This is a genomic window from Saccharopolyspora galaxeae (assembly GCF_016526145.1).
In the GTDB taxonomy this organism is placed as follows: Bacteria; Actinomycetota; Actinomycetes; order Mycobacteriales; family Pseudonocardiaceae; genus Saccharopolyspora_C; species Saccharopolyspora_C galaxeae.
Window position 1 is genome coordinate 1 of sequence record NZ_JADDUE010000016.1, and the last position, 108,871, is coordinate 108,871.

Genomic DNA, 108,871 nt, shown 5'->3' on the forward strand with positions numbered 1-108,871 from the left:
GTGATGCTGCCGGTGCCGTGGCCGCGTTCGAGGAACTACTGACCGATCGGGTACGGGTGCTGGGGCCCGACCACACCCACACCCTGACTACTCGCCACAACCTCGCCGACCTTCGAGGCGAGGCGGGTGATGCCGCTGGCGCGGTAGCTGCGTTCGAGGAACTACTTGACGATCAGGTACGGGTATTGGGTGCCGACCACACCCACACCCTGACTACTCGCCACTGCCTCGCCGGCCTTCGGGGCGAGGCGGGTGATGCCGCTGGCGCGGTAGCTGCGTTCGAGGAACTACTTGACGATCAGGTACGGGTATTGGGTGCCGACCACCCCGACACCTTGTCTACTCGCCACTGCCTCGCCGGCCTTCGGGGCGAGGCGGGTGATGCCGCTGGCGCGGTAGCTGCGTTCGAGGAACTACTGACCGATCGGGTACGGGTGCTGGGGCCCGACCATATCCACACCCTGGTCACCCGCAGCCACCTCGCCTACCGGCGGGGTAAGGCGGGTGATGCTGCCGGTGCCGTGGCCGCGTTCGAGGAACTACTTGACGATCAGGTACGGGTGCTGGGTGCCGACCACACCCACACCCTGAACACCCGCAGCCACCTCGCCTACTGGTCGGGTAAGGCGGGGGGATGACCATTGCTAGGGCTCATACACAAGCTGCCACTGTGCGTCGGTGGTCTGTCTCCGCACGAGCAGGTCAAATAGCATGGCGGCAAGTGATCCGCAACGACGGCAAACGCGGCCACCTAATCCGTGGGTTCTGGGTTCTGGGTTCGGCGAGCTAATCCATCCCGTGCCGAGCACGCCAGCGCCGGGGCACAACCGGGGCACATGCGGCCCGCAGACGACTGAAGACGATGGCAACTGATCTATGCCTCGCGGCTGGTTGTCGCGCAGGTGGTCAGCTGCGCCGCTGGTAGACACTGCGGCTGGAACGCCCTCCGGAGGCAGGTGTCGCAGGTTCGAGTCCTGCCGAGGGCGCCCGCATTAGCCAGCCGACACGCATCCTGAACTGGGATGACGTCCCAGTGGATGGGTTTGGCGTTCTGCCGTCGGTTGCCTCTTCCGACCGCTCTCGGTCAAGTATCTACGGACAATGCGCGGACAAGGTCCGCCTAGTTTCCCCGCTGCTCGGGTGGGGCCGGGAAGCCTCGAGCCAAACTCCTCGCTCCGGCTGCGTCGGTGCCGAATGTGTCCGTCAGCCACCTCGCGGAGCCCAGCGCGAAGACCGCGCGGGCGCAATCAGGGCACGTGCGCACCGGTAGAGCTTGCGCAACAGCACATTTCGAGCGCAGAGACCGCGCAGCCGCTGCTTTCGCGTGGACGACGCTTGTGCGGCGGTGTCTCGTTCCAGCTCTGCGTGTCGTTCGAGGACGGCCCCGAGCGCCTCGATGGCGGTTTCGAGCACTTCCCGGTCCTCGACGTCGTCCGGATGGTCCTGCGCTCCCGAATGCCTCGACGTCGCGGGGAGCAACTCGTCGAGGTCGCCGACCACGTCGTAGGCGGCGGTGCTGAGCTCGCTCACCAGCTGCTTCGCTCGGTCCTGCACCCAAGGTCGGTCTTCGGCAGGCAGCGCGATGCGCCTGCGCGACGCACGCGCACCGAAAATCTCGGTCGCGAGCTGGTACTTGACGACGCTGTCGTAGCCCGGCCAGTCCAGCCGATCCGCGAGCGTCTCGTTCAGACGCGACAGCAACGCGGTTTCGGCGACGCCGAGCGACTTGTTCGGCGAACCCACCTGCGCGTCGAACGAACCGGGGTCTACCCCGATCAGACCGGCGAAACGTTCCCACAGCCGGCTCGGCCCCTCATCCGGCCGCGGAACGGTCACAACGTGCACGCGCTCCGGCGGAAGCCCGACCGCCCACTTGCGGAGGATCGCGGGGAGATCCTGGCGCTGCCAGAACAGTTCGCTGAGCCAGTGCGATCGCCCCGCCTCGCCGCGGACACCGGCGCTGAAATCGGAAAAGCTCACCACGTGCCGGTTCTTGACGTCCTCCTGCCAGACAGCGGGTAGCTGGCGCGCCAGGTCGCGGGCGGTGCACACCACGTGCACCTCGGCGAACGCGAGGTCCGACATGGCCCGCTCGACGTCCTCGGGAGCAGCGGTGCAGAACAGCTCGTGGGACAGCACCACGTCGCCGGAGAACTGCCGCGCTTGCTCGACGAGCTTGCGCCACGCCGACGGCACGTCCGCGTCCTCCCAGTCGGCCTGGAACTGCGTGCCCTGCAGATCCATCGCGGCCTGGAAGTGCGCTTCCGGACGGTCGCCCGGGTAGAGCAGACCGGCGCGGCGCAACGGTTCCCGGTTGCGCCACAGGACCTCCTGCAAATAGGTGGTGCCCGTCTTCGGCGATCCCAGGTGGAAGAACACCCGTTGACGCGTGGTGATCGACATGGTGCGAACCGTAAACATCGCGGCCACCGGCCTGCGGAGGCTCGCCGAAGCATTTCTTACGTCACACCGAGGTGTGTCGCTCAGCCTCCGCACACCGTCCCGGACGGCCGCTATCGGCGACGGATCGCGTGCGCAAACCCCGTATCGCGGTTCTACGCGCTGCGGCTCACCACGCGTCGGATGCCGTTCGCTCGGCCTCTGAGAGGTAACCCACAACGTTCGCGTACTGATGGTTGCATCGTGCCAATGATATCTTTAGCTGAGCTAATCACTTGGCGTGTGCAGGGGTTCGGCGAAGAACCCGGCGCAATCAGTCGCGAGCATTGGGAGATCGTTGCAATGGGTGGTTCTCGCCCCGAGAACGATATCGACGACAAATCGGTCAAAGCGCAAACGGAACAGCGTCTGGACGAGGTAGCCGCGAAAGATCCGCGCATCTTGGACGCCAAGCCGCTCGAATCGGTGCACACCACGCTGCAACAACCAGGAATCGGCTTGGCGCGAACCGTCGCCACGATCATGGAAGGTTATGCGGATCGGCCGGCCCTCGGCGAACGCGCGAAGGAACTGACCAAGGATCCGGACACCGGGCGTTCCGCGTACCGGCTGCTCCCGGAGTTCGAGACCATCACATACCGCGAACTGTGGTCGCGGGTGCAAGCGATTTCCGCCGAATGGCAGCACGGTTCGCTGCGTGCCGGCGACTTCGTCTGCCTGCTCGGTTTCACCAGCACCGACTACGCGACGCTGGACCTCGCCTGCGTGCATTCGGGCGCCGTTTCCGTCCCGCTGCAGTCCAGCGCACCGGTGAGCCAGCTGCAGCCGATCGTGCAGGAAACCGGGCCGCGGGTCATCGCCACGAGCGTCGAACTGCTCGACAAGGCCGTCGAATTGGCGATCTCCAGCGAGTTGCAGCCGCGGGTGATCGTGTTCGACCACCACCCCGAAGTCGACGAAGAACGCGAGAAGTTCGAGGCGGGCGCACGCCGGCTGGCCGAATCCGGCATCGCCGCCGAAGCGCTCGGCACGGTGCTCGAGCGGGGCGCGGAAATCCCGACTCCGGCACCGTTCGTCGCCGAATCGGAAGACTCGCTGTCGCTGCTCATCTACACCTCGGGAAGCACCGGCACGCCCAAGGGCGCCATGTACCCGGAATGGCTGGTCCGCCGGGTGTGGGCCGGATTCCTGCCCAAGGTGAGCAACGTTCCGTCGATCACCATCAGCTACCTGCCGATGAGCCACCTGGCGGGTCGCGCTTCCCTGGTCAGCTCGCTCGCGCACGGCGGCACCACGTACTTCACCGCGAAAAGCGATCTGTCCACCTTCTTCGAAGACATCGCGCTGAGCGGGCCCACGGAACTGATGCTGGTCCCGCGGATCTGCGACATGCTGTTCCAGCAGTACCAGAGCGAACTCGACCGGCGCGCCGCCGACTTCGGCGACCAGGAAGAACTGGACGCGGCGGTGAAGCAGGATCTGCGGGAGAACTTCCTCGGTGGCCGGGTCGTGCACGCCATGTGCGGCAGCGCGCCCATTTCCACCGGAATGCACGACTTCGTGGAATCCTGCCTGGGCCTGCCGCTGAACGACGGTTACGGCTCTACCGAGGCCGGCGGCGTGCTGATCAACACGCACGTGCAGCGGCCGCCGGTGACCGAGTACAAGCTGGTGGACGTCCCCGAACTCGGCTATTTCCGCACGGACTCCCCGCATCCGCGCGGCGAGCTGCTGCTCAAGGCCGATTCGCTGTTCCCGGGCTACTTCAACAGGCCGGAGGTCACCGCCGAGGTATTCGACGCGGACGGCTTCTACAAGACCGGCGACATCATGGCCGAAATCGGCCCGGATCGGCTGGCCTACGTCGACCGCCGGAAGAACGTGCTGAAACTTTCGCAAGGCGAATTCGTCGCGGTCTCCCACCTGGAGTCGGTGTTCGCCACCAGCCCGCTGGTCAAGCAGATCTTCGTCTACGGCAGCAGCGTCCGCGCGTACCTGCTCGCGGTGATCGTGCCCACCGATGACGCACTCGAGCGCAACGGGAACACCGAGGCGCTCAAGGCGCGGATCGGCGAATCGCTGCAGCAGGTCGCGAACGAGGCCGAGCTGAACTCCTACGAGATCCCGCGCGACTTCCTGATCGAAACCGAGCCGTTCACCAACGAGAACGGGTTGCTCTCGGACGCGCGCAAACTGCTGCGGCCCAAGCTCACCGATCGGTACGGCGAGCAGCTCGAGCAGTTGTACGCGCAACTCGCCGAAGGGCAGGCCAGCGAGCTGCGCACGCTGCGCCGCACCGGACGGGACAAACCGGTGCTGGAAACGGTCAGCCGAGCCGCCCAGGCGCTGCTCGGGTGCGCAGGCAGCGACGTGGGTCCGGAGGCGCACTTCACCGACCTCGGCGGTGACTCGCTGTCCGCGTTGTCGTTCTCCAAGCTCTTGCAGGAGATCTTCGACGTCGAAGTTCCGGTCGGTGTCGTCATCAGCCCGGCCAACGACCTGCGTGGGATCGCACGGCACATCGAGGGTGAGCGGTCCTCGGGAGCGAAACGGCCCACCTTCGCGACAGTGCACGGCCGGGAAAGCACGCAGGTGCGCGCCGGCGACCTCGCGCTCGACAAGTTCATCGCGGCGCAGACGCTGGACACCGCCGAAACCCTCCCCCAGCCGGATGACACGGCCCCGCAAACCGTGCTGCTGACGGGCGCGAACGGCTACCTCGGCCGGTTCCTGTGCCTGGACTGGCTGGAACGGCTCGGCGAACGCGGCGGAAAGCTCATCTGCATCGTCCGCGGTGCGGACTCCGCGGCGGCGCGGAAGCGGCTGGACGAGGCGTTCGACAGCGGTGATCCGGAACTCCTGCGGCACTACCGGGCGCTGGCGGCCGACCACCTCGAAGTGCTCGCCGGGGACATCGGTGAGCCGGACCTCGGTCTCGACGAACCCACCTGGAACCGGCTGGCAACCGACGTCGACCTGATCGTGCACCCGGCCGCGCTGGTCAACCACGTGCTGCCGTACGGCCAGCTGTTCGGTCCCAACGTCGTGGGCACGGCCGAGTTGATCCGGATGGCGCTGACCACGCGGATCAAGCCGATCACCTACCTGTCGACGGTCGGTGTGGCCGCCGGAGTGGACCCGTCCGCGCTCGACGAGGACGCCGACATCCGGGTCACCAGCCCCGTCCGCGAACTCGACGAGACCTACGCGAACGGCTACGCGACGAGCAAGTGGGCCGGTGAGGTGCTCCTGCGGGAAGCGCACGCGCAGTTCGGCTTGCCTGCCGCGGTCTTCCGTTCCGACATGATCCTCGCGCACAGCCGCTACACGGGGCAGTTGAACGTGCCCGACATGTTCACCCGGCTGCTGCTGAGCCTCGTCGCGACGGGCATCGCACCGCGTTCCTTCTACCGGACCGGCGCGGACGGTGCGCGGCCGCGGGCGCACTACGACGGATTGCCCGCGGACTTCACCGCCGAAGCGATCACCGAACTGGGCGCGCGGAACACGGCGGGGTACCAGACGTTCAACGTGCTGAATCCGCACGATGACGGCATCTCGCTGGACGTGTTCGTGGACTGGTTGAACGAGGCGGGGCACTCGATCCAGCGGATCGACGACTTCGACGACTGGATCGGCCGGTTCGAGACCGCTGTTCGGGCGATGCCGGAAACGCAGCGGCAGCATTCGTTGCTGCCCTTGCTGCACGCCTTCCAGCAGCCGGACGAGCCGGTGCCGGGCTCCGGGATTCCCGCCGAACGGTTCCACGAGGCGGTGCGCGCGGCCGGTATCGGTGCGGACGAGGACATCCCGCACCTGTCGGCTTCGCTCATCGGCAAGTACGTGACCGACCTGCAACAGCTCGGTCTGCTGTGAGCGGTCGAGGGCGGCCCGTACCGGTGGCCGGCTCGTCCGGTCCTGTGGTCGGCCGCCCTCGACGAACCGCGTCTGGTCGCTTCACCGCACGACGCGGGTCATTCGCTGTGCTCGGCGCCTTTGCCGGTGGAACCGCGGGTGCCGTGTCCGGTGGGCTGGCCGGTTCCGGCCGGTCCGCTGGGCGGCACGGGCGAACCCGCGCGCGAGTGGTGCGGCGTGTCGGCCGGTGTCGCTTCCGGTCCCGGTGACGGTTCGGCGCCCGCTTCGAGCTCCCCGAGCCTGCGCACCAGCAGATCGACGACCGGGGCACGGTCGGCGTGATCGCGTTCGTAATCCAGCAGCGCGCGGAGCTCGGCCTCGGTCAGCGAGCGGACCCGGTGCTGCAGCGCACCCAGCGGAAGTTCGTCATAGCCGGCGATCGGCGGATGCTGCTCAGCCACGGCGACATCCCTCCTTTCGGCCTCGCGTGCCTCGGCTACCCACTATTCGACGCGGCGATGCGTCCTCAGACCACGGCTCGATCGACCGGTTTTCCCGGCGAGGCAACGGAAACGGCGCTTCGGCGGCGGGTCGCGGGGTGCGCCGGGCGACATCGCCGACATTACTGAAAGCAACAGTTTGTCACTCAGAGTTATAGATTCACTTGTGGCGCTTCCCGATCGAGCGGACCGCCTCCACCCCTATCGGTGATGACGAACGCGCGTTCGAGCAGGAAGCATTGAATGCATGTTCGACGACATGCTCCTCCCACGGCAGCTACCCCGGCTCATGACGCTCTTGATGACGCACCGCCCGAGGGTGCCCAGGCTGATTGCCGCGCTCCTATCGCTAGGCCGAGGCGACCTGGTTCGCCGCCGCTTCGACCAGCGCAGCCGTCAACGAGTGCTGCGGCGAGCGCAGCACTTCCGCCGTGCTGCCCTGCTCGACGATCCGCCCGTCCTCGACGATGAGCACCCGCTCCGCGAGGTCCGTGACGACACCCAGGTCGTGCGTGATGATCATCAGCGCGCACCGCGCATCGTCCTGCAGCTCGCGCAGCAGGGCGAGGATGTCCGCCTGGGTCACCGTGTCCAGCCCGGAGGTGATCTCGTCGCAGATCAGCAACCGGGGCTCGGCCAGCAGGGCGCGCACCAGCGCGGCGCGCTGCAACTCACCGCCGGACAGCGACTCGGGATGCCGGGTGGTGATCGCGTCGTCCAGTCCCACTCGCCGCAGCCACCCGGCGGCCTCCGCCCCAGCCCGAGCCCGGTCGGTGCCCTGCAACCGTTCCGCGGTGCGTGCGACCTGGTCGATGATCGGTACGAACTCGTTGAACGAGGCTCGCGCGTCCTGGAACACGTACTGGATACCGGCCAGCTGCCGACGGGTCCGCCGGCGCAGCCGTGCAGCCAGCAATTCGCCGTCCAACCGGACTTCGCCACCGCGGTGCGGGTGCAGGCCGGCGAGGCAGCGGGCCAGCGTGGTCTTACCGCTACCGGAGCGGCCGACGACCGCCACCCGCTCACCGGGCCGGACATCGACCGACACCTCGTGCAGCGCCTCAACGGTCTTCCCTCGCGCGCGGTGCACGGCGGACAACTCGCGCACCGCGAGTACCGGTGCTGCATCGTCCGCCGGTTCGGCCTGGACTGGAACGCGCGAATCGGGCTGGGACTCGACCAGCAGCCGCGTGTACTCCTGCTGCGGAGATGCGAGCACGTCCCGGGCAGGGCCGGATTCCACGACGGAGCCGGCGCGCAGGACCAGGACGCGATGCGCGAGTCCGCGTACGACGTCGAGGTCGTGGGTCAGCAGCAGCACCGCGATGCCTTGGTGGGTCAACCCGCGCAACTCGTCGACGATCTGCGCGCGGGTGAGCGCGTCCTGACCGGTGGTCGGCTCGTCGGCCACCACCACGCGCGGATCGCAGACCAGCGCCTGGGCGAGCACGATGCGCTGCTGCTGACCGCCGGAAAGCTGGTGCGGGTAGCGGTTCAGCAGCGTTTCGCCTTCGGGCAGCTGCGCCTTTCGCAACGCATCACGGACCTTGTCGCGCACCAAGCTTTTGCGCTCGGCGCGTGGCACCTCGCCGAGATGCCGACGCGCGATCTCGCGCAGCACGGACCCGACCCGCCGCACCGCGTTGAGGGCCGCGGACGGATGCTGCGGGATGTAGCCGACCGCGCCTGGATCCGGTGGTTTGCCCGGTTCGACGGTTCGGCCGGCCACTTCGATCCTGCCCGCGACGCGAGCTCCCGGCGGATGCTCGCCGAGCAAGGCGAGCCCGGCAGTGGTCTTGCCGCTTCCGGACTCCCCGACCAGCGCGGTCACCTCGCCGGCGGGCAACGCGAACGACATCCCCGCGATCAATCGCTGCTCTCCGAGCGAGATGTCCAGTTCGTCGGTCTCGACGACGTTCACTTGCGCACCCCGCGTTCCCGTTTCCGCAGCCACTGGTCGAAGGTCAGGTTCACGCCCACCGACAATGCCACGATGAGCAGGGCGGGCAGGACCACCGCCCACGGCTGCAGGAACAGCCCGGTGCGATTGCGGTCCACCATCGCGGCCCAATCGCTGGCCTGCGGCGAGACTCCCACCCCGAGGAAGCTGGCCGAGGCGACCAGGTAGATCGCCCCGGTGAACCGGGTCCCCAAGTCCGCCGCGAGGGTACGCAGCATCGCTCTCGCCACGTAGCCCAGTCCGATGCGCAGGCGGCTTTCGCCCTGCAAGCGCATCGCTTCGACCGCCGGACGCGCGGACAGCGAAAGCGCCGAGGCGCGTGAGATCCGGATGACGTCCGGAAGGTTGATCACGGTGACGATCACCACCAGCACCCACAGCACGTTCGGCGCCGTTGACGCCAGCAGAAGGAGCAGCAGCATGGACGGGATCGCCAGCACGACGTCCCAAGGACGCATCAGGACCTCATCGACCAGCCGGTTCCGGGTCATGCCGGCCAGCACGCCGAACGGAACCGCCACCAGGTACGTGCAGGCGGTGGCTGCCACCGCGACCAGTACCACCGACCGGCCGCCGAGCAGGACCTCGTCCCAGACATCGCGGCCCACGAAATCCGTGCCGAACGGATGGCCCGGGCCGCTGCTGAACGCGACGTCCTTGGCCGTGGAGTCCGTGGCGAACAGCGGCCCGAACAGGGCCAGCAGCACCGGAATCGCGATGAGCAGGCCGGGGAGCAACAGACGTCTCATCGGCTCACCTCCGCAGCCGGGGCGAGGAGGCGGGCGACGATGTCGGCCAGCAGGTTCACAAACACCGTCACCGTCGCGAACAGCACGGCGAGACCCTGGATCACCGGCAGATCGCGTGCCGAGACGGCATCGATCAACGTGGTGCCGAGCCCCGGGATCACGAAGATGGCCTCCACCACGACGACGCCACCGATCAACCAGTCGGTCGTCCTGGCCAACTGCTGCACCGCGGGAACCACGGCATTCGGCAGCGCGTGCGCGAGCTGCACCCGAACCGGGGAGAGCCCGGCGCGGCGCGCCTGCCGGACGTAACCGGAGTGCACCGCTTCCACCATGCCGGCCCGTACGAGCCTGCTCAGCGAACAGATCGGACGCAGCAGCAACACCAGCACCGGTAGGACGAGCACGCCGGGACGGCTCAACAGGTCCGTGCTGCCGACCGCGGTGGGCGGCAACCAACGGAGCTGCACCGCGAACACGGTGACCAGCAGGATCCCCATGGCGAATTCGGGCACCGAGTAGAAGCCCAGCGTCGTGGTGGTGATGGCGCGGTCGGCCACCCCTCCCTCGCGATTGGCGGCCAGCACGCCCAGGCCGAGCGACAACGGCACGATCAAGGCGAGCGTGCTCCCCGCCAACAGCAGGGTCGGCCCGACGGCGGGACCGATGATGTCCACGACAGCGCGGGGACCGGCCAGCGAATGGCCGAAGTCTCCTTGCAGCGCCGAGGAAAGCCAGTCACCGAGCCGGACCGACGCCGGACGATCGAGCCCCAGTTGCGCACGGAGCAGCGCGATGATGCCCGGGTCCGGATTGTCCCCGGCGAGGGTGACCGCCGCGTCGCCCGGCAACGCCTCGGCCAAGAAGAACACCAGCACCATGACGAGGAGGACCTGCACGATCCCGACGAGGACCCGGCGGGCGATGTAGCGCGGAACCGTCAACCCAGCCACACCCTGTCGAAACGAGCCCAGTCCAGCGTGTTCGCCGGCGCGCCGTCATCGACGCCGCCGACGCGACCGGCGGTGGCCACGATCCAGTCCGACACGCCCCACCAGCAGAATCCGCCTTCCTCGAAGAGCTGCCGCTGCATCGCCCCGTAGAGCTCGGCGCGGTGCGACTCGTCCGAAGTGGACTGCGCCTGCTGGTACAGCGCGTCGAACTCCGGTCGCCGCCACTTGGTGTTGTTCGTGGTGGAGCCGGACAACAAGCGCTGCGAGATGTGCGACTCGATCGGCATGGCGCCCGAGCGGTAGCTGACCAGCGCGCCGTTGTCGGCGATGTCCGACCAGTAGGTGTCCTTGTTGCCCAACGTGACGTTGACCGTGATCCCGGCCTTCTTGGCCTGGTCGGCGAAGGCCAGCGCCGCCTCGCGGAGGCCGGGTGCCACATCGGAGGTGAGCAGTTGCAGGGTGAGGTTTTCCGCTCCCGCCTTGCGCAGCAAGGACTTCGCGCGGTCGGGGTCCTGGACGCGTTGCGGGAGGGTGTCCGCGTAGTACTTGTAACCCTTGCCGTAGAGGTCGTTGGCGACCTGGCCGCTGCCTTGCAGCACCGAGCGCACCATCTCTTCGCGATCGACGAGGTGGCACAACGCCTGCCGGACCTCGGGCCGGTCGAACGGCGGGCGGTCGACCTTCATCGCCAGGGCGTGGAAGTTGCTCAGCGGCAGCCGGTGGATCCGTACCTGCCCGGTCGCTTCATGGCTGCGCGCGGTGGTGGCGGTGAGGTCGTGGGCGTAGTCGGCTTGGCCGCCCAGCAGCGCGTTGACCCGCGCCGCCTCGTCGTTGCTGATCAGGATCTCCAGCTCGTCCAAGTGCGGGGCGCCGTCCCAGTAGTCCGGGTTGCGGGCGGCGCGGAAGCTGCGCCCCGGCTCGAAGGAGGTGAACCGGAACGGTCCCGAGCCGATCGGGGCGGCGAAGTCCTCCGCTCCTTCCGGAACGATGTAGGCGCCCAACGTCGCCATCGCGTTCGGAAACTCCGCGTACGGGCGTTTCAGCCGGAATTCGACGGTGCGGTCGTCGAGCGCGCGGCTGTTCGGCAGGTCGATCACCGACAGGCTGGCCTTGGCCCGGCGGGTGCTGTCCGGCCGCAGGATGCGGGCGTAGCTGTAGAGCACGTCGGCTGCGCGCACCGGCCTGCCGTCGTGGAACACCGCTTGCCGCAACGGAACCCGCCAGGTCGTCAGGTCGGGGCTCGATTCCCACCGCTCGGCAAGCCTGGGTTGCGGCGACATGTCCGACCCGTACTCGGCGAGCTTGTCGAACAGCGCCTTGGCGCGGGCGACCTCCGCGTACAGGTCGGTGGTGTGCGGGTCCAGCACTTCTTCGGCACCGCCGCCGGGGAACACCGCGCGCAACCGCCCGCCGGGGCGCGGTGGTCCGGCCTCCTGCGCCGCACCACCGGCGGTGCACCCGGAGGCCGCACCCAGCGTCACTGCGGCCGCTGTCAGGCCGAAGAAGCCGCGCCGGCTCAAGCCGCCGCGGCCCAGCGGTCCCGAGTCCGCGGCGGCTTCCGGCGTCGCCGTGGCAGGTCTCGTGGCGGGCTTGTGGTCGTTCATCGGCGCGGTTCTCCATTCCCAGTCAGGTCGGACGAGTTCAGGTGCGGGAGCGGTCCGTGCTGCCGCGCGCCGCCTCCGCGAAGGGCTCGGCTTCACGGAACGGTGCGGGCGATGAGGTGCAGCCGGTCCCCGGCGAGGCCGTCGCGGAGTTCGGCACCGGGCTGCCAAGCCGGTTCGGTGCGCGGGCCGGGCTCGTCGAACAGCGCGAGCACCTCGAAACCGGCGTGTTCCAGCACGTGCCGCAGTTCCTGCGGGAACAGCAGCCGCCAAGCCGACCGCTGGGTCAGCGGCCACGGGTTGCCGGGCCAGTCCCAGATCCGTTCGCGGCGCAGAAGCTGTTCCGCGTGGTCGATCCACAACCGGGTGCTGGAGTGGTAGGACACGCCTTCCCAGCTGAGGGTGCGCTCGCGCGGGCCGTCCAGAAGTTCGGTGTTGCCAAGGAAAAACGCTCCGTTGCGCATTTCCGCGACCAGCAGCCCGCCGGGACGCAGATGCCTACGGCAGTGGTCCAGGAAGGAGTCCAATTCGGCATTGCTGTGGCAGTACAGGAAAGCGCTGTCGAGGCAGGTGACGACGTCGAAGACCGCGCCGAGGTCGAACTCCCGCATGTCCGCGACGATGAAGCCGGCTTCGCGACACCGAGCTGCGGCGTGCTCCACCATGCGCGGTGAGTTGTCCAGCCCGGTGACGTCGTAGCCGTGCTGCGTCCAGCAGGCCGCGTCGCGCCCGGTGCCACACCCCACGTCGAGCAGTTCGCGGCCGCCGCCGAACCGGCCGAGCATGTCCAGCACGAAACGCGCCGCGAGCCGGTCTGCGTCGGGGAACTGCGCCTCGTAGAGCTCGGGGTTGTCGGTCAGGAAGTTGGCGTCGTGCGACAACTCGGGTCTCCCGATGGTTTGGGTCGTCCGGCTGATCCGGTCGGTTCGGCTGATCCGGACGTCGCAGGGCCGACGAGTCCGTTGCGCTCCAGGGCGAACACGGCGATTCCGGACACCAGGCCGATCAGCGCGCACAGCGCGGACGGCGCCCACGGCCACGCACCGCCAGCCGCATCGCTGAGCCATCCGATCGCCGCGTTGCCCGCTGCGGCGGTGACCCCGGAAGCGAGGTAGAAAACCCCGAAATACGTGCCCGACAACGATCCGAGCCCGAATGCGGGGATGAGTTCGTTGACGAACGGCTGCGCCAGCATCAGCCCGCCGGTGAGCACCAGCGCCGCCAGCAGCACCGGAGACAACCGCAGCAACATCTCGGCGGCACCGCTCGCGGAATCCGCCGGCGCGACCAGCGCCGCTCCGAGAGCGGTGGCCACGAAGGCCTGGCCCATCAGCACCATTCCGATGGCGATCGCGTTGCCCCGGCTGCACCTGTGCTGGAACCACCGGGTGATCCGCACCTGCAGCGCAAGGCTGGCCACTGTGGACACGAGGAACACCGCGGCCACGGTGCCGCTGGACCCGGTGAGCCGGGCGGCCTCCATCGGCAGCACCAGGTAGAGCTGGTTCTGCAACGCGAACATCCCGGTCAGCGCGAGCGTGAACACCAGGAAGCGGCGGTCGCTGAGCACTCCCCGCCAATCCGCCAGCACCGTCGTGGACCGCCGCGGTATCGCTCGCGGCGGCAGCACGGCGAGCTGCGCGATGGTCAACAGCGCGAACAGCACCGCCGCGACGACCGCCGAGGTCGCGAAACCGACGACGACGAGCGCGCTGCCCAGCAACGGCCCCAGCAGCGCGCCGGTATTGGCGAACACGTTGAACAGGGAGAACGCCTCGGCGCGCCGATCCCCCGCCTCTTCGGCGAGGTATGCCCGCACGGCCGGGTTGAACAACGCCCCGGCAAGTCCGCTGAGGACGGAGGCGAACAGCAGCACGGGCAGCGAGGTCCCGAGCGCGAACAGCCCGAACCCGACCGTGCGCAGCGCGCAACCAGCGATGATCACGCCGCGCGCGCCGAGCCGGTCCGATGCGGTGCCGCCGAGCAGGAACAGCCCCTGCTGGCTCAGGTTGCGCACCCCCAGCACCACCCCGACCAGCGCCGCGGACATCCCCAGGTCGTGCCCGAGGTACCCGGACAGGTAAGGGATGAGCAGGTAGAAGCCGGTGTTCACGCCGAGCTGGTTGACCAGCAGCACCTGCACCGCCAGCGGAAAGCTGCGGATCAGCCGCCACGTGCTCATAACGTCCGCCTCGGGCGCACGCCCAACCCCGGTTCGCCGCTGAGCCGCAGCACGCCGTCGGTGCCGCCGATGCCCTCCCACGGGTCTTCGGCGAGCAGCAGATGCCCGTCGAGATCGACCCAGCCGGCCAGGCCAGCCAGGTGCACCGCGGGCGCGATGCCGAGCGAACTCGCGACCAGGCAGCCGAGCATCACGTCCACACCGGCGCCCCGCGCCGTCGCGATGAGTTCACTCGCCGCCTGCAAGCCACCGCATTTGGCGAGCTTGATGTTCACGCCGTGCACCGACGAACCGAGTTCGCGCACGTCCGCCAGCGACGCCGCGTCCTCGTCGGCGATCACCGGGATCGGGCTGCGCTGCGCCACCCAGCCGAGCCGTTCCTTGTCGCCGGGCGCGATGGGCTGTTCCACGGCGGAAACGCCGTACTGCTCGGCGGTTTCGAGGAACCGCAGCGCCTGCTCGGGTTCCCACGCACCGTTCGGGTCGAGCAGGAGCCGGGCGTTCGGTGCCGCGGCGCGGATCGCCGCGAGCCTGCTGAGGTCGTCTCCCCCGCGCTCCCCGGCAGCAGCACCGATTTTGAGCTTGAGGACGCGGAAGCCCTGTTCGGTGAGGTCGACCGCGGTCCGCACCGCCTGCTCGGCCGGCACGATCCCGATGGTGCAGGCGGTGGGCACGTCCCCGGGCGGCGGCGCGCCGAGCAGCTCGTGCACCGCGATTCCGTTGCGCAGCGCGAGCAGCTCGTGCAGCGCAGCGTCCACAGCGGACAGCACGCCGGGGGCGAGCCGCGCCGACCACGCGGGCAGCTCGCCGAGGAAGTCGGCCGGGTCGTCGCAGCGTTGCACCGCCGGCTGCAACCCGGCGAGCTGCTCGATGATCCGTGCTTCATCCAGGTCGTAGTAGACGCTGGTGACGGCTTCGCCGCGCCCGACGTGCTCGCCGTCGGAGAGCTCGACGCACACCGCACCGCGTTCATGCATCACCGAGCGCGAGATCCGGAACGGTTCGCGCAGCTGCAACTTCTCGCTGTGCCAACGGATTCTCATGCTGGCACCTCCACCGCCGACGCCGGGTCGTGCACCGCTCGGCAGCGCGCCCACCCGTGCACTTCCAGCGCCTGCGGGTGCGCGATCTCGACCGGACGATTCGCGATCGGCCGGTCCAGCAGCCCGTTCGCGCGGCAGAAGTCGTCGTTGAAGATCGAGTCCAGGTAGCGCTGCGGCCCGTCCGGAAAGACCGTGACGACCCGCGTTCCCACTTCGCGCCGGGCCGCCCACGCCGCGACCAGCGCGACCGCCCCGGTGCTCCACCCGCCGCTGACGAACGAGTGCGCGGCCAGCCTGCGGCAGGAGTCGACGGCCTCACCGGGACCGACCCAGTGCACTTCGTCGAACTCGCCGTAAGCCACGTTGCGCGGGAAGATGCTGCTGCCGAGCCCGCGCATGATCCGGTGCCGCGCAGGCTGGCCGAAGATGGTGGAGCCGACCGTGTCCACTCCGATCAGCCGCAGCCGCGGCCAATGCCGCCGCAGCGTGCGAACCGCGCCCGCGCTGTGCCCGCCGGAACCGACGCTGCACACCAGCACGTCAGCGGCGCCCAGTTCCGCCACGATCTCCTCGGCGAGTCCGTGGTATCCGGCCGGGTTGTCCGGGTTGTTGTACTGGTCCGGCCAATAGGCACCGGGCAGCTCCGCGCACAGCTCGCGGACCCGCTCCAGCCGTGCTTGCTGCCACCCGCCCACCGGGTGCGGCCGGTCGACCACCTCCACGCGGGCGCCGTGCGCGCGCAGCAGCGAGCGCATGCTGCTTTCCAGCTCGCGGTCCACGACCAGGACGATCGGGTGTCCCAGCGCCTGCCCGGCGAAGGCCAGCCCGACGCCGAGGGTGCCGCTGGTGGACTCCACGACGGGCGCACCGGGCCGGAGTTCGCCGCGCGACCGGGCTCCGCGCAGCATCGACACCGCCGCCCGCGCCTTCATCCCGCCCGCGCTGAGGCATTCCAGCTTCGCCCAGAAGCCCGGGTGCTGGTCCGGCAGCGGGGTGTGCACGTGCGCCAGCGGCGTTCCCCGCAGCAGCGACAGCAGACCCGGGTTGGTCGGCTCGGTCAACGAACGTCCTCCTGCGGTGCGGTCGAGTACCGGTAGATCGCGGTGGGCCCGCCGTCGAGCCAGAAGAACGGGTACGGCTCGGCGGACACGGCGGTGACCCCGGAGCCGATGAACCACGGCAGGGCGGCGCTACCGGTCTGGGCGAACAGTGCGAGCGGTTTGCCGGTTCGGCGGCAATGTTCGAGCAGCGGCGGGAAGGTGCCGGTGCCTGCGACCATGCCGGAGGCAAGCACCGCGTCGCATCCGTCCACTTCGGACATCGCGGCGGTGCCGATCGGCTCGCCCCACTCCGTTTCGCCGCCTTTGCGGTCGCACGGGAGGTAGTCGATGCCGCGCTCGCGCAGCCGTTGCAGCAGCGAGTTGACCACTCCGATCACCAGCACCCGGCGCACGCCCGGCGGCAGCAGCGACACGACGGATTCCGCGCGCTGCAAGGACTTCTGCAACGAAGTGCCGCGCTGCACGACGACCTGCTCGGCGTGCTCGTGGTGCGGGCGGCGCCACATGAGGTAGGCGTCGAGCGCGGCGATCCGCACCGCGATCTCGTCGTGCCGCAGCAATTCGCGCACCGGCGCCCCGGCGCAGTCGACGACCAGCTCGTCGGTGAGCGCACCCGGTTCCACCGCGCACGATCCGACGGCGTCCTCGACCCGCAGGCTCAGCACGTGGTTGCGGTAGCCGCGCTCGCGTCCGGCGTGCCGGACCCCTTGCTGGGTCAGGAAACCGACGCTCACCTCCGCGTGCGCGATCGCGTCCCCGGCCGCTCCGTCCGCTACGACCGCTGCTAACTCGTCCAGCGACCCCGGCTCCGGGCTCATGCCCCGACCCGGTCTTCGGCGTAGACGACGTCGAGCGCGGCGATGGCGGCTTCCGCGCGCGAGCGCGCGGCACCGAGCAGCGGGTCGGTGACCATGACGTGCCCGAGGTAGTTGTTGTTGCTGGTCGCCGCGCCCGCGACGTGGCCTTGCTGCTTGCACGCGAAGTCCACGACACCGGTCGCATCGGCGACCTGCTCGGCGCCCCGGATCTCGTGCACCGGCCCGGGCCGCGGCGGCAGCAGGAAGGAGATCGCAGCGCTCGCGGCACCGGTGCGGACCTCGCGCAGCGCGGGCTCTTCCCCGAGGGCCAGCTGCGCGTGCACGGCCGGGAGGTCGATGCCCGCGACCCGGCGGATCAGCTCGGTGATCTGGTTGCCCGCCGGACGCGGGTTGACCTCGACCACGCGCGGACCGTCCGGGGTCAGCTTGATCTCGGTGTGCGTGACGGTGTTGTCCAGGCCCAGCGCCTCGATCGCGGCGACGGCGGTCGCGGTGACCTCGCGCTCGACGGCCGCGTCCAGATCGGCGGGGAACATGTGCCCGGTCTCGACGAACCAGGGCGAACCGGCGACGCTCTTGTCGGTCACGCCGACGACGGTGGTGCGCCCGCGCGCGGTGACGGCTTCGACGCTCACTTCCGGGCCGGTGAGCAGTTCCTCCAGCAGCACGGTGCTGCTGCGGCGCTGACCGCGCGCGTTGACCGGGAAACCGGCCAGATCGCCCGCTGCCGCGCGCAACTCGTCGGCGTCGGCGACCTTGCGCACGAACATCCCCGCGCACAGGTCGACCGGCTTGACCACCAGCGGGAAGCCGAGCGCGGTCGCGGCTTCGACCAGCCCGGAGGGGCTGTCGGCGAGCGCGAACGCCGGTCCGGGCACGCCGGCCTCGCGCAGCGCGAGCCGGGTGCGGTCCTTGTTGCAGGCGGCTTCCACCGCTTGCGGCGGGGAGCCGGGCAGGCCGAGTCGTTCGGCGATGTGCGCGGCGGCGACCAGGTAGTAGTCGCACGAGGTCAGCACGCCGTCGAAGCCGAGCGCCGGTTGCAGGCCCGCGACGTGCTCGACCAGTTCCGGCAGTTCGTTGGTCTCGCTGCCGAGCACGTTGCGGGCACCGAGCAGCGGGTGCGCACCGGGTTGCTGCCAGGCGCGCAAGTAGTGGTGCACGTCCCTGGTCAGAAAGCTGAAGTGGTGCCCGGATTCCCGTATGCCGCGGGGCAGCAGCGTGCTCATCGCTCCGACCCAGCTCTCCACCATCAGCAGGTGACCCACTTCGACTCCATCCGCCCGATTGCCAGCAGCGGACAGTAACGATAATCATGTTCAATAGAGCTTCGCAAACCCCATTCAGGTAACGATGGAGTCACCCGTAGTGATCACTGCTGCTCGTGCGCTCTCCGGCGCACTGCTCATCCCGCTGCTCAGCTCGGCCGCACCTGCGGCCCCACCCGCAGGACCCGGGCCAGCTGACTCCGCCGCGCCAGCGACGGCGACACCGGAGACCGTCCACTTCGGACCTTGCCCGCCGGACGTGACCGACTCCCCCGAAGTCCAATGCGGACAAGTACGGGTTCCGCTGGATTACGCGCGGCCGGACGGGCCGCAGATCCCCATCGCGATCTCGCGCATCCGCGCTTCCGGCCCGGAGTCCGAGCACCGCGGCGCACTGCTGGTCAACCCCGGTGGTCCAGGCGGCACCGGCCTGGACTACGCGGAGAGCAAACGCGCCCAACTGCCCGATTCCGTGCGCCGCGCCTACGACATCGTCGGTTTCGATCCGCGCGGAGTTGGCCGCAGCGCGCCGGTCGACTGCGGCCCCGCCGGTGGCCTGTTCGAGCATCCGCGCCCCGATCCGGTGCCTGCCGGGCCCGCGGAGGAGCGGGCCTACCTCGACGGGCTCCGCCGGCTCGCCGACGACTGCGCCCGCGGTGCCGGAGCCGAGCTGGAGCACATCAACACCGCGAACACCGCCCGCGACATGGACCGGATCCGGAACGCGCTGGGCCAACCGAAGCTGAACTACCTCGGCGTCTCCTACGGGACCTATCTCGGCGCCGCCTACGCGGCCGAGTTCCCGCGGCGCACCGGGCGCATGGTGCTGGACAGCGTGGTCGGGCCGGACCAGTGGCACCGGTTCGACGTGCGGCAGGGATTCGCCATGATCCGCCAGCGCGACGTGCTGTTCGACTGGATCGCGGCACATCCCGAGTTCGGCCTCGGCGCCGATCGGGACGCGGTGCGCGCGCACTACCTGGCGGCGCGCGATCGGCTGCCCGCGGGCGAGCTGGGTGCCGACGAGTTCGACCGCGCCGTCTACCGCGCGCTCTCGCGCACCGAGCGGTGGAAGCCGTTCGCCGAAGCCCTCGCCCACCTGCTGCGCACAGGTGACGGCGCGCAGCTGTCGGCGGAGGACGACCGCAACTACGAGGCCGCGCTGCGAACGGTCAAGTGCGCCGACAGCAGGCGGCCGACACCGGCCGAGGTGATCGGTTCGGTGCGGGCGCTGCGCGCCGCCGATCCGCAGCCGGTGCTGACCGGCCTGGAAGCCACCACCTGCGCCTTCTGGGCGCCTCCGCGGGAAACGCCGCGCTTCGGGCATCCGGCGATGCCGCCGGTGCTGCTTACCCAGGCCGAGCACGATCCGACGACACCGCTGGACGGTGCGCTGCGGATGCGCGACGAGCTGCCCGGTTCGCGGATCGCCGTGCTGGACGAGAGCTACTCGCACGGCGCGTTCGCCAGCCAGCGCAGCGCCTGCTTGGACGGGACCGCCGCGCGGTACCTGCTGACCGGGGAGCTGCCCGGACGGGACGTGCGCTGCGCCGGCCCCGGACTCCCGTGAGGTTGTTCCGCGACGAGCCGAGCCACACGTAATGATGAAATTCGCGACGACCGCGAGCGCGGCGCCGGAGTCTTCCCCGGAACCTCCGGCGCCTCGGCGCGCAACGGGAATCCGCAGTGCAATACGGGCTCTGCCGGAAAGGCGGCGGATCGCTGCGGAGAACGCCGGGAACCAGCGCGGTCGATCACGCTGCATAATCGTTTACACGAACGGGTGACGCAGCGCCCGCGAAATCGGCCGGAATCCCAGCACTATCGGTGCCCACCTCGGCCGGAAATGCCCCGCCGAACGACCGACATCTTCCGAGATCCGGACGAACGAGCAGGTCAGCCGGGTCCGCGCGAAGATCCGGACGAGTTCGACCGGTGCGATAAAGTTTCCGGCGCCAAGGATCTCCGCAGCACGTATTTGCCGAACCCCGAACGAACTCGAACCGCGAACCCTCGAACCGCGAACCGCAGCGCCGACCAGCCGGAAACCTCCATCCGGCGGCGAACGCCCCGACGCGACCGCGCCCCCGAAGCCCGCTCGGCCGTTGCGGTCGGCAGGCGCTGCGGTCTGTGCAAACGGGCGAAGATGAGGACGGTCCAATGAACGATCACCGATCCGGCTCTGCCCAATTCGATTGGCTGGTCAGCGATTTCGTCGAGCGCGTACCCGGCGTCGCGCACGCTGTCGTGGTCTCCGCGGACGGACTGCTGCTGACCGCGTCGCAACGGCTGCCGGACGACCGCGCCGACCAGCTCGCCGCCGTGTCGTCCGGGCTGCTGAGCCTCACCCAGGGCGCCGCCAGGTGCTTCGCGGCAGGCGAGGTCACCGAGACCATCGTGGAGATGGAGCACGGGATGCTGATCCAGATGGGCATCGGCGACGGCTCATGCCTGACCGCGCTGGCCTCGCCGCGCTGCGACATGGGACTGGTCGCCTACGAGATGACGATGCTGGTCGAACGCGCAGGGCAACGGCTCACCCCGCAGCTGCGCGCCGAACACGCCGAGCCGATCCCCGGTCCGCGCGCATGACGCAGGTCGACGGCCCCCAGCTCGAGGGCACCCAGCTCGGGAACTCCCGATTCGAGGCCGCCGCGGACGCGCCGGTCGCGCACCGCGTTCCGGTGGACTCCGGCGGCACCACCGCGGTCAAGATCCTGATCGCCGGGGGCTTCGGCGTCGGCAAGACGACCTTCGTGCGCGCGGTGTCGGACATCCGGGCGGTCAACACCGAAGCCGAGCTGAGCGAGTCCGGCAAGCTCATCGACGACGTCGGCTACACCCCGGCGAAGCGAACCACCACGGTCGCCATGGACTTCGGCCGGGTGAGCCTGGACGACGACCTGCAGCTGCACCTGTTCGGCACCCCCGGCCAGAACCGGTTCTACTTCATGTGGGACGACCTGGTCAGCGGCTCGATCGGCGCGATCGTGCTCGCCGACACCCGGCGGCTGGCGGATTCGTTCCCGGCGATCGACTTCCTGGAATCGCGCGACCTGCCGTACGTGGTCGGGCTGAACGGCTTCGACGACGTGCTGCACCACGAGGTCGCGGCGGTGCGCGAGGCGGCCGCTCTCGACGAGGACGTTCCGGTGATCCGCTGCGACGCGCGCAGCCGGGAGTCGGCCAAGAAGATGCTGATCACGTTGGTCAGCTACGCGATGCGCCGCTGGGCAGATCGCACCGGCTGAGCAACGGCTCCCCTGCCGCACGGCCCGCTGCGCCTCCACGGTTCAGGCGAGCGCGAGCCAGTCGACGAGGTCGCCGGTCCGCCGCCGCGCCCGCACGGCCGCGGCCAGCCGCCGCAGGAGTTCCGCGGTGTCGTCCCAGCCCAAGCAGGAGTCGGTGATGCTCTGCCCCTCGGTGAGCGCGCGGCCGGGCAGGACGTCCTGCCTGCCCGGAACCAGGAAGCTCTCCACCATCACGCCGCGGATCGCCCGGTTCCCGGACGCGAGCTGAGCACCGATGTCGCCGACCACGCCCGGCTGCCGAGCGTGGTCCTTGCCGCTGTTGCCGTGGCTCGCATCGATCACCACGGCCTCCGGCAATCCGGCCGTCCGCAACCGCCGCAGCAGGCGGTGCACCGAGATCGCGTCGTAGTTCGGCCCGCTCACGCCGCCGCGCAGCACCACGTGTGCGCCGGGATTCCCGGTGGCGCTGGTCCAGGCCACGCTGCCGCGCGGGCCGATGCCGAGAAATCCGTGCGGGTGCCGAGCGGCGACCACCGCGTCGACGGCCGCCCGCAACGAGCCCGTGGTGCCGTTCTTCATGCCGACCGGCATCGGCAGCGCCGCGGCGAGCTGCCGGTGCGGCTGGCTTTCCACGGTGCGGGCGCCGATCGTGCCGTAGCCGACCAGGTCGGCCAGGTAGGCGGGGGCGAACGGGCTGACCCACTCGGTCGCGGCAGGCAGTCCCAGCTCGGCGACGTCCAGCAGCAGGCGGCGCGCCGACCGCATCCCGCGCTCCACGTCCGAACCGCCGTCCAGCGCCGGGTCGGTGAACAAGCCGGTCCAACCGACCGTGCTGCGCGGTTTCTCGAAGAAGCTGCGCAGCACCACGAGCAGTTCACCGCTGAGCCCGTCCGCCAGATCCCGCAACCGAGCCGCGTACCGCCGGGTGGCGGTGAGGTCGTGCACCGAGCACGGGCCGACCACGGCGAGCACCCGGTCGTCCCGCCCGGCGAGCACGTCCTCGATCCGCCCGCGCCATCGGCCGACTCGTGCGGTCGTAGCGGCGTCCGCGGGCAACTCGGCGCGAAGCTCCTCCGGCGCGGTCACGGTCCTGGGCTGATCCATGCACACCTCCACGAGTGAAGGCCAGGCTAACCTGATCAGGAGGTGGCGCGGATCGGCCGCAGGTGGGACTCATTCGCCGGAACGCCACTCCTGCACGCCGCCGGGAACGGGTGCGGCCGGGTCGTAAGGAGTGCGGGTGAAGATGAACGTGCTCAGGTCCAGGTGGCTCGGAACGCCGTCGGCATCGCGTCCGATGCGCAGCAGCTCACCGGAGTAGTAGCCGTCCATCCCGGTCCACGTTCCGTCCGAGTTGGGGCGGAAGCGGGACGCGCGCCCGCGCCCCTGCCACGGGACGAGGTCGAGCAGCCCCTCCGGCAGCACGCGCAGCACGTACGGCGTCGGACCCCAATACCACTGGCCGGTGAGTTCCAGCAGTTCCGGGCTCACCGCGCTCGGTGTCCACGGTTGCGGGATGCGCGGTTCGTGCTCGTCCAGGATGTTCAGCAAGTCGGTGATCAGCCCGCCGGAGACGCCGGAAGTGCTGTTGGCCATGAACACCGCGCCGGTCGACTGCGCCGGATCGGTCATCACGGTGGCGAGGAATCCCGGCATGGAACCGGTGTGCCCGGCCAGCCGCCGCCCGTTGTCCCGCACGAGCTGCAGACCGAGCCCGTAGCCCGCACGCCACACGTCCCCGTCGTCCACGGCACCGGGTGCGCGCATCTCGGCCACCGTGTCCGGGTGCAGCACCTCGCCGGTGTCCCCGTCCACGAACCGCGCCCAGCGCAACATGTCGTCCACAGTGGACCAGAGCTGGCCTGCCGGGGACATCGCGCCGTGGTCCTCGGCGGGTTCCGGCAGCAGCACGTCCGCCCACGGGTGCACCGCGAAACCCTTGGCGTGCGGCGCCTGCGGGCCGAACGAGGTCCGGTCCATCCCGAGCGGACGCAGGATCTCCTGTTCCGCCGCCGCGAACCAGGACCTGCCGCGCAGCCGCGAGACCAGCTCGCCGAGCACGCCGAAGCCGGTGTTGGAGTAGTGGAAACCGTGCTGCGGCGGCGGACGCAGCGCGGACTCGTCGATCGAGGCGAGCAGGTCCTGCGGCGAACCGCCGGGAGTGCGTTCCCACCACGGGCCTTGCGGTTCCGCGCTCATGCCGGTGGTGTGCGTGAGCAGCCGCGCGATGCTGCGATCGCCGACCGCGGTGCCCGGCAGGTGCTCGTCGAGCGTGTCGGTCAGGCGCAACTTGCCCTCGTCGCGCAGCCGCAGCACCAGCACGCCCACGAAGGTCTTGGTGATCGAGCCGATGCGGTACTGGGTGTCCGCTGTGGGCTCGGCGCCCTCGACCGCGCCTCTGCCGCCGAACCAGAGCACTTCGCCGTCCCGCACGAGACCGGCCACCAGCGACGGGATGCGGTTCTGCCGTTGCTCGACGGCCAATCGCCGGAACAGGGCGCGTTGCGTGGAGGGGAGCAAGCTGGTCATCCGCCCATGCTTGCATGTCGCCGCGGCTCGACCGCCTCGCACGTCACAGCGGCTCGACCGCCTCGCCTTGGCAAGATGTAGGAGTGAGCGCTGAACACGATCACGTCGACGTCCGCGGGACGGTGAGCTTCGTCGGGCTGAGCTACCTGGTGGCCTGGCCGCTGACGATCCCGCTGTTCCTGACCGGTACCGGACTCACCTCCGGCTGGGCACCGGTGATCATCCTCGGGATGATGTCCGCGCCCGCGCTGGCCGGGATCGTCGTGCAAAAGTGGATCAGTCCGCGCGATTCGATCGCCAGGGAGCTGGGAATCACCAGCGAAGGCGGATTCCGGCGCTGGTGGGGATACGCGTTGATCGCCTGGTTCGGGCCCGCGGTGCTGGCACTGCTGGCGCTGGTGGTCGGCTGGATGCTCGGCGTGTACCGGGCGGACTGGTTCGGGTTCTCCGGGCTCGCCGAGACCTACGGGCCTGCCGAGGGGATCACGCCGGGACAGCTGGCGCTGGACCAGTTGCTGCAGGTGTTCTTGCTGGGGTGGTTGAACGTGATCCCGGCGTTCGGCGCGGAACTCGGCTGGCGCGGCTACCTGACGCGGGCGCTGCTGCCGCTCGGCCAGCCCGCGGCTTTCCTGATCACCGGCGTGTTGTGGGCGCTGTGGCACGGGCCGCTGCTGGTGCTCGGCTACAACTACCCGAGCGCTCCGATCGTCGTCGCGTTCATCATGATGGGCTGCTACGGCGTGCTGACCAGCGCGTTGCTGGGCTGGCTGCGGCTGGCGTCGCGCAGCGTGTGGCCCGCCGCGATCGCGCACGGCTTCCTCAACTCCGCGGCCGGGCTCGGCTTGCTGTTCAGCGCGGCGGGGAGCCCGGTCGACAGCGTCACGACCGGACTGCTCGGCTGGTCCGGTTGGATAGTGCTCGCGCTCGCGATCCTGGTGCTGGCGCTGCTGCGGAAACTGCCGGTCGAGCTGCCGCAGCAGAGCGCGGGCATTTCGCGCGGCGTCCGGCGCCTCAGCCGCCGCTGAGGTGATCCGGGCGCTGGCGCCTACCCCGACCATCTCCCTGAATGTCGGCCGGTGCCAAGGCTTTCCGGGGCGGTCGGCGAGCGCGCAGGACCGCTCCGCGCGGGGAACGTTCGCAGCACGACGTTTCCGCCTCGGTCGGCGGCAGCCGGTGAGCGATTCCGACGCACGCAAAAGCACCCCGCCGCGGAACTCTCCGCAGCGGGGTGCTTCGTGACGGATCACCCGGCCGGTCAGCCTCCCGGCAGCGGCACGACCGGTAGCGGCGCGTGGACCTGCATCATCGCGTCGTACCAGGTCCGCGCCGGGACCTTGCCGCCGTAGATGTTGCCCTCACCGCACAGGAACGGCGGTGCGTCGCCGCCGCTGTCGCAGATCCCGCGCGGCCTGGAACCGTCGGCGTAGGTCAGCACCGCACCGGCCATCTGCGGCGTGGCACCCAGGAACGCGGCCGACTTGTGCTCCTGCGTGGTCCCGGTCTTGCCCATCAGCGGCCGGTTCCAGCCCGCGGCCTGCGCGGCCTGCTTCGAGGTACCGACCTTGTCGTCCAGGCTCATGCCCTGCGCCAGCTGACCCGCGACCTGCGGCGAGATCACCTGCTCGCACGGCGCTTCCTTCAGCGGCACCGGGTTGCCGTTGCGGTCGGTGACCTCTTCGACCGGCGTCGGCGGGCACCACTTGCCACCGCTCATGATCGTCGCCGCGACGTTGGACAGCTCCAGCACGCTGGTCGGCGTGTAGCCGAGGGTGAACGCGCCGCGGTTGTTGCGCTTGACCGCCTCGGCCTGCGACGGGCCGTTGGAACCGTCCTCGTCGAGCGTGCTGCCGCTGCTGTTCACCCCGTTCATGCCCTGCCGCAGCCCGAGCTTCGAGGCCATGTCCACGGCGTTGTTCAGCCCGACCTGCTCCTCGAGCTTGACGAAGGCGGTGTTCGGCGAGGTCGCCAGCGCCATCTGCAACGTCCGCGGCCCCGGCTGCACCCCCTCGGCGTTGCTCACCGTGTACGGCGCGGTGCCGTTCTTGAACACCTGCGAGGTGTAGCTGGGTGGCACGTCGATCGTGTCGAAGATGCTCCTGCCCTGGTTGATCGCCGCAGCGGCGGTGAACACCTTGTAGATCGAGCCCGCGCCGAAGGGCTGCACCCGGCTGACGATGTCGTAGGCGGTTTGGCCCGCGCTCGGGTTGTTGCCGAAGTCCCGGTTCGCCACCAGCGCACGGACCTGGTGCTTGTCACCGGGCTCGACGGCGGCCATCGCGTTGGCGATGCCTTCGGTCTGCGTCGGCACCTGCTTCTCGGCGGCCTGCTTGGCAGCGTCGCTGGCACGGCGGTCCAGCGTGGTGCGCACCGTGTAGCCGCCGGTTTCCAGCTTGTCGTCGTCGATGCCGGACTTCTCCAGGTAGTCCCGCAGGTATTCGCAGAAGAACCCGTCGGTGGTGCCGTCACCGAGGCCGACGCAGCCGTTCGGCGGCCGGCCCAGCGGCGAGGCCACGCCCAGCGGCTCCGCCTTGGCCTTCTCGGCGTCCTCCTTGGTGAGCACGTACCGGTTGTGCGGATCGGTCATCAGGTCGATCACCGTGTTGCGGCGCTGGATCGCGTCCTGCGGATTGGTCTCCGGGTTCAGCGAGCCGGGCTGGTTCACGATGGCGGCCAGCAGCGCGGACTGCGACACGGTCAGCTTGTCCGGCGTGGTGTTGAAGTAGGTCCGCGCCGCGGCGCCGATGCCGAAGGTCTGGTTGCCGAACGGGACCACGTTCAGATAACCGGTGAGGATCTCCTCCTTGGTCATGGTCCGCTCGAGCTCGACGGCCATCTTCGCCTCGCGCAGCTTGCGGGCGATGGTGGTCTCCTTGGCCCGCTCGGCGTCGACCTCGTTCTTGGCGACCACGTGCACCAGGTAGTTCTTCACGTACTGCTGGGTGATCGTGGAGGCGCCCTGGGTGGAACCGCCGCCCGCGTTGCTGGCCATCGCGCGCATGGTGCCCTGCCAGTCCACGCCGCCGTGGTTCCAGAACCGCTTGTCCTCGACCGAAGTGATCGCGGACTTCATGTTCTCCGGAACCTCTTCCGGCTTGGTCTCGACGCGGTAGTCCTTGAAGAAGTGCGCGATCGGCTTGCCGTCCCGGTCGGTCACCGTCGAGACCTGCGGCATGTCGCGCTTGGCCAGCGAACTGGACATGCTCGCCATCGCGTCGGTGGTCTGGTTGACCACGGCGCCCGCGCCGGAGGCCATCGGCATCATCAGGAACGCCACCAGCACACCGGCCAGGACGCACAGCCCGAACATCTTCAACAGCACGCCGCTGCGCACTCCAGCCCCAATCACCACACGTCGCGAAGGCTCGATCTGCACCGGGAGCGCAGGCCCGATGCTCGGACCAGGCGGCCCCGGCGGTCCGGCAGCCCGACCGAGATCGGCTCTTCCCGGGTGCCTCGCCGGTCCTTTCGTTGATATCACATCGGTCGCCGCGGCCGATCAGCGCGGCGGCGTTCTCCCCCGCACCGCGGGGAAAACGTACTCGCAGGCCGATACGCCGGAATGCGCCGGACCACGTGCTCGATCGACTACACTTGGTCACTTCGAGCCGAAGCGGAGGAGCCGATGGACCCGTTCTTTGATTCCCTGGCGACCGCCCTCGGCGGTCAGGCCGCCGTCGCACTCGGGGCCGCGGCGAAGAGCGCGTTGGAAAAGGTGCGCGGACTGCTGCGCAGGCGCAGCGAGGACACCGAGACGCTGGCCGCGCTGGAGGCCGCCGAGGCGCCCGGTGCGCAGCGCCCGCAGATCACCGCGCTGGCCGAACGGCTCGACCGGGTCGCCGGGGACGATCCGGACTTCCGCGAGCAGCTGCGCGAAGCGGGCGGCGAGGTGCACAAGGAGATGACCGCCTCGGGTCACGTGGTGAACCAGAACTCCGGCGACGTGCGCAACCTGGTGCAGACCAACGAGATCCGCGGGGACATCACGTTCAACTGAGCGCGGCGCTCAGCGGTCCCGCCGGTCGGCTTCGTCCAGTTCGGCGAGGTAGCGGTTGTAGGCCGCCAGTTCCGGGTCCTCGTCCTCGTCGACCGAGGACGCGGGCGGCGGCACCAGCGGGCGGCGTCGCGTGCTCGGCGTAGCGGCCGCCGCGCCGGACTCGTCCGGGAGATCCGCCTTCGCGGCTTCGGCGTCCGGGCCGGCGCGCGATTCCATCCGGATCAGCCACACCCACAGGCACACCGTGAACACGCCGAACAGCGGCCACTGCAAGGCATAGCCCAGGTTCTGGAAGCTGCCGCCGGCGTCGTGCGCGCGGTCCCACTGCCACACCGCCAGGAAACCCGTCGCGATCGTGGCGACGACGAACAGGGCGTGCAGCGCCATCCAACGCGGGGTCAGCAGCTTGCGCTTCACGATTCCGATTCTAGAGAGCTTCCCGGCAGCGATGTGCGCAGCGGGGCCCCGATCCGCAGGCGCGCCCGCCCGCGGGATCAATCGGCGAGTTCGTCCAGCTTGCGCTGCGCCTCGGCCAGCTCCCGCTGCAGCTGTTCGACCCGGTCCCGCTGCTGATCGCGGGCGGCCTCCAGCAGCGGCTCCACCGCGGCTGCGACATCGGAGTGCAGCGACTTGGCCGCCTGCGCGACCGCGGAGGCGGTCACCGGCGTGGGCCGCAGCACCCGCTTCTTGCCGGTGCTGACCTCGACGTTCCACTGCCCGGCCTCGTCCGCGGTGAGCACCACGGTGGCGCCCGCCGGCGACTTCGGCTTGCGCCGCGCGGCACTGCCGACGGCCTTCTGGTCCGCGGCCTGCGAGTTCGCGGACGCCGGCGCTTTCGCGGCCGTCTTCGGGGCGTTGCCCGCCTTGGCGGAGCCATCGCGCTGCGTCGTCGGCTTGCTCCCGGCACCGGTCGCGCTCTCCCCGGCCTTGCCCGAACCGGCAGCCCCGCCGCCGGACGCGGGACCGCCACCGGACGCGGCGGCGACACCGGCCGAACCGGTGCTGGCCGGGCTCGTCGCCTTCGCCCCCGCCTGCTCCGGCTCCTTGCGCTTGCGCGGCGGCTTGACCAGCGTGACCTCGGCCGCCGAGAACGAGAGCACGTCCTTCGACCCGGCCGGGCGGACCTGGATGAAATCGCCCTCGGCGGGCTCGTCGAGCGCGATCACCTTGCCGGACCGCCCCTCCGGGACGCCGACCGCCGAAGCGGTGAACCACACCGTCGGCGTGCCGCCACCGGACAGCTCTTCCCGGAGTCCGCGGATCTCGTCGGTGGACAACGCGCGGGCCTTGGACATGACAGCCCCCAGCTCAGGGTGCCCCCGAGTCGGAGAGCTGCGGCCCGAACAGCTGAGACCCGGACCGCGCTGTCCTCACCGGGGGTGGCGGCAACGAACCCGCACAGTATATCGAACTGCCGTGCGAAGCTTCAACGCCGCCCCGCACCCGCGGTGATCTCGAAGTCCGCCGGGTCGGCCTTGCGGGTGCGCAGCCAGTAGTTCCAGGTGAAACCGGGCCACACCGTGCGGTTCACGCCGTTGACGTCCAGGTACCAGCTCTGGCACCCGCCGGCGGACCAGACCGCGTCCGAGAGCTGGTGCTGGATCCGGTCATTGAACTCGTCCTGCACCGACTGGCGCACGTCGACCTGGTCGACGTCGCCGCGCAGGATCGGCCGCAGGCAGCTGAGCACGTAGTTGATCTGCGACTCGATCATGAACACGACGGAGTTGTGCCCCAGCCCGGTGTTCGGCCCGAGCAGGAAGAACATGTTCGGGAAACCGGAGACCGTGATGCCCAGGTGCGCCTGCATCCCGTCCTTCCAGGCGTCCCGGAGCTTGTAGCCGTTGCGCCCGGCCACGTCGAGGTGGTCGAACGCGTCGGTGACGTGGAACCCGGTGCCGAAGATGATCGCGTCCACCGGGTGCTCCTGACCGTCCCCGGAGACCACGGAGTTCTCCCGCACCTCCGCGACCCCGTCGGTGCGCAGGTCCACGTTGGACCGGTTCAGCGCCGGGTAGTAGTCGCTGGAGAGCAGGATGCGCTTGCAGCCCATCGCGTACTTCGGCGTGACCGCTTCGCGGGTCGCCGGGTCCTTCACCGCGCGCCGGATGTAGCGCTTGGCCAGGTGCTCGGAGACCTTGCCGAGCCACTTGCTGCGCAGCACCGCGACCGAGCGGAACTCCAGCACCCAGTACACCGCGGTGCGAGCGGCCCGCTGCAGCCCCGGGACGCGGCGGAACCACTTGCGCACGCTGTGCGGGATCTCCTGATCCGGCTTCGGCTGGATCCACGGCGGCGTGCGCTGGAACAGGTGCAACTTGCCCGCTTGCTCGGCGACGCGCGGCACGAACTGGATGGCGCTGGCGCCGGTGCCGACCACGGCGACCCGCTTGTCCCGCAGGTCGTAGTCGTGGTTCCACTGCGCGGAGTGGAACACCTCGCCCTGGAAGCGCTCGATGCCGTCGAGTTCGGGGTAGCTGGGGATGTGCAGCGCGCCGACGCCCATGACCAGCGCCTTGCCGACGTATTCGGTCCCGTCGGCGGTGGCCACGTGCCAGCTGCGGGTCGATTCGTCGTACTCGCTGCCGGTGAATTCGACGCCGTAGTGGATGTGCTCGCGGATGCCGTACTTGTCCGCGCAGCGCTGCAGGTATTCGGAGATCTCCTGCTGCTCGGCGAACAGCCGGGACCACTCCGGGTTCTGCTCGAACGAGAAGGAGTACATCAGCGAGGGGACGTCGCAGGCACAGCCCGGGTAGGTGTTGTCCCGCCAGGTGCCCCCGAGGTCGTGGTCCTTCTCCAGCACCACGAAGTCCTCGATGCCGGCTTCCTTGAGCTTGATCGCGGTGCCGAGCCCGGAGAAGCCGGTACCGACGATGATCACCGACGTGTCGTGCCGCGGTGCCCGTTGTGGCTCTGGCGTGGGTGCCATTGGCGGTCCTCCCTGTTCGGCGTCCGGCCTGCCCGGAAGGCAGCCTACTATGAGTAAGTTACCAACGGTAGGGTCAGCTCGGCGACCGGTAGGGTTTGCGTCGTGAACGCGCAGCATGCGACCTCCACGACCAACGGCCCCCGCAAGCGCCTCCCCCGTGCCGAACGCGAGCAGCAGATCCTCGCCGTGGCCGAAGAGGTCTTCGCGGGCAGCGGCTACCAAGCCTCGTCCATGGACGACATCGCGCAGCGCGTCGGGCTGTCCAAACCGATGCTCTACGAATACTTCGGCTCCAAAGAAGGCCTGCTCATCGCGTGCGTCGAGCGTGCGCGCCGCGAACTGCTCGACGCCACCACGGTCGCCGCCGCCAACGCCGCGGACAACGAGACGCTGCTGCACGACTGCCTGCTGGCCTTCTTCCGGTTCAGCGACGATCACGCGCAGGCGTGGGCACTGCTGCGCAGCGAGGCCGCGATCCCGAGCGCCTCGGTCGACTCGGCGGTGGAGGAGACCCGCGCGCAGCAGACCGGGCTGACCGCGCGGCTGCTGGAGGCGTCCCGCCCGGATCTGGACCCGGAGCGCCTCGAAGCGTTCGCGGAGTCGATCATCGGCGCCTGCGAGCGGCTCGCGCTGTGGCGGGAGCGCAGCACCGAGATCACCGCCGAGCGGGCGACCCAGCACCTCATGGCCCTGATCAGCCCCAGCCTGGTGCCACCCGCGTGATCTCGTAACTCCGCGAAGCGATCGCCGCCAGGGCAGAATTCCGAACTCACTCGATCGAGGGGCGTACCCGCTCACGGGGTCAAGATCTTCCGCGAGGCCGCCGATGTGGTGCGCGTTGATCGTCCGCCGATGCGTCCGGGCCGCCGCAGCCCGCCCGGGCCGCCGCCGGACGACACCAGGTCCCCGTCCCGGCACCGCACCCCGATGCCGGGCCGGGGATCACCTCCCCATTAGCGACATCGAGGAGAACTGATCTTGCGCCCCTGGACCACGCGCACCTGGCAAGCCGCCGTCGTGGCCGCGGGATTCGCCGCGGCCGGGGCCGGTACCGCCGGAGCGGCCACGGCACCCGACCTGACCGAGCCGGACCTGTCCTCGGTCCCGGACGAGATCGGCTTCCGCGCGCCGGTCGACGCCTGCCGCGCCCAGGAGGCGCCCGAGTTCAACAGCACCAAGGCCCCGTGCGTGGACGCGGACCTGCACGCGAGCGCGCCGAACGTGGTCAAGCAGGTCGGCACCGACATCGTGCGCACGACGCACGGCGCGGCCGGTGAACTCCGCGACGGGCAGCCGCCGAACGCCAAGCTCGCCGGAGTCGCCCAGCACGTCGGGCTGGAGAAGGACCGCCTGCTGGGGATGACCAAGACCCGGCCGAACGTCGGCTTGGACGTGCAGCCCGAGCACACCGGCCTGGTCGAGCAGCACGATCCCGAAGGCAGCTTCCTGCGCGGCGAGATCGGCCCGCGCGGCAAGACCCACGAGGGTGTGTCCACAGCGGACACCGCCGTCTCGGCCGACGTCGTGCACGGCTACACGGTCGGGCCGATGGCCCGCCCGGAGAAGGCCCTGCAACCGGTGGTGCGGAACAACCCGCTCGTCTCGGACGAGCCCGCGGTGGGGCTGCCGAAGGCTTCCGAAGTGCTGCCCGGCGCGAAGGCGGCCACCGGCATGACGCACGCCGACGAGCTGACCTCGGCTCCCGAGCAGGTCGTCAACGGCGTCGCGGGCGGGTTGCCGAAGGCGCCCGAGGTGGTCTCCGGCGCGCAGGACGTCGCCGAGCAGACCCCGATCGGCGACGCGGCCTCGACCGCGCAGCGGACCGTGCGCGGTGCCTCCGGCGAACTGCCGCTCGCGGGCGAACTCGGCTCGGCGGCGGGCCACGCCACCGACGCGCTGCCGGAGCTGCCGCAGCGCTGAGGCGACCAACGCGAAAGGGCGCCGGACCGACTTGCGGTCCGGCGCCCTTTTCAGCGCCTGCCTTTGAACCTAGGTTCGGCTCTGGGTGTTGGCTACTTTCAAGCGGCGTCAGCCGCTTCCGCCACCTGCGCAAACCGACCATCGGCGGGTTCTCAGGCGTCGTCTCGCGAGGACAGCTCCGACGCCGAGTAGGGCGCTACTTAAGGAGGAGATCCCGCAGCGAGACGGCGCCCGAGGTTCCGCTAAGCGACCACCCACGCAAAACGAGCTCAACGACAAGTATTCAAGCGCTGATCAGGCGGCCGAGGTGTTTCCGACGACCTCGGCATCCGGCTCGCCGAGGTCGATGCGCTCCCCGGCCTTGGCCTTGCGCACCAGCGACTCCGGCGGCACGAACCGCTCGCCGTAGCGCTCGGCCAGCTCGTTCGCCCGGGCCACGAAGCCGGCGAGCCCGCCCGGGTAGCCGTTGACGTACTGCACCACTCCCCCGGCCCACGCCGGGAACCCGATGCCGAAGATCGAGCCGATGTTGGCGTCCGGCACCGACTTGAGCACGCCCTCGTCCAGGCACCGCACGGTTTCGACGGCCTGGATGAACAGCAGCCGCTCCTTGAGGTCGTCGAACTCGACCGCGGCCGGATCGCCGGAGCCGGCGCCGAAGTGCTCGACCAGCCCGGGCCACAGCCCGCCGCGGACGCCGTCGGTGTACTCGTAGAACCCGGCGCCGCCTGCCCGGCCGGTGCGCTCGAACTCGTCCACCATCCGGTCCAGGATGCCCTCGGCCGGGTGCGGAACCCACGTGCCGCCCTCGGCCTCCACGGCCCGCTTGGTCTCCTCCCGGATCTTGCGCGGCAGGGTCAGCGTGAGCTCGTCGAACAGCTGCAGCACCGGGGCGGGGAAACCGGCCTGGCTGGAGGCCTGCTCGATGGACGCCGGGTGCACGCCTTCGGCGAGCATCGCGACGCCCTCGTTCAGGAACGTGCCGATGACCCGGCTGGTGAAGAACCCGCGGCTGTCGTTGACCACGATCGGGGTCTTGTTGATCTGCTGGACCACGTCGAACGCCCTGGCCAGCGCGCGATCGCTGGTCTGCTCACCGCAGATGATCTCGACCAGCGGCATCTTGTCCACCGGGGAGAAGAAGTGCAGGCCGATGAAGTCCTCCCGGCGGCGCACCCCCTCGGCCAGCCCGGTGATCGGCAGCGTGGAGGTGTTCGAGGCGATCAGCGCGTCACCGTCGATCACGTCCTCGACCTCGCTGTAGACCCGGTGCTTGAGCTCGGTGCTCTCGAACACGGCCTCGATCACCAGGTCGCAGCCTTCGAGCTGGTCGTTGCGGTCGGTCGGGGTGATCCGGGCGAGCACCTCGTCGCGCTCCGCGGCGGATTTGCGGCCCTTGTCCACGGCCTTGCCGAGGATCTTCGCGGAGTACGCCTTGCCCTTCTCGGCCGCTTCCAGCGAGACGTCCTTGAGCAGCACCTGCATCCCGGACTGGGCGCAGACGTGGGCGATGCCCGCGCCCATCATGCCGCCGCCGAGCACGGCGACCTTGCTCGCCTTCCAGGTCTCGTACCCGTCGGGCCTGCTGCCGCCGGAGTTGATGTGCTGCAGGTCGAAGAAGAACGCCTTGGTCATGTTCTTCGCGGTCTGTCCGGCGGCCAGTTCGGCGAAGTAGCGGCCTTCGATCTCCAGCGCGGTGTCGAAGTCCACCTGGGAGCCTTCGACCGCCGCGGCCATGATGTTCTTCGGCGCGGGCAGCGGGGCGCCCTTGAGCTGCTTGGCCAGGTTCGCCGGGAACGCGGGCAGGTTCGCGGCGAACTTCGGGTTCGTCGGGGTGCCGCCGGGGATCTTGTGCCCCTTGGTGTCCCAGGGCTGGGCCGCCTCCGGGTTGGCCTTGATCCACTCCTTGGCGCGGGTGAGCAGCTCGGCGTCGGTAGCGACGACCTCGTCGATCAGGCCCATGTCCTTGGCCTTGCCCGGACGCAGCCGCTGGCCCTGGGTGAGCACGCCCAGCAGCGCGTCCGCGATGCCGATCATGCGCACGGTGCGCACCACACCGCCCGCTCCGGGCAGCAGGCCGAGGGTGACCTCGGGGAAGCCGAAGCGGATCTTCGGCCCGTCCAGCGCGACGCGGTGGTGGCAGGCCAGGGCGATCTCCAGCCCGCCGCCGAGCGCGGTGCCGTTGAGCGCGGCGACCACCGGCTTGCCGAGGGTCTCCAGGCGGCGCAGCTGCCGCTTGGTGGTGTTGCTGGTCTCGGCGAACTGCTCGAGGTTGTCCGGGCGGACGCGGATCAGGTCGTGCAGGTCGCCGCCGGCGAAGAAGGTGCTCTTCGCGGAGGTGAGCACGACGCCGGTGATGCCGTCCCGCTCGGCTTCGAGCCGGTCCAGCGTCTGGTCCATCGAGCGCACGTAGCGCTCGTTCATCGTGTTCGCCTGCTGCTGGGGGTCGTCCAGGGTGAGCACGACGACGCCGTCGTTGTCCTGCTCCCAGCGGATGGTGCTCTGATCACTCATGCGAGGAAGTCCTTTGCGGGTTCGGGCGCGGCGCGCGGCCGCAGCGTCCGGGTTCAGCTGAGGCGTTCGATGACGGTGGCGATGCCCATGCCACCGCCGACGCACAGAGTTGCCAGGCCGTAGCGCTGCTCGCGGCGTTCCAGCTCGTCGAGCAGGGTGCCGAGGATCATCGCGCCGGTGGCGCCGAGCGGGTGGCCCATCGCGATCGCGCCGCCGTTGACGTTGACCTTCTCGTGCGGGACGCCGAACTCGCGCATGAACCGCAGCGGCACCGCGGCGAACGCCTCGTTGATCTCGATGAGGTCCATCTGGTCGATGCTCATCTCGGCCTTGCCGAGCGCCTTGCGCACCGCGGGCCCCGGGCCGGTGAGCATGATCGTCGGATCGGCGCCGCTGAGCGCTGCCGAGAGCACCCGCGCCCGCGGGCGCAGGCCGGTGCGCTCGCCCAGGCCCTCGCTGCCGATCAGCGCAAGCGCGGCACCGTCGACGATGCCGGAGGAGTTGCCGGGGGTGTGCACGTGGTCGATCTGCTCGACCCAGTGGTACTTCTGCAGCGCGACCGCGTCGAAGCCGCCCATCTCACCGATGTCGGCGAACGAGGACTTGAGCCCGCCGAGGCTGTCCGCGGTGGTGTTCGCGCGGATGTGCTCGTCGCGGTCCAGCACGGTCCGGCCGTTGCGGTCCTTGACCGGGACAACGGAGCGGGCGAACCGGCCGTCCGCCCAGGCTTTCGCCGCCCGCGTCTGGGACTCGGCCGCGTAGGCGTCGACGGTGCCGCGGTCGAAGCCCTCCAGGGTGGCGATCAGGTCGGCGCCGATTCCCTGCGGCACGAACGAGGTCGCCAGGTTGGTCTCCGGGTCCATCGCCCATGCGCCGCCGTCGGAGCCCATCGACACCCGCGACATCGATTCCACGCCGCCTGCCAGCACCGCGTCCTCCCAGCCGGAGCGGACCTTCTGGGCGGCGGAGTTCACCGCCTCCAGCCCGGAGGCGCAGAACCGGTTGAGCTGCACACCGCTGACGGTGTCCGGCAGGCCGGAGGCGATCGCGGCGGTCTTGGCGATGTCCCCGCCCTGATCGCCGAGCGGCGAGACCACGCCGAGCACGACGTCGTCGATCAGCTCGGGGTCCAGGCCGGGATGCCTGCGGCGCAGCTCATCGATCAGGCCGGTGACCAGGCTGACCGGTTTGGTCCCGTGCAGCGATCCGGTTTGCTTGCCGCGACCGCGCGGGGTGCGGATCGCGTCGTAGACGAACGCCTCGGACATGGGCGACGTGCCTCCTCGTTGCGGCCGGTACTCCACTCAGAGTGTTACACCATTACTGTCATAGTCAATGGTGACCCGGAGTGGGCGGGGTCTCCCCGCAGCTTGCGCCGGAAAACCCCTGCCCCGGTCGAACGAGCGACAGCCCGGATCCGTTTCTCAGAGGCCGTCTCGGAACCTGCGTTCGGCTCCGGTGTTGTCTGTTCTGCAAAACGAGCTCAACAGATGTTCAGAGGCCCCAGGTCATCCACCCGAGGACCGGGGTCGCCTGCAGCGCGACCAGCACGCACAGCAGCAGCAGGAACCCGATGCTGAACGGCAGCACGCGGCGGAAGATGTCGCCCTCGCGCCCGCTCATGCCGACCGCGCCAGCGGCGATCGCGAGGTTCTGCGGCGAGATCATCTTGCCCAGCACCCCGCCGGAACCGTTCGCCGCGGCCGCCAGCATCGGCTCGATCCCGGCCTTCTCGGCCGCGGTGACCTGCAACGCCCCGAACAGCGAGTTCGAGGAGGTGTCCGAGCCGGTCACCGCGGTGCCCAGCCAGCCGAGGATCGGCGAGAGGAACGCGAACAGCCCGCCCGCCGCGGCCATCCAGGTGCCCAGCGTCGCGGTCTGCCCGGAGGTGTTCATCACGTACGCGATCGCCAGCACCGTCATCACGGTGACGATCGGCCACGCCAGCTGCTTGTAGGTCGCGCCGTAGCGGCCGAGCGCGCCGCGCGCGCTGATCCCGATGGCGGGCACGGTCAGCATCCCGGCGATCAGCAGCAGCGTCCCGGCGCTGGAGAGCCAGTCGAACTTGAAGTCGGTCAGCGACAGCGCTTCGCCGTTGGGTTCGCGGATGTCCAGCCCCGGCCAGCCGAACTTGACGGTGACCGCGTCGAGCAGGTCGGCGACCGGTCCGAGCTGGGCGATCACGAACACCGCGATCACGATCAGGTAAGGCGCGTAGGCCCGCAGGATTTCGGCGCGGTTGTCGGTGCCCGCCGCGACCTCCTCGGCGCCGCGCGGTGTCCAGACCCGCATCAGCAGCACGGTGGCCCCGGCCGCGACCAGCGCGGCGATGATGTCGGTCAGCGGCACCGACACGTAGTTGGCCGCGGCGAACTGCACGACGCCGAAGGTGATCCCGCAGGTCAGCGTGGCCGGGAGGGTTTCCCGGATGCCGCGGAACCCGTCGATGATGCCGACCAGCACCAGCGGCACGATCACCGCGAGCACCGGCGTCTGCCGGCCCGTCATCGCGCCGAGCTGCTCCACCGGCATGTCGGTGACGCTGGCCAGCGTCACCAGCGGTGAGGCCAGCGCGCCGTAGGCGACCGGCGCGGTGTTGGCCACCAGCGCGACCACGGCCGAGGTGATCGGGCCGAACCCGAGAGCCAGCAGCATCACGGTGGTGATCGCGACCGGGGTGCCGAACCCGGCCAGCGCCTCCAGCAGCGCGCCGAAGCAGAACGCGATGATCACCGCCTGGATCCGCCGGTCCCCGCTGACCCGGGAGAAGCTGCGTTGCAGCACGTCGAAGTGCCCGGTGGTCACGGTCATCTGGTAGATCCAGATCGCGTTGATCACGATCCACAGGATCGGGAAGAAGCCGAACGCGGCGCCGAGCGTGGCCGACAGCAGCGCCTGGTCGACCGGCATCGGGTAGACGAACACCGCGACCGCCAGCGAAACGGCGAGCGCGATCAGCGACGCCTTCCACGCGGTCATCCGCACGAAGCCCAGCAGCGCGAACAGCACCAGCAGCGGCAATGCCGCGGCCAGCGCGCTCAGGCCCAGGGAGCCGAACAGCGGGTCCAGGATCTGTTGGTACACAACCACTCCCTTGTGGCGCGGGCCAGCGTGTCGAGGCCGCGACGATATCCGCGCGGACTCACCGGTGGTAGGGGCGTTTCGAGAAGTTCGGGCGAGTGCACCGGACCGCCTTGCGGTGCACCGTGGACGGTCGGCGGGTCACCGCCGTGCCGGGCTTCGGAGCCGGTCCCGGGCGCCTTCGCCGCGACCGGGGCCGAAACCGCTGAATTCTGTTCGCGAAGCGGCCTCAGCCGCTCGCGGCCAGCAGCTTTTCCGCGGGCACACCGCGGATCGCGGCATCGAGCACCTGCACCGTGTGCGCCATCGGCAGCTCGGCGCCGCGGCGTTCCAGCGCGGTGCGGATCTGCATGGAGCAGCCCGGATTGGCGGTCACCAGCAGGCTCGCCTCGGTGTCGAGCACGTTGGCGGCCTTGCGGTTGCCGAGTTCCTCCGCCGCCTGCGGCTGCAGCAGGTTGTAGATCCCGGCCGAGCCGCAGCACAGCTCACCGCGGTTGATCTCGCGCAGCTCGACACCGGGGATGCCGCGCAGCAGATCTCGCGGCTGGGCGCGGATTCCCTGGCCGTGGCTGAGGTGGCAGGCGTCGTGGTAAGCGATCTTCACCGGCAGCGGGTGCCGTTCGGCGACCGGGCCGAGTTCGGTGAGCAGTTCCGCGATGTCGCGCACCTTCGCGGCGAACCGCTCGGCCTTCGCGGCGTACTCCGGGTCGTCGCGCAGCAGCCGGGGGTATTCCTTGAGCGTGGAACCGCACCCCGCCGAGTTGATCACGATGTGCTGCACATCGGACTCCTCGAAGGTGTCCAGCAGCTTCCGCGCGAACTTCAGCGCCTCTTCCTCGCGGCCGGAGTGCTCGCTCAGCGCGCCGCAGCACCCCTGCGATGGCGGGATCACGACGTCGCAACCTTCCGCGGACAGGATCCGGGCGGTGGCGGCGTTGACGTCCGGGAAGAACGCGCTCTGCACGCAGCCGGTGATCATGCCGACGGTGGCGCGCCGCTGCCCGCGCGCGGGGATCCGCCGCCCGAGCTTCGGGGCGCGGCTGATCGGCGGCGCCAGCGACTCCATGGTGCGCAGGTGCGGCGGCAGCTTGTCGGTGAGTCCCGTGCGCCGCAGCAGCGAACTGACGCGCAGTTTCTGGTACAGCGCCAGCGGTCCGCGCATCGCCTTGAGCCGCCGCGGGTACGGGAACACCGTGAAGATCGCCGTGCGCAGCAGCTTCTCCCAGCGGCCGCGCTCGTGCCTGCGCTCGATCTGCGCGCGGGTCTCGTTGATCAGCGTGCCGTACTGCACCCCGGACGGGCACGCGGTCACGCAGGCCATGCAGCCCAGGCAGTTGTCCATGTGACCGACCATGGCGTCGGTCATCGGCTCGCCCTCGAGGCCTTCCTTCATCAGGTAGATGCGTCCGCGCGGCGAGTCCATCTCCTCGCCCCACAGGTCGTAGGTGGGGCACGCGGGCAAGCAGAATCCACAGTGGACGCAATCGTCGATGAGGTTCTGCTGCGGCGGGTGGTGCTCGTCGAACGCACCGAGCACGTCGGTGTGGTCGGGGCGCACCGGACGGCCCGGATCGGCCGCGGCGCCGGTTTCGGCAGGCGCGCCCGGATCGTTCGGCACTCCGGAGTGCGCCGGGGTCTCGGTCATCAGATTCCTCCCACGAAACGACCGGGTGCGAGCCGGTGCCCGGGATCGAATTGGTCCTTCACGCGGCGCAGCAGCGTCTGCACGCCGATCGGCTGCGGCCCCCACGGGTCGATGGCTTCGCGCGCGGCGGGATTTCCGCGCAGCAGCACGGCGTATTCGGCTTGCTGGCGCAATCCCTCCACGAGCGAGCCGAGCAGCTTCGGCTCGCAGCTCGACGGAATCCCCGCGTGCAGCACGCCCAGCCCGGCGGCACCGCGCAGCGTCAGCGGCACGCCGGAGTCCTGCGCGGCGTGCTCGGCGAAGGTCAGCAGCTCGGCCAGCGCTGCGGGCTCCACGCCGAGCCGAAGCGCGTTGCCGTCCGGCTCGGCCGGGAACCGCCCCCACCATTCGGGCGCGCGCTCGAGCACTTCCCCGCCGATCTCACCGGCCAGCCGGACGGCGCGCTCGTGGGTGGCCGCGGGTCGCCCCTCCAGCTGCGCGCACACCGTGATCGGTCCGTCCACTTCGGACCTGTCGAGCTCGATGGCGGTGGGCATCTCCTGGCAGCGCCGCAGCGCGGCGACGGTCTCGGCGGCCTCCTGCGGACCGTCCAGGACGCTGCGGATCCACCGGTGCTCGTCGGCCAGCGGATGCAGCCGGAACACCACCTCGGTGATCACGCCGAGGGTGCCGTAGGAACCGGTGTAGAGCTTGCCGAGGTCGTAGCCGGCGACGTTCTTGACGACCTTGCCGCCCGCGGTGGTCACAGTGCCGTCGGCGCGCACCACGGTGATGCCGATCAGCAGGTCGCGCACCCCGCCGAAGAAGTGCCGCCCCGGCCCGGAGGTCGCGGTGGCCACCACCCCGCCGAGGGTCGCCGACGGCAGCGGCTGGTCGATCGGAAGTTGTTGCCCCGCCTCGGAAACCGCCGCCTGCACCTCGGCCAGCGGGGTGCCCGCCTTGGCGGTGACCACGAGGTCACCGGCCGCGTGCTCGACCACCCCGCGCAGCTGCGAGACGTCCAGCAGCACGTCCGCGGAGCGCGGCGCGGCGCCCCAGTCGAGCTTGCTGCCGGATCCCTTCGGCACCACCGAAAGCCCGTGCTCGTCGGCGGCCCGCAGGATCGCGGAGACCTCTTCGGTGCTCGACGCGGACGCGACCCAGGACGGCAGCACGCCCGCGATCTCGTCGCCCGCTGCGGCCCGGCGGATCCGGTCGTAGCCGACGGCGGAGGTGAGCGCGGTGGGCGCGGAAGCGCTGGTCTCGGTCATCAGAACTGGTCCGCCAATCCTGCCTCGGTCAACGGGTGCACACCGCGGCGCGGGCCGGGCACCTCGCCGCACAGCCGCGGAGTCGGGAAGACCTTGCCGGGGTTGCAGATCCCGGCCGGGTCGTAGGCGCAGCGGACCCGCTGCATGGTGTCCAGGTCGTCGGCGGTGAACATCCGGCCCATGTACTTGACCTTGTCGGCGCCGACGCCGTGCTCGCCGGTGATCGAGCCGCCGTGCTCGATGCACAGGTCGAGGATCGCGCCGGAGACCTCTTCGGCGCGGTCGGCCGCGCCCGGCTCGGCTTCGTCGAACAGCACCAGCGGGTGCAGGTTGCCGTCCCCGGCGTGGAAGACGTTGGCCACCCGCACCCCGGACTCGGCCGACAGCGAAGCGATGCGGCCCAGCACCTCCGGCAGCGCGGTCCGCGGGATCACCCCGTCCTGCACGATGTAGTCCGGGCTGATCCGGCCGACCGCGGCGAACGCGGACTTGCGGCCCTTCCAGATCATCGCCCGCTCGTGGTCGTCGGCGGCGACGCGGATCTCGAAGGCGCCGTGCTCGCGGCAGTACCGCTGCACCTCGTCGAAGGTGTGCTCGACGTCGGCGACCGGGCCGTCCAGCTCGACCACCAGCACCGCGCCAGCGCCTTCCGGGTATCCGCAGGCCACGGCCTGTTCGGCGGCTTCGATGGACAGCGCGTCCATCATCTCCACCGCGGCCGGGGTGACGCCGGCGCCGATGATCGCCGAGACCGCGCCGCCCGCGTCGTCGGTGGTGCGGAAACCGGCCAGCAGCGTCTGCACCGTCTCGGGTTTCCGCAGCAGCCGGACGGTGATCTTGGTGACCACCCCGAGCGTGCCCTCGCTGCCGATGAAGGTGCCGAGCAGGTCGTATCCGGGCGCTTCGCGCGCGGCGCCGCCGAGTTCGACGACATCGCCGTCCGGGGTGACGACCTCCAGGGACAGGATGTGGTGCGTGGTGAACCCGTACTTCAAGCAGTGCGCGCCGCCGGAGTTCTCCGCGACGTTGCCGCCGACGGAGCAGACCTGCTGGCTGGAGGGGTCGGGGGCGAAGTAGTAGCCCTGCGGCGCGGCGGCGGTGGTCACGTCGAGGTTGATCACGCCCGGCTCCACCACGGCGCGCTCGTTGGCGACGTCGATCTCCAGGATCCGGCGCATCTTCGAGGTCACGATCAGCACGCCTTCGGCGTCCGGCAGGGCGCCGCCGGAAAGCCCGGTACCGGAGCCGCGGGCCACGAACGGCACCTGCTGCTCGGCGCAGGCCGCGACGACCTCGCGCACCTGCTCGGTGTCGGCGGGCAGCACGACCACCGCGGGCACCACCCGGTAGCTGGCCAGGCCGTCGCATTCGTAGGTGCGCAGCCGCTGCGGGTCGGTGATCACCGATTCCGCGGGCAGCACCGCGCGGAACCGGCGGACCAACCGGTCCAGGTCGGCCGCCGGGGCGTCAGCCGCGGTCGCCCCCGGGCTCGGGGTTGCAGCGCTGGTCGACATGGTCAGCCTCCTCAGCAATGAGGACTTCCGCTCTGCGGAAACACCGTTCCGGGCAACGGGAACTCTAGGTTGTCGACCGCATAGATACAAGAGGCCGACAAGCTGCCTCCCGCTGGACCTTCATTGTGCCCCGGACCATTGACCTCGGGCCGCCGCGAAATCGCTCAGGTACTGCCGGGAAGGGCCTGCCGACCGGACGCCAGCCTGCACGCATCTTGCGCCGCACGGCCGGGACGGACGAAACCGCCCGGTCCGACGGAGGACGTCCGCTCTTGGACCCGGCGCGCTCACCGGAGCAGCGCACGTTCGGCGATCAGCCCTGCGCCACCAGCAGCGGGACGAACTGCTCCGCGGCGGTGAGCGAACCGTGATGCCCGCGCAGCGAGGACTCACCGGGCTCGGCCACCGACCGGATCACCGCGGACTCCCGCAGCACCGCCAGCACGTCGCCGATGCGCGGGCGCACCTCGTCGGCCACCTCGGAGCCGAACCAGCCTTCGTCGATGGCCTGCTCACCGGTGACGACGGCGCCCCGTTCCCCCACCGCCGCGCGCCAGGTCTCGAGCACGTCCGCGCGGGCGCCCGGTTCGGTGTAGACGTGCCGGGCGCGCGGCTCGCCGCCCAGCAGCCGCACGCCCTCGGACAGCGCGGGCGAGGTGTCCGCGTCCAGCGCTTCGGACGGGTCGACGGTGACCATGCCGTGATCGGCCACCACCAGCAGCGAGGCCGATTCCGGAAGACGTTCGGCCAGCGATTCGACCAGCCGGTCCACCTGCGCGAGCTGCAACCGCCACGGCAGCGAGCCCGGCCCGTGGCCGTGCCCGACCAGGTCGAGGTGCCCGTGGTAGGCGTAGCTCAGCACCGGGGCCGGTTCCTGCAGCGCGGCGAGGACCTCGGCGCCGAGGTCGCCGAGCGCGCGCACGCCCCGGAACTCGCCGCCGCGCAGCGCCGCCCGGGTCAACCCGGTGCCCCGGAACTCCGCGGGCGCGATCGCGCGGACGCGCACCCCGGCGTCGGCGGCGCGTTCCAGCATCGTCGGCTGCGGCTGCGCGGTCTCCGGCGGCCAGGTCTCCAGCAGGCTGCGCCGGTGGCCCTGCGCATCGCGGACGGTGCCGTGCGTCGCCCACGCCAGCGGGTGCAGCAGGCCGCCGGACGGTTCGGCGAAGGTGTAGCCGACGACGCCGTGCGCACCGGACCGCAGCCCGGTTCCGAGCGAGGTGATGCTGGTGGCGGTGGTCGTCGGGAAACCGGCCTTGATCGGCTCGCGCACCGCCAGCGAAGCGAGGAACGGCGCGTCCGCGGCGTGTTCCCGCAGCAGCTCCCAGCCGAGGCCGTCGACCAGCAGCACCGCCGCGGCGCGGCACCGCGGAATCCCCAGCGAGTCGGTGAAACCCGCGGTGCCCAGCGCGGCCAGCACCGACGGCAGCACCTCGGAGAGCGCGCCGTCCTTGCCGGGGGTGACCATCCAATCCATGCCGCACCTTCCGTGCCCACCGGGCCCGAGCCGCCGTCTTCGACGACAAGCATGACCCGCCGCGCAAGGGTCGCGAGCGGAATCTTCCGAGTGCGGTACCCCGGCATCCGATCTTGCCGGGACGAAGGATCGCCGTACTTCGATCGCAGGTCCGTGTGGTGCCGTTCTCTTGTCGTTGTCTTGTCAGCGGCGGAGCCGCTGAGCACTAACCACCTGAGCAACCGGACCACCGGCGGGTTCTCAGCGGTCTTCTCGCGAGGACAGCGATTTCGCCGCGTATGGGCATACGTCAGAAATCGATCCCACCGCGAGAAGGCCGGTGAGGTTCCGCTACCCGGGCACCTACGCAAAACAAATTCAAAAAGTTTCTCAGATGTCCAGGGAGCGGCCGACGATCTCCTTCATGATCTCGGTGGTCCCGCCGTAGATCGTCTGCACCCGCGAGTCCAGGAACGCCTTCGCGATCGGGTACTCCATCATGTAGCCGTAGCCGCCGTAGAGCTGCAGGCAGCGGTCCACGACCCGCTTGTTCAGCTCGGTCAGCCACCACTTGGCCATCGCGGCGTGCTCGACGCTGAGCTCACCGGTCAGGTGCAGCTGCACGCAGCGGTCCGCGAACACCCGCCCGATCTGCACCTCGGTCGCCATCTCCGCGAGCTCGAACCGGGTGTTCTGGAACTTGCCGATGGGACGGCCGAACGCGGTGCGCTCGCGGCAGTACTGCTTGGTGTCCTCGAGGGTCCGCTCCGCGGCGGCGACCGCGGCCACCGCGATGGACAGCCGCTCCTGCGGCAGGTTCTGCATCAGGTAGATGAAGCCCTGCCCCTGCTCGCCGAGCAGGTTCGCCGCCGGCACCCGCACGTCGTTGAAGAACAGCTCGGCGGTGTCCTGCGACTTCTGCCCGATCTTCTCCAGGTTGCGGCCGCGCTCGAAGCCCGCCATGCCGCGCTCGACCACGAGCAGGCTCACGCCCTGCGCGCCGGCGTCCGGGTCGGTCTTGGCGGCCACGATCACCAGGTCGGCGTTGATGCCGTTGGAGATGAACGTCTTCGAGCCGTTGAGCACGTACTCGTCGCCGTCGCGGATCGCGGTGGTGCGGATGTTCTGCAGGTCGCTGCCGGTTCCGGGTTCGGTCATCGCGATCGCGGTGATGATCTCGCCGCTGCAGAAGCCGGGCAGCCAGCGCCGCTTCTGCTCCTCGGTGGCCAACCGGGTGAGGTACGGGATGTTGATGTCGTTGTGCACCGGCACGCCGAAGCCGCTGATGCCCGCGTTGACCAGCTCCTCGTCGAACACGACGTTGAACCGGAAGTCGTCGACTCCGCCGCCGCCGTGCTCCTCGTCCACGGCCATGCCGAGCAGGCCCTGCTTGCCCGCGGCCAGCCAGGCGTCGCGGCTGACCACGCCCGCCGCCTCCCACTCCTCCTGGTGCGGCAGCAGCTCCTTGGCGATGAAGGCCCTGGCGGTCTCGCGGAACGCCTCGTGCTCGGCCTCGAACAGTTCCCTGCGCATGTCACGCTTCCTTTCCGTGGATCGCGCCGGAGGACAGCAGATCGTCCGCCCCGCGGACCTGCCAGTCCGCCAGCACCGCGGCGTCCGGCGACGGCACCGGGCGCGGCGGCGGGGTCGGGGTGCTGGAGAACCGCGGCGCCGGGGCCGGTTGCAGCACGCCGTCCGGGCGCACCAGCGTTCCGCGGGCGTTGAGGTGCGGGTGGTCGGCCGCTTCGGTCATCGAAAGCACCGGAGAGACGCAGGCATCCGAACCGTCGAAAACCTCGGTCCACTCGGCGCGGGTGCGCTGCGCGAAGACCTCGGCGAGCTTGTTGCGCAGTTCCGGCCAGTTCGCCGGATCGTCGCGGTCCGGGACCTGCCCGGTGAGCCCGAGGCGTTCCAGCAGTTCCGCGTAGAACTGCGGTTCCAGCGCACCGACGGCCATGTGCTCGCCGTCGGAAGTTTCGTAGACGTCGTAGTACGGGGCACCGGTGTCGAGCAGGTTCGTGCCGCGCTCGGTGTTCCAGGCACCCGCGTTGGCCATCCCGAACAGCATCGAGCCGAGATGCGCCGCGCCGTCCACGATCGCCGCGTCGACCACTTGGCCCCGCCCGCCTGCACGCGCCTGCAACACCCCAGCCAGCACACCGACCGCGAGGTAGAGCGAACCGCCGCCGAAGTCGCCGAGCAGGTTCGCGGGCACCTGCGGCGGCCCGCCCTTGCGGCCGATCGCGTGCAACATGCCGGTCAGCGCGATGTAGCCGACGTCGTGCCCGGCGTTCGAGGCCAGCGGCCCGTCCTGGCCCCAGCCAGTCATCCGGCCGTAGACCAGCCGCGGATTGACCTCCCAGCACTGCTCCGGACCGACGCCGAGGCGTTCGGCCACGCCGGGGCGGAAGCCTTCGATCAGCACGTCGGCCTGCTCCGCCAGCGCGAGCACCGATGCCGGACCGCGCTCGTGCTTGAGGTCCACCGAGATCGCGCGTTTGCCGCGGTCGAGCAGGTCGTGCTCGCCGGGTCCGCCGCCGGGGCGCCCGACGCGCACCACGTCCGCGCCCAGGTCCGCCAGCAGCATCGCGCAGAACGGTGCCGGGCCGATGCCCGCCAGCTCGACCACGCGCACGCCCGCCAAGGGGCCGTTCTGTCCCGCCGGCGGTCCGCCGTGTCCCTCTGCCGTCACGCCTGCACCTCCGCCCGCGGCGACGTCGCCGCGCAAGCCCGTCTTCGACACCGTTGTCCGACCTCGCCGCTGTCCGGCCACGCGGATCGACGGTTGCCGGTACCTGTCCGGGAACCCGCTGGGGCGCCTGCGGTTCCGCTGCCCGGCACCCGCCGAGTCCGACGACAGAACATTTACGACGCAGTTAGTGTTACATCGTTGGTGTCACAGAGGTCAAGGAGTAAGGTGTCCCACTATGCTCCGAACAGCGGACGAAGAGCTGACCATCGACGAACTGGCCGCCCGCGCCGGAGTCACCGTGCGCACCGTCCGCTTCTACTCGTCGCGCGGACTGATCCCACCACCGCGCCTGCGCGGGCGTCTCGGACTCTACGGCGCCGATCACCTCGCCCGGCTGGACCTGATCCGCGAGCTGCAGACGCTCGGGTTCACCCTCTCCGCGATCGAACGGCACCTGGAAGGCATCCCGGACGACGCCACGCCGGAGGACCTCGCGCTGCAGCGGGCGCTGCTGGCGCCGTGGACCAGTGATCAGACCGAGGACCTCTCCCGCAACGAGCTGAACCAGCGCGCCGGGCGGCACCTCGACGACGATCTCGTCGAGCAGCTGATCTCGCTGGGCGTGCTGGAGCGGACCGGCGACGGGCTCGACCACGTGCGGCTGCCGAACACCGCGATGCTCGGGGTCGGGCTGCAGATCCTCGACCTCGGCCTGCCGCTGGAGATGCTGCTGCGGGCCAAGGACATCGTGGACCGGCACACCACGCAGATCGCCGTCGAACTGCGCGAGCTGTTCGCCGCGAACGTGCTGCGCCCGTACGTCGAGCGGGGCAGGCCGGAGCAGGAGCGCGAGCGGGTGCGGGAGGCCACCGACCAGCTGCGGCCGCTGACCATCCAAGTCCTGGTCAACGGTTTCCAGAACGCGGTCAACAACGTGATCCGCGAGCACGTTCGGGAACCCGAATAAAACGGACTTACCGCCCGTTTTCCGCGGGCTGTGGGAAAACCGCTCCCCGTCGACGAGACCTTCCACCGCATCCGCCGCGACCACGGCGCGGCGGATCAGGCGCTCGCCGATTCAACCTGAATGCGGGAACGTTTCGTCCTGGCAGCGGAAGAACCCACGGAACGCCGACACGCACGAGCACGAGAACCGCTGATCCGCGCACCGGGCGGCACTCGTCCGGCTCCTGGTCAAAACGGCCACCGGCGCGGTTCGATCGGCTGGGTCACGCGCGTCGCGACCGTGGCCACCTCGCAAGTGGGGAGGAGCCACCGCATGGACGCATTCGCGGAGTCCGCGGCGCCGCTGACCGTTCCGCGGCTGTTCGGGCGCAACGCCGCCGAACATCCCGACCGGCCCGCGCTTACCGCAGGCGACCGCACCTGGACCTGGGGCGAAGCCGAGCGCGAGGTGCGTTCGCTGGCCGCCGGGTTCGCCGCGCTCGGCCTGCGGCCGGGGCAGACCGCGGTGCTGATGATGTCCAACCGGCCCGAGCAGTGGCTGGCCGATGCCGCGCTCGCGCACCTCGGCGCCGTCCCGGTGGCGGTCGCCCCCGCGCTCAGCACCGGCGACGTCGGCCACGTGGCCCGGCACAGCCGCGCTCGGCTGCTCCTGCTGGAGAACGCCCAGCACGTGCGCAGGTCCGCGGCGGCGCTGCGGGACGCGGAAGGGCTGGAGCACGTGGTCGTGCTCGACGAGCAGGCCATCCCGGACGAGGACCGCCGCTTCCGGTCCTGGGACGCGCTGCGCGCCGGAGGCGAACGGCTGCTCGCCGAAGACCCGGGGCTGGTGCGGCGGCACGCCGACGACGTCGGACCGGACGATCCGGTGACCGTGTCGTACTCGCAGGACCCGCTCGGACAGCAGACCGGTGTCGTGCTGACCCACCGCAACGTGCTCGCCGCAGCCGATGCACGGCATCGGCTCACCGGCGCGCAGCCGCACTCGCGCACCGTCTGCTCGCTGCCCATGGCGCACATGGCCGAGCGCGCGACCAGCCTCTACAGCGCCATCCACGACATCGCGCACGTGCACTTCTGCAACGGGATCGGTGAAGTCGTCGATGCGCTGCCGGACATCCGCCCGCACACGCTCGTCGGCGTGCCGCGGTTGTGGGAACGGCTCGCGGCGAAACTGCGCGCCTCGGCCGACGGGCACGATCCGCTCGCCAAGATCGGACTCGACGCCACCACTTGGGCGGCCAGCGGTTCCGCGCCGCTGAACCGGGAGGTGCCGGAGCTGTTCGCCGCCAGCGGCCTGGAGATCTTCGAGTGCTGGGGCCTGACCGAGACCGCCGGCTGGACCGCGTCCGGTTCCCCGGGCAGCACCCGGCCGGGCACCGCGGGACGCCCGCTGCCCGGTGTCCAGGTGCGCGCCGAGGACGGCGAACTGCTGGTGCGCGGGCCGATGGTGTGCGCGGGCAGGCTCGAGGACGACGGGGTGATCCGCTCGATCACCGACTCCGGCGGCTGGTTGCGCACCGGCGACGCGGGAAGCGTCGACGCGGACGGCTTCCTCTCGATCACCGGTCGCAAGGACGAGCTCATCGTCGACGCCGACGGGCAGCACGTCTCTCCCGACGTCGTGGAGAACGCGCTGCGCGCGCATCCGTTGATCGGGCACGCATTGGTCTTCGGCAACGGACGGCCACACCTGGTCGCGCTGCTGGTGCTGGACGAGGAAGCGGCTCCGGAATGGGCGCGGCAGCACGGCATCGACGGCACCTCGCCTGCCGAGCTGGCCCGGCACCCGGAGGTGCTCGCCGAAGTGGACCGCGCGGTCGGGGCGGCGAACTCGTGGCTCGACGCGTCCGGCCAGGTCCGCGGGCACCGGCTGCTGGACCGCACGTGGGGCGCCGAGGGCGGCGAGCTCGGCCCGTCGATGCGGTTGCGCCGCCACGCCATCCACGACAAGTACGCCGAAGTGCTGGAGTCGCTGTACTCCTGACTTGCTCACCACCGAGTGGTGGCAGCCGATCGGCATCGCCGCCGTTGATCACTGATAGTCACCGAAGCGCCACCGGGGGAACCTCGATTCGGTGATCTTTGAGTATTGGTGCGGTTCGGACCGGGAATGTGCCGATACATCTGAGCGGACACTTCCCCGAATCCCCGGAGGCGCACCTGACATGGCTGCCACCAAACTGACCCGCACCCTGCTGCTGACCGCACTGCTCACCGCCGCGTCCGTGCCCGCGGGAGTGGCCAACGCGGCCCCGGACGCGGCCGAGCGCAGCGCTTTCACGCTCTCGGTCGGACCCGAGAACGGCGTCGAAACCCCGCGCACGACGCTGCTGAGCTGCGACCCGGCGGGCGGCACGCACCCGCGGGCGGACGCCGCCTGCGCGAGCCTGCGGGACGCGGGCGGGGACTTCCACCGGCTCAGCCAGAACCACGCGGCCACGCCGTGTCCGATGGTGCTCAAGCCCGTCGTGGCGACCGCGCACGGCAACTGGCAGGGCAAGCCGGTGCACTTCCGGCAGGAGTTCGGCAACGAGTGCGTGGCCGCGGCGAAGCTGGGCGCGGTGTACGACTTCTGATCCCGCCGCACGACGACCCCGCGCAAGGCTTTCGCGCGGGGTCGTTCGCGTGTGCGGCACCACTACTCGACCGACTGGCCACACTGGACGTATTACCGTGACGGCATGGCCGCAGAGCAGCACGAATCCGCCGGGAGACCGGACGGGCAACGGGAATCGTCCGCTTCTCGGTGGCCGCAGCGGCTCTACGGCACGGGCACCGAACCCGATCCCCGCTTCACCCTCGCCAACGAGCGGACGTTCCTGGCGTGGATCCGGACGGCGCTGGCGCTGATGGCGGCCGGGGTCGGCGTGGAGGCGTTGAACGCCGCGGCCGCGACGCACAGCCCGCTGCGCACCGCCCTTGCGGTGTTGCTGCTGCTGGCGGGGGTCGTGTGCAGCGTGGCCGCGTTCGGGCGCTGGGTGCGGCTGGAGCGCGCGTTGCGCACCGGCGCACCGCTGCCGTCGCCGAAGCTCGCGCCGTTCATCGGCTACGGCCTCGGCGCGATCGGCGTGGCTTCGTTCGTCCTGCTGCTGATCACCGGGTTCTGAGCGTGCCGCACGAGGAGCCCTGGGATCCCGGTTTGCAGGTCGAGCGCACCACGCTCGCGTGGTTGCGCACGATCATGGCCTTCGTCGCCGGGATGGCGGTGCTGCTGCGGCTGATCGCGCACCGCAGCGCAGTGGCCGCCGCGGTGTCCGCTGCGGTGTTCCTGCCGGTGGCAGCAGTGATAGCGTTCCTGGCGTGGCGCCGCCACCGGCGGGCCGAACGCAACCTCCGAGCGGACGAGCCGCTCCCCGACGGAGTGCTGCACGCCGGCGTGACCGCTCTGTCCCTGGTGGCCGCAGCCACCGCACTGGCCTACGCGCTGATCCTGTAGCGGACCGCCGCGGTTTTTCCGCGGACCATCCAGCGGAACCGCTGGCCTGCGGTGAACGACCCGTTCCCCGCAGGCTCAGCACTCGATCACGTTCACCGCGAGACCGCCGCGGGCCGTCTCCTTGTACTTGACCTTCATGTCCCGGCCGGTGTCGCGCATCGTGCGGATCGCCTTGTCCAGCGAGACGACGTGGCTGCCGTTGCCGCGCAAGGCCATCCGCGCGGCCGTGACCGCCTTGACCGAGGCGACCGCGTTGCGCTCGATGCACGGAACCTGAACCAGACCGCCCACCGGATCGCAGGTGAGACCGAGGTTGTGCTCCACCCCGATCTCCGCGGCGTTCTCCACCTGCCCCGGCGTCGCGCCGAGCACTTCGGCGAGCCCGGCGGCGGCCATCGAGCACGCCGAACCGACTTCGCCTTGGCAACCGACCTCGGCACCGGAGATCGAAGCGTTCTCCTTGAACAACACCCCGATCGCCCCGGCCGCGAGCAGGAAGCGCACGATGCCGTCCTCGTCGGCGCCCGGCACGAACCGCGCGTAGTAGTGCAGCACCGCGGGCACGATCCCCGCTGCACCGTTGGTGGGCGCGGTCACGACCCGCCCGCCCGCGGCGTTCTCCTCGTTCACCGCCAGCGCGAACAGCGTGAGCCATTCCATCGGGTCGTCCCGCTCGGTCAGGCTCGCCCGCAGCGTCGCCGCGCGTCTGCGCACCTTGAGCCCACCGGGCAGCACCCCGTCGTTGCGGGAGCCGTTTTCCACGCACTCCTGCATGACCGACCAGATGTGCAGCAGTCCCGCGCGCACCTGTTCCTCGGATCGCCAGGACAGCTCGTTGGCCAGTATCACGTCGCTGATCCGCGCGCCGGATTCCGAGCACTGCTCGAGCAGTTGCGCACCGGTGCTGAACGGGTGCCGCAACGGAGTCTCGTCCGGTTTGATCCGGTCCGCGCCCGTGGCGTCCTCGTCCACGACGAAACCGCCGCCGACCGAATAGAACACCGCTTCGCGCAGCGGGCCGGACTCGCCGAGCGGCCCGTGCGCGCTGAAGCGCATCCCGTTCGGATGCAACGGCAAGGATTTGCGCCGGTGCATCACCAGATCCTTGTCGGGGTCGAACCGGACCTCGCGCGCACCGTTGAGCAACAAGCCGCCGCCGGAACGCACCTCGTCCATCCGGTGCTCGACCGAGGACGGCTCGACGGTCTCCGGGTCGTGGCCTTCCAGCCCGAGCAGCACCGCCTTCGGGCTGCCGTGGCCGTGCCCGGTCGCGCCCAGCGAGCCGAACAGCTCGGCCCGCACCCGCACCACCTGGTCGAGCAGCCCGTCGCGGTGCAACCCCGCGACGAACCGGCCCGCCGCCCGCATCGGGCCGACGGTGTGCGAGCTCGACGGCCCGATGCCCACCGAGAAGAGGTCGAAGACACTGATCGCCATGGCCTGCCCCTTCCGGCCTGGCTCGGCTACTCGCCGCTGGTGAACGCGGCGTATTGCTCGGCGGTGAGCACAGCACCGGTGCTCTCCGCACGCACTTCGAGCAGCCAGCCGTTGCCGAACGGGTCGGCGTTGACCGCCGCCGGGTCGTCCACGACGGCCTCGTTGACCGCTACGACCTCACCGGTCACCGGGGCGTACAGGTCGCTGACGGACTTGGTGGATTCCAGCTCGCCGCAGGACTGGCCGGATTCGATGCGTTCCCCGGTCTCCGGGAGCTGCACGTAGACGATGTCGCCGAGCGCTTCAGCCGCGTACGGCGTGACACCGATGCGGACCACGTCACCGCGGTCCTCGATCCACTCGTGCTCTTCGGTGTAGCGCAGCTGCTCGGGCAGGGACATGGAGGCTCCTGAAGGGCGTCGTGGGCACAGTCGTGCCCGGGTCCTGGGCCTCCCCCTCTGTTGCGGAACCTGAGAGCTTCACCGCCGCAGGCGGCTTGCACCGTGGGTGCGGCGCCGGAGCGCGCGCTTTCCAGAGTCGCCTCGCCCGAGCGGTCATGGTGCCTGAGAGTTTGCGGGGAGAGTTTGCTCCTTCGGCGCCCTGCTGCGCAGGGTCTCTCCCGCCCGGGTTCTGCGGCGGTATGCGGTTGTCGCGTGTGCGGCAACGATAAACGCACCGCTGCGGCTGGCAAAGCCCCTCCCACCGGACCGGGCACGCCCGATGGTCGGTGCGCAGGTGCCGCCGAACGGCGCTAGCCACCGCGAGATTGGTTCAACCACCCTGGTCGGGAACCGATCGACGGGAGGTTCCGGTGCGCGGAACTCGCAGGTCAAAGCTGGCTGCGCTGGTGTTGTCGGCGTTCGCGCCGGGTCTCGTGCTCGCGCCTGCGGCGCACGCCGAGCCGTCGGTCGGCGTGTGGCTGACCACTCAGGACGGCAGGCAGCTGCTCGCGCGCCAGCCGGACGTCGAGTTCGGCTCGGGCGGCGGGCATCGCACGATCACCGTCGATCCGGGCGAGACCCACCAGACCATGACCGGGTTCGGTGCGGCGCTGACCGACTCGTCGGCGGCGTTGATGAACGCCTCGCCGCGGCGCGACGAACTGCTGACCGAGCTGTTCGACCAGCGCGAGGGCATCGGGCTGACCGCGGTGCGGCAGGTGATCGGCGCCTCGGACTTCGCGCGCGAGGTCTACAGCTACGACGAGGTGCCTCCGGGCCAGGACGACTACGACCTGTCCGAGTTCTCCATCGCGCACGACGAGGCCGACATCCTGCCGCTGCTGCGGCGCGCGAAGGAACTCTCGCCGGAGCTGAACGCGGTCGCCACGCCGTGGAGCGCGCCGGGCTGGATGAAATCCGGCGGCTCGATGATCGGCGGCGAACTGCCCGCGCAGAACTACCAGGTGTTCGCCGACTACCTGGTGAAGTTCGTGCAGGCGTACCAGCGGGCTGGTGTGCCGATCGATGCGCTGACCCCGCAGAACGAGCCGCTGAACACGCAGGAGTCGTACCCGGGCAGCCCGATGGCACCGGACGCGCAGGCCGCGTTCGTCCGCAACGACCTCGGGCCGAAGCTCGAGCGGGCCGGGCTGGGGACCGAGGTGTTCGCCTACGACCACAACTGGGACGACGTCGACTACCCGAACCAGGTCCTCGATGCCGCCGCGCAGTACACCGACGGCGCGGCGTTCCACTGCTACGGCGGCGACCCGTCGGCGCAGTCCGCGGTGCACGAAGCGCATCCGGACGCCGAGATCCACCTGACGGAGTGCTCCGGCACCGAATCAGCCGACCCCGCGAACACCTTCCGCGACACATTGGCCTGGCAGGCCGACAACCTGATCATCGGCGGCACCCGGAACCACGCGAGCAGCGTGCTGCTGTGGAACCTGGCGCTGGATCCCGCGCACGGGCCGGTCCTGGACGGCGCCTGCACCGACTGCACCGGCGTGACGACCGTCGATGGCGGGGACGTGCGCTACAACGCGGAGTACTACGCGCTCGGGCACGCCAGCAAGTTCGTGCGGCCGGGGGCTGTCCGGGTCGGCTCGAACGACCTCGGCGAAGTCCGCAACGCCGCGTTCCGCAACCCCGACGGCTCCATCGCGCTGATCGCGCACAACCCGACCGGTGGCGAGCAGACCTTCACCGTGTCCGCGCAGAACCGCGCCTTCGACTACACGTTGCCCGCGGGCGGGCTGGCGACCTTCAGCTGGCCGGGCTGAGCCCTTCGCGCGACGCGTCCACCGCGCCGATGGCACCGCGGCGACGAGCACGGGCGCGGCGTACCGGCGGAGGATGGTGGCAGCCACGCGGAAGGGAGCACGGGTGAAGATCGCGGTGCCGCAAGAGATCAAGAACCACGAGTACCGAGTGGCGTGCACCCCGGCAGGCGTGCACGAGCTGCGCGCACACGGCCACGAGGTGTTCGTGCAGGCCGGCGCGGGGTCCGGCTCGTCGATCCCGGACGAGGACTACCTCGCGGCGGGGGCGGAGCTGGTCGGTTCGGCGGACGAGGCGTGGGCAGCGGGCGAACTGGTGCTCAAGGTGAAGGAGCCGGTACCGGAGGAATACCCGCGGCTGCGCGAGGGGCAACTGCTGTTCACCTACCTGCACCTGGCCGCATCGGCCGAGCTGACCGGGGCGCTGATGCGCGCCGGGGTGACCGGCATCGCCTACGAGACCGTGCAGGCACCCGGCGGGAACCTGCCGCTGCTGGCGCCGATGAGCGAGGTCGCAGGCAGGCTGGCCCCGCAGGTCGGCTCCTACGCGCTGCTGCGTCCCAGCGGCGGGCGGGGTGTCCTGCCCGGCGGTGTTCCCGGAGTGGCGCCCGCGCGGGTCGTGGTGATCGGCGGCGGGGTCGCGGGGCTGAATGCGGCGACCGTCGCGCTCGGCATGGGCGCGGACGTGGAACTGCTGGACACCAACGTCGACAAGCTGCGCGACATCGACCGCGACTACCGCGGCGGCATCCGCACCGTGGCCTCGAACCGGTACACCGTGGAATCCGCGGTGCAGGCGGCCGACCTGGTGATCGGCGCGGTGCTGATCCCCGGCGCGAAAGCCCCGAAGCTCGTCTCGAACGAGCTGGTGTCGCGGATGAAGCCGGGCAGCGTGCTGGTGGACGTGGCGGTCGACCAGGGCGGCTGCTTCGCCGATTCGGAGCCCACCACGCACGACGCCCCGACCTACCGGGTGCACGAGTCGTTGTTCTACTGCGTGGCCAACATGCCGGGCGCGGTGCCGAACACCTCGACGCACGCGCTCACCAACGTGACGCTGCCGTACGCGCTGCGCATCGCCGATCACGGGTGGCGCGCGGCGTGCGCGGCGGACCCGGCGCTGGCGGGCGGGCTGAACACGCACGGCGGGAAGCTGGTGAACGCAGCGGTCGCGGAGGCGCACGACCTGCCGCTGACGGATCCGTCCGCGGTACTGGACTGACGGGGGTACTGGACTGACGGGGGCGAGAGCCCCGGAGCGCTGCACGGAACGTATGGGGCGGCCCGCTCAACCGGCCTGGGGGTCACCGGGAGCGGGCCGCCAACACCAGTGTAGGCCACGAACGCCTGATTTCCGACGACGCGGAGCGCGTCGGCGACTCGAATCGGCAGCCGAATCGATAACCACCCGAAGGAGTGAGTTCGACGCGTCCGGGTGCAGCTCGGCCGGACACCTGCCGATGGGAGGGCGCGAAGATCGGCCGCGGGCGACCGCGCTCGGCGTACCGGCCGCGACCCGGCCGGACGCGAAGGGCCGACGATCGGGCCCGAGAATACGGGGGAGCCCACCGTGGACGAGGCGAAGATGCGCGAGGCCGTCCTGGACCGGCTGGCGCGACTGGACCGAGTGGCCGCCGACGGCGGCGCCGAGGCCCTGCTGCCGGTGACGCGTTCCGAGCTGCGCCGCCTCACCGAAGGTCTCCGCGCGCTGTTGGCCCGGCACCAGCCCGATCTCGACGGTCACTGCCCTGCCTGTTCGGGAACGCTGCGCAGCCGGCGGTGGCCGTGCGAGGTGTGGCTGGTGGTGCACCGCCAGCTCATCGGCGACCGGTTCGGGCAGGCGACGGCCGAACCCGCCCCGCAGTTCCCGCCGCCCGAGCACGACCCCGAGCAGGACGCCGGGGATGCCGCGGACTCCGGCGAGACCGGCGAGATCCCGATTTGGCCGCAGTGGCACGACGACGAAACCGGCGAACCCGGCACCGCATCGCCGGGGCCGGAGTTCACCGCGCTCGCGCACGACCCGCGCCCCCACCGCTTCCCGCCGGTCGGCGGTCACCTGGAGTTCGACCGGGTGCCTCGCAGCCGCACCGCCGCGTCCGGCGCGGAGCGGCAAATCTCCTGGCCACCGCACCGCGGCGGCTGACCCGCCCACGCCTGGACGATCACCGCTGCACCGTCAGGCAGGATGGTGGCCGCGCCGAGCACCGGCGCGCCAACGGCGACGATGGAGGAGCGTGTGCACGACGGCAGCGGCCGGATCCTGGTGCAGCACCTGAGCAAGAACTTCGGCCAGGTCGGCGCGGTCCGCGACCTCAGCTTCGCGGTCGAGCCCGGGGTGGTGACGGGGTTCCTCGGACCGAACGGTTCCGGCAAGACGACCACGCTGCGCATGGTGCTCGGGCTGGTGAACCCCACCGAGGGCTCGAGCACGATCAACGGGGTGCCGTTCGCGCAGCTGCGCAACCCCGCCACCGTGGTGGGCGCGGTGCTGGAGGCGCAGAGCTTCCACCCGTCGCGCACCGCGCGCAACCACCTCCGCTGCTACGCCGCGGCGATGAACGTGCCGGACCAGCAGGTCGACCACGCGCTGGAACTCGTCGGGCTCACCGGCGCCGCGGGCCGCGCCGCGGGCGGGTTCTCGATGGGCATGCGGCAGCGGCTGGCGCTGGCCACCGCGCTGCTGGGCGATCCGCAGGTGCTGATCCTGGACGAACCGGCCAACGGCCTCGACCCGGAGGGCATCGCGTGGTTGCGCAGCTTCCTGCGATCGTTCGCCGCGTCCGGGCGCACGGTGCTGGTCTCCAGCCACCTGCTGCGGGAGATGGAGCACACCGTCGATCACGTCGTGATCGTCAGCCGCGGTGAGTGCGTCTACAACGGCCACCTCGACGAACTGCGCGCGCAGCAGAGCTCGCGCGTGCTGGTCCAGGCCAGCGACCCGAACACACTGGTCACCGAGCTGCAGGAAGCCGGCAACGAGGTGGAGTACCTCGCCGACGGGCGGCTGGGCGTCACCGGCTCGGACTCCAAGGCGGTCGCGGACCTCGCGCTGGAAGCCGGGGTGGCGATCTACGGGCTGGAGGACGAGCAGGTCGACCTGGAGCAGCTGTTCTTCCGGCTCACCAGCGGCCAGTACGTGGCGGGCGCCTACCAGCCGGAGCACGGCCCGGCGGGCGGCTGGGGACCACCCGGCAACGGGCCCGATCCGTACCAGCAAGCGCAGCAGTCGGACTCCCAGCAACGCGACGGCCTCGGAGGTGGCGCCTGATGGGCGGCCTGATCAAGTCCGAGTTCCGGAAGGTCTTCACCACCAACCTGTGGTGGGCGCTGCTCATCCCGGTCGCCGTGATCAGCTTCGGCTCCGGCTGGATGGGCACCGGATTCGGCACCATCAACTCGATCGAGCAGGAGATCGGCAGGCCGTTGCCGCTGGGCCTGCTGACCATGTCGATGTCGACGAACTTCAGCGTGATCTTCGCTGGGCTGCTGGGTGCGCTGGCGATCACCGGCGAGCACCGCAGCAAGAGCATCACCACGACGTACCTGACCGCCAGCTCGCGCGGAGCGGTGCTGAGCGCGAAGCTGATCAGCTACACCGGATTGGGCCTGCTCTACGGCCTGGTGAACGTGCTGGCCGCCACCGCGGGGGGTCTGGTGGGCGCCGGGACGAACGGGCTCGGCAACCTGGCCGACTGGTTCGCGGTCGGCGGTGCCGGACTGCTCGCGATGGTGCTGTGGACGCTGCTCGGCGTCGGGTTCGGCGCGGTGGTCTCCAGCCCGGTCGTGGCGATCATGGTGCTGCTGATCTACAAGTTCGTGTTCGAGTTCATCGTCACCAGCTTCCTGATGACCTCCGACCCGCAGGGCGTGAGCGCGTACCTGCCGGGAACCGCGGGCAGCGGCATCGTCGGCAACCTCGCGGTGCCGATCTTCATCCGCGCCGCGGCGGGCAGCAACGAGCAGATGGTGCCGCAGGACGTGTTCGACGTGCTGCACTTCTTCTTCGGCGGCTCGTACCACCACCCGTGGTGGCTGAGCCTGCTGACGTTCGCCGGCTACACCACGGTGTTCGTGCTCGGCGGCTGGTACTTCAGCAGGCGCCGGGACATCACCTGACCCGACGCCGCGACGAACGGACCTCCCGGCAACGGGGGGTCCGTTTTGTTTCGGTACGTGGCATTCCGCCCAGCACAACGACCCGAATGGGCAACGAACACCACGTCGTCGAACGGGCCGTGATGTCGGGCTCGGGACATAACCTGGCCTGGTGAGCGACTCAGACACGGCCGCCGACGGCGGCGCCGAGCGCACCCGCCCCGGGTGGATCCGCCGGCTGTTCGCCGCCTGCTGGCGGCATCCGATCGCCGTGCTGCTGGCGATGGGCGCTTCGGTGGCCGCGGTCGGACTCGAGGCGCTCGTCCCGCTGCTGACGAAGACGGCCGTCGACGACGCGGTCGCGGGTAGCACCGGCCGCCTGTGGTGGCTGGCCGCGGCGCTGGCCGGGCTGGGCGTGTTCCGCTTCGGCGCGGCGTTCGTGCGCCGCTACTCCGCGGGCAGGCTGGCGCTGGACGTGCAGCACGACCTCCGGCGAGCGGTGTTCGGCTCGGTGCAGCGGCTGGACGGCGGCAAGCAGGACGCGCTGCGCACCGGGCAGGTGGTGTCCCGGGCGATCACCGATCTGCAGCTGGTGAACGCGCTGCTGGCGATGTTGCCGCTGGCGGCGGGCACCGTGGTGCTCGCGGTGTTCGCGCTGACCGCGATGCTGTGGCTGTCCCCGCTGCTGACGCTGGTCGTGCTGGTCGTGATGCCGCTGATCGCGATCGTGTCCGCGCACAGCCGCAAGCGGCTGTTCCCCGCCACGTGGTCGGCGCAGCAACGCGCCGCGGACATCGCGCAGCAGGTCGAGGAGTCGGTCGCCGGGGTCCGCGTGGTGAAGGGCTTCGGGCAGGAGGCGCGGGAGGTCTCCGGCTTGGATGCCCGCGCGCGGCGGCTGTTCGCCGAACGGCTACGCGCGGCACGGATGACCTCGCTGCCGCAGGCGACCCTGACCGCGCTGCCCTCGGCAGGGCAGGTCGGCGTGCTCGGGCTCGGCGGCTGGATGGCGTTGCAGGGCCAGGTCGGCATCGGCACGTTCGTGGCGTTCGCCGCCTACGTCACGATGCTCGGCGGCCCGGCCCGGATGCTGGCCAGCGTGCTGGTGCAGGGGCAGGTGACCCGCGCGGGCATGGAGCGGATCACCGACCTGATCGACTCGCGGCCGGACGTGCGCAACCGGCCCGGCGCCGTGGACCTGCCCGAGGTGCCGCTGCGGGTGCGGCTGGACGACGCCGGGTTCGGCTACACCCGCGATCAGCGAGTGCTGGACGGCATGTCGCTGACCGTGCGGCCCGGCGAGACGGTGGCGCTGATCGGCTCGGCCGGTTCCGGCAAGTCGACGGTGTCGCTGCTGCTGCCCCGCTTCTACGACGTCCAGCAAGGCGCGGTGCGGATCGGGACCGCGGACGGGACGACCGAGCACGACGTGCGCGACGTGCGGCTGGAGTCGCTGCGCAAGGCCGTGGGCGTGGTGTTCGAAGAGGCGTTCCTGTTCTCCGACACCATCCGCGGCAACATCGCCTACGGGCGGCCGGACGCGTCCGAAGCGGAGATCGTCGCCGCGGCCCGCGCCGCGGAGGCGCACGAGTTCATCACCGAGCTGCCCGACGGCTACGACACGATGGTCGGCGAGCGCGGCCTGACGCTCTCCGGCGGTCAGCGGCAGCGGGTGGCGCTGGCCCGCGCACTGCTGTCCGACCCGCGGATCCTGGTGCTCGACGACGCCACCTCGGCGGTCGACCCGGCCACCGAGGCCGCCATCCACGACACGCTGCGCTCGGTCACCGCGCAGCGCACGACGCTGCTGATCGCGCACCGCCGCTCCACGCTCGCGTTGGCCGACCGGGTGGCGGTGCTGGAGGAGGGCCGCGTCGTCGATGTGGGGACGCAGCACGAGCTGGAGCGGCGCTGCACGCTGTTCCGCTCGTTGCTGGCCGGGCCGGGCGAGTCGATCGAGACGCCGCACGCGGCTCCGGAGACGACCTCGGCGCAACTGTGGCCGGAGGTCGCGGACGAGCCGGAGGCAGCGCACACGATCACGGCGCCGCAAGGCCCTGGTGCGCGCGGAACCTCGACGAGCAGCAAGGACGCCACTCCCCTGACCCCGGAATTGAAAGCAGGGATCCGACGACTGCCCGCGGCCACCGAGGCTCCGCGGCTGCCCGGCGTCGACGCCACCGCCCCCGACCCGCAGTTCCGGCTGACGCGGCTGCTGCGGCCGATCCGCTGGGGCCTGGTGCTCACCGTCGCGCTGGTCGCCGGAGACGCGCTGACTTCGATCGCACTGCCGTCGCTGGTGCGCGAGGGAGTCGACGGCGGAGTCGGCGCGGGCGATCCGGCGACGCTGTGGACGGTCACCGCGGTCGGCGCTGCGGTGGTGCTCGCGGCCTGGCTGGTGATCAAGGCGCAGACCGTGATCACCGCCCGCACCGGCGAGACGCTGCTGTACCTGCTGCGGGTGCGCAGCTTCGCGCACCTGCAGCGGCTCGGGCTGGACTACTACGAGCGCGAACTCGCCGGGCGGATCATGACCCGGATGACCACCGACGTCGACGCGTTGTCGACGTTCCTGCAGACCGGCATGGCCACCGCCGTGGTCAGCGTGTTCACCATCGTCGGCATCGCGGTCGCGCTGCTGATCACCGACCTGTCGCTGGCACTGGTGGCGCTGGCGGTGCTGCCGCCGCTGATCGTCGCGACGGTGCTGTTCCGCAGGGTCGCGGCGACCGCCTACGCGGAGGCCCGGGAACGGGTGAGCACGGTGAACGCGGACCTGCAGGAGAACGTCTCCGGCCTGCGGGTCGCCCAGGCGCACCGCCGCGAACGCCATTCCGCGAAGGTTTTCGCGCAGCGCAGCGACGCCTACCGGCGGTCGAGGCTGCGGGCGCAGCGCTACATCGCCACGTTCTTCCCGTTCACCACGCTGCTGTCCGAGCTGGCGCAAGCGGCGGTGCTGGGCGTCGGCGCCACCCGGGTCGCCACCGGCGACCTGACCGCCGGAGTCCTGGTGGCGTTCCTGCTCTACCTGGGCATGTTCTTCTCGCCGGTGCAGCAGCTGTCGGGCGTGTTCGACCAGTACCAGCAGGCGCGGGTCGGGCTGCGCCGCATCGGTGAGCTGCTGCGCACGCCGACCTCGGTGCCCGCGGCGGCCGAGCCGGTCGAGGTGCCGCCCCGGTTCGCCGGTGAGGTCGAGGTGCGCGACGTGTCGTTCCGGTACCCGGGCACCGACGAGCCCGCGCTGCGGGACATCTCGCTGAAGATCGACCCGGGGACCACGGTCGCCCTGGTCGGGCCGACCGGGGCGGGCAAGTCGACGCTGGTGAAGCTGCTCGCCCGGTTCTACGACGTGACTGCGGGAGCGGTGCTGATCGACGGGATCGACGTGCGCCGCTTCGAACCTGCCGGCTACCACCACCGGCTCGCGGTCGTCCCGCAGGAGGGCTACCTGTTCGCAGGCGACGTCGCCGCGAACATCGCCTACGGCCGCCCGGACGCGACCGATGCGGAGATCGAGGCCGCCGCCCGCGACGTGGGCGCGCTGCCCGGCATCGCGATGCTGCCGAACGGGTTCCGCCAGCAGGTCGGCGAACGCGGCCGGGAGCTCTCGGCCGGTCAGCGCCAGCTCGTGGCGCTGGCCCGCGCGGAACTGGTCCGCCCCGACCTGCTGCTGCTGGACGAGGCGACCGCGGCGCTGGGCCCCGCGACGGAATCGCTGGTGATATCCGCGAGCGACAAGCTGGCCGCGCGCCGCACGACGTTCGTGGTGGCGCACCGGCTGGGCACCGCAGCCCGGGCGGACCGCATCGTGGTGATCGACGGCGGGCGGGTCGTGGAGGACGGCAGCCACTCGGAGTTGATGGAGCTCGGCGGCCAGTACGCGCGGCTGTGGCACGCCACCGACGCGCACTCGCACTCCGCACCGGGCCTCGGAACGGTGCGGACACGGCACTGAGCTGCTGCTACCCGGCGTGTCCGCGCGCGATGCGTTGCGCGTAATCGACCGCGATGTGGGAACCAACCGCTCACGTCGCGGGAATCCGCGGCCGCTGCCGAAACGTTGCGCCGGATGCTCGCGACAACGGTGCGAGGCGTACCGGCGAGACCGGCGACGAGAACGGCGCATGATACGAGCGAGCCGCATCCGGCGGCGAGACCCGGACGGGCCAACTCGGCCCGGTATCGGGGTTTCCGTATCGATCCTGTGACCGAACTCTTCCGGCGGACGTCCGACTGTGTGCCAACCGCACGAATCGGACCGCTAGCCTGGTACGTGAGTGTGTGTACATCACGAGAAGATGGATCGAGGCGAGCGCCAGCCGTGTCCAGCAGCAGCCCTGCGTCACAGTTCGGCCCCAACGAGTGGTTGATCGAGGAGATGTACGAGCAGTACCTCCAAGATCCCGCGTCGGTTGACCCCGCGTGGCACGAGTTCTTCGCCGACTACAAGCCGGGGCAGGCGGCCTCGGGTTCGGTAGCCGCCGACAACTCCGCGAGCGCGGCCGGTTCTGCGAGCAGCACGACGACCGTTTCCGGCACGACCACGGCGACCGCGTCGCGCGGTACCGGCAACGGGCAGATCGGATCCGCCGGACCCCAGAACGCGCAGCAGTCCCAGCCCGCCAAGGCTGCCGAGCCGAAGGCCGGCAACTCCGCACCGCCGAAGGCGGCGGAGTCGAAGCCGGCCGCCGAGCCGAAGGCCGGCAAGCCCGCGGAGCAGAACGCGGCGGAGTCGAAGTCGGCCAAGCCCGCCGAGCCGAAGCCGTCCCCGCAGCAGGCCGCGAAGGCCGCTCCGGTCAAGGACGACGGCGCGGGCGAGGAGACCAAGCCGCTGCGCGGCGCGGCCGCGGCGATCGCCAAGAACATGGAGCAGTCGCTGACCGTGCCGACCGCGACGAGCGTGCGCGCGGTCCCGGCCAAGCTGCTGTTCGACAACCGCATCGTGATCAACAATCACCTGAAGCGGAACAAGGGCGGCAAGGTCTCGTTCACGCACCTGATCGGCTACGCCATGGTGCGGGCGCTGCGGGACTTCCCGAACATGAACCGGCACTTCGGCGAGGACGCCAAGGGCAAGCCCGCCGCGATCACGCCGGAGCACGTCAACCTCGGCCTGGCGATCGACATGCCCGGCAAGGACGGTTCGCGCAACCTCGTGGTGGCCTCCATCAAGGGCTGCGAACAGATGAGCTTCCAGCAGTTCTGGCAGGCCTACGAGGACATCATCCGCAAGGCCCGCAACGGCGCGCTGACCGCGGAGGACTTCGCGGGCACCACGATCTCGCTGACCAACCCCGGCCCGTCCGGCACGAACCACTCGGTGCCGCGGCTGACCAAGGGCCAGTCCGCGATCATCGGCGTCGGGGCGATGGACTACCCGGCGGAGTTCCAGGGCGCCTCGGAGAAGGCCCTGGTCGAGATGGGCATCAGCAAGATCGTCACGCTGACCTCGACCTACGACCACCGGGTCATCCAGGGCGCCGAGTCCGGCGACTTCCTGCGCAAGGTGCACGAGCTGCTGCTGGGCGAGGACGGGTTCTTCGACGACATCTTCTCGTCGCTGCGCATCCCGTACGAGCCGATCCGCTGGACCCAGGACATCCCCGAGGGCGCGGTGGACAAGACCGCGCGGGTGCTGGAGCTGATCGACGCCTACCGCACGCGCGGGCACCTGATGGCCGACATCGACCCGCTGAACTACCGGCAGCGCAGGCACGAGGACCTGGACGTGCTCTCGCACGGCCTCACCCTCTGGGACCTGGACCGGGAGTTCGCCGTGGGTGGCTTCGCGGGTCAGCAGTACATGTCGCTGCGCGACGTGCTGGGCGTGCTGCGGGACTCCTACTGCCGCACGGTCGGCGTGGAGTACATGCACATCCTCGAACCGGACGAGCGGGAATGGCTGCAGAACCGGGTCGAGAAGCCGCACGAGAAGCCGGAGCAGTCCGAGCAGAAGTACATCCTGTCCAAGCTCAACGCCGCCGAGGCGTTCGAGACGTTCCTGCAGACCAAGTACGTCGGGCAGAAGCGGTTCTCGCTGGAGGGCGCCGAGACGGTGGTGCCGCTGCTGGACGCGGTGCTGGACTCCTCGGCCGAATCCGACCTGGACGAGGTCGTCGTCGGGATGCCGCACCGCGGCAGGCTCAACGTGCTGGCCAACATCGTCGGCAAGCCGATCTCGCAGATCTTCCGCGAGTTCGAGGGCAACCTGGACCCCGGCCAGGCGCACGGTTCCGGTGACGTGAAGTACCACCTGGGCGCGGAGGGCAAGTACTTCCGCATGTTCGGCGACGGCGAGACGAAGGTGTCGCTGACCTCGAACCCCTCGCACCTGGAAGCCGTGGACCCGGTGCTGGAAGGCATCGTCCGCGCCAAGCAGGACATCCTGGACAAGGGCCAGGAGGGCTTCACGGTGCTGCCGGTGCTGATGCACGGCGACGCCGCGTTCGCCGGGCAGGGCGTGGTCGCCGAGACGCTGAACCTCTCGCTGCTGCGCGGCTACCGCACCGGCGGCACGGTGCACGTGGTGGTGAACAACCAGGTCGGCTACACGACCGCGCCGGAGCACTCCCGCTCCAGCAAGTACTCCACCGACGTGGCGAAGATGACCGGTTCGCCGGTGTTCCACGTCAACGGCGACGATCCCGAGGCGTGCGTCTGGGTGGCGAAGCTGGCCGTGGAGTACCGCCAGAAGTTCGGCAAGGACGTCGTGATCGACATGGTGTGCTACCGCCGCCGCGGGCACAACGAGGGCGACGACCCGTCGATGACGCAGCCGTCGATGTACGACGCGATCGACAAGATGCGCAGCGTGCGCAAGACCTACACCGAGGCGCTGATTGGCCGCGGCGACATCACCGTCGACGAGGCCGAGAAGGCGCTCAAGGACTACGCCAGCCAGCTGGAGCACGTGTTCAACGAGGTCCGCGAGCTGGAGAAGTACCCGCCGGAGCCGAGCCCGTCGGTGGAGTCGGAGCAGCAGGTGCCGACGAAGCTGATCACCGCGATCTCGCAGGACACGCTGGACCGCATCGCCCGGTCGCACGTGGACTTGCCGGAGGGCTTCACCCCGCACTCGCGGGTCAAGCCGGTGCTGGAGCGGCGCGCCAAAATGGCCGTCGAGGGCGAGATCGACTGGGGCTTCGGCGAGCTGCTCGCGTTCGGCTCGCTGGCGATGGAGGGCCGCCCGGTGCGGCTGACCGGGCAGGACAGCCGCCGCGGCACGTTCGGCCAGCGGCACTCGGTGCTGATCGACCGCAAGACCGGCGCCGAGTACACCCCGCTGCAGAACCTCTCCGAGGACCAGGCGAAGTTCCTGCCCTACGACTCGGCGCTGTCCGAGTTCGCGGCGATGGGCTTCGAGTACGGCTACTCGGTGGCCAACCCGGATGCGCTGGTGGCGTGGGAAGCCCAGTTCGGCGACTTCTTCAACGGCGCGCAGTCGATCATCGACGAGTTCATCTCCTCCGGTGAGGCCAAGTGGGGCCAGCGCTCCGACGTGGTGCTGCTGCTGCCGCACGGCCACGAGGGCCAGGGCCCGGACCACAGCTCGGCGCGCATCGAGCGCTGGTTGCAGCTGTGCGCGGAGGGCTCGATGACGGTCGCGCTGCCGTCCACTCCGGCGAACTACTTCCACCTGCTGCGCAGGCATTCGCTGGACGGCATCCACCGGCCGCTGGTGGTGTTCACGCCGAAGTCGATGCTGCGGATGAAGGCCGCGACCAGCTCGGTCGGCGACTTCACCGAGGGCAAGTTCACCTCGGTCATCGACGATCCGACGCAGCCGGACCCGTCCGCGGTGCGCCGCGTGGTGCTGTGCTCCGGCAAGCTCTACTACGAGCTGGCCGCGGAGAAGGAGAAGCAGGGCCACACCGACACCGCGGTCGTACGGCTGGAGCAGCTCTACCCGCTGCCCCACCGCAAGCTCGGTGCGCTGCTGGACCACTACTCGAACGCCACCGACGTCCGGTGGGTGCAGGAGGAACCGGCGAACCAGGGCGCCTGGCCGTTCCTGGGCCTGAAGCTGCGCGAGCACTTCCCGGAGCGGCTGCGCGAGCTGCAGCGGGTGTCCCGCCGGCCGATGGCCGCCCCGGCCACCGGGCTCAAGGCGGTGCACGACGTGGAGCAGGCCGAGGTCGTGCAGAACACCTTCGCCTGATCCGCACTCCCTCGAAGCGGGCCGCCGACACTCCGGCGGCCCGCTTTCTTGCTTTTCGCAGGTGGCCCGCGTAGTCCGACGGCGGGTGGCCGTAAGGTTCTCGGTTGCCGTGCAGGTTGGCGGTCCGGTGGCCGTCGGGTGTGAGGAGGAGCCGGTGTACTTCACCGACCGTGGCATCGAGGAGTTGGAGCAGCGTCGCGGCGATGAAGAGGTGACGTTGGCGTGGCTCGCGGACCGGATGCGCGCGTTCGTGGACCTGAACCCGGAATTCGAGGACGCGACCGAACGCCTCGCCACATTCCTCGCCCGCGACGACACCGACGAGGACTGACCCGCCGGTCAGCCGGGTAGACGACGCAGCGCTGCGCCGAGCTGGGCGCGGGAAGTGATGTCCAGCTTCGGGAAGATCTTGTACAGGTGGTAGCCGACGGTGCGCGGGCTCAGCGCCAGCGTGCTCGCTATCTGCCGGTTGGTGAGCCCCTGCGCTGCGAGATCGGCGATCTGCCGCTCCTGCGGGGTGAGCGGATCGGGCAGTTCGGGCCGGGAGTGCGCGTCCCCGGTCGCGCGGAGTTCGGCGTGCGCGCGGCGGCTCCAAGCGGTGGCGCCGAGCCGGTCGAACCGCTCCTCGGCGGAGCGCAGGTGCGCGCGGGCGTCCTGGTGGCGTTTGCGGCGGCGCAGCGCGGAGCCGATCTGCAGTTCGGTGCGCGCGGTGGCGAACGGCCTGCCTGCGCGGGCAGCGATCGCGAGCAGGTCTTCGCCCGAGCCGGTTTCGGCTCCGTCGGCCGCATCGCCGCCGAGCAGTGCCCAGCACCGCGCGAGGTCGAGCCGCGCCCAGTCGGCCGCACCTGCGGCGACCCAAGCCGCGAATCCCCGCACGACCTCCGCGGCCTCGTCGGTCCTCCCGGCCAGCATCGCCGCCTCCGTCGCGTCCACTGTGGACATGCGTTGCACGAGCAGGTGGTGCGGATTCTCCGCGGGACGCCGCAACGCGCGCAGGCGCTCCCAGGCTTCTTCACCGCGCCCGCAGGACAGCGCGAGCAAGCCGCGGATCCACTGCTCGGTCAGCGCCGCGCCCGGTGACGCCGGCCCGCTGGTGGCTTCCTCCAGCCATGACCGGCACGTGCGCTCATCGCCTTGCCCGGCGTTGATCCACGCAACGGCCAGCAGCGCCTCGCAGCGCAAGGCGTGGTGGCCGAGGTCTTCGGCCAGGCGGGCGCTGTCGGCGGCCCGTTGTGCGGCGGAATCCCACTGCCCGAGCGCGGTTTTCGTCACCGCCAGCTTGAGCAGCAACAAGGCTCGCGTGCTGGGGGCGGACCGCACGTGATCACCACGCATCAGGTGCGTGAACAGTTCCGCGTAGTGCTCCTCCTCGCCGATGAACACCGGCAGCAACGGCGGCGGCCACGCCTTCGGATGCACCGCGTCCGAGGAACGCGACCACCACGCCAGCGTCCGCAGCGCCTGCCGATCGCCAACGCTGGGATCGCTGTGCCCGGACACGACGGTCTCCAGCGCGGGCACCGCGCCCGGCACGGATTCGGTGGCCGCGTCGAGCCGTTCGCGCAGCGAGCCCACGGCCCGGCGCAACGAGTCGGGGGATGCCACCTCCCAACCAGCGGTGAGCGCGGTGACGACGAGCCGCAGGGTGTGCTCGGAGCTGCCGGGTTCCGTTCCACCGCCGATCGGCAGCAGGCGCCACCCGGTGGTCCAGGACTCGGTGAAGCCGTGGATGACCGCGCGCATGATCGCCGCGCTCAGCTCCGCATCGCTGCTGTGCCGGATCGGCACCGCGAGCAGGTCGAGCGCGTGCTCGACGTACCCGGCCAGCCAGGCCAATTCGGCGGCGATGATGCGGAACCGCTCCCGCTCCGCGGGGTCGGTGGCGCCGGCGACCGCGCGGTTGGCAGCGGTGTAGGCGTCCAGCACCCGTCCCTGCTGGGCCATCGGGACGGTAGCGCGGGCGAGCGCTGCCGCGGCACGTTCCGGTTCGGTCAGCGAACCGGCGAGGTGTTCGGCGTGTTCGGCGGGCCACTGCTGCGGATCGGTCGCCGCGGCCAGGGCCGCGCAGGTGCGTGCCGTTTCGGCGAGCGTGGCGCGCTGCCGCACCGCGGCACGTTCCAGGCCGGAGCGCCAGGTGAGCTCGGGTGCGGTGCGGACGATGCCCGCCCGCTCAGCCGGCGCCAGATCGTCCGGTTGCAGCTCGAGCGCCCGTGCGGCACGCAAGCACACCGGCAGGGCCGGTCCCAGCGCCAGCAGCAACAGCCAGTCGCGGGTGCGGTCCGGGACGTCCGGTGCGAAGGCTCGGGCGCCCCGCGGCCCGATCACCGGCTCGGCAGGCAACGGCACCCGGCCGCTGAGCTGCTCGGGGCTGAGCTCGGCGGCGGTCTCGCGCAGTACCAGGGGGTTGCGCTCGCACAGTTCCAGCAGCCCGTGGACCACGTGTGCGGGCACGTCGCCCAGCAGTTCGCGGGCATCGCCGTCCGAACTGCCCGGCACGGTCGTCGAGGGCAGCGTTGCCAATTCCGCGCGCAACGGCCATTCCGCGGCGGCCGTGCACACCAGCCCGAGCGAACGCCCGCCGACTCGGCGGCCCGCGTAGGCGAGCACCCGCGCCGACTCGTCGTCCGCCCAGTGCACGTCGTCGACCAGTAGCAACACCGGTTCGGCGGCCACGAGGAAGCCCCAGAACCGATGCCGCGTCGTGGCGACGTCGTCGAACTCCTCGATACCGGTGTGCCCGCTGAGCTGGTGCAACAGCGCGAACGGGGTCTCGCTCTCGTCCGGTGTGCAGGTCGCGGACAGAACCCGTGCGCACGTCATCTCGGCGAGTCGCCGCAGCGCGGTGGTGCGTCCCCGTGCGCGCGGAGCGGTCAGCACGCGCACCGCTCCGGTGCCCGCGGCGACCGAGTCCGCGATGCGCTCCAGCTCGACGTCGAGTCCGGTGCTCATCCCGTACGGATGCTACCCGGCACTTCCGGCCAGTCATCTGACGGATTCGCGCCCCGTCCTGCCGCACCCACCCTGGAACCAATGCGCTGAACAGCGGAAACAGGAGGTTCCATGACCGCTACCCCGGTTGCGCGGCAAGCCGCCGCGCGCAGCGACGAAGTTCCGGAAGGCGGCAGGCACGTCGTCGACATCGCGGGCACCACGATCGGTCTCTTCCGCTTCCAGGGCGTGCTGCACGCCTACGAGAACGTGTGCCCGCACCAGGGCGGGCCGGTTTGCCAGGGACGGCTGGTGTCCCGGGTGACCGAGAAGCTCGACGCGGACAAGCGCAGCCGCGGCCTCGACTTCGACACCGAAGACCTGCACATCGTCTGCCCGTGGCACGGCTTCGAGTACAGCCTCGCCACCGGTTCGCACCCGGGCCGCCCGCAGATCAAACTGCGCGCTTTCGATGTGGAGGAAGCGGAGGGAACGATCTATGTCCACGTCTGACATCCCGGCACTGGCCGAGCACATCGATCAGCTCATCGCCGAAGGCCGTGCGCACGAGGTCCCCGCCGAGCAGCTGCAAGCCCTCGTCACCGCCGCGACCCGGCTCTACGCCGCGGCGAACGAAGGCGCCGCGCACGCGTCGGAACCGTTGCAGGACAGCGCATCGACCACGGACGCGGTGGTGCTCACCTGCGCGTTGCTGAAGGCACGAGACCTCAACCCGTTCGATCTGGCGCTGTGGTTCTCGCGCAGCCGCGTCGCGGGCTGACTTGGAGGCGGACATGACCGAAGCGACTCCCCGGGCCACCCAAGAGATCACCATCCACACCGACAGCCGCGAAATCCTGGCGAACGCGCGGCGGGACATCGAGCGCTACGGGCTCGACGAGTACTACATCGTCGACGTGGATTCGCACCACGTGGAGCTGGACTCGTGGCCGCAGATCATCGAGCACATCGAGGATCCGGTGCTGCGCGACAGCGGCAGGCAGATGATGCAGAACTGGCCGAACGCGCACAATCTCGCGTTGTCCAACCACCCGCCCGGACTGACCCAGCAGGACGTCAGCGGCCGGATCCTGCACCAGGCGTCGCTGGCCGAACCGGTCTCCGACCGCGAGGTGCACCGCGACGTGACACTGGTCCGCCGCGCGATGGACTCGATGGGCATCGATCTGCAGGTGGTGTTCCCGCAGCCGATGCTGGAGATCGGCCTGCACCCGAGCCCGAGCGCCGCGGTGCAGCTGATGATGGCCTACAACCGCTGGTTCACCTCAACGATCCTTTCCGCCGAGCCGCGGATCAAGACGATGCTCGGGCTGCCGATCGAGGACCCGGATGCGGCGTTGCGCACCATCCGCGAGTACGCCGACCATCCGGGAGTGATCGGGTTCCTGATCACCAGCCAGCACTCGATCGGTGTGCACCGCAACGAGTACATGCCGATCTACGCGGAGCTCGAACGGCTGGGACTGCCGATCGGTTTCCACGCGGGGCCGAACCAGGCCGACTCGATGACCTCCACGATGAACAAGTTCCTGTCCGCGCACGCCATCTCGTTCGTCACCTGCAACATGACGCACCTGACGAATTGGGTGATCAACGGCATCCCGGAGCGGTTCCCCAGCCTGAAGACGATCTGGATCGAGAGCGGGCTGGCGTGGGTGCCGTTCATGATGCAGCGGCTGGACCACGAGTACCTGATGCGGCAGTCGGACGCTCCGTTGCTGACCAAGCTGCCCAGCGACTACATGCGGGAGATGTACTACACCTCGCAGCCCCTCGAGATCACCGACATGGGCCTGCTGGAGAGCACGTTCCGGGCGATGGACGCCGAGAACACGCTGATGTACTCGTCGGACTGGCCGCACTGGGATTTCGACGTGCCGGGTCGCATCATGGGCATCCCGTTCCTTTCCGAGCAGGGCAAGCGAAACGTCCTGGGCGAGACGGCCCGCAAGGTCTTCGGACTCTGAGCCGGAGGCGTATGGGCTGAGGGGTCTGAGCTGGGCACGTCCGAACCGCGGACGTCGAGCGGTGTGGTCAGCGGAGCCGGTGACCACCGCGCCACACCGCGTAGGTGAGCGGGACGCCGGGCCGGTAGGCGAGCCACGCGGCACTGGGTGCGTCGAGCACGTGCACATCGGCGCGAGCTCCTGGCCGCAGCACGCCTACCGCGCCGTCTCCCCTCTCCCGGCGCAGCGCTCGCGCCCCGCCCCAGGTCGCCGCGCGGACGGCTTCGGGCACGGTCATCCGCATTTGCAGCACGGCGGTGGTGACGCAGAACGCCATCGAAGTCGTGTAGGACGACCCGGGGTTGCAGTTCGACGCGAGGGCCACCGTCGCGCCCGCGTCCAGCAGTTCCCGGGCAGGTGGCAACGGCTGGCGGGTGGACAGATCGCACGCGGGCAGCAAGGTCGCCACCGTCTCGGAGCCCGCGAGCGCGGCGACGTCGTCCCCGTCCAGGTACGTGCAGTGGTCCACGCTGGCCGCGCCCAGCTCGGCGGCCAGCTGCACGCCCGGTCCCGGCCCGAGCTGATTTCCGTGCACCCGCAGCCCCAGCCCGCGTTCGGCGGCCGCGGTCAGCACGCGTCTGGATTGTTCGGCGTCGAACGCGCCGCGCTCGCAGAACACGTCGCACCAGCCCACGTGATCGGAAACCGCGTCCAGCATCTCGCCGCAGACCAGGTCGAGGTACTCGCCGGGATCCCATCCGGACGGCACGAGATGTGCGCCGAGGAAGGTGACCTCGTCGGCCTCACCCGCGGCCAGCCGCGCGGCGCGCACTTCGTCCTCGACGGTGAGTCCGTACCCGGTCTTGGTCTCCAAGCAGGTCGTGCCTTGCGAAACGGCCTCGGCCACGTGTCCGCGCAGCGTGCTGGCGAGCGCGTCGCCGGACGCGGCACGAGTGGCTTCCACCGTGGTCGCGATGCCTCCGGCCGAGTAGGGCTCGCCGTTCATCCGGGCGGCGAACTCGGCTGTCCGCTCCCCGGCGAACACGAGGTGCGTGTGGCTGTCCACCCAGCCGGGCAGCACGGCCCGGCCTTCGACGTCGATGGCGTGGTCGGCGGCCGGAGCGCGCGCCGCGGGACCCGCCCACGCGATGCGGTCGCCTTCGCACACCAGCGCGGCGTCGCGGAGTTCGCCCAGTTCGTCGTCGTTCGTGACCAGCTCACCGATTCCGGTGATAACAGTGGATGCCATCGCTGCCCATCTCCAGTGCTTGATCAACGATCAGCGCTGATCCCGGTCGTGCTGTTCCGGTCGTCCCGTCCGGTCATGTCCCGTGCAGCTCCTCGATGACCGCGCCGAGTCGCTGCGCGGCATCGGGAAACCGTTCGTGCGCGCCGTTCCGGACGACGTGCTCGCCGTCGGCCACGACGTGCCGAACGTCGTCCGCCCGCGCGTGCACGGGCACCGCCGCCATCGGCACCCCGGCCAATCGCGGCCCGTCGAGCGCGACCGAGACCAGATCCGCGCGGCAGCCGGGTGCGATGCGTCCGGCATTCCAGCCCAGGCCGCGGTGCGCCGTGGCCATCGCGAGTTGCGCGTTCGTGGTGAAGTGACCCCGGTTCTCCGCACGTAGTCGCTGTCCGGCCTCCACGGCTTGCGCCTCGCCGAGCACGTCGAGCACGGAGTGCCCGTCGCTGCCGACCGAGAGCGGACTTCCCGCGGCGGCCAACGCCGAGGCCGGGCCGATGCCGTCACCGAGGTCAGCCTCGGTCGTCGGGCACAGGCAAACCCCGGTGCCGCTGCCGCCGAGCACCGCGATGTCCCGTTCGTCGAGGTGCGTTGCATGCACCGCGGTGGTCCCGGGCCCCAGCGCTCCGAGCGATTCGAGCAGTTGAGCCGGGGTGCACCCGTGCGCGGCGAGGCACGCCTCGTTCTCCTTGCGCTGCTCGGATAGGTGGACGTGCAGCGGTGCGCCGGCCCGCCGCGACCACTCCGCGACGACGGGAACCTGTTCGGCGGGCACCGCGCGCACCGAATGCACGGCCGCGCCGAGCCGCACCCGCTGACTGTCCACTGTGAACTCCTCGAGGCGATGCGCCCAGGAGTCGGCATCGGCATCGGCGAACCGCCGCTGCACACCCTCCGCGGGAGCACCGAACCCGGCGGACAAGTAGCACGTGTCCAGCAGCGTCAGCCGGATCCCGGCGTCTTCGGCCGCCGCCACGAGCGCGGCCCCCATCGCGTTCAGATCGTCGTAGCGGCCACCGCTGGGGTGGTGCAGGTAGTGGAACTCACCGACGGAGGTGATCCCGGCCAGCACCATCTCGGCGTACACGGCCGCCGCAAGCCGCCGGTACGACTCCGGATCCAGCCGATCCGCGACCGCGTACATCGTTTCCCGCCAGGTCCAGAACGTGCCGCGCCCGCCGGTCCGCCCGCGCAATGCCCGGTGGAAGGCGTGCGAATGCCCGTTCGCGAGCCCCGGCAGGCTCAGCCCCGGCAATCGCCGCGCACCGGCGGGCGGAGTGTCCACAGTGGTCACATCGCGGATCAGCGGGCCGTCGACGTCGACGAGCACCCCGGCTCGCGGCGCACCGTCCAGCCAGGCCCATTCGCACCAGAACATCAGCCGGCCCACGCTTCCAGAACGCGCGCCAGCGCCGCCACTCCGGCTTCGCAGTCGGCCGGTTCGGCGTGCTCCTGCGGCGCGTGGCTGATGCCGGTCGGGTTGCGTACGAACAGCATTCCGGTCGGGACCTGCGCGGACAGCACTCCCGCGTCGTGCCCCGCCCCGGTGGGCAACGCAGGCGCGGAGTCCAGCAGCGCCCGCAATTCGTCGCGCAGCTCGGGCCGGAAGTGCACTTCGTCGCCGAAGGACTCCTCGGTCACTTCGGCCCGGCAGCCCTCATCGGCGGCGAACCGGTGCGCCAGCACCGACAGATGCTCCACCAGCCCGCGCGCCCCCGCGGTGTGCGGAGCGCGCGCATCCAACCACATGTCCACTGTGGAGGGAATGACGTTGGTGCCGCCCGGACTGGCCGCCACGCGGCCCACCGTCGCCCGCGCACCCAGCTTCGCGGCTTCCTTGCGCACGGCGACCACGGTTCTGGACGCGGGCAGCATCGGGTCCCGGCGATCCGGCATCGGTGTGGCCCCAGCGTGGTTGCCCTGGCCGTGGAACCGGAATCGCCAACGGCCGTGCGCGAGAATCGACGAGGCCACGGCCACCGGGCGGTCCCATCCGACCAGCCCCCGGCCCTGCTCCACGTGCAGTTCCACGAACCGCCCGATCCGGCGCAGCGCGGCGTCGTCGCGGCCGATGCGCTCGGCAGCGGACCCCATCGCCTCCCCGAACGTCACGCCGTCCACATCGCGCAGCGCCCGCGCCCGCTCCGGCGCGATGCTCCCGCTGAGCAGCCGCGAACCGAGGCAGGGCACGCCGAACCGGCCGCCTTCCTCTTCGGCGAACACCACGACGGCCAGTGGTCTCCGCGGCACGAAGTCCTTGGCCCGCAACGAATCCATCGCGCTCAGCGCCGACACGACGCCCAACGGTCCGTCGAACGCGCCGCCACCGGGAACCGAGTCAAGATGGCTGCCGGTCACCACGGCGTCGTCGCCAGGTTCACCGAGCCACGCCCAGATGTTGGCGTTGCGGTCGGTCTCCACCCGTAAATCGCGAGCCTGCGCCTGCTCCACGAACCATTCCCGCAGTTCGCGTTCCGCCGAGTCGAACACGTGCCGCGAGTATCCGCCGCGCAACCGATCGCGCCCGACGTCCTCGATCTGCTCCAGCAACGCATTGGCACCCATCGCACTCGTCCCCTTCCAGCGATCTCCCTTGCCGCACCGGGCTTTCCGGCGCCCACGAGCCCATGAAACACGCGTTCGATCCGAGGCGCACGGATGATCACCCGCACCGGCGATCCGTCGGCGTGTCGGCCGCTTTCCCGCGATCGCCCGGTAGCGGGCGGCACACCCGCGCTGCGCTGCACCGACAGCCGGGCCGGGCAGATCGGGCGGCTCCTTCAGCCGTCGTGCGGCATGGGCACGTGCAAACCGCGCTCGGCAGCGACGGTCCGCGCTCGCTGATAACCCGCGTCCGCGTGCCGCAGAACGCCCGTGCCCGGGTCGTTGCCGAGCACCCGCGCCAGCTTCTGCGCCGCGAGCTCCGTCCCGTCCGCCACCGTGACCTGCCCGGCGTGCAACGACCGGCCCATGCCAACCCCGCCGCCCTGGTGCACCGACACCCATGAAGCCCCGGATGCGGTGTTCACCAGCGCGTTCAGCAGCGGCCAGTCCGCCACCGCGTCCGAGCCGTCGGCCATGCCCTCGGTCTCCCGGTACGGCGAGGCGACCGACCCGCTGTCGAGGTGATCGCGGCCCAGCACCAGCGGTGCAGAGACCTCCCCGGAAGCCACCAGATCGTTGAACAGCAACCCGGCCCGCTCCCGCTCGCCCTGCCCGAGCCAGCAGATCCGCGCCGGCAGCCCCTGGAAACCGACCTTCTCCCCGGCCAGCCGGATCCACCGCGCCAGGTGCTCGTCAGCACCGAACTCCCGCAGCACCGCCCGGTCCGTGGCGGCGATGTCGGCCGGATCTCCCGACAGCGCCGCCCACCGGAACGGTCCTTTGCCCTCGCAGAACAACGGCCGCAAGTAGGCGGGCACGAAGCCGGGGTAGTCGAAGGCCCGCGAACATCCGGCCGTGCGCGCCTCACCGCGCAGTGAATTGCCGTAGTCGAAAACCTCCGCACCCGCGTCGAGGAACCCGACCATCGCTTCGACGTGCTCGGCCATCGCGTCCCGCGCCCGATCGGTGAACTCGTCCGGTTTCGTCGCCGCGTAGTCGGCCCAGTCGTCCAGCTCGACGCCACGAGGCAGGTAGGACAGCGGATCGTGCGCGGAGGTCTGGTCGGTGACGATGTCCACCGGGACGCCGCGGCGCAGCAGCCCGGGCAGCACTTCGCAGGCATTGCCGACGAGCCCGATCGACTCCGGGCGCCGCTGCCGTTTCGCCGCCACAGCACGGGAAACCGCGTCGTCCAGGTCATCGGCGACCACGTCGAGGTAACCGTGCCGGACCCGGCGGTGGGCGCGCTGCGGATCGCACTCGACGACCAGCGCCGCACCCTCGTTCATGGTCACCGCCAGCGGCTGCGCCCCTCCCATGCCGCCGAGCCCGGCGGTCACGGTGAGCGTCCCGGCCAGGCTCCCGCCGAAGCGCTTGGCCGCCACCGCCGCGAACGTCTCGTAGGTGCCCTGCAGGATCCCTTGGGTGCCGATGTAGATCCACGATCCCGCCGTCATCTGCCCGTACATCATGAGCCCGAGCGCATCGAGGCGGCGGAACTCCGGCCAGTTCGCCCAGTCCCCGACCAGGTTCGAGTTCGCGATCAGCACCCGCGGCGCCCACTCGTGCGTGCGCAGCACGCCGACCGGTTTCCCGGACTGCACCAGCAGCGTTTCGTCGGCGGCCAGCTCGGCCAGCTCGGCCACGATCGCGTCGAAACTCGCCCAGTTCCGCGCGGCGCGGCCGGTGCCGCCGTAGACGACCAGGTCTTCGGGGCGTTCGGCGACTTCCGGGTCGAGGTTGTTCTGCAGCATTCGCAGCGGCGCCTCGGTGCTCCAGCTCCGCGCGGTCAACGTCGTTCCGCGCGGGGCGCGCACGGTCCTGGGTCCGGCACTCATGATCGGCCTCCCAACTGTTCGTCCACTGTGGAATTGACGGCGCCGGAGCGCACGAGCGCCGCTGCCTCGGCGATCTCCGGTGCCACGTGCCGATCCGGTCCCGGCCCCGGAACACGCGTGCGCAGCAGGTCGCGCACGGCGCCGGTGGCCGCGGCGGGAGCCAGGGGCGCCCGCAGGTCCAGCGCACGGGCCGCCGTCAGCAGCTCAACCGCCAACACCGTGCCGAGCCCGTCCAGCGCGCGCCGCAGCTTCCGCGCCGCCGACCAGCCCATCGACACGTGGTCCTCCTGCATCGCGCTGGTCGGGATGGAGTCCACCGATGCGGGCGCGGCCAACCGCTTGACCTCGGTGACCAGCCCCGCCTGCGTGTAATGCGCGATCATGTGCCCGGAGTCCACGCCCGGATCGTCGGCGAGGAACGCGGGCAACCCCTGCGAACGCGCCACGTCGAGCATCCGGTCGGTGCGCCGCTCGGCCATGCTCGCCACGTCGGCGACCGGGATCGCCAGGTAGTCCAGCGCGTGCGCCAGCGGAGCGCCGTGGAAATTGCCGTTGGATTCCACCCGGCCGTCCGCGAGCACCACCGGGTTGTCGATCGCCGAGACCAGTTCGCGCTCGGCCACCGCCGCGGCGAACTCCGCGCCGTCCGCCGCCGACCCGTGCACCTGCGGTGCGCAGCGCAGCGAGTAGGCGTCCTGCACGCGATTGCAGTCCGGACCGCGGTGGCTGGCCACGATTTCCGAACCTTCGAGCAGCGCCCCCATCCGGGCCGCGGACCGGGCTTGGCCGGGGTGCGGCCGCAACGCCTGCAGGTCGGCGGCGAAGACGCGATCGGTGCCCAGCAGCGCCTCCACGCTCATCGCCGCGGTCACGTCGGCGACCTCGAGCAGCGCTGCGAGGTCGTGCAGCGCCAGCACCAGCATGGCGAGCATCCCGTCGGTGCCGTTGGTCAGCGCGAGACCTTCCTTCTCGGCCAGCACGACCGGTTCGATGCCCGCGGCGGCCAACGCCTCCGCCGCCGGTCGCCGCTCCCCGTCGGCTCCGAAGACCTCGCCTTCCCCGGTAGCGGCCAGCGCCACCGCGGCCAACGGGGCGAGATCACCCGAGCATCCGAGCGAGCCGTACTCGTGCACCACCGGAACGATGCCCGCGTTCAGCATCTCCAGGAGCGCCCGCGCCGTCTCCGGGCGCGTGCCCGTGTGCCCGGTCGCGATGGTGCGCAGCCGCAGCAGCATCAGCCCCCGCACGACCTCGGCCTCGACCGGTTCACCGGCACCGGCTGCGTGCGAGCGCACGAACGACTGCTGAAGCGCCGCGCGCCGATCCTCCGGGATGTGCCGCACCGCCAGCGCACCGAAACCGGTGGACACTCCGTAGGTGGGCCGTTCCGCCGCGGCGAGCGCGTCGATGTGCTCGCGCGCGGCCGCGATCTCACGTTCGGCTCCGGCACTGAGTTCGACCGCGGCCCGCCCGCGCGCGACGTCGACGACCTGTTGCCGGGTCAGCTCGCCGGTCACCTGCACCTTTTGCATACCCCCATGGCACACGGCTGCGCGGGAAGCGCGTAAGGCCGGTTAGAGTTCTTCCGTCTGAAATTCCAGACGTCTTGGAGCGGGTGGTGCACGGCAGCAGCGACGTCCCCGCGCTGCGGCGCGGCCTGTCGATCCTGACCGCGCTCGCCGGGCACACCGATCCGGTGTCCGCCGCGACGCTGGCGCGCGAGCTGGAGCTGCCGCGGTCGACGACCTACCACCTGCTCGCCGAGCTGACCGACGCCGGTTTCGTCGTGCGGTTGCCCGCGGAACGCCGCTACGCGCTGGGCGTGGCCGCCTTCGAGCTCGGGTCCGCCTACTTGCGCAACGATCCGCTGGAGCGGCTGGCAGGCCCGCTGCTGCGGAATCTGGCCGATCGGGTCGGGCACACCGCGCATCTGGGCGTGCTGCACGGCGGTGAGCTGCTGTACCTGGTCAAGGAGCGGCCGTCCTGGCCGCAAGCGCCCACCAAGCAGCAGCCATCCTGGCCGTCGGCGGACCCGTCAACGCGGCCGCCGACGCTGGTGACGGAGGTCGGCGTCCGGTTGCCCGCACACCTGACCGCCTCCGGCCGGGCGATGCTCGCGCAGCTGCCCGCCGCGCAGGTGCGCGCCTGCTTCCCCGCGGGCTTCCCCCGCCGCACCGCCCGCGGGCCGCGCAGCCTGCCGGAGTTGCGCCGCATGTTGACCGCCGAGCGCGAGCTCGGCTGGGCCGTCGAGGACGGGCACGTGACGGCGGATTTCGCTTCGGTGGCCGGTGCCGTCTCCGGGGCGCAGCGCTGGCCCGCCGCCGCGATCAGCGTGACCTTCCGGCACGTCTGCGAAGAATCGGCGGCCGCCTGCGGACGGACGTGGCCGGAGCTCGCCGCGGAAGTGCGCCGCACCGCCGAAGAACTCAGCGAGCAGGTGCACGGCCACCGCTGAACCGCGCGATATCCGAAATTGTTTTTGAAAACGATTATCCGCACACGCAGAAGTGCCCGGTCCCCCTCGCAGGAGGACCGGGCACTTTCTTTCCCGCGGCGGAAAGACCGGGCGACTCAGCCCTGGGTGTTCCCGATCGGGTTCGCGGCGGTCGAGTCGCCGCCGTCCCCACCGTTGGCCGCGTCGCAGCTACCGGTGCCGAGGACACCGATGCCGCAAATCAGGTTGACGCCGATGCCGCCGGCGCCACCCTCGCCGCCGTCGCCGGACTCGGCGCCGACCAACGGGTCCTTGCCGCCGTCAGCGGCGAGCGCGGCCGGAGCAGCGCCCATCAGCGCCATGGCGGCGACAGCGGTCGCACCCAGCATCCGAGCAGAATTACGCATGCGAATTTCCCCTCGTTGTTTCTGAATCTGATTCAACCGATCCCGATGAAGCCCTGCTTCAGAACCCCTCGTCGATCGGCGAGGAAACAATCGCACTCGCGCCGCGCTGGAGCACCCTCAGTAGCGCGAAAGTGAAGATACTTCCCCACTATGGTTGCTTGTATGACTGAGCGTGAGCAGTTCTCTCGCACTACTCAGGTACAGCTGAACGTCCCGAAAGGGAATCACATCTGTCAGAACACTGGAAACTTCCACTCCATCAGATCCCGGCGACGAACTCCCGCGCCAGATCGGCCGGGTTCGCCTTGTCCACCTCCAGCCGCCGGTTGAGCTCGGTGAGCTTCTCGGTCGTCAGCGCCCGCGACGCCCGGTTCAACGCAGCGGCCTGCGGCGGCGTCAGCCGGTTGCGGCCGATCAGCGGCACCACGTGCTGCGCCGGGAACATGTCCGCCGGGTCGTCGAGCTCGACCAGGTCGTTCTCGCTGATCTGCGAAGACGTGGTGAACAGGTTCGCGACCTGGATGGTGTCCTCGACGAGCGCGTCCACGGTGACCGAGCCCGCCTCCAGGTTCCGGATCTCGTGGAACCGGCAGCCGTAGACCTCGCCGATGCGCTGCTCCCACCGCGACTTCCACTCCGCGGGCGCGCCCAGGGTGAACTGCCCGCAACGCGGCCCCAGGTCGGCCATCGAGCGCACGCCGCTCTCGGCGGTTCGCCTGGTCACGGTGAGCACGTCGGAGTCCTCGGCAGGCGACTGCTCCAGCACGTCCAACCCCGGCGGGAGCCTGCGCTTGACTTCGTCGTAGACCTGCTCCGACTCCGTCGCCGTGCTCTGCGGGTCCAGGTACTGCAGCAGGTTGCCGGTGTAGTCCGGGATCACGGTCAGCTCGCCCTGTGCCGCGGCGTTGACGTAGGACTCCCGCGCGCCGATGCGGGGTTTGGTCTCCACCTCGGCACCGGTGCCGCGCAGCGCCGCCGCGTAGATCTCCATGACGAGTTCGCTTTCGGCGAAGTCGGCCGAGCCGACCACCAGCGCACCATCGGTGCCGTCGCCCGCCTGGAACGGATCGCCGCCGCAGCCCGCCAGGCCGAGCACCACCAGCAGGGACAGGACCACAGCGCTCATCCGCCTCACGGCGCACTCCCCAATCCGTGCCGATCCGGACGACTTCATGCCACGCCGGCCGGAACCCGCCGCTTCGCGCGCAGGCCCTTCGGAGTCAGCAGCTTCGACATCCCCGCGAGCAGTGCGTCCAGCACGACCGCGAGCAGCGCGATGAACAGGGCCGCGGCCAGCGTCTGCCCGTAGTCGTAGACCTTGATGCCTTCCAGCAGGATGGCGCCGAGCCCGCCGAGGCCCACGTACGCCGCCACCGACGCGGTGGCCACGACCTGCAGCATCGCGGTCCGGACACCGCCGAACAGCAGCGGCGCCGCATTCGGCAGCTCCACCTGCCACAACTGCTGCAACGGCGTCATGCCCATGCCCTTGGCGGCATCGCGCGCTTCCGGCGGCACGCTCTGCACCCCGGCGTAGGCGCCGGACAGCACCGCGGGGACGGCCAGGATCACCAACCCGGCCAGCGTCGGCAGCACCCCGATCCCGGCGAGCAGGACGAACAGCGTGACCAGGCCCAGCGTGGGCAGCGCCCGCATCGAGTTGGTCAGCACGACCGCGGAGGCGCCGCCGCGGCCGCTGTGCCCGATGCAGAGACCGATCGGCACCCCGATGATCGAAGCCGCCAGCACCGAAACGACGCAGTAGTACAGGTGCAGCAGGCACTGCAGCAGCAGCCCGTCGGAGGAGAACCAGTGCGCGGGGTCGGCCAGCCAGCCGAGCAGTTCCTCGATGATCAAGCTGCTCGCCCCCCGGCTCGCTGCCACGGTGTCAACGCCCTGCGCAGCGCGACGATCAACAGGTCACCGACCATCGCCAGCAGCAGCGTCAGCACCACGCCCAGCAGGATCGGAGTGAGGTAGTCGCGCTGGAACCCGTCGGTGAACAGCCGCCCCAGCCCGCCGATGCCGATCAGCGCGCCGACGCTGACCAGGCTCACGTTGCTGACCGAAGCGACCCGCAACGAGGTGGCCAGCACCGGCACCGCCAGCGGGAGTTCGACGGCGAAGAATCGGCGCCGCGGCCGGTAGCCCAACGCGGTCGCGGCGGTGACGACGTGGCCGGGCACCGAGCCGAGCCCGTCCATCACCGGCCGGACCAGCAGCGCCGCGTTGTAGATGGTCAGCGCCACGACCACGTTGATCGACGCGGTCGCTCCGGTCCCGAGCACCGCGGGCAGGATCACGAACAGCGCCAGCGACGGAACCGTGTACAGCACGTTGGCCGAACCCAGCAGCACGCCCCGCACTCGCGGGTTCCGTTGCGCGAAACGTCCGAGGGGCAGCGCGATCAGCGCGCCGATCACCAGCGGGATCAACGCGAGGTACGCGTGCTGCCCGAGCGAGCTCAGCAGCACCTCGCGGTTGCTCGGGCTGGAGAAGTAGTGCGCCAGCTCGTCGATCACGGCGCTACCCGCTGCCTGCGGCTGCGCTCGATCTCGTCGAGGACTTGCTGCGCGGTGACCACGCCGACGTAGCCGCCGCGGTCGTCGACGACCACGCCCAGCCCGGACGGCGACGACAGCGCGGCGTCGAGCGCGCCGCGCAGCGGTGTTCCCGTCGTGTGCAGCGATCCGCCGGCCAGCAGTCGATCTTCGGTGACCGGGCCGGTGACCTCAGCGCCCGGGACCAGCCAGCCGCGCGGCCTGCGGTCGCCGTCCAGCGCCAGTACCCAGCCATCGGCGCTGCTGCGGTCGCCGAGGGTCACCGTGGCCACTTCGTCCGGCACCACCGAACCGTCCACGAACGACAACCGCCGGTAGCCGCGATCACGGCCGATGAACGAGGTGACGAAGTCGTCCGCGGGCTCGGCCAGCAACTCGTCGGGTTCGGCGTACTGCGCCACATGTCCGCCGGTTCGCAGCACCGCCACTTGATCGCCGAGCCGCACGGCCTCGTCGATGTCGTGCGTGACGAACAGGACCGTCTTGCCGAGCTCGCCCTGCAACCGCAGCAGCTCCTCCTGCAGTCCTTCGCGCACGACCGGGTCGACCGCGCTGAACGGCTCGTCCATCAGCAGCACCGGCGGGTCGGCGGCGAGCGCGCGGGCCACCCCGACCCGCTGCTGCTGACCACCGGAAAGCTGCGCGGGGTACCGGTCGGCCAACGACACCGGCAGGCCGACCAGCTCGAGCAGCTCGCGCGCCCGGTCCCGGGTGGCGCGCCGGCTGTTGCGGAACAACCGCGGCACCGTCCCGACGTTGTCCAACACGGTGCGGTGCGGGAAGAGACCGGCCTGCTGGATGACGTAGCCGATGCCGCGCCGCAGCACCGCGGGATCGGCGTCGCGCACGTCCTGACCGTCCACGAGCACGTTGCCGGACGTCGGCTCGATCATCCGGTTGACCATGCGCAGCAGCGTGGTCTTGCCGCAGCCGGACGGGCCGACGAGCGCGGTGATCGTGCCTGCGCGCACGGTCAGGTCCACGTCCTCGACGGCGACCGTGCCGTCCGGGTACGCCTTGCGCACGGACCGGAACTCGATCAACCGAGCCCCCTCGCTGATCACCGACAGTCACTCGCCGACCGCCGCAAACCCGGCCGACCTTAACCCGGACGTCGGAATCTTGCGATGATCCAAGACGGTTGTGTGATCTTCAGCGGGCGTGGTCAGCAGCCAGTTCCCACGATCCGGGAGCAACTCTGCGGGGCGGGCTCACTTCCCCTCGGCGAACGGCAGCGGCCCGGCCGCCAACATGGCGCGCAACTCCCGCGGCGGCACCGGCTTGGAGAACAGGTAGCCCTGGTAAGCATCCACGCCGACCCCGGACAGCACGTGGAACTGGGTGGCCGTCTCCACGCCCTCGGCCACGCAGCGGCGGCCCATCGCACGCGCCATGCCGACCACGGCCTGCGCCACCGCGAAATCCGACGGGTCGCCGCCGACACCGGCCACGAACCGCCGGTCCACCTTGATGATCTGCGCTGGCAGGTCCTTCAGCCGGGCCAGCGACGAGTAGCCGGTGCCGAAGTCGTCCACCGCGAACCGCACCCCGCGGTCCACCAGTTCGCCCATCGCCTGCCGGGTCCGCGACGGCAGATCCACCAGCGCCGTCTCCACCAGCTCCAGCACCACGCGGTCCCAGGCCACGCCGCACTCCGCGACGGTGTCCGCGACGACGTCGACGAAGTCCGCACCACCGGGCACCAGCCCGGCCAGGTTCACTGCGATGCCGACCTCGCGCCCGCCCTGCGCGGGCCAGCTCGCGGCCTCCCGCAGCGCGGTGCGCAGCACCCAGCGGTCCAGCTCGCGCAGCAGGTCGCCCTGCTCGGCCACCGGCAGGAAAGCATCCGGGCTGAGCAGGCCGCGGTCCGGATGCGGCCAGCGCACCAACGCCTCCGCGGTGACCACCGTGCCGTCCCCGGCGACCACCGGCTGGTAGTGCAACGTGAGGCCGTCGTTGTTCAACGCCTCCCGCAGCTGCCCCTCCAGGTGCAGCTGGCGATCGGCGGACGCGATCAGCGCCGGACTGGCCAGCGAGACCTTGCCGGCGCCGCGCCGCTTCGCCTCGAACATCGCCGCGTCGGCGAACCGCAGCAGATCCCCGCCGCCGGAACCGCCGCCGCTGGGCACCGCGGCCCCGATCGAGGCCGAGACCCGAATCAGCTGACCGTGCACCGGCACCGCCGTGCGCAGCAGCCCGGAAACACGGGTGGCCAGCGAGTCCAGCCCACCGACCGCCTCGATGTCCGAGCAGATGATGACGAACTCGTCGCCGGACAACCGGGCCGCCGTGCACCCCTCCGGCAACCCGCCTTCCAACCGACGAGCCAGCGCGACCAGCAGCTCGTCGCCCGCGTCGTGGCCGAGCGAATCGTTCACCCGCTTGAAGTTGTCGATGTCGCAGAACAGCACCGCCACGCTCGCCGGATCCACCCGCCCGAGCAGCGCGCCGAGCAGCTGCTTGACCGCGGCCCGGTTCGGCAAACCGGTGAGGTCGTCGTGGGTGGCCTGGTAGCGCAGCGCCTCGGCGGCGCGGCGGCGTTCGGTGATGTCCTGGAACACCACCAGCCAGAACCGCGTCCCGTCGTCCTGCACCGACAGCGACACGTGCAGCTCGCAGTACACCGGTTCGCCATCGGAGCGGATCAGCAACCGCTGCGGGACCTTCCGCCGTCCCGTGCGCGACGACGCGATCTCCTCCGAAGCCGTGCGCAGACCGGAGTCCCGCTCGTCGGGATGGGTCATCTGCCGCGAGCTCATCCCGCGCAGTTGGTCCAGCCGGTATCCGAGCAGGTCGCAGAGCGCGTCGTTGGCATCCACCAGGTGCTCGCCCTGGTCGAACAACCCGATCCCGACCGGTGTGACCGCGACCAGGTCGGTGAACCGCTGCGTGGAGCGTTCCATCCGGGTCACCGCGGTGCGCTGCTCGGTGACGTCCTGCGCCGTGCCGACCAGCACGAGCCGACTTTCCGGATCGCGGATCGCCGCGCCGTGCGCGCGGAAGGTGCGCACCGCGCCGTCCCGGCGGATGAACCGGTGCTCCAGCTCGACCGGTTCCTGCCGCTGCACCAGCCCCCGCCACGCCTGGTCCACCGCGGACCGGTCCTCCTGGTGCACCGAACCGATGTACTCGTCGTAGGTGCTGGGCGCGTCCGGCCGGGTGCCGCAGATCTCGTGCATCATCTCGGACAGCCGCGTCGCGCCGGTGTCCGGATCCCATTCCCAGGTGCCCAGCCGAGCCGCGCGTTGCGCGTCGTGCAGCTTGCGGCGCTCGTCGCGCAGCTGCCGTTCCAGGAGTCGCTGCTCGGTGACGTCCTGCACGGTTCCCTGGATCCGCTCGATCACCCCGGAGACGTCCCGCTCGACCCGGCCGGTGCACAGGAAGACGCGGTCGGTGTGGTCGTGCAGCTCCACTTCGACGAGCTCGCCTTCGGGCGCGGACTTCAACCGGGTGCCGAAGTCGGCGGCCTTGGCCCGGTCGTCGGCGCGCACCGCCAGCTCCAGGTCCGAGCCTTCCAGCAGGTCGGCGCCGCTGGCGGCGAACAGCTCCTTGAGCATCGGGCTGTGGTACATCTGCCCGGTTTCCGGGTAGATGCTCCAGCTGCCGACGCGGGCGATCTGCTGCGCCTCGATCAACCTGGCGCGTTCGTCGAGGATTTCGACACCGCTGTAGGGCCGGGCCCCGTCCGGGACCAGGTCGCGCACATCGGCCAGCACGGTCACCTGCAGCGATTCGTCGTCCGGACGCGGCCAGCTCAACGCCCGCACCGGCACGTCGCACTCCGCACGCAGCCGGGAGATCGGGCCGTCCCGCACCACCAGCGCGGAAAGCTGGCGGCCTACCAGCGAATCCGCGTCCGCCACCCCCGCCAGCCGCACGGCCTCTTCGGTCACCTGCACGACCGTGCCGTCCGCGGTGCTCAGCAAGGCAGGCGCGGCGGGCAGCAGGCCCGCCCGGACGGGCACGTCGACCACCACGTTCCGACCACCGTCCGCCGCGGCGTCCCGGTCCGGCCCCGCCCCCGGAGTCCCGTCGGTCATCAGCACCCTCCTGCTCAGCGGCCTCGTTTCCGAGCACACCGACGACCGACCACCCGTGATCGGTACCACAGCGAGTTCCGAGCAGACCTTACCGGCACGGAGTCCGGCAAGAGCCGCTGGTCGTCGTCGATGCGGCGGCCGATCACCGCCCGTACCGCCGATGTCCGATCGGGTGACGATTGTCCCGGAGCGGCATGACGGCCCGACCGCCGCATCCGTGCAGCGACGCGCACGACTCCATCCCCGCCCGCCGCAACGACGCGGCCGCCGGGCCGCACCGCGAACGGTGCACCCCGGCGGCCGGCGCACGGGCGCCCGCGGCGTGGCGGGCGGGCGTGGTTCACGCGGTGGCCACCCCGTCCTCGCGAGCGGCTTCGGCCACGGCGTTGGTGACCGCGGGCGCGACGCGCGGGTCCAGTGGGCTGGGCACGATCCGGTCGGCGTCGAGGTCGTCGTCGACGACCGCGGCGATCGCCTCCGCCGCGGCGACCTTCATCCGGTCCGAGATCATCCGGGAGTTCGCCTGCAACGCGCCCTTGAAGATCCCCGGGAACGCCAGCACGTTGTTGATCTGGTTCGGGAAGTCGCTGCGCCCGGTCGCGACCACCGAGGCGTGCCGCCGCGCGACGTCCGGGTGCACCTCGGGGTCCGGGTTGGACAGCGCGAACACGACCGCGCCCGGCGCCATGGTCGCGATCAGATCCTCCGGGATCTGCCCGGCGGACACGCCGATCAGCACATCGGCGCCGTTCAGCGCCTCACCCAACCCGCCGGTGACACCGCGCGGGTTGGTGTACCCGAGCAGCTCCTGCTTGATCGGAGTGAGGTTGTCCCGACCGGAATGCAGCACCCCGCGCGAGTCCAGCACGACGATCTCGCCGACCCCCGCGGTGTGCAGGATCTCCGCGCAGGCGACGCCCGCGGCACCCGCCCCGGAGATCACCACGCGCAGCGAGCTCAGCTCGCGGCCGGTGACCTTGCAGGCGTTGCGCAGCGCGGCGAGGGTGACCACGGCGGTGCCGTGCTGGTCGTCGTGCATCACCGGGCAGTCCAGCGCCTCGATCAGCCGCCGCTCCAGCTCGAAGCAGCGGGGCGCGGCGACGTCCTCCAGGTTCACCGCGCCGAACGAGGGCCGCAGCCGCACCAGCGTCTCGACGATCTCGTCGACGTCGGTGGTGTCCAGCACCAGCGGGATGGAGTTCAGCCCGCCGAAGCTCTTGAACAGCGCCGACTTGCCCTCCATGACCGGCAGCGATGCCCGCGGCCCGATGTCGCCCAGCCCGAGCACCGCGGTGCCGTCGCTGACCACGGCCACCAGGTCCTGGGTCCAGGTGTAGCGGTCGGCGAGGGTCTGATCACCGGAAATGGCGCGGCTGACGTCGGCGACGCCGGGCGTGTAGGCGATCGAGAGATCGCGCGGGCTGGACAGCGGCGCGGTCACCTCGACGCCGAGCTTGCCGCCCTCGTGCGCGCGGAAGATCTCTTCGTCGGTGAGTTCGGTACCGCCGGGGGAAGTGGAAGTGTGGTCGTTCACAGTGGTCACGGCGTCCCTCCTGTTGCCATGGCCTGCGGGACGGGCGACGGAGCCCGGTCCCGGAGCGAATGGGTGGCGGCGAGCCACCCGGCGACGCGCCTGCCTGGCTGGTTCCGGCCACGGCGGGCGTCGGAGACCGGTCCCGGTCGTCCTGGTGCGGACGGCGGACCGGTGGACGCTGCGGTTCGTCCAGTGTGCCAGCAGCGCCGATGACTGTCTGCGACCAGGGTCACAGACTTGATCGAGCAGCCGGGTGTAACGACTGCGGTTTCCGGTCGAACCTTCGCAGCACGGCAAGATTTCCGGATTTTCCCGCCGAACCCCGTCCGCGGTCCACCCCCGCGAGACCGCGGACCACACCGCACGCAGCGACCGGCGCGGTCATAGAGTGCCCGCCGTGCGAGTTCGCTCCTTCGAGATCAGCGGTGTGCACGAGTTCACCCCGAAGTCCTTCCCCGACCACCGCGGCCTTTTCGTGGCGCCGTTCCAGGAGTCGGCGTTCCTGGAAGCCGTCGGCCACCCGCTGCGGCTGGCGCAGACGAACCACAGCGTTTCCGCGCGCAACGTGATCCGCGGCGTGCACTTCGCGGACGTGCCGCCCGGGCAGGCCAAATACGTGTACTGCCCGCAGGGTTCGCTGATCGACGTGGTGGTGGACATCCGGGTCGGGTCCCCGACGTTCGGGCAGTGGGCCGCGGCGAAGCTGGATTCCACCGAGTACCGCGCGCTCTACACCGCCGAAGGACTCGGCCACGCCTTCCTGGCGCTGGAGGACGACACGGTGCTGGCCTACCTGTGCTCCACGCCGTTCAACCCCAGCGCGGAGCACGGGATCGCGCCGCTGGACGCCGAACTCGGGCTGCCGTGGGAGCACTACCTGTCCGGCGAGCCCGTGCTCTCCGAGAAGGACCGGGCCGCGCCCACGCTCGCCGAAGCCGCCGAACTCGGACTGCTGCCCGCCTACGAAACGTGCCAGGCGCGCTACGCGGAACTCCGCGAGCAGCACGCCGCCCGGTCCTGAACCTCAGAAGTCCTCGGCGAGAACCCGTTCCACGTTGCGCTCGGCGAGCGCGGTGATGGTGACGAACGGGTTCACCCCGGTCGAACCCGGGATCAGTGAGCCGTCCGTGACGTACAGGTTCGTGCCGCCGCGCACCCGCCCGTAGTCGTCGGTGGCGTGGCCGAGCACGCAGCCACCCAGCGGGTGGTAGGTGAACCGGCTCTCGAAGGCCCGGTCGTCGCCGAACAGGTCGTGCCGGTACGCGGTGCCGTTGGCCCGGTTGATCCGGTCGAACACCGCCTTCGCCGCGTCGATCGACGGCTGGGTCTGGGATTCCGTCCACCGCAGCTTCGCCGAGTCGCTCGCGGCGTCGTAGACGAACCGGCCGCGCTCCGGGTTGCGGGTGATCGCCAGGTACAGGCTCGCGAACGTCTCGACCCCGGCGGGCACCGGTGCGATCTCGGCGAACACCGGGTTCACCGGGTCGTCCCAGTTGTCGATGCCGAGCGAGGGCATTCCGGACTGGACCATCCCGGTCGCGTTCCACGGGTGGTTGGCGCGGCCGAGCATCACGTTGCCGTTGTTGCCCCACTGCTCACCGATGGCGTCGGAGAGCTCGGGCAGCGCACCGGTTTCCCGGGCGCGCAGCAGCAACTCGGTGGAGCCGACGCTGCCCGCGCCGAGGAACAGGTGCTTGCAGGCGATCTCGCTGGTACCGCGGGACTCGCCGAGCTCGTCGATGCGCTCGATGGTCAGCACGTAGTTCCCGCCCGGCTCGCGGCGCACCGACCGCACCTGCGTGAGGGTCTGCAACGTCACGTTGCCGGTGCCGAGCGCCGCGGGGATGTAGCTCTTGTCCAGGCTGCGCTTGCCGTGGTTGTTGCCGTAGATCACTTCGGAGGCCAGCGCGGACTTCGGCACTTCGCCGGCCTCTTCCCGCCGCATGTAGTCGAAGTCGTAGACGTTGGGCACGAACGCCGTGCGGAACCCGGCCGCGCCCGCCTGCTGCCGGGAAAGCCGCGCGTAGCGGTAGGACTCGCACTGCTCGAACCACGAGCGGTCCACCGAGTTGGTGCCCAGCATCCGGTTGGCCCGCGGGAAGTACCGCGCGTACATCTGCTCGGCGTCCACCTGCGGCAGGATCTGCTCGAAGTAGTCCCGCCGCGGTGTCACCGCCATGCCGCCGTTGACCAGCGAGCCGCCGCCGACGCCGCGTCCGGTGTAGACCGACATCTCGTCGAAGTGGACCTTGTCCAGCACGCCGGCGAACGGCTTGATGTCGCGGTTCGCCAGGTCCAGCCACAGGAAGCTCGCCAGCGGCGCCTCGGTGCGGTTGCGGAACCACATGCTGCGGTGGTCGGGGGTCAGCATCGAGGAGAAGATCGTGCCGTCGTCGGCGGCGGTGTTCCAGCTGCGCCCCATCTCCAGCATCAGCGTGGAAACGCCGGCTTCGCCGAGTCGCAGCGCGGTGACCGCCGAGCCGTAGCCGGATCCGACGACGACGGCGGGTACGTAGGAGCGTTCGGCGGCCTTCGCGGGGCGGGTGGAGACGGTGCCGATGCCGAGCGCGGCGGCCGTCTGCAGCGCCGCGAGCCCGAGCATGCGCCTGCGGGTGAAACTCATGGAGCGTGAGCATGCAGTCCCGCAGCGCTACTGTGAACCCTGTTTACGTAAACGATGTAAAGAAAGTGAACGCCGATCACTCTGCCTGCGCACGACGCATTCGCCGCGGTTTCGGCCACAACCGACAAACCACCACGCCGAACACCCGCGCAGGCCCGAGCGACCGCGAGTCGGTGGACGCTCCCGCGTTGTCACCCCGCACGTGCCAACCGCCGCCGTCCTCGCGCAGCGCCCGCTTCACCGACAACTGCTCCGGCCGCGCATCCCACCGCACGAGCACCACGTCGCCCGGCTTCGCCGGTGCTCTCGTGCGCACCACGACGACGTCCCCGTCGTGCAGCGACGGCACCATCGAGCCACCGCGCACCAGCACCCGCCGCCAAGGCCAGCGGTCCAGCCGCGACACCACGTCACCTCCCGTTCGAACCGGGCGCGCGCCCGCCTGCGGAGCCCGCCCTCCAGGAAGACGTCCCGGATCTTCGAGAGTAGGGTCACGCCCGTCGGAGCATTCACTGTCAGGGAGGAATGATGGGTCTACTGTCCCGAATCCTCAGCCCCAAGCTGGAGGCGACCGCGCACTGCGACCTGCCGTGCGGCGTGTACGACCCGGCGCAGGCGCGGATCGAGGCCGAGTCGGTCAAGGCGATCCAGGAGAAGTACCAGAACAACGAGGACCAGGAGTTCCGCACTCGCGCGATCATCATCGCCGAGGAACGCTCCGAGCTGGTCAAGCACCACCTGTGGGTGCTGTGGACGGACTACTTCAAGCCGCCGCACTTCGAGAAGCACCCGCAGCTGCACGAGCTGGTCAACAAGGCCACCAAGGCCGCTGGGGCGACCGGCACCAAGGGTTCGATGGACCCCTCCACCGGGCAGCAGCTGCTGGACTACATCGCGGAGATCGACAAGATCTTCTGGGAGACCAAGAAGGGCTGAGCTCCCGGTAGCGACCAAGGCGCCGGCCGGCGGGAACGCACCCGTCCGGCCGGCGTCTTTTCGTGCAACCGGCGCACCTAGACTTCGGGGTGTGGCGGAATCGGCGCAGCACCGGATCTTCGTCCTGCGGCACGGCGAGACCGAGTGGTCCAGCACCGGCAGGCACACCGGGCGCACGGACGTGCCGCTGACCGGACGCGGCGAACGGCTCGCGCGGGCGGCGGGCAAGACCCTCGCGGACCTGCGCGGCGACGCACCGGCGACGGTGCTGGCCAGCCCGCGGCAACGCGCCCGGCGCACCGCCGAACTCGCCGGGCTGGTGCCCGCGACCGAGCCGCTGCTGGCCGAATGGGACTACGGCGACTACGAGGGCCGGACCACGCCGGAGATCCGCGAGAGCGTTCCGGAGTGGACGGTCTGGACCCACCCCTGCCCCGGCGGCGAATCCGCGGCGGAGGTCACCGCCCGCGCCGACGAGCTGATCGCGCGGATCACCGCCGAACCGCACCGCACCGACGTCGTGCTGTCCGGGCACGGGCACTTCAGCCGCGTGCTGATCGCGCGCTGGCTCGGCCTGCCCGGCACCGAAGGCGTGCGGTTCGCACTCGATCCGGCCGGGATTACCGTGCTCGGTCACGAGCGCGGCGTGCCGCAGCTCGAACGCTCGAACGTGCCCGCGCCGCAGGACGCGCGCTGACCAGGACAGGAACCGGGAGAACAACACCGTGGCGCAAGAGATCCGCCGGATCACCGAGCCCGACGTGCCCGCGGTCGTCGCGCTGGTGCACGCACTGGCGGACTACGAGGAATCGGCGCACGAATGCCACCTCACCGAAGCCCAGCTGCACCGCGCGCTGTTCGCGCAACAGCCGGCGCTGTTCGGCCACGTCGCCGAAGCCGATGGTGCGGTCGCCGGTTTCACGCTGTGGTTCTTGAACTTCTCGACCTGGCACGGCACGCACGGGATCTACCTGGAGGACCTGTTCGTGCTGCCCGCGCACCGGGGCTCCGGCCTCGGCAAGCAGCTGCTGCGCACGCTGGCGCAGGAGTGCGTCGCGCGCGGTTACTCGCGGCTCGAGTGGTCGGTGCTGGACTGGAACACGCCGGCGATCGAGTTCTACGAATCCGTGGGAGCCGTCGGCATGGACGAGTGGACGGTGCACCGGCTCACCGGCGAGGCGCTGCACGACTTCGGAGGCTGAGGCTGCACCATTCCGCCAAGCTGAGAGCGGGCCGCTACTCTCCCCCGCCCCCGGAATCGTGCGTTCCCCCGCCGTAGAACGACCACACGCGCCCGTTCCGGTTGAACATGAACCACAGCACGGCCACGGCCGGAACCGCGATCACGAAGCCGATCAGCGGCTGTTCGGACGGCCCGATCGCGTACCAGGCGATGCCGAGCAGGATCAGCTGCAACAGCAGCGCAGGCGTCCGCGCCCAGAACCTGCCCTGCCACATCCCGATCCCCGCGGCCAGCACGGCCGCCGAGATGATCGCGAAGTAGCCGGCCTCGCCGAAGGTGTTGGTGCTGTTGAGCGCACCCACTCCGCCTGCGGCCGAGGGCGCGCGCACCAGCAGCGCGATGACGAAGGCGAGCCCGAGGGCGGCCTCGGCGATGGTGATCACGGCGGCGATCCGCACGGTGCGCGGAGGAGCAGGAGACGGCACGGCGGCTTCGCCTTTCCGGGAGAGTCGGCGGCGCGGAGCCACCGGTGCGCGGTACTCGCCCCATAACACCGATCGTGACTCTGCGTGTGCGCTTTCGATGGTAATACCGCCCGAACGACGCATGACTACGGCCGGGGCCGCGGGCGAAGATCAGCGCATGGCTGGTGCGGCGGTCGTGGACTACGGGGTGTTCCGCGGACCCGCTTCGCTTCCGGCCGTTGCCGGCGCAGCAGGCGAGCACCGGTGCGCTTTCGGGGTTGCGCACCGCAGCGGAGCCGCCGCCGGAGATCGATGGCAAGCGCACGACCGGGCGCACCGCGAGCAGCGGACCCGCCACGCGGTCAGCTCGGCATTGGCGAGCCGCGGCCATCGTCGGCCCGGGGCCGCAGCGCCCCCGGCCCGTCCCTTCCCCGACGCGGAAGGGAGACCTGCTTCGGCCTGATCCGAACCTCCGGCGTCCCGCACGGCGGACCCTGCGCGACGCTCGAAGCGCCTCCCCTAGGCTGCACGTCGTGCGCGCCGTGCTTGTCGTCAACCCGAACGCGACCGCCACCACGGCGGCCGGGCGGGACGTGCTGGCCCACGCCCTGGCCAACGTGCTGAAGCTGGAGGTCGTGCAAACCCGCTACCGGGGGCACGCCACCGACATCGCGCGCGACGCCGTGGACGAGGGCGTGGACCTGGTCATCGCGCACGGCGGAGACGGCACGGTCAACGAGGTCGTCAACGGGATGCTCGCCGATCCCGCGGGCAGGGATCGGGTGCCGACGCTCGGTGTCGTGCCGGGCGGCTCGGCGAACGTGTTCGCCCGCGCCCTGGGCCTGCCCAAGGATCCGGTCGAGGCCACCCACCGCCTGCTGGAGGCGGTCGCCGCAGGCACCGGCCGCCGCGTCGGCCTGGGCAAGGCCAACGACCGCTGGTTCACCTTCAACGCAGGCGTGGGCTGGGACGCCGACGTGGTCGCCGAAGTCGACCGGCTCCGCGGCCGCGGCCGGGAGGTCACCCCGGCGCTCTACGCGCGCACCGCGCTGGCCTGCTATTTCCGCGTGGCGCAGCGACCCGCCCAGATCACCGTGCAGGCAGGCGGCGAAGCACCGGTCAGCGGCCTGCACACCGCGTTCGTGTCGAACACCGACCCGTGGACCTACCTCGGCTCCCGGCCGATGCGGATGAATCCGGACACCACGTTCGATACCGGGCTCGGGATCTTCTCGCTCAGCGACATGAACGCTTACGCTGTGCTGCGCTACATCGCGCAGATGCTCCGCGGTAGAGCGAAACCACACGGAAGAAACGCTTTTCGCCGTGCGGACGTGGGGCACCTGCACGTAGCCTGTCGGGAGCCGTTGCGCTTGCAGGTGGACGGCGACAACCTGGGCGAGCGATCGGTGATCGAGTTTGCTTCGATCCCGGACGCATTGCGGGTCGCTGTATAACCTTCTCGTAACGGACCCCGATCACTGGTCGGCGACCCCGTCCGTGACCAGCGATCATCTGAAACCGCTGGTCAAGACCCATCGATCTTTCAGGTGAGTTGACTCACGGGACTAGATCGAACTCTTGACATCACGGCAGTTCGTGAAAGCATTCACAAACACCCCGAACGAACTACCGGCGCGCCACGGGGCGCGCCTAGCGAGGAGCAAGGAACGATGGACTGGCGCCACGATGCGGTTTGCCGTGACGAGGACCCCGAGCTGTTCTTCCCCGTAGGGAACAGCGGTCCTGCGCTGCTGCAGATCGCCGAGGCGAAAGCCGTGTGCCGGCGCTGCCCGGTTGCTTCCGAGTGCCTGGCCTGGGCACTGGAGAGCGGCCAGGACGCCGGTGTCTGGGGCGGCATGAGCGAGGACGAGCGGCGCGCGCTCAAGCGGCGCAGCTCGCGCACTCGGGCGGCTCGCACCAACGCCTGAGCAGCGAATCCGCTGACAGCTCAACTAGCGTAGCGGGTCGGCCGCAGAGCATCCCGGCCGACCCTGCTCCCGCCCCGGCGACCACACGGCGGCCGCCACTGAAACAACGGAAACCCCCCGACGAGAACCGGGTCGATCAGCGTCGATGCCGGTCCCGGTGCACACCCCCGTAGCACCGACGACCGAGCCGATCGATCCCAGCCAGGCCACCCCGCAGGGCCTGCCGACACATCGACGCACCGCCTGCAGCGGCGAGCTCAGCGCCGGTACTTCAACGGAACGCGCAACACCGCTTCCGTACCGCGTTGCCTACCTCGACCGCGCAGGCTCAACGAACCCCGCAGTTCGGACTCGACGAGGGTTCGCACGATCTGCAGGCCGAGGCGTTCGGCGCGTTCGAGGGAGAAACCCTTCGGCAGGCCCTGACCGTCATCGGTGATGACAACGTCCAGCCAACGCGCCGAACGCTCCGCCTGCACGACGACCTCTCCCCCGGTCTCCGCCGGGAAAGCGTGCTCGAACGCATTCTGCACCAGCTCGGTCAGCACCATGACCAGCGGCGTTGCCAACTCGGCCTGCACCACGCCGAAACGGCCGTCCCGCCGGACCTTCACCCCGGTCTCCGCGACCGCGACATCGCTCATCATCGGGATGACCCGGTCCACGACGTCGTCCAGGTCGACCCGCTCGTCCACCGACATCGACAAGGTCTCGTGCACGAGCGCGATCGAAGTGACCCGCCGCACCGACTCGTCCAGCGCCAGCCGTGCCTCCGGATTGCCGGTGCGCCGGGCCTGCAACCGCAACAACGCGGCCACGGTCTGCAGGTTGTTCTTCACGCGGTGATGGATCTCGCGGATCGTGGCGTCCTTGGACATCAGCGCCCGGTCCCGGCGCTTGACCTCCGTAACGTCGCGCACCAGCACCAAGGCACCAGCGACCTGGCCGCGCGGCTGCAGCGGCAATGCGCGGAACAGCACCGTGGCACCCCGCGCTTCGGCTTCGACGCGCATGCTCGGCTCGCCGGCGATCGCGTGCCGGATGCGCTGCGCCACCTCGTCCGCGTCGAACGGATCGGACAGCAACGACCTGGTCAGCGGCGCCAACTGCACGCCCACCAGGTCAGCGGCGTGGCCCATGCGGTGATACGCCGACAACGCGTTCGGACTGGCGAAGACGACGGTGCCGGAAGCGTCCACCCGCACCAGGCCGTCCCCGACCCGCGGACTCGTGTGCACGTCCGGCGCCGGTTCCGGAGTGGGGAACGTGCCGTCGGCGACCATCTGGCACAGATCGGCCGCGCTGCCCAAGTAGGAGATCTCCAGCGGGCTCGGCACCCGCGGTACCGCCAGGTTCGTGTCCCGGCTGAGCACGGCGACGACCTGGCCGTCCAGATTCACCGGGATCGTCTCCCGCCGCACCGGCACCCCCAGGTGCCAGCGCGGGTCCTCCTCCCGGCAGATCCGTCCTTCCAGCGCCGCGCGGCGCAGCTGCGGGTGCTCCTCGGGCGTGACCTCGCTGGAGACGACGTCCTCCGGATGCGCCGTCGGAGCCGTCGTGGGCCGAGCCTGCGCCACGCACAGGAACCGCTCCTCGCGGGCGTCCGCCGGTCCCACCGGAACCCACAGCAGGAAATCGGCGAACGACAGATCGGACAACAGCTGCCACTCCGCGACCACGAGCTGGAGGTGGTCGGCCGCCGCACCGGACAGCCCGGTGTGCTCGGCCAGGAGATCACTCAGCGTCGACAAGGAACTCCTTAGTCAGGATTCGACGACCGCGATCAGGTCGCCTTCCTGCACCACGTCGCCCGTTCGGACCGCGACCGTGCGGACCGTGCCGTCGCCCTCGGTCAGCACCGGGATCTCCATCTTCATCGACTCGAGCAGGACCAGCGAGTCACCATCCCGCACGGTGTCGCCCTCGGCGACCGAGACGGTCATGACGTTGGCGACCATTTCGGCACGGATCTCTTCGGCCATGGTTTCCCCTCACTAGCGCGGGCCCGGGAGGGCCTCGTCCAAGGAAACCACGTCGCGGGCCACCCGATGGCAGCAGGTGGCACTCGTGCGAAACTCGAAGAGTCACCAACTCGGCGCGGGAACACGTTCCGCGACCTTGCCGAGTGCCCGACGACGCGAGGGAGGTTGCCGAATGGGCAAGCGCGCACGCAAGAAGAAGGATCGGCGCAAGAACAAGGCCAACCACGGCAAGCGCCCATTGAGTGGATGAGGCGCGGTGCGCCGCAGAACGACGATGAGCCCCGAACCGCGCGAGGTTCGGGGCTCATTCACGTTCCAGGCCTGCTACTCGGCCGCTGAGGTCCGCTTCGCGCGGATCTCCACCGAAGTGCCCTCGGGACCGCGCTCGACCGTCACATCGGCCTGCCGCAGCACGGTGTCCCGGATCGAGCTGCGCAACCGTTCCTTCAACTCGGACGGCGCGTGCTCGCCGCCGCACTTGCGGTGCAGCAGCTCCTTGAGATGCTCCTCGATGCCGTAGTGCTCCAAGCAGCTGCCGCAGTCGTCGAGGTGGCGCTGGAGCATGTCCCGGCGTTCCTGGTCGCACTCGTTGTCCAGGAACAACCAGACTTCCGCGAGCACGTCCTCGCAGGACGCCTCGTCGTGTTCGCCACAAGTCACGAGGTACCCACCTCCTGCTTGCCCGCGCGGAGGAAACCGCGGTCGCGAGCCACGTCCGTCAGCATGTCCCGCAGCTGCCTGCGGCCGCGGTGCAGCCGCGACATCACGGTACCGATCGGCGTGCCCATGATCTCGGCGATCTCCTTGTAGGCGAAACCTTCCACATCGGCCAGGTAGACGACCATGCGGAACTCTTCCGCCAACTGCTGCAGCGCATCCTTCACGTCGGTGTCCGGCAGCCGGTCCAACGCCTCCAGCTCCGCCGAACGCAGCCCGCTGGAGGTGTGGTTCTCGGCCTGCGCGAGCTGCCAGTCCTGGATCTCGTCGGTGGGCTGTTGCTGCGGCTGCCGTTGCCGCTTGCGGTAACCGTTGATGTAGGTGTTGGTCAGGATCCGGTACAGCCAAGCTTTCAGGTTCGTGCCCTGCTTGAACGACTTGAACGCGGAGTACGCCTTCAAGTAGGTCTCCTGCACCAGGTCCTCGGCGTCCGGGGCGTTGCGGGTCATCCGCAGCGCCGCACCGTAGAGCTGGTCGAGCAGCGGCATCGCGTCCCGCTCGAAGCGGGCGGCGCGTTCCGCCGCGGTTTCCTCGACCGCGCCGTCGGTGCCGTCGACCGCGGCCTGTGCGGTCGCGTCGGCCGCAGGCGTTGCGCTGTCGGGAGCTCCTGAGTTCCCAGGCGTCTCCGGGGTGTCTGCCACCGGGTTCCTTTCCCGCCGCCAGGACGAGGTGGCTGCTGGCGACGAACCCATGCCGTCCTGCGCATGGACCCACTTGGAGGATACCCGTCCCAGGCCCTGCTCACCCGCTTGTGAGCACCCGGACGAACGCGGCCGCCGCTCGAGTACGCATGTGTTCGTCTGATCCGTCACGCCCCGTGCAACACGACGCCGGGCGGACGTATTCCGCCCGGGCCCGCCGCTGGCGGAGAGTAGGCGGTGCGAACGACTTATAAGGTCGTCGTCATGGCAGGCAAGAGCACTCCGGCTACGGCGCTGCTGGGCCAGCGGGGAATCGCGCACCAGGTGCACGCCTACGAGCACGACCCGCGGTCCGAGTCGTACGGGTTGGAAGCCGCCGACGCGCTCGGGCAGCCTCCGCAGCAGGTGTTCAAGACGCTCGTCGCCGACGTCGACGGCGAGCTCGTGGTCGGCGTGGTGCCGGTGACCGGTCAGCTGGATCTGAAGGCGCTGGCCGCGGCCCGCGGCGGCAAGAAGGCGAAGCTGGCCGACATGGGCGCCGCCGAGCGCGCCACCGGCTACGTCGCGGGCGGCATCTCGCCGCTCGGCCAGAAGAAGCGGTTGCCGGTGGTCGTGGACAGTTCCGCCGAGCAGTTCGCGACGATCTTCTGCAGCGCCGGACGGCGCGGCCTGGAGATCGAACTCGCCCCGGCCGAACTGGTCCGCCTGCTGGACGCGCGCGTCGCCGACATCGCCGGGTGAGCGCTCAGTCCAGCAGCCGCAGGATCCGGCCGAGCCACTCGTCGGCGGCGCGGGACAACGCGTCCACCCCGGCCTTCAGCGAGTGGTCCCCGGCGACCAGCACGACTTCCCGCTCGTGCGCGGGCTCGGGTTGGCCGAACGCGTCCCGTTCGCCCTGCACGACCAGCACCGGCACGTCCACGCCTGCGAGTTCGTCCAGCCGGGACTTCTCCGGCTTGCCCGGCGGATGCAGCGGGAACGCGAGGCACAGCACCGCGGAAGCCGCCCCGGCCTCGGCGGTCCGGCAAGCCACCCTGGCGCCGGAGGATCGGCCGCCGAACAGCAGCGGCAGGTCCTGGAACCAGCGCTGGCCGAGATCCTCGGCGACCGCGAGCCACGCCGCGTCCAGCTGCTTCGCCGGTGCCGGAGCACGGCGCCCCGCCACCCGGTAGGGCTGCTCCACCAGCGCGACGTGCACTCCGGCCTCGGTGGCGGTACGCGTGAGCGCGACCAGGTCCGGTGCTGCTATGCCACCGCCCGCGCCGTGCCCGAGCAGCAGCGCAGCGCGGCCTTCCTCGGCGCAGTGCAGCTCCGCCCGCGCCGGGCCGTGCGGGGTGTCCAGCTCGGCGGTCGTCATGACTCGAACAGCGCGCCCTGCTGGGCGGGTTCCGGCGCCGGCTCCGCGGGCTCGAGCAGCGCGGGGTGGTTGTTGCGCATGTTGTTCACCTCGCTGGAGACCGCGGTGAGTTCGAGCTCGTCGAGCGCTCGGACGTCCGGTGCGAGCAGCTCGTCGACGTCCGTGCGGGTCTGGTCGAGCCACTGCGCCCACTTCTGCCGGGGCAGCACCAGCGGCATCCGGTGGTGCACCGCGGCGAACTCACCAACAGCGGCGGTGGTGACGACGGCGCAGGTAACCAGCGGTGTGGTGCTGTCCGGCGACCACCACGCGGAGAACACCGCCGCCATCGCAAGGCTCGTCCCGTCGCCCCGGGAACACAGGTACGGCTGCTTGCGCCGTTCGCCGGGTTGCCACTCGTACCAGCCGGTCGCGGGCATCAGGCAGCGGCGCCGCGCGGCGGACTCCGCGTAGGCGGGCTTGGTGGTGATCGTCTCCGCCCGGGCGTTGATCATCGGCGGACCGCTGCCGGGATCTTGCGCCCAGGTGGGGACCAGGCCCCACCGCACCGGACGGAGGCTGCGCTCGGGGCCGGAGCCGGTCGCGCGCTCGACGACGATCGGCACGGTCTTGGTCGGCGTGACGTTGTAGTCCGGACCGAGCAGCCCCTCGGCGCGATCGACCGCCTCGAACTCACCGGCCAACGCAGCGGGATCCTGCTGGTTCGCGTATCGCCCGCACATCAGCCATCACCCCGAGTCCCGCGCATGATCCAACGCTACCGGGTCAACGGGATCGGCCACCGGGGCCAGCAGTTCCGCGCCGTTGTTGCGCACGTTGTTCACCGCAGGCGACACAGGGCGCAGTTCGAGGGCGTCCACCACCTCGCGGGACGGCGCGAGCAGCTCGTCCACATCGGCGCGGTCCGGATCCAGCCAGCTCTCCCAGGACGCGTTCGGCAGCACCAGCGGCATCCGCTCGTGCACCTCGGCAAGCGGGCCGATCGCGCTGGTCGTCAGCACCGAGCAGGTCACCAGCGGCGCAGCGTCCGCCGCCGCCGGATCGCGCCAGGTCTCCCAGATCCCGGCCAGCGCCAGGCTGGAACCGTCCGGGCAGGTCATGAAGAACGGCTGCTTGCCGTCGGCGTCGCGGCGCCACTCGTACCAGCCGTCGGCGGGCAGCAGGCAGCGCCGGGATCGTACGGCCGAGCGGAACGCCGGTTTGCCGCTCACCGTCTCGGCCTTCGCGTTGATCATCCGGTTGCCGATCTTCGGGTCCTTCGCCCACTTCGGCACCAGGCCCCAGCGCATCAGCCGCAGGCTGCGCTCGGTGCGCCACTGGTCGGGTTCGCCCGCGGAGTCGCGCGGGTGCCGTTGCACCACGGCGGGGACGTCCTTGGTCGGTGCGACGTTGTAGTCGGCCGCGTGCCCGGCGCGGCCGGTGGCATCGGTGGCCGCGAACTCCGCAGCCAGCGCAGCCGGGTCCTTCGTGGAGGCGTACCTGCCGCACATGCCCTGGCCACCTCCTCTACTGGCGTCTGTGCACCCATAGTTGCAGCAGCCACCGACAGCGTCGAACTCCCGAGCCCGCCCCGACCGGTTCGACGTGGGCGAATGCGGGATCATTGGGACATGACGCAGCACTGGCCAGCCCCGGTCGCCGAGCATCCCGTGCGAGCGACCGTGCCCGTCCCGGGCTCGAAGTCGATCACCAACCGCGCGTTGGTGCTCGCGGCGCTGGCCACCGGTCGCTGCACCGTGCGCAACCCGCTGCGCAGCCGCGACACCGAGCTGATGGCCGCGGCGGTGCGCGCGCTCGGCGCGGACGTCCGGGACGGCGCGGACGGTTCCTGGCTGGTCGAACCCGCTGAGCTGCGCGGACCGGCGACCGTGGACTGCGGGCTCGCCGGCACCGTCATGCGCTTCGTACCGCCGGTCGCCGCCCTCGCCGAAGGCCGGATCTCCTTCGACGGCGATCCCCGCGCCCGGGAACGTCCGCTGGACACCGTGCTGGACGCGCTGCGGGCGCTGGGCGCCGAGGTCAGCGGCAGTGCGCTGCCGTTCGACGTGCACGGGACCGGCAAACTTCCCGGCGGGCGGGTCACCATCGACGCGTCCGCGTCCTCCCAGTTCGTCTCCGGTCTGCTGCTGTCCGCCGCACGGTACGAACAAGGTGTGACCGTCGTGCACGAAGGCGCTCCGGTTCCGTCGCTGCCGCACATCGACATGACCGTGGCGATGCTGCGCGAACGCGGTGTCGAAGTCGACGACGAGCAGCCGAATTCCTGGTACGTCGCCCCCGGACCGGTCCGCGCGCTGGACGCGGAGATCGAACCGGACCTGTCCAACGCCACCCCGTTCCTCGCCGCGGCAGCAGCGACGGCCGGTCGGATCACCGTGCCGGGATGGCCGCGGGCGACCACGCAGGCCGGGGACGCGATCCGCGGAATCCTCACCGAGATGGGCGCGCAGAACGAGCTGGACGACTCGGGGCTTACCGTCACCGGCCCGGACGAGCTGGCGCCCGTGGACATCGACCTGCACGAGGTCGGCGAACTCACGCCCACCGTCGCCGCCCTGGCCGCGCTGGCGAACGGACCCTCCACGCTGCGCGGCATCGCGCACCTGCGCGGGCACGAGACCGATCGGCTCGCCGCGCTGCAGCACGAGATCAACGCGGTCGGCGGCGACGTCGAGCAGACCGCCGACGGGCTGCGGATCCGCCCGCGCGCGCTGCACGGCGGTACCTGGCACTCCTACGCCGACCACCGGATGGCCACCGCCGGGGCCATCCTCGGCCTGCGGGTGCCCGGCATCGCCGTGGAAGACATCGCCACCACCGCGAAGACCATCCCCGACTTTCCCGGCATGTGGACGACGATGCTGGAGCCGGTGTCCTGATGGCACGGCGCGGCTGGCGGGACCTGGACGAATCCGATGTGCGGGTACGCCCCGGACGGCGCAACAGCCGGCCGCGCAGCAAGCTGCGTCCCGAACACGCCGACGCGGACCAGGCGATGGTCGTCGCCGTGGACCGCGGCCGGTGGACCTGCGCGCTCGACAGCGATCCCGGTCGGCTCGTCGTGGCGATGCGGGCGCGCGAACTCGGCCGCACGCCGGTGGTCGTCGGCGACACCGTCGGGCTGGTCGGCGACACCTCCGGCCGGCCGGACACGCTCGCCCGGATCGTGCGGGTCGGCGAACGCCGCAGCGTGCTGCGCCGCACCGCCGACGACAACGACCCGTACGAGCGGATCGTGGTCGCCAACGCCGAACGGCTCGTCATCGTCGCCTCGCTGGCCGACCCGCCGCCGCGCACCGGACTCATCGACCGGTGCCTGGTCGCCGCGTACGCGGGTGGGCTCGTTCCGGTGCTGTGCCTGACCAAATCCGACCTGGCCTCGCCCGCGGACATGCTCAGCAGCTACTCGGCGCTGCCGCTGCCGGTGCTGGTGACTCGGATGGACCACCCGCACGAGCAGCTGCGCGAAGCGCTCGGCGGGCGCGTCTGCGCGCTGGTCGGGCATTCCGGCGTCGGCAAATCGACCCTGGTCAACGAGCTGGTCCCGGAGGCCGAGCGCGCCGTCGGCGAAGTCAGCGGGGTGGGCAAGGGCAGACACACCTCGACCTCCGCGGTCGCGTTGCCGCTGCCGGACGGCGGCTGGGTCGTGGACACGCCGGGGATCCGCTCGTTCGGGCTGGCGCACGTCACCCCCGACGACCTGACCGCGGCGTTCCCCGGATTCGCCGAAGCGGCCGAAGAGTGCCCGCCGAACTGCGGCCACCTCGGCGGCGCCGAGGACCCCGAATGCAACCTCGACACCTACGTCGCCGAAGGCGGCAGCGCCGAGCAGCTCGGCTCGCTGCGCCGGTTGCTGCGCTCCCGCGCAGGCCGCGACGAGCAGTGACCACCCGCCGGGGTGGCGCGCGGGTTCCGCCACGTGCCGGTCGCAGGTGGGAAAACCGTTGTACCAACGGGAATCCCGGTGATTTTCACTCGCCGCGCAGCACGTGATCGGCGTCGCCGACGCCTGGCGCGCACGCGCAACGTTGCTAGCGTGGCCGCGGACGCCGACTCCCGACGAGGAGCTGTTATGCCCTCAGTACGCGCCCGAAACCACGACCGCAGCGCACTGGCGCGCTCCTGCACCGCAATCGTGTCCGCGAGCCTGATGGCGACCATCGGTCTCGGTGCCTGCAGCGCACCGGAAACTCCGCCACCGGCCAAGCCCGCATCGGCCGCCGCAGCACGTCCCGACCCGAGACCCACCGCCGCACCACTGCTCACCGACGTGATCAACCGGATCAGCGAGCGCGGCAGCGTGCGCACCACGGTTCGCGGCGACCTCGGCTTCATCGGCGATCTCCAAGGGCAGGGACTCGCCCGCTACAGCGGCGATCACGCCGACGTGAGCCTGCGCGGGAGCACTCGTCCCTCCCCGGCTCAGCCGCCGCAAGCCCTGGACCTCGCGATCCTCGACGGCGTCGGATACCTGAAGTCGGCGCTGCTGCGGCCGGAACCGGCCAAACCGTGGCTGCGGATCGCCCCCGACGGCACCGACTTCGCCGCGAAACTGCTCGCTCCCGCACTGCGGCAGTTGCAGGACTCGACCGATCCGCGCGCGACCTTCCAGGGCATCGAGTCCGCCACCAAGATCCAGTCCAGCGCTCCGGACCAGCTCGACGGCAAACCCGCCACGCGCTACAGCCTGCGCGTGCTCACGGCAGCGGCCGCGGCCAAGGCCCCGGACGACCAGCAGCGCCGACGATTGCAGCAGGCCGCGGACAACGGGCGTCCGGAGATCGGCTACGAGCTGTGGATCGGCCAAGATGGCCTGCCGATGCGGTTCGCCGCCGCGCAGAAGGTCGCGCAGGCCGGGCAGGTGTCGTTGGAGTCCGACTACCGCGACTGGGGTGAGCCCGTGCAGATCACGCCGCCACCGCCCGAGCAGGTCGGCGAGTTCCCCAGCGGGCCGCTACCGATGGCACAGCCACCGCAGTGACCTTCCGCCGCTGACTCGGCGCCGGGGTGCGTCGGAGCGCACCCCGGCGCCCCGGTTCACATGAGTTCCAGCAGGAACGGCACTTCCTGCGGCGCGTACCAGGCCAGTTCGTGGTCCTCGGCTTCACCGAGCACGAAGTCCGCGTCCGGATCACCCAGGTCCGCGGCATCGATGACTTCGGCCGCCGCCCGGACGGCTTCCTCGGCCTCGGACGTGTCCACGTGCACCGCCGCCACCTTCTTCCACGGCACCGGGCCGGACAGCCGGACCACCGCGTTGTCCAGGTCCGGGCGCAGCGTCGGGTCCGCGACATCGGCGGAGACCACGACGCGGCGCAGCTCCCCCTTCTCCTCTTCGTCGAGCTCGCTCGCGATCAACCGCAGCGAGGCCCTGGCGGCCTCCCGCATCGCGGCGTACTCCAATTCCTCGGTGTCACCGGCCGCGTAGGACTCCCGCAACGCGGGCGTCAACGCGAACGCCGTTCCGCTCAGCGGCTGCATCTGCGAGTCCTCCACGAAGCCCCGCAGCATCCGCACCGTGGCGGGCAGATAAACCCTCATCCGTCGACCGTCCCGATCATCTCTTCCACCGACTCCCCGATCATCGCCGCAAGCACGTGCACATCCGACATCGCATCCCGGTCACCGTTGAGCCCGAAGTACATCCCTCCGTCGTAGGAGGTCACCCCGATCGACAGCGACTGGTTCTTCGCCAGCGGCACCACCGGGAACATCTCCGTCATCTTCGCGCCCGCCGCGTACAGCGGCACTTGCGGGCCGGGCACGTTCGTGATCAGCACGTTGAACAACCGGTCGGAGAACACGTTCGCCACGCGCGCGCCCAAGGCGTGCAGCGTCGGCGGCGCGAAACCGGACACACCCACCAACGCCTCGGCAGCCACCGACTGCCCGGACTCGGCGTGCGCGCGCAACGCGTGGCTGACGTGGTGCAGCCGCAACACCGGGTTCGATTCGCCGACCGGCAGATCCACCAAGTACGCGGCAACCCGATTGGTCTCCGAACCGATGCCGGTCCCGTCCGCCGACTCGCCACCCGCGACGTCGCCGCCGCGGACCGAGACCGGCACCATCGCGCGCAACGTGGTCGACGAGGACACCGCCTCACCGCGCGAGAGCAGCCAACTGCGCAGCGCACCGGACACGACCGCGAGCACGACATCGTTGACGGTCCCGCCGTGTGCGCGCCGGACGGCCCGGAAATCGTCGAGCCTGCCGCTGGAGACGGCGAACCGCCGCTGCGTCGAGGTCGGGACGTTCAACGGGCCGCCGGGCGATGGCAACGCCGCGGCACGCACCGCCGAGGCCAGGCCGCCGAGCGCGCTGGAAACCTTGCGCACCGTCGCGGTCGCGTCCACGACCGCGGAACGGACGTTCTCCACGACTTCGCCAGGGCGCTGGACCGCTTCGGTCACCGCCTCGAGCACCAGCTGCGCGGAACTCGGTTCCGGACGCGGCATCCACAGATCCTCGCGCTCGGCCGAAGAGTTCTCCGCAGCCGTGTTCAGCAGCACCTGTCCGATGTCGATCGCGCCGATCCCGTCGATCATCGCCTGGTGCGTCTTGGTGATCACCGCGACCCTGTTCCGGGACAATCCTTCGACCAAGTAGAGCTCCCACAACGGGCGCGCCGGATCGAGGTTGCGCGACATCAGCCGCGCCACCAGATCGTGCAGCTGCTCGTCCTTGCCCGGCTTCGGCAACGCCGAACGCCGGACGTGGTAGGTGATGTCGAAGTCCTGATCGTCCACCCACACCGGTCGCGCCAACCGGCCCGGTATCTGCCGGACCTTCTGCCGGTACCGCGGCACCAGGCCCAGCCTGCGGTCGATCATCGCCAGCACGCTGTCGTAGTCGAACCCGGCGCGGGGACGGCGGAACACCGCGACCCCTCCCACGTGCATCGGCGTCGTGTGGTCCTCCAAGTACAGGAACGAGGCGTCGAGGGCGGAGAGGCGATCGGGCATGTCCGCGATACTGGCACACCACCGGGCGGCTACGAGCCGTACGCGCGCCGCGTGTGACACTGGACGTCGTGACCAGCACTGCCTCCCCAAAAGATCGGTTCGTCACCGTCTACGGCCGGAAACCGGTCCTCGAGGCGCTGTCCGACATGGACTTGCGCGTGGACAAGGTGATCATCGCCGAGGGCCTCGGCGGTGCGATGATCAACCAGATCAAGGAGGCCGCCGCGGATCGCGCGGTGAAGGTGCAGCGCGCGAGCGCGCATCGGGTCAAGGTGCTGGCGGGCAACGGGCGGCACGACCAAGGCGTGCTCGCCGACGTCGTAGCCAGGAACATGCGTCCGCTGGTCGACGCGCTCGAGGACCCCGCCACCGCGCCGCGCCAGGTACTGCTGCTCGACGGACTGACCACGCCGGCGAACGTGGGGATGATCCTCCGGACCGCCACGGCCGCCGGGATCGACGGCATCGTCGTGCCGCACCGAGGCGTTGCCGGACTGGATCCGCTGGTCGTCAAAGCTTCCGCCGGGATCGCGTTCCACTCGCCTGTCCTGCGTGCAACGACCGCGGGTGACGCCGCGGAACAGCTGACCGAAGCCGGCTACCCGCTCTACGCGCTGGAAGCGCACGGCCCGGAGAACGTCTTCGAGGCCGACTTCGGACCACGCGCCGCCTTCGTGCTGGGCAGCGAAACGGCCGGACTGTCCGAGGACGTCGCCACGCGCATCGCGCAGCGGGTCGCCATTCCGATGCGGGGCGGGGTCGAATCGTTGAACGTCGCCAGTGCTGCGGCCGTGCTCTGCTTCGAGCTGCTTCGACGGCGCGAGAGCTGAGGCGCGATGTGGCGGACTTCGAGTCCGCCACCGCCGCGGCGACATAACGCACCTGCGGCAACTTCATGATATCCGTCTGTGAATAGCAGAAGGCCCCGGAACCGTGGTTCCGGGGCCTTCCCCATTTACGAGTATTGTCGGCGGTGTCCTACTCTCCCACACCCACACAAGTGCAGTACCATCGGCGCTGGAGGGCTTAGCTTCC

The 108,871-nt window shown here is 70.5% G+C and carries 92 protein-coding genes and 1 riboswitch; of the genes, 38 read left to right on the plus strand and 54 right to left on the minus strand.

All coding sequences use genetic code 11. From position 1 onward, the window contains the following. Nucleotides 1–638: tetratricopeptide repeat protein (locus INP57_RS26880; RefSeq protein ID WP_200073158.1), on the plus strand; the 638-nt coding region annotated here is incomplete at its 5' end. A gap of 565 nt (nucleotides 639–1,203) precedes the next feature. Here the strand turns inward: INP57_RS26880 and INP57_RS26885 are convergent. Then, nucleotides 1,204–2,403, minus strand: a complete 1,200-nt coding sequence (locus tag INP57_RS26885) for a hypothetical protein (protein ID WP_200073159.1) — start codon at nucleotides 2,401–2,403, stop codon at nucleotides 1,204–1,206. A gap of 339 nt (nucleotides 2,404–2,742) precedes the next feature. Here INP57_RS26885 and car point away from each other — a divergent pair, with 339 nt between their 5' ends. Continuing rightward, nucleotides 2,743–6,276: a carboxylic acid reductase gene (car, locus tag INP57_RS26890; protein WP_200073160.1), complete on the plus strand. Its 3,534-nt coding sequence runs from the start codon at nucleotides 2,743–2,745 to the stop codon at nucleotides 6,274–6,276. Nucleotides 6,277–6,374: 98 nt separating this feature from the next. Here the strand turns inward: car and INP57_RS26895 are convergent, their stop codons facing one another. The 11 genes from INP57_RS26895 to INP57_RS26945 all read right to left on the minus strand — a co-directional run bounded on the left by INP57_RS26895 (nucleotide 6,375) and on the right by INP57_RS26945 (nucleotide 18,387). Next, entirely contained in the window at nucleotides 6,375–6,716 is a 342-nt protein-coding gene (locus tag INP57_RS26895; protein ID WP_200073161.1) for a DUF8129 domain-containing protein, read from the minus strand. Nucleotides 6,717–7,104: 388 nt separating this feature from the next. Next, nucleotides 7,105–8,676, minus strand: a complete 1,572-nt coding sequence (locus tag INP57_RS26900; RefSeq protein ID WP_307850305.1) for an ABC transporter ATP-binding protein — start codon at nucleotides 8,674–8,676, stop codon at nucleotides 7,105–7,107. Then, a complete protein-coding gene (locus INP57_RS26905; protein ID WP_200073162.1) occupies nucleotides 8,673–9,464 on the minus strand; it encodes an ABC transporter permease in 792 nt (263 codons plus the stop codon). Before INP57_RS26905 ends, INP57_RS26900 begins: the two co-directional genes overlap by 4 nt. Continuing rightward, a complete protein-coding gene (locus INP57_RS26910) occupies nucleotides 9,461–10,417 on the minus strand; it encodes an ABC transporter permease (protein WP_307850307.1) in 957 nt (318 codons plus the stop codon). The genes INP57_RS26905 and INP57_RS26910 overlap by 4 nt, the downstream gene beginning before the upstream one ends. Further along, nucleotides 10,405–12,021, minus strand: coding sequence for an ABC transporter substrate-binding protein (locus tag INP57_RS26915; protein WP_200073164.1), 1,617 nt, complete (start codon nucleotides 12,019–12,021; stop codon nucleotides 10,405–10,407). The genes INP57_RS26910 and INP57_RS26915 overlap by 13 nt, the downstream gene beginning before the upstream one ends. 92 nt (nucleotides 12,022–12,113) lie before the next feature. Then, nucleotides 12,114–12,899 (minus strand): SAM-dependent methyltransferase, encoded by a 786-nt coding sequence (locus INP57_RS26920; protein ID WP_233628362.1) that lies wholly within the window; start codon nucleotides 12,897–12,899, stop codon nucleotides 12,114–12,116. Continuing rightward, the gene (locus INP57_RS26925; RefSeq protein WP_200073165.1) at nucleotides 12,875–14,200 is read right to left on the minus strand and encodes an MFS transporter; all 1,326 of its coding nucleotides are present in this window, start codon (nucleotides 14,198–14,200) and stop codon (nucleotides 12,875–12,877) included. The genes INP57_RS26920 and INP57_RS26925 overlap by 25 nt, the downstream gene beginning before the upstream one ends. Then, nucleotides 14,197–15,243 carry a dipeptide epimerase gene (locus INP57_RS26930; protein WP_233628363.1) on the minus strand — a complete coding sequence of 349 codons (1,047 nt, stop codon included), beginning with the start codon at nucleotides 15,241–15,243 and terminating at the stop codon, nucleotides 14,197–14,199. The genes INP57_RS26925 and INP57_RS26930 overlap by 4 nt, the downstream gene beginning before the upstream one ends. Beyond that, nucleotides 15,240–16,304: a PLP-dependent cysteine synthase family protein gene (locus tag INP57_RS26935; RefSeq protein WP_374220976.1), complete on the minus strand. Its 1,065-nt coding sequence runs from the start codon at nucleotides 16,302–16,304 to the stop codon at nucleotides 15,240–15,242. The genes INP57_RS26930 and INP57_RS26935 overlap by 4 nt, the downstream gene beginning before the upstream one ends. Then, nucleotides 16,301–17,122, minus strand: a complete 822-nt coding sequence (locus tag INP57_RS26940; RefSeq protein WP_233628364.1) for a hypothetical protein — start codon at nucleotides 17,120–17,122, stop codon at nucleotides 16,301–16,303. Before INP57_RS26940 ends, INP57_RS26935 begins: the two co-directional genes overlap by 4 nt. Further along, nucleotides 17,119–18,387 carry an ATP-grasp domain-containing protein gene (locus INP57_RS26945; protein ID WP_200073166.1) on the minus strand — a complete coding sequence of 423 codons (1,269 nt, stop codon included), beginning with the start codon at nucleotides 18,385–18,387 and terminating at the stop codon, nucleotides 17,119–17,121. The genes INP57_RS26940 and INP57_RS26945 overlap by 4 nt, the downstream gene beginning before the upstream one ends. A 259-nt stretch (nucleotides 18,388–18,646) precedes the next feature. Here INP57_RS26945 and INP57_RS26950 point away from each other — a divergent pair, with 259 nt between their 5' ends. The 3 genes from INP57_RS26950 (at nucleotide 18,647) to INP57_RS26960 (ending at nucleotide 21,638) form a co-directional block, all read left to right on the plus strand. Next, the gene (locus INP57_RS26950; RefSeq protein WP_307850308.1) at nucleotides 18,647–19,957 is read left to right on the plus strand and encodes an alpha/beta hydrolase; all 1,311 of its coding nucleotides are present in this window, start codon (nucleotides 18,647–18,649) and stop codon (nucleotides 19,955–19,957) included. 590 nt (nucleotides 19,958–20,547) lie between these two features. Continuing rightward, entirely contained in the window at nucleotides 20,548–20,979 is a 432-nt protein-coding gene (locus INP57_RS26955) for a roadblock/LC7 domain-containing protein (RefSeq protein WP_200073168.1), read from the plus strand. Then, a complete protein-coding gene (locus tag INP57_RS26960; protein WP_200073169.1) occupies nucleotides 20,976–21,638 on the plus strand; it encodes a GTP-binding protein in 663 nt (220 codons plus the stop codon). Before INP57_RS26955 ends, INP57_RS26960 begins: the two co-directional genes overlap by 4 nt. A 42-nt stretch (nucleotides 21,639–21,680) precedes the next feature. Here INP57_RS26960 and INP57_RS26965 read toward each other — a convergent pair whose 3' ends face one another. Beyond that, nucleotides 21,681–22,742 carry a 3-deoxy-7-phosphoheptulonate synthase gene (locus tag INP57_RS26965; RefSeq protein WP_200073170.1) on the minus strand — a complete coding sequence of 354 codons (1,062 nt, stop codon included), beginning with the start codon at nucleotides 22,740–22,742 and terminating at the stop codon, nucleotides 21,681–21,683. A gap of 69 nt (nucleotides 22,743–22,811) precedes the next feature. Next, the gene (locus tag INP57_RS26970; protein ID WP_200073171.1) at nucleotides 22,812–24,167 is read right to left on the minus strand and encodes a serine hydrolase domain-containing protein; all 1,356 of its coding nucleotides are present in this window, start codon (nucleotides 24,165–24,167) and stop codon (nucleotides 22,812–22,814) included. A gap of 83 nt (nucleotides 24,168–24,250) precedes the next feature. Here INP57_RS26970 and INP57_RS26975 point away from each other — a divergent pair, with 83 nt between their 5' ends. Beyond that, nucleotides 24,251–25,192 carry a CPBP family intramembrane glutamic endopeptidase gene (locus INP57_RS26975; protein ID WP_307850309.1) on the plus strand — a complete coding sequence of 314 codons (942 nt, stop codon included), beginning with the start codon at nucleotides 24,251–24,253 and terminating at the stop codon, nucleotides 25,190–25,192. Nucleotides 25,193–25,422: 230 nt separating this feature from the next. Here the strand turns inward: INP57_RS26975 and INP57_RS26980 are convergent, their stop codons facing one another. Further along, a complete protein-coding gene (locus tag INP57_RS26980) occupies nucleotides 25,423–27,474 on the minus strand; it encodes a transglycosylase domain-containing protein (protein ID WP_233628372.1) in 2,052 nt (683 codons plus the stop codon). 315 nt (nucleotides 27,475–27,789) lie between these two features. Between INP57_RS26980 and INP57_RS26985 the strand changes: the two genes are divergently transcribed. Continuing rightward, the gene (locus INP57_RS26985) at nucleotides 27,790–28,161 is read left to right on the plus strand and encodes a hypothetical protein (protein ID WP_200073173.1); all 372 of its coding nucleotides are present in this window, start codon (nucleotides 27,790–27,792) and stop codon (nucleotides 28,159–28,161) included. Between the two features lie 9 nt (nucleotides 28,162–28,170). On the opposite strand, the gene INP57_RS26990 is transcribed toward INP57_RS26985, so the two are convergent. The 3 genes from INP57_RS26990 to INP57_RS27000 form a co-directional block, all read right to left on the minus strand. Beyond that, entirely contained in the window at nucleotides 28,171–28,578 is a 408-nt protein-coding gene (locus INP57_RS26990; RefSeq protein WP_200073174.1) for a hypothetical protein, read from the minus strand. Between the two features lie 77 nt (nucleotides 28,579–28,655). Then, nucleotides 28,656–29,456 carry a DUF6319 family protein gene (locus INP57_RS26995; protein ID WP_200073175.1) on the minus strand — a complete coding sequence of 267 codons (801 nt, stop codon included), beginning with the start codon at nucleotides 29,454–29,456 and terminating at the stop codon, nucleotides 28,656–28,658. A 131-nt stretch (nucleotides 29,457–29,587) separates the two neighbouring features. After that, nucleotides 29,588–31,093 carry a flavin-containing monooxygenase gene (locus INP57_RS27000; protein ID WP_200073176.1) on the minus strand — a complete coding sequence of 502 codons (1,506 nt, stop codon included), beginning with the start codon at nucleotides 31,091–31,093 and terminating at the stop codon, nucleotides 29,588–29,590. 102 nt (nucleotides 31,094–31,195) lie between these two features. On the opposite strand from INP57_RS27000, the gene INP57_RS27005 reads away from it, so the two are divergent. Beyond that, nucleotides 31,196–31,816: a TetR/AcrR family transcriptional regulator gene (locus INP57_RS27005; RefSeq protein WP_200073177.1), complete on the plus strand. Its 621-nt coding sequence runs from the start codon at nucleotides 31,196–31,198 to the stop codon at nucleotides 31,814–31,816. Nucleotides 31,817–32,071: 255 nt separating this feature from the next. Continuing rightward, nucleotides 32,072–33,013 (plus strand): hypothetical protein, encoded by a 942-nt coding sequence (locus INP57_RS27010; protein WP_200073178.1) that lies wholly within the window; start codon nucleotides 32,072–32,074, stop codon nucleotides 33,011–33,013. 294 nt (nucleotides 33,014–33,307) lie between these two features. On the opposite strand, the gene INP57_RS27015 is transcribed toward INP57_RS27010, so the two are convergent. The 9 genes from INP57_RS27015 to INP57_RS27055 form a co-directional block, all read right to left on the minus strand. Beyond that, entirely contained in the window at nucleotides 33,308–35,527 is a 2,220-nt protein-coding gene (locus tag INP57_RS27015; RefSeq protein ID WP_200073179.1) for a 3-hydroxyacyl-CoA dehydrogenase NAD-binding domain-containing protein, read from the minus strand. Between the two features lie 53 nt (nucleotides 35,528–35,580). After that, entirely contained in the window at nucleotides 35,581–36,795 is a 1,215-nt protein-coding gene (locus INP57_RS27020; RefSeq protein WP_200073180.1) for an acetyl-CoA C-acetyltransferase, read from the minus strand. 226 nt (nucleotides 36,796–37,021) lie between these two features. Next, on the minus strand, nucleotides 37,022–38,611 hold the full coding sequence (locus INP57_RS27025; RefSeq protein ID WP_200073181.1) for an L-lactate permease: 1,590 nt from the start codon (nucleotides 38,609–38,611) through the stop codon (nucleotides 37,022–37,024). Between the two features lie 226 nt (nucleotides 38,612–38,837). Then, nucleotides 38,838–40,253: a glycolate oxidase subunit GlcF gene (glcF, locus tag INP57_RS27030; protein ID WP_200073182.1), complete on the minus strand. Its 1,416-nt coding sequence runs from the start codon at nucleotides 40,251–40,253 to the stop codon at nucleotides 38,838–38,840. Beyond that, entirely contained in the window at nucleotides 40,253–41,503 is a 1,251-nt protein-coding gene (locus INP57_RS27035) for an FAD-binding oxidoreductase (protein WP_200073183.1), read from the minus strand. Before INP57_RS27035 ends, glcF begins: the two co-directional genes overlap by 1 nt. After that, the gene (locus tag INP57_RS27040) at nucleotides 41,503–43,017 is read right to left on the minus strand and encodes an FAD-linked oxidase C-terminal domain-containing protein (RefSeq protein WP_200073184.1); all 1,515 of its coding nucleotides are present in this window, start codon (nucleotides 43,015–43,017) and stop codon (nucleotides 41,503–41,505) included. The genes INP57_RS27035 and INP57_RS27040 overlap by 1 nt, the downstream gene beginning before the upstream one ends. Nucleotides 43,018–43,330: 313 nt before the next feature. After that, nucleotides 43,331–44,491 (minus strand): alkaline phosphatase family protein, encoded by a 1,161-nt coding sequence (locus INP57_RS27045; RefSeq protein ID WP_200073185.1) that lies wholly within the window; start codon nucleotides 44,489–44,491, stop codon nucleotides 43,331–43,333. Between the two features lie 369 nt (nucleotides 44,492–44,860). Then, complete coding sequence (locus tag INP57_RS27050) at nucleotides 44,861–46,003, minus strand: acyl-CoA dehydrogenase family protein (protein WP_200073186.1); 1,143 nt, start codon at nucleotides 46,001–46,003, stop codon at nucleotides 44,861–44,863. A gap of 1 nt (nucleotide 46,004) precedes the next feature. Continuing rightward, entirely contained in the window at nucleotides 46,005–47,162 is a 1,158-nt protein-coding gene (locus INP57_RS27055; protein WP_200073187.1) for a CaiB/BaiF CoA transferase family protein, read from the minus strand. 235 nt (nucleotides 47,163–47,397) lie between these two features. On the opposite strand from INP57_RS27055, the gene INP57_RS27060 reads away from it, so the two are divergent. From INP57_RS27060 to INP57_RS27080, 5 genes are all read left to right on the plus strand, one after another. Continuing rightward, nucleotides 47,398–48,129, plus strand: a complete 732-nt coding sequence (locus INP57_RS27060) for a MerR family transcriptional regulator (protein ID WP_200073188.1) — start codon at nucleotides 47,398–47,400, stop codon at nucleotides 48,127–48,129. A gap of 312 nt (nucleotides 48,130–48,441) precedes the next feature. Beyond that, complete coding sequence (locus tag INP57_RS27065) at nucleotides 48,442–50,112, plus strand: AMP-dependent synthetase/ligase (RefSeq protein ID WP_200073189.1); 1,671 nt, start codon at nucleotides 48,442–48,444, stop codon at nucleotides 50,110–50,112. A gap of 181 nt (nucleotides 50,113–50,293) precedes the next feature. Then, nucleotides 50,294–50,704: an SSI family serine proteinase inhibitor gene (locus INP57_RS27070; RefSeq protein ID WP_200073190.1), complete on the plus strand. Its 411-nt coding sequence runs from the start codon at nucleotides 50,294–50,296 to the stop codon at nucleotides 50,702–50,704. 105 nt (nucleotides 50,705–50,809) lie between these two features. Beyond that, nucleotides 50,810–51,235 carry a YidH family protein gene (locus tag INP57_RS27075; RefSeq protein WP_200073191.1) on the plus strand — a complete coding sequence of 142 codons (426 nt, stop codon included), beginning with the start codon at nucleotides 50,810–50,812 and terminating at the stop codon, nucleotides 51,233–51,235. A gap of 2 nt (nucleotides 51,236–51,237) precedes the next feature. Continuing rightward, entirely contained in the window at nucleotides 51,238–51,564 is a 327-nt protein-coding gene (locus INP57_RS27080; protein ID WP_200073192.1) for a DUF202 domain-containing protein, read from the plus strand. 75 nt (nucleotides 51,565–51,639) lie between these two features. On the opposite strand, the gene INP57_RS27085 is transcribed toward INP57_RS27080, so the two are convergent. Both INP57_RS27085 and gcvH read right to left on the minus strand, forming a co-directional pair. After that, entirely contained in the window at nucleotides 51,640–53,001 is a 1,362-nt protein-coding gene (locus INP57_RS27085) for an L-serine ammonia-lyase (RefSeq protein ID WP_200073193.1), read from the minus strand. A gap of 26 nt (nucleotides 53,002–53,027) precedes the next feature. Further along, a complete protein-coding gene (gene gcvH, locus INP57_RS27090; protein WP_200073194.1) occupies nucleotides 53,028–53,402 on the minus strand; it encodes a glycine cleavage system protein GcvH in 375 nt (124 codons plus the stop codon). Nucleotides 53,403–53,542: 140 nt separating this feature from the next. Then, nucleotides 53,543–53,633, minus strand: a riboswitch (glycine riboswitch). Nucleotides 53,634–53,812: 179 nt separating this feature from the next. Between gcvH and INP57_RS27095 the strand changes: the two genes are divergently transcribed. From INP57_RS27095 to INP57_RS27130, 8 genes are all read left to right on the plus strand, one after another. Then, nucleotides 53,813–55,228, plus strand: a complete 1,416-nt coding sequence (locus INP57_RS27095) for a glycoside hydrolase family 30 protein (protein WP_200073195.1) — start codon at nucleotides 53,813–53,815, stop codon at nucleotides 55,226–55,228. 103 nt (nucleotides 55,229–55,331) lie between these two features. Then, nucleotides 55,332–56,447, plus strand: a complete 1,116-nt coding sequence (gene ald, locus INP57_RS27100) for an alanine dehydrogenase (RefSeq protein WP_200073196.1) — start codon at nucleotides 55,332–55,334, stop codon at nucleotides 56,445–56,447. A gap of 348 nt (nucleotides 56,448–56,795) precedes the next feature. After that, a complete protein-coding gene (locus tag INP57_RS27105) occupies nucleotides 56,796–57,371 on the plus strand; it encodes a hypothetical protein (RefSeq protein WP_200073197.1) in 576 nt (191 codons plus the stop codon). A 93-nt stretch (nucleotides 57,372–57,464) separates the two neighbouring features. Then, nucleotides 57,465–58,496, plus strand: coding sequence for an ABC transporter ATP-binding protein (locus INP57_RS27110; protein WP_200073198.1), 1,032 nt, complete (start codon nucleotides 57,465–57,467; stop codon nucleotides 58,494–58,496). Next, nucleotides 58,496–59,344 carry an ABC transporter permease gene (locus INP57_RS27115; RefSeq protein WP_200073199.1) on the plus strand — a complete coding sequence of 283 codons (849 nt, stop codon included), beginning with the start codon at nucleotides 58,496–58,498 and terminating at the stop codon, nucleotides 59,342–59,344. The genes INP57_RS27110 and INP57_RS27115 overlap by 1 nt, the downstream gene beginning before the upstream one ends. A gap of 148 nt (nucleotides 59,345–59,492) precedes the next feature. Then, nucleotides 59,493–63,275, plus strand: a complete 3,783-nt coding sequence (locus INP57_RS27120; RefSeq protein WP_374220978.1) for an ABC transporter ATP-binding protein — start codon at nucleotides 59,493–59,495, stop codon at nucleotides 63,273–63,275. A 423-nt stretch (nucleotides 63,276–63,698) separates the two neighbouring features. Continuing rightward, nucleotides 63,699–67,478: a multifunctional oxoglutarate decarboxylase/oxoglutarate dehydrogenase thiamine pyrophosphate-binding subunit/dihydrolipoyllysine-residue succinyltransferase subunit gene (locus tag INP57_RS27125; RefSeq protein WP_233628387.1), complete on the plus strand. Its 3,780-nt coding sequence runs from the start codon at nucleotides 63,699–63,701 to the stop codon at nucleotides 67,476–67,478. A 154-nt stretch (nucleotides 67,479–67,632) separates the two neighbouring features. Continuing rightward, complete coding sequence (locus INP57_RS27130; RefSeq protein ID WP_200073201.1) at nucleotides 67,633–67,809, plus strand: DUF6104 family protein; 177 nt, start codon at nucleotides 67,633–67,635, stop codon at nucleotides 67,807–67,809. A gap of 8 nt (nucleotides 67,810–67,817) precedes the next feature. Here the strand turns inward: INP57_RS27130 and INP57_RS27135 are convergent, their stop codons facing one another. Next, a complete protein-coding gene (locus tag INP57_RS27135) occupies nucleotides 67,818–70,427 on the minus strand; it encodes a helix-turn-helix transcriptional regulator (RefSeq protein WP_200073202.1) in 2,610 nt (869 codons plus the stop codon). A gap of 111 nt (nucleotides 70,428–70,538) precedes the next feature. On the opposite strand from INP57_RS27135, the gene INP57_RS27140 reads away from it, so the two are divergent. Genes INP57_RS27140 through INP57_RS27150 form a run of 3 tightly spaced genes read left to right on the plus strand, consistent with a single transcriptional unit; the run spans nucleotide 70,539 to nucleotide 72,394 of the window. Further along, nucleotides 70,539–70,919, plus strand: a complete 381-nt coding sequence (locus INP57_RS27140; RefSeq protein WP_200073203.1) for a Rieske (2Fe-2S) protein — start codon at nucleotides 70,539–70,541, stop codon at nucleotides 70,917–70,919. Beyond that, on the plus strand, nucleotides 70,906–71,187 hold the full coding sequence (locus INP57_RS27145; RefSeq protein WP_200073204.1) for a hypothetical protein: 282 nt from the start codon (nucleotides 70,906–70,908) through the stop codon (nucleotides 71,185–71,187). The genes INP57_RS27140 and INP57_RS27145 overlap by 14 nt, the downstream gene beginning before the upstream one ends. Before the next feature lie 13 nt (nucleotides 71,188–71,200). After that, a complete protein-coding gene (locus INP57_RS27150) occupies nucleotides 71,201–72,394 on the plus strand; it encodes an amidohydrolase family protein (RefSeq protein ID WP_200073205.1) in 1,194 nt (397 codons plus the stop codon). 67 nt (nucleotides 72,395–72,461) lie between these two features. Here INP57_RS27150 and hutI read toward each other — a convergent pair whose 3' ends face one another. From hutI to hutH, 5 genes are all read right to left on the minus strand, one after another. Next, nucleotides 72,462–73,622 (minus strand): imidazolonepropionase, encoded by a 1,161-nt coding sequence (gene hutI, locus INP57_RS27155; protein ID WP_200073206.1) that lies wholly within the window; start codon nucleotides 73,620–73,622, stop codon nucleotides 72,462–72,464. A 73-nt stretch (nucleotides 73,623–73,695) separates the two neighbouring features. Next, entirely contained in the window at nucleotides 73,696–74,997 is a 1,302-nt protein-coding gene (locus tag INP57_RS27160) for a formimidoylglutamate deiminase (RefSeq protein WP_200073242.1), read from the minus strand. After that, nucleotides 74,997–76,184, minus strand: coding sequence for an allantoate amidohydrolase (locus INP57_RS27165; RefSeq protein ID WP_200073207.1), 1,188 nt, complete (start codon nucleotides 76,182–76,184; stop codon nucleotides 74,997–74,999). The genes INP57_RS27160 and INP57_RS27165 overlap by 1 nt, the downstream gene beginning before the upstream one ends. Before the next feature lie 215 nt (nucleotides 76,185–76,399). After that, nucleotides 76,400–78,061, minus strand: coding sequence for a urocanate hydratase (gene hutU / locus INP57_RS27170; RefSeq protein WP_200073208.1), 1,662 nt, complete (start codon nucleotides 78,059–78,061; stop codon nucleotides 76,400–76,402). Beyond that, nucleotides 78,058–79,593, minus strand: a complete 1,536-nt coding sequence (hutH, locus tag INP57_RS27175; protein WP_200073209.1) for a histidine ammonia-lyase — start codon at nucleotides 79,591–79,593, stop codon at nucleotides 78,058–78,060. The genes hutU and hutH overlap by 4 nt, the downstream gene beginning before the upstream one ends. An 86-nt stretch (nucleotides 79,594–79,679) precedes the next feature. Here hutH and INP57_RS27180 point away from each other — a divergent pair, with 86 nt between their 5' ends. Further along, on the plus strand, nucleotides 79,680–80,516 hold the full coding sequence (locus INP57_RS27180; protein WP_200073210.1) for an IclR family transcriptional regulator: 837 nt from the start codon (nucleotides 79,680–79,682) through the stop codon (nucleotides 80,514–80,516). A gap of 116 nt (nucleotides 80,517–80,632) precedes the next feature. On the opposite strand, the gene INP57_RS27185 is transcribed toward INP57_RS27180, so the two are convergent. The 7 genes from INP57_RS27185 to INP57_RS27215 all read right to left on the minus strand — a co-directional run bounded on the left by INP57_RS27185 (nucleotide 80,633) and on the right by INP57_RS27215 (nucleotide 89,046). Further along, nucleotides 80,633–80,902: a hypothetical protein gene (locus tag INP57_RS27185; RefSeq protein ID WP_200073211.1), complete on the minus strand. Its 270-nt coding sequence runs from the start codon at nucleotides 80,900–80,902 to the stop codon at nucleotides 80,633–80,635. A 259-nt stretch (nucleotides 80,903–81,161) separates the two neighbouring features. Continuing rightward, a complete protein-coding gene (locus tag INP57_RS27190) occupies nucleotides 81,162–82,028 on the minus strand; it encodes an ABC transporter substrate-binding protein (protein ID WP_200073212.1) in 867 nt (288 codons plus the stop codon). A 44-nt stretch (nucleotides 82,029–82,072) separates the two neighbouring features. Further along, complete coding sequence (locus INP57_RS27195; RefSeq protein WP_307850311.1) at nucleotides 82,073–82,786, minus strand: ABC transporter permease; 714 nt, start codon at nucleotides 82,784–82,786, stop codon at nucleotides 82,073–82,075. Further along, nucleotides 82,756–83,424, minus strand: coding sequence for an ABC transporter permease (locus tag INP57_RS27200; RefSeq protein WP_295146420.1), 669 nt, complete (start codon nucleotides 83,422–83,424; stop codon nucleotides 82,756–82,758). The genes INP57_RS27195 and INP57_RS27200 overlap by 31 nt, the downstream gene beginning before the upstream one ends. Beyond that, nucleotides 83,421–84,506, minus strand: a complete 1,086-nt coding sequence (locus tag INP57_RS27205) for an ABC transporter ATP-binding protein (RefSeq protein ID WP_200073213.1) — start codon at nucleotides 84,504–84,506, stop codon at nucleotides 83,421–83,423. The genes INP57_RS27200 and INP57_RS27205 overlap by 4 nt, the downstream gene beginning before the upstream one ends. Before the next feature lie 168 nt (nucleotides 84,507–84,674). Then, a complete protein-coding gene (locus INP57_RS27210) occupies nucleotides 84,675–87,503 on the minus strand; it encodes a sensor domain-containing protein (protein ID WP_200073214.1) in 2,829 nt (942 codons plus the stop codon). A 340-nt stretch (nucleotides 87,504–87,843) separates the two neighbouring features. Then, on the minus strand, nucleotides 87,844–89,046 hold the full coding sequence (locus INP57_RS27215; RefSeq protein ID WP_200073215.1) for an NAD(P)-dependent malic enzyme: 1,203 nt from the start codon (nucleotides 89,044–89,046) through the stop codon (nucleotides 87,844–87,846). 388 nt (nucleotides 89,047–89,434) lie between these two features. Between INP57_RS27215 and INP57_RS27220 the strand changes: the two genes are divergently transcribed. After that, nucleotides 89,435–90,058: a dTDP-4-dehydrorhamnose 3,5-epimerase family protein gene (locus INP57_RS27220; protein ID WP_200073216.1), complete on the plus strand. Its 624-nt coding sequence runs from the start codon at nucleotides 89,435–89,437 to the stop codon at nucleotides 90,056–90,058. Between the two features lie 3 nt (nucleotides 90,059–90,061). On the opposite strand, the gene INP57_RS27225 is transcribed toward INP57_RS27220, so the two are convergent. Next, nucleotides 90,062–91,660, minus strand: coding sequence for a GMC oxidoreductase (locus INP57_RS27225; protein ID WP_200073217.1), 1,599 nt, complete (start codon nucleotides 91,658–91,660; stop codon nucleotides 90,062–90,064). Nucleotides 91,661–91,736: 76 nt separating this feature from the next. Then, nucleotides 91,737–92,066: a S24/S26 family peptidase gene (locus INP57_RS27230; protein ID WP_295139739.1), complete on the minus strand. Its 330-nt coding sequence runs from the start codon at nucleotides 92,064–92,066 to the stop codon at nucleotides 91,737–91,739. Between the two features lie 122 nt (nucleotides 92,067–92,188). Here INP57_RS27230 and sodN point away from each other — a divergent pair, with 122 nt between their 5' ends. The 3 genes from sodN to INP57_RS27245 all read left to right on the plus strand — a co-directional run bounded on the left by sodN (nucleotide 92,189) and on the right by INP57_RS27245 (nucleotide 93,798). Beyond that, entirely contained in the window at nucleotides 92,189–92,596 is a 408-nt protein-coding gene (gene sodN, locus INP57_RS27235; RefSeq protein WP_200073218.1) for a superoxide dismutase, Ni, read from the plus strand. A 91-nt stretch (nucleotides 92,597–92,687) separates the two neighbouring features. Further along, nucleotides 92,688–93,293 carry an acid phosphatase gene (locus INP57_RS27240; RefSeq protein ID WP_200073219.1) on the plus strand — a complete coding sequence of 202 codons (606 nt, stop codon included), beginning with the start codon at nucleotides 92,688–92,690 and terminating at the stop codon, nucleotides 93,291–93,293. 28 nt (nucleotides 93,294–93,321) lie between these two features. Next, on the plus strand, nucleotides 93,322–93,798 hold the full coding sequence (locus INP57_RS27245; RefSeq protein WP_307850312.1) for a GNAT family N-acetyltransferase: 477 nt from the start codon (nucleotides 93,322–93,324) through the stop codon (nucleotides 93,796–93,798). Between the two features lie 34 nt (nucleotides 93,799–93,832). Here the strand turns inward: INP57_RS27245 and INP57_RS27250 are convergent, their stop codons facing one another. Next, a complete protein-coding gene (locus INP57_RS27250) occupies nucleotides 93,833–94,264 on the minus strand; it encodes a hypothetical protein (RefSeq protein ID WP_200073220.1) in 432 nt (143 codons plus the stop codon). 512 nt (nucleotides 94,265–94,776) lie between these two features. Here INP57_RS27250 and INP57_RS27255 point away from each other — a divergent pair. Both INP57_RS27255 and INP57_RS27260 read left to right on the plus strand, forming a co-directional pair. Continuing rightward, on the plus strand, nucleotides 94,777–95,700 hold the full coding sequence (locus tag INP57_RS27255; protein WP_200073221.1) for a diacylglycerol/lipid kinase family protein: 924 nt from the start codon (nucleotides 94,777–94,779) through the stop codon (nucleotides 95,698–95,700). 216 nt (nucleotides 95,701–95,916) lie between these two features. Further along, on the plus strand, nucleotides 95,917–96,174 hold the full coding sequence (locus INP57_RS27260; protein WP_200073222.1) for a WhiB family transcriptional regulator: 258 nt from the start codon (nucleotides 95,917–95,919) through the stop codon (nucleotides 96,172–96,174). Between the two features lie 257 nt (nucleotides 96,175–96,431). Here INP57_RS27260 and INP57_RS27265 read toward each other — a convergent pair whose 3' ends face one another. After that, nucleotides 96,432–97,925, minus strand: coding sequence for a PAS domain-containing sensor histidine kinase (locus INP57_RS27265; RefSeq protein ID WP_200073223.1), 1,494 nt, complete (start codon nucleotides 97,923–97,925; stop codon nucleotides 96,432–96,434). 12 nt (nucleotides 97,926–97,937) lie between these two features. Further along, nucleotides 97,938–98,156: a biotin/lipoyl-binding carrier protein gene (locus INP57_RS27270; RefSeq protein ID WP_200073224.1), complete on the minus strand. Its 219-nt coding sequence runs from the start codon at nucleotides 98,154–98,156 to the stop codon at nucleotides 97,938–97,940. A 172-nt stretch (nucleotides 98,157–98,328) separates the two neighbouring features. Between INP57_RS27270 and INP57_RS30605 the strand changes: the two genes are divergently transcribed. After that, nucleotides 98,329–98,406: a 50S ribosomal protein bL37 gene (locus INP57_RS30605; protein WP_374220979.1), complete on the plus strand. Its 78-nt coding sequence runs from the start codon at nucleotides 98,329–98,331 to the stop codon at nucleotides 98,404–98,406. Between the two features lie 74 nt (nucleotides 98,407–98,480). On the opposite strand, the gene rsrA is transcribed toward INP57_RS30605, so the two are convergent. Both rsrA and INP57_RS27280 read right to left on the minus strand, forming a co-directional pair. Beyond that, a complete protein-coding gene (gene rsrA, locus INP57_RS27275; RefSeq protein WP_200073225.1) occupies nucleotides 98,481–98,816 on the minus strand; it encodes a mycothiol system anti-sigma-R factor in 336 nt (111 codons plus the stop codon). Next, nucleotides 98,813–99,514, minus strand: coding sequence for a sigma-70 family RNA polymerase sigma factor (locus INP57_RS27280; RefSeq protein ID WP_200073226.1), 702 nt, complete (start codon nucleotides 99,512–99,514; stop codon nucleotides 98,813–98,815). Before INP57_RS27280 ends, rsrA begins: the two co-directional genes overlap by 4 nt. 264 nt (nucleotides 99,515–99,778) lie before the next feature. On the opposite strand from INP57_RS27280, the gene ybaK reads away from it, so the two are divergent. Then, nucleotides 99,779–100,255 (plus strand): Cys-tRNA(Pro) deacylase, encoded by a 477-nt coding sequence (gene ybaK, locus INP57_RS27285; protein ID WP_200073227.1) that lies wholly within the window; start codon nucleotides 99,779–99,781, stop codon nucleotides 100,253–100,255. A gap of 4 nt (nucleotides 100,256–100,259) precedes the next feature. Here the strand turns inward: ybaK and INP57_RS27290 are convergent, their stop codons facing one another. Genes INP57_RS27290 through INP57_RS27300 form a run of 3 tightly spaced genes read right to left on the minus strand, consistent with a single transcriptional unit; the run spans nucleotide 100,260 to nucleotide 102,361 of the window. Further along, nucleotides 100,260–100,871 (minus strand): alpha/beta hydrolase family protein, encoded by a 612-nt coding sequence (locus INP57_RS27290; RefSeq protein ID WP_200073228.1) that lies wholly within the window; start codon nucleotides 100,869–100,871, stop codon nucleotides 100,260–100,262. After that, entirely contained in the window at nucleotides 100,868–101,593 is a 726-nt protein-coding gene (locus tag INP57_RS27295) for an SOS response-associated peptidase (protein WP_200073229.1), read from the minus strand. Before INP57_RS27295 ends, INP57_RS27290 begins: the two co-directional genes overlap by 4 nt. Before the next feature lie 6 nt (nucleotides 101,594–101,599). Then, on the minus strand, nucleotides 101,600–102,361 hold the full coding sequence (locus INP57_RS27300) for an SOS response-associated peptidase (RefSeq protein WP_200073230.1): 762 nt from the start codon (nucleotides 102,359–102,361) through the stop codon (nucleotides 101,600–101,602). A 120-nt stretch (nucleotides 102,362–102,481) separates the two neighbouring features. Between INP57_RS27300 and aroA the strand changes: the two genes are divergently transcribed. The 3 genes from aroA (at nucleotide 102,482) to INP57_RS27315 (ending at nucleotide 105,852) form a co-directional block, all read left to right on the plus strand. Beyond that, nucleotides 102,482–103,750, plus strand: a complete 1,269-nt coding sequence (gene aroA, locus INP57_RS27305; RefSeq protein ID WP_200073231.1) for a 3-phosphoshikimate 1-carboxyvinyltransferase — start codon at nucleotides 102,482–102,484, stop codon at nucleotides 103,748–103,750. After that, the gene (rsgA, locus tag INP57_RS27310; protein ID WP_200073232.1) at nucleotides 103,750–104,757 is read left to right on the plus strand and encodes a ribosome small subunit-dependent GTPase A; all 1,008 of its coding nucleotides are present in this window, start codon (nucleotides 103,750–103,752) and stop codon (nucleotides 104,755–104,757) included. The genes aroA and rsgA overlap by 1 nt, the downstream gene beginning before the upstream one ends. A gap of 186 nt (nucleotides 104,758–104,943) precedes the next feature. After that, complete coding sequence (locus INP57_RS27315; RefSeq protein ID WP_233628366.1) at nucleotides 104,944–105,852, plus strand: SCO4651 family lipoprotein; 909 nt, start codon at nucleotides 104,944–104,946, stop codon at nucleotides 105,850–105,852. A gap of 56 nt (nucleotides 105,853–105,908) precedes the next feature. On the opposite strand, the gene INP57_RS27320 is transcribed toward INP57_RS27315, so the two are convergent. Beyond that, a complete protein-coding gene (locus INP57_RS27320) occupies nucleotides 105,909–106,412 on the minus strand; it encodes a DUF6912 family protein (RefSeq protein ID WP_200073233.1) in 504 nt (167 codons plus the stop codon). Further along, entirely contained in the window at nucleotides 106,409–107,836 is a 1,428-nt protein-coding gene (locus tag INP57_RS27325; protein ID WP_200073234.1) for a WS/DGAT/MGAT family O-acyltransferase, read from the minus strand. The genes INP57_RS27320 and INP57_RS27325 overlap by 4 nt, the downstream gene beginning before the upstream one ends. A 68-nt stretch (nucleotides 107,837–107,904) precedes the next feature. On the opposite strand from INP57_RS27325, the gene INP57_RS27330 reads away from it, so the two are divergent. Beyond that, on the plus strand, nucleotides 107,905–108,666 hold the full coding sequence (locus INP57_RS27330) for a TrmH family RNA methyltransferase (RefSeq protein WP_307850313.1): 762 nt from the start codon (nucleotides 107,905–107,907) through the stop codon (nucleotides 108,664–108,666). Nucleotides 108,667–108,871: the final 205 nt, after the last annotated feature.

What these genes read in the sequence shown, in the direction of transcription:
- INP57_RS27050 (WP_200073186.1), bottom strand. Translation starts at nt 46,003, where the DNA reads ATGCGCAGGGAACTGTTCGAGGCCGAGCACGAGGCGTTCCGCGAGACC.
- INP57_RS26995 (WP_200073175.1), bottom strand. Translation starts at nt 29,456, where the DNA reads ATGTCCAAGGCCCGCGCGTTGTCCACCGACGAGATCCGCGGACTCCGG.
- INP57_RS27145 (WP_200073204.1), top strand. Translation starts at nt 70,906, where the DNA reads ATGTCCACGTCTGACATCCCGGCACTGGCCGAGCACATCGATCAGCTC.
- INP57_RS30605 (WP_374220979.1), top strand. Translation starts at nt 98,329, where the DNA reads ATGGGCAAGCGCGCACGCAAGAAGAAGGATCGGCGCAAGAACAAGGCC.
- hutI (WP_200073206.1), bottom strand. Translation starts at nt 73,622, where the DNA reads ATGGCATCCACTGTTATCACCGGAATCGGTGAGCTGGTCACGAACGAC.
- INP57_RS27190 (WP_200073212.1), bottom strand. Translation starts at nt 82,028, where the DNA reads ATGAGCGCTGTGGTCCTGTCCCTGCTGGTGGTGCTCGGCCTGGCGGGC.
- INP57_RS27040 (WP_200073184.1), bottom strand. Translation starts at nt 43,017, where the DNA reads ATGTCGACCAGCGCTGCAACCCCGAGCCCGGGGGCGACCGCGGCTGAC.
- INP57_RS27300 (WP_200073230.1), bottom strand. Translation starts at nt 102,361, where the DNA reads ATGTGCGGCAGGTACGCCTCCACGAAGGACCCGGCTGCGCTGGCTGCG.
- INP57_RS27135 (WP_200073202.1), bottom strand. Translation starts at nt 70,427, where the DNA reads ATGAGCACCGGACTCGACGTCGAGCTGGAGCGCATCGCGGACTCGGTC.
- INP57_RS27185 (WP_200073211.1), bottom strand. Translation starts at nt 80,902, where the DNA reads ATGCGTAATTCTGCTCGGATGCTGGGTGCGACCGCTGTCGCCGCCATG.
- INP57_RS26925 (WP_200073165.1), bottom strand. Translation starts at nt 14,200, where the DNA reads ATGAGCACGTGGCGGCTGATCCGCAGCTTTCCGCTGGCGGTGCAGGTG.
- INP57_RS27210 (WP_200073214.1), bottom strand. Translation starts at nt 87,503, where the DNA reads ATGACCGACGGGACTCCGGGGGCGGGGCCGGACCGGGACGCCGCGGCG.
- INP57_RS27320 (WP_200073233.1), bottom strand. Translation starts at nt 106,412, where the DNA reads ATGAGGGTTTATCTGCCCGCCACGGTGCGGATGCTGCGGGGCTTCGTG.
- INP57_RS27315 (WP_233628366.1), top strand. Translation starts at nt 104,944, where the DNA reads ATGCCCTCAGTACGCGCCCGAAACCACGACCGCAGCGCACTGGCGCGC.
- sodN (WP_200073218.1), top strand. Translation starts at nt 92,189, where the DNA reads ATGGGTCTACTGTCCCGAATCCTCAGCCCCAAGCTGGAGGCGACCGCG.
- INP57_RS27260 (WP_200073222.1), top strand. Translation starts at nt 95,917, where the DNA reads ATGGACTGGCGCCACGATGCGGTTTGCCGTGACGAGGACCCCGAGCTG.
- INP57_RS27000 (WP_200073176.1), bottom strand. Translation starts at nt 31,093, where the DNA reads ATGGCACCCACGCCAGAGCCACAACGGGCACCGCGGCACGACACGTCG.
- INP57_RS26960 (WP_200073169.1), top strand. Translation starts at nt 20,976, where the DNA reads ATGACGCAGGTCGACGGCCCCCAGCTCGAGGGCACCCAGCTCGGGAAC.
- INP57_RS27160 (WP_200073242.1), bottom strand. Translation starts at nt 74,997, where the DNA reads ATGTTCTGGTGCGAATGGGCCTGGCTGGACGGTGCGCCGCGAGCCGGG.
- INP57_RS26905 (WP_200073162.1), bottom strand. Translation starts at nt 9,464, where the DNA reads ATGAGACGTCTGTTGCTCCCCGGCCTGCTCATCGCGATTCCGGTGCTG.
- INP57_RS27270 (WP_200073224.1), bottom strand. Translation starts at nt 98,156, where the DNA reads ATGGCCGAAGAGATCCGTGCCGAAATGGTCGCCAACGTCATGACCGTC.
- ybaK (WP_200073227.1), top strand. Translation starts at nt 99,779, where the DNA reads ATGGCAGGCAAGAGCACTCCGGCTACGGCGCTGCTGGGCCAGCGGGGA.
- INP57_RS26965 (WP_200073170.1), bottom strand. Translation starts at nt 22,742, where the DNA reads ATGGATCAGCCCAGGACCGTGACCGCGCCGGAGGAGCTTCGCGCCGAG.
- INP57_RS26985 (WP_200073173.1), top strand. Translation starts at nt 27,790, where the DNA reads ATGGACCCGTTCTTTGATTCCCTGGCGACCGCCCTCGGCGGTCAGGCC.
- INP57_RS27075 (WP_200073191.1), top strand. Translation starts at nt 50,810, where the DNA reads ATGGCCGCAGAGCAGCACGAATCCGCCGGGAGACCGGACGGGCAACGG.
- INP57_RS27165 (WP_200073207.1), bottom strand. Translation starts at nt 76,184, where the DNA reads ATGGGTGCCAATGCGTTGCTGGAGCAGATCGAGGACGTCGGGCGCGAT.
- INP57_RS26915 (WP_200073164.1), bottom strand. Translation starts at nt 12,021, where the DNA reads ATGAACGACCACAAGCCCGCCACGAGACCTGCCACGGCGACGCCGGAA.
- rsgA (WP_200073232.1), top strand. Translation starts at nt 103,750, where the DNA reads ATGGCACGGCGCGGCTGGCGGGACCTGGACGAATCCGATGTGCGGGTA.
- INP57_RS27225 (WP_200073217.1), bottom strand. Translation starts at nt 91,660, where the DNA reads ATGAGTTTCACCCGCAGGCGCATGCTCGGGCTCGCGGCGCTGCAGACG.
- INP57_RS26885 (WP_200073159.1), bottom strand. Translation starts at nt 2,403, where the DNA reads ATGTCGATCACCACGCGTCAACGGGTGTTCTTCCACCTGGGATCGCCG.
- INP57_RS27125 (WP_233628387.1), top strand. Translation starts at nt 63,699, where the DNA reads ATGTACGAGCAGTACCTCCAAGATCCCGCGTCGGTTGACCCCGCGTGG.
- INP57_RS26970 (WP_200073171.1), bottom strand. Translation starts at nt 24,167, where the DNA reads ATGACCAGCTTGCTCCCCTCCACGCAACGCGCCCTGTTCCGGCGATTG.
- INP57_RS26940 (WP_233628364.1), bottom strand. Translation starts at nt 17,122, where the DNA reads ATGAGCCCGGAGCCGGGGTCGCTGGACGAGTTAGCAGCGGTCGTAGCG.
- car (WP_200073160.1), top strand. Translation starts at nt 2,743, where the DNA reads ATGGGTGGTTCTCGCCCCGAGAACGATATCGACGACAAATCGGTCAAA.
- INP57_RS27035 (WP_200073183.1), bottom strand. Translation starts at nt 41,503, where the DNA reads ATGACCGAGACCAGCGCTTCCGCGCCCACCGCGCTCACCTCCGCCGTC.
- INP57_RS27065 (WP_200073189.1), top strand. Translation starts at nt 48,442, where the DNA reads ATGGACGCATTCGCGGAGTCCGCGGCGCCGCTGACCGTTCCGCGGCTG.
- INP57_RS26980 (WP_233628372.1), bottom strand. Translation starts at nt 27,474, where the DNA reads ATGTTCGGGCTGTGCGTCCTGGCCGGTGTGCTGGTGGCGTTCCTGATG.
- INP57_RS27290 (WP_200073228.1), bottom strand. Translation starts at nt 100,871, where the DNA reads ATGACGACCGCCGAGCTGGACACCCCGCACGGCCCGGCGCGGGCGGAG.
- aroA (WP_200073231.1), top strand. Translation starts at nt 102,482, where the DNA reads ATGACGCAGCACTGGCCAGCCCCGGTCGCCGAGCATCCCGTGCGAGCG.
- INP57_RS27295 (WP_200073229.1), bottom strand. Translation starts at nt 101,593, where the DNA reads ATGTGCGGGCGATACGCGAACCAGCAGGATCCCGCTGCGTTGGCCGGT.
- INP57_RS27020 (WP_200073180.1), bottom strand. Translation starts at nt 36,795, where the DNA reads ATGTCCGAGGCGTTCGTCTACGACGCGATCCGCACCCCGCGCGGTCGC.
- INP57_RS27150 (WP_200073205.1), top strand. Translation starts at nt 71,201, where the DNA reads ATGACCGAAGCGACTCCCCGGGCCACCCAAGAGATCACCATCCACACC.
- INP57_RS27140 (WP_200073203.1), top strand. Translation starts at nt 70,539, where the DNA reads ATGACCGCTACCCCGGTTGCGCGGCAAGCCGCCGCGCGCAGCGACGAA.
- INP57_RS26955 (WP_200073168.1), top strand. Translation starts at nt 20,548, where the DNA reads ATGAACGATCACCGATCCGGCTCTGCCCAATTCGATTGGCTGGTCAGC.
- glcF (WP_200073182.1), bottom strand. Translation starts at nt 40,253, where the DNA reads ATGACCGAGACCCCGGCGCACTCCGGAGTGCCGAACGATCCGGGCGCG.
- gcvH (WP_200073194.1), bottom strand. Translation starts at nt 53,402, where the DNA reads ATGTCCCTGCCCGAGCAGCTGCGCTACACCGAAGAGCACGAGTGGATC.
- INP57_RS27325 (WP_200073234.1), bottom strand. Translation starts at nt 107,836, where the DNA reads ATGCCCGATCGCCTCTCCGCCCTCGACGCCTCGTTCCTGTACTTGGAG.
- INP57_RS27070 (WP_200073190.1), top strand. Translation starts at nt 50,294, where the DNA reads ATGGCTGCCACCAAACTGACCCGCACCCTGCTGCTGACCGCACTGCTC.
- INP57_RS27115 (WP_200073199.1), top strand. Translation starts at nt 58,496, where the DNA reads ATGGGCGGCCTGATCAAGTCCGAGTTCCGGAAGGTCTTCACCACCAAC.
- hutU (WP_200073208.1), bottom strand. Translation starts at nt 78,061, where the DNA reads ATGAGTGCCGGACCCAGGACCGTGCGCGCCCCGCGCGGAACGACGTTG.
- INP57_RS26930 (WP_233628363.1), bottom strand. Translation starts at nt 15,243, where the DNA reads ATGAGAATCCGTTGGCACAGCGAGAAGTTGCAGCTGCGCGAACCGTTC.
- hutH (WP_200073209.1), bottom strand. Translation starts at nt 79,593, where the DNA reads ATGCAAAAGGTGCAGGTGACCGGCGAGCTGACCCGGCAACAGGTCGTC.
- INP57_RS27085 (WP_200073193.1), bottom strand. Translation starts at nt 53,001, where the DNA reads ATGGCGATCAGTGTCTTCGACCTCTTCTCGGTGGGCATCGGGCCGTCG.
- INP57_RS27015 (WP_200073179.1), bottom strand. Translation starts at nt 35,527, where the DNA reads ATGAGTGATCAGAGCACCATCCGCTGGGAGCAGGACAACGACGGCGTC.
- INP57_RS27060 (WP_200073188.1), top strand. Translation starts at nt 47,398, where the DNA reads ATGCTCCGAACAGCGGACGAAGAGCTGACCATCGACGAACTGGCCGCC.
- INP57_RS27045 (WP_200073185.1), bottom strand. Translation starts at nt 44,491, where the DNA reads ATGGATTGGATGGTCACCCCCGGCAAGGACGGCGCGCTCTCCGAGGTG.